Annotated in this window: 106 protein-coding genes and 1 pseudogene (2 of these 107 running past the window's edge); 54 read left to right on the forward strand and 53 right to left on the reverse strand. The window is 51.6% G+C overall.

All coding sequences use genetic code 11. The annotated features are described in order from the left end of the window. A protein-coding gene (locus tag EC840_RS03230; protein ID WP_198659732.1) for a chromate transporter crosses the window boundary here: on the reverse strand, nucleotides 1–179 show its 5' portion. 379 nt of this gene lie to the left of the window's left edge; only the first 179 of its 558 coding nucleotides appear in the window; its start codon is at nucleotides 177–179; the stop codon falls past the left edge of the window. A gap of 150 nt (nucleotides 180–329) precedes the next feature. Here EC840_RS03230 and EC840_RS03235 point away from each other — a divergent pair, with 150 nt between their 5' ends. Continuing rightward, nucleotides 330–1,247 (forward strand): LysR family transcriptional regulator, encoded by a 918-nt coding sequence (locus EC840_RS03235; protein WP_207914729.1) that lies wholly within the window; start codon nucleotides 330–332, stop codon nucleotides 1,245–1,247. 11 nt (nucleotides 1,248–1,258) lie between these two features. Here the strand turns inward: EC840_RS03235 and EC840_RS03240 are convergent, their stop codons facing one another. Further along, a complete protein-coding gene (locus EC840_RS03240) occupies nucleotides 1,259–1,612 on the reverse strand; it encodes a helix-turn-helix transcriptional regulator (protein ID WP_112289990.1) in 354 nt (117 codons plus the stop codon). A 236-nt stretch (nucleotides 1,613–1,848) separates the two neighbouring features. Between EC840_RS03240 and fusA the strand changes: the two genes are divergently transcribed. The 3 genes from fusA to EC840_RS03255 all read left to right on the forward strand — a co-directional run bounded on the left by fusA (nucleotide 1,849) and on the right by EC840_RS03255 (nucleotide 4,642). Then, nucleotides 1,849–3,954, forward strand: coding sequence for an elongation factor G (fusA, locus tag EC840_RS03245; protein ID WP_132963973.1), 2,106 nt, complete (start codon nucleotides 1,849–1,851; stop codon nucleotides 3,952–3,954). Nucleotides 3,955–4,094: 140 nt separating this feature from the next. Continuing rightward, complete coding sequence (locus EC840_RS03250; RefSeq protein ID WP_095921781.1) at nucleotides 4,095–4,331, forward strand: type II toxin-antitoxin system CcdA family antitoxin; 237 nt, start codon at nucleotides 4,095–4,097, stop codon at nucleotides 4,329–4,331. Beyond that, nucleotides 4,331–4,642: a CcdB family protein gene (locus EC840_RS03255; protein WP_095921782.1), complete on the forward strand. Its 312-nt coding sequence runs from the start codon at nucleotides 4,331–4,333 to the stop codon at nucleotides 4,640–4,642. Before EC840_RS03250 ends, EC840_RS03255 begins: the two co-directional genes overlap by 1 nt. A gap of 35 nt (nucleotides 4,643–4,677) precedes the next feature. On the opposite strand, the gene wrbA is transcribed toward EC840_RS03255, so the two are convergent. From wrbA to EC840_RS25345, 4 genes are all read right to left on the reverse strand, one after another. Further along, the gene (wrbA, locus tag EC840_RS03260; RefSeq protein WP_207914730.1) at nucleotides 4,678–5,277 is read right to left on the reverse strand and encodes an NAD(P)H:quinone oxidoreductase; all 600 of its coding nucleotides are present in this window, start codon (nucleotides 5,275–5,277) and stop codon (nucleotides 4,678–4,680) included. Nucleotides 5,278–5,581: 304 nt separating this feature from the next. Then, a complete protein-coding gene (locus tag EC840_RS03265; RefSeq protein WP_112289996.1) occupies nucleotides 5,582–5,806 on the reverse strand; it encodes a hypothetical protein in 225 nt (74 codons plus the stop codon). Beyond that, nucleotides 5,803–6,219, reverse strand: coding sequence for a hypothetical protein (locus EC840_RS03270; protein WP_132963974.1), 417 nt, complete (start codon nucleotides 6,217–6,219; stop codon nucleotides 5,803–5,805). Before EC840_RS03270 ends, EC840_RS03265 begins: the two co-directional genes overlap by 4 nt. A gap of 49 nt (nucleotides 6,220–6,268) precedes the next feature. Next, complete coding sequence (locus EC840_RS25345) at nucleotides 6,269–8,134, reverse strand: YadA-like family protein (protein WP_207914731.1); 1,866 nt, start codon at nucleotides 8,132–8,134, stop codon at nucleotides 6,269–6,271. Between the two features lie 330 nt (nucleotides 8,135–8,464). Between EC840_RS25345 and EC840_RS03280 the strand changes: the two genes are divergently transcribed. Further along, nucleotides 8,465–8,791 (forward strand): hypothetical protein, encoded by a 327-nt coding sequence (locus EC840_RS03280; RefSeq protein WP_129638772.1) that lies wholly within the window; start codon nucleotides 8,465–8,467, stop codon nucleotides 8,789–8,791. A 113-nt stretch (nucleotides 8,792–8,904) separates the two neighbouring features. On the opposite strand, the gene EC840_RS03285 is transcribed toward EC840_RS03280, so the two are convergent. Continuing rightward, nucleotides 8,905–9,309 (reverse strand): EthD family reductase, encoded by a 405-nt coding sequence (locus tag EC840_RS03285; RefSeq protein WP_232829943.1) that lies wholly within the window; start codon nucleotides 9,307–9,309, stop codon nucleotides 8,905–8,907. A gap of 54 nt (nucleotides 9,310–9,363) precedes the next feature. Here EC840_RS03285 and EC840_RS03290 point away from each other — a divergent pair, with 54 nt between their 5' ends. Then, entirely contained in the window at nucleotides 9,364–10,743 is a 1,380-nt protein-coding gene (locus tag EC840_RS03290) for a cation:proton antiporter (protein ID WP_132963975.1), read from the forward strand. Between the two features lie 45 nt (nucleotides 10,744–10,788). Here EC840_RS03290 and znuB read toward each other — a convergent pair whose 3' ends face one another. Together znuB and znuC are read right to left on the reverse strand one after the other, a co-directional pair. Continuing rightward, nucleotides 10,789–11,574 (reverse strand): zinc ABC transporter permease subunit ZnuB, encoded by a 786-nt coding sequence (gene znuB, locus EC840_RS03295; protein ID WP_112290003.1) that lies wholly within the window; start codon nucleotides 11,572–11,574, stop codon nucleotides 10,789–10,791. Continuing rightward, the gene (znuC, locus tag EC840_RS03300) at nucleotides 11,571–12,329 is read right to left on the reverse strand and encodes a zinc ABC transporter ATP-binding protein ZnuC (RefSeq protein WP_132963976.1); all 759 of its coding nucleotides are present in this window, start codon (nucleotides 12,327–12,329) and stop codon (nucleotides 11,571–11,573) included. Before znuC ends, znuB begins: the two co-directional genes overlap by 4 nt. 93 nt (nucleotides 12,330–12,422) lie before the next feature. On the opposite strand from znuC, the gene znuA reads away from it, so the two are divergent. The 3 genes from znuA (at nucleotide 12,423) to lpxM (ending at nucleotide 15,781) form a co-directional block, all read left to right on the forward strand. Then, nucleotides 12,423–13,352, forward strand: a complete 930-nt coding sequence (gene znuA / locus EC840_RS03305; RefSeq protein ID WP_120162889.1) for a zinc ABC transporter substrate-binding protein ZnuA — start codon at nucleotides 12,423–12,425, stop codon at nucleotides 13,350–13,352. Between the two features lie 20 nt (nucleotides 13,353–13,372). Then, nucleotides 13,373–14,707, forward strand: coding sequence for a murein DD-endopeptidase MepM (gene mepM, locus EC840_RS03310; protein WP_120162829.1), 1,335 nt, complete (start codon nucleotides 13,373–13,375; stop codon nucleotides 14,705–14,707). Between the two features lie 93 nt (nucleotides 14,708–14,800). Further along, a complete protein-coding gene (lpxM, locus tag EC840_RS03315) occupies nucleotides 14,801–15,781 on the forward strand; it encodes a lauroyl-Kdo(2)-lipid IV(A) myristoyltransferase (protein WP_129638776.1) in 981 nt (326 codons plus the stop codon). A 45-nt stretch (nucleotides 15,782–15,826) separates the two neighbouring features. Here lpxM and EC840_RS03320 read toward each other — a convergent pair whose 3' ends face one another. The 6 genes from EC840_RS03320 to EC840_RS03345 form a co-directional block, all read right to left on the reverse strand. Further along, a complete protein-coding gene (locus tag EC840_RS03320; RefSeq protein WP_132963977.1) occupies nucleotides 15,827–17,047 on the reverse strand; it encodes an MFS transporter in 1,221 nt (406 codons plus the stop codon). Nucleotides 17,048–17,176: 129 nt separating this feature from the next. After that, nucleotides 17,177–19,561, reverse strand: a complete 2,385-nt coding sequence (locus EC840_RS03325) for a GNAT family N-acetyltransferase (protein ID WP_132963978.1) — start codon at nucleotides 19,559–19,561, stop codon at nucleotides 17,177–17,179. A 14-nt stretch (nucleotides 19,562–19,575) separates the two neighbouring features. Further along, nucleotides 19,576–20,880, reverse strand: a complete 1,305-nt coding sequence (locus tag EC840_RS03330) for a lysine N(6)-hydroxylase/L-ornithine N(5)-oxygenase family protein (RefSeq protein WP_207914736.1) — start codon at nucleotides 20,878–20,880, stop codon at nucleotides 19,576–19,578. Nucleotides 20,881–20,899: 19 nt separating this feature from the next. Then, entirely contained in the window at nucleotides 20,900–22,468 is a 1,569-nt protein-coding gene (locus EC840_RS03335; RefSeq protein WP_132963980.1) for an aspartate aminotransferase family protein, read from the reverse strand. A gap of 628 nt (nucleotides 22,469–23,096) precedes the next feature. After that, a complete protein-coding gene (gene pyk / locus EC840_RS03340) occupies nucleotides 23,097–24,539 on the reverse strand; it encodes a pyruvate kinase (RefSeq protein ID WP_112290017.1) in 1,443 nt (480 codons plus the stop codon). Between the two features lie 231 nt (nucleotides 24,540–24,770). Continuing rightward, nucleotides 24,771–25,640 (reverse strand): MurR/RpiR family transcriptional regulator, encoded by an 870-nt coding sequence (locus EC840_RS03345; RefSeq protein WP_112290018.1) that lies wholly within the window; start codon nucleotides 25,638–25,640, stop codon nucleotides 24,771–24,773. A gap of 408 nt (nucleotides 25,641–26,048) precedes the next feature. On the opposite strand from EC840_RS03345, the gene zwf reads away from it, so the two are divergent. Both zwf and EC840_RS03355 read left to right on the forward strand, forming a co-directional pair. After that, nucleotides 26,049–27,524: a glucose-6-phosphate dehydrogenase gene (gene zwf, locus EC840_RS03350; protein WP_112290019.1), complete on the forward strand. Its 1,476-nt coding sequence runs from the start codon at nucleotides 26,049–26,051 to the stop codon at nucleotides 27,522–27,524. 273 nt (nucleotides 27,525–27,797) lie between these two features. Continuing rightward, a complete protein-coding gene (locus EC840_RS03355) occupies nucleotides 27,798–28,439 on the forward strand; it encodes a bifunctional 4-hydroxy-2-oxoglutarate aldolase/2-dehydro-3-deoxy-phosphogluconate aldolase (RefSeq protein WP_132963981.1) in 642 nt (213 codons plus the stop codon). A 65-nt stretch (nucleotides 28,440–28,504) separates the two neighbouring features. Here the strand turns inward: EC840_RS03355 and EC840_RS03360 are convergent, their stop codons facing one another. Continuing rightward, nucleotides 28,505–28,849: a RidA family protein gene (locus EC840_RS03360; RefSeq protein WP_112290022.1), complete on the reverse strand. Its 345-nt coding sequence runs from the start codon at nucleotides 28,847–28,849 to the stop codon at nucleotides 28,505–28,507. 142 nt (nucleotides 28,850–28,991) lie between these two features. Between EC840_RS03360 and EC840_RS03365 the strand changes: the two genes are divergently transcribed. From EC840_RS03365 to rnd, 5 genes are all read left to right on the forward strand, one after another. Continuing rightward, the gene (locus EC840_RS03365; protein ID WP_132963982.1) at nucleotides 28,992–30,905 is read left to right on the forward strand and encodes an ATP-dependent DNA helicase; all 1,914 of its coding nucleotides are present in this window, start codon (nucleotides 28,992–28,994) and stop codon (nucleotides 30,903–30,905) included. Between the two features lie 197 nt (nucleotides 30,906–31,102). Then, a complete protein-coding gene (gene tsaB, locus EC840_RS03375; protein WP_132963984.1) occupies nucleotides 31,103–31,804 on the forward strand; it encodes a tRNA (adenosine(37)-N6)-threonylcarbamoyltransferase complex dimerization subunit type 1 TsaB in 702 nt (233 codons plus the stop codon). A gap of 72 nt (nucleotides 31,805–31,876) precedes the next feature. After that, the gene (locus tag EC840_RS03380) at nucleotides 31,877–32,509 is read left to right on the forward strand and encodes a Slp family lipoprotein (RefSeq protein ID WP_129638783.1); all 633 of its coding nucleotides are present in this window, start codon (nucleotides 31,877–31,879) and stop codon (nucleotides 32,507–32,509) included. Nucleotides 32,510–32,834: 325 nt separating this feature from the next. Further along, a complete protein-coding gene (gene fadD, locus EC840_RS03385) occupies nucleotides 32,835–34,532 on the forward strand; it encodes a long-chain-fatty-acid--CoA ligase FadD (protein WP_112290029.1) in 1,698 nt (565 codons plus the stop codon). A 97-nt stretch (nucleotides 34,533–34,629) separates the two neighbouring features. Continuing rightward, the gene (rnd, locus tag EC840_RS03390) at nucleotides 34,630–35,751 is read left to right on the forward strand and encodes a ribonuclease D (protein WP_112290031.1); all 1,122 of its coding nucleotides are present in this window, start codon (nucleotides 34,630–34,632) and stop codon (nucleotides 35,749–35,751) included. Between the two features lie 379 nt (nucleotides 35,752–36,130). Here the strand turns inward: rnd and minE are convergent, their stop codons facing one another. Genes minE through minC form a run of 3 tightly spaced genes read right to left on the reverse strand, consistent with a single transcriptional unit; the run spans nucleotide 36,131 to nucleotide 37,930 of the window. Beyond that, nucleotides 36,131–36,400 (reverse strand): cell division topological specificity factor MinE, encoded by a 270-nt coding sequence (gene minE, locus EC840_RS03395; protein WP_112290033.1) that lies wholly within the window; start codon nucleotides 36,398–36,400, stop codon nucleotides 36,131–36,133. Between the two features lie 3 nt (nucleotides 36,401–36,403). Beyond that, the gene (gene minD, locus EC840_RS03400) at nucleotides 36,404–37,216 is read right to left on the reverse strand and encodes a septum site-determining protein MinD (protein ID WP_013575324.1); all 813 of its coding nucleotides are present in this window, start codon (nucleotides 37,214–37,216) and stop codon (nucleotides 36,404–36,406) included. Between the two features lie 24 nt (nucleotides 37,217–37,240). After that, nucleotides 37,241–37,930 carry a septum site-determining protein MinC gene (gene minC, locus EC840_RS03405; protein ID WP_112290035.1) on the reverse strand — a complete coding sequence of 230 codons (690 nt, stop codon included), beginning with the start codon at nucleotides 37,928–37,930 and terminating at the stop codon, nucleotides 37,241–37,243. A 136-nt stretch (nucleotides 37,931–38,066) separates the two neighbouring features. On the opposite strand from minC, the gene EC840_RS03410 reads away from it, so the two are divergent. The 4 genes from EC840_RS03410 to EC840_RS03425 all read left to right on the forward strand — a co-directional run bounded on the left by EC840_RS03410 (nucleotide 38,067) and on the right by EC840_RS03425 (nucleotide 40,880). Continuing rightward, nucleotides 38,067–38,339, forward strand: a complete 273-nt coding sequence (locus EC840_RS03410) for a YcgL domain-containing protein (RefSeq protein WP_129638786.1) — start codon at nucleotides 38,067–38,069, stop codon at nucleotides 38,337–38,339. 122 nt (nucleotides 38,340–38,461) lie between these two features. Then, nucleotides 38,462–39,640: a lytic murein transglycosylase gene (locus EC840_RS03415; protein ID WP_132963985.1), complete on the forward strand. Its 1,179-nt coding sequence runs from the start codon at nucleotides 38,462–38,464 to the stop codon at nucleotides 39,638–39,640. Nucleotides 39,641–39,666: 26 nt separating this feature from the next. After that, nucleotides 39,667–40,323: a fumarylacetoacetate hydrolase family protein gene (locus tag EC840_RS03420; protein ID WP_132963986.1), complete on the forward strand. Its 657-nt coding sequence runs from the start codon at nucleotides 39,667–39,669 to the stop codon at nucleotides 40,321–40,323. Nucleotides 40,324–40,430: 107 nt separating this feature from the next. Then, nucleotides 40,431–40,880, forward strand: a complete 450-nt coding sequence (locus EC840_RS03425) for a YcgN family cysteine cluster protein (RefSeq protein WP_112290041.1) — start codon at nucleotides 40,431–40,433, stop codon at nucleotides 40,878–40,880. A 78-nt stretch (nucleotides 40,881–40,958) separates the two neighbouring features. Here EC840_RS03425 and iraP read toward each other — a convergent pair whose 3' ends face one another. From iraP to nhaB, 4 genes are all read right to left on the reverse strand, one after another. Beyond that, nucleotides 40,959–41,300, reverse strand: coding sequence for an anti-adapter protein IraP (iraP, locus tag EC840_RS03430; protein WP_112288451.1), 342 nt, complete (start codon nucleotides 41,298–41,300; stop codon nucleotides 40,959–40,961). A 170-nt stretch (nucleotides 41,301–41,470) separates the two neighbouring features. After that, the gene (locus EC840_RS03435) at nucleotides 41,471–42,580 is read right to left on the reverse strand and encodes an AI-2E family transporter (RefSeq protein WP_112288452.1); all 1,110 of its coding nucleotides are present in this window, start codon (nucleotides 42,578–42,580) and stop codon (nucleotides 41,471–41,473) included. A gap of 362 nt (nucleotides 42,581–42,942) precedes the next feature. Beyond that, nucleotides 42,943–43,473: a disulfide bond formation protein DsbB gene (gene dsbB, locus EC840_RS03440; RefSeq protein ID WP_112288453.1), complete on the reverse strand. Its 531-nt coding sequence runs from the start codon at nucleotides 43,471–43,473 to the stop codon at nucleotides 42,943–42,945. Nucleotides 43,474–43,652: 179 nt separating this feature from the next. Further along, nucleotides 43,653–45,230 (reverse strand): sodium/proton antiporter NhaB, encoded by a 1,578-nt coding sequence (gene nhaB, locus EC840_RS03445; protein WP_132963987.1) that lies wholly within the window; start codon nucleotides 45,228–45,230, stop codon nucleotides 43,653–43,655. 244 nt (nucleotides 45,231–45,474) lie between these two features. On the opposite strand from nhaB, the gene fadR reads away from it, so the two are divergent. Continuing rightward, nucleotides 45,475–46,197 (forward strand): fatty acid metabolism transcriptional regulator FadR, encoded by a 723-nt coding sequence (fadR, locus tag EC840_RS03450; protein ID WP_112288455.1) that lies wholly within the window; start codon nucleotides 45,475–45,477, stop codon nucleotides 46,195–46,197. 119 nt (nucleotides 46,198–46,316) lie between these two features. Here the strand turns inward: fadR and EC840_RS03455 are convergent, their stop codons facing one another. Then, complete coding sequence (locus EC840_RS03455) at nucleotides 46,317–47,852, reverse strand: SpoVR family protein (RefSeq protein ID WP_112288456.1); 1,536 nt, start codon at nucleotides 47,850–47,852, stop codon at nucleotides 46,317–46,319. A gap of 646 nt (nucleotides 47,853–48,498) precedes the next feature. Here EC840_RS03455 and EC840_RS03460 point away from each other — a divergent pair. Together EC840_RS03460 and dadX are read left to right on the forward strand one after the other, a co-directional pair. Next, on the forward strand, nucleotides 48,499–49,800 hold the full coding sequence (locus tag EC840_RS03460) for a D-amino acid dehydrogenase (protein ID WP_132963988.1): 1,302 nt from the start codon (nucleotides 48,499–48,501) through the stop codon (nucleotides 49,798–49,800). A 72-nt stretch (nucleotides 49,801–49,872) separates the two neighbouring features. After that, nucleotides 49,873–50,946: a catabolic alanine racemase DadX gene (dadX, locus tag EC840_RS03465; RefSeq protein WP_132963989.1), complete on the forward strand. Its 1,074-nt coding sequence runs from the start codon at nucleotides 49,873–49,875 to the stop codon at nucleotides 50,944–50,946. A 9-nt stretch (nucleotides 50,947–50,955) separates the two neighbouring features. Here dadX and EC840_RS03470 read toward each other — a convergent pair whose 3' ends face one another. Together EC840_RS03470 and nadE are read right to left on the reverse strand one after the other, a co-directional pair. Next, the gene (locus EC840_RS03470; RefSeq protein WP_132963990.1) at nucleotides 50,956–52,152 is read right to left on the reverse strand and encodes a multidrug effflux MFS transporter; all 1,197 of its coding nucleotides are present in this window, start codon (nucleotides 52,150–52,152) and stop codon (nucleotides 50,956–50,958) included. A 150-nt stretch (nucleotides 52,153–52,302) separates the two neighbouring features. Next, the gene (nadE, locus tag EC840_RS03475) at nucleotides 52,303–53,133 is read right to left on the reverse strand and encodes an ammonia-dependent NAD(+) synthetase (RefSeq protein WP_129638160.1); all 831 of its coding nucleotides are present in this window, start codon (nucleotides 53,131–53,133) and stop codon (nucleotides 52,303–52,305) included. Between the two features lie 469 nt (nucleotides 53,134–53,602). Between nadE and EC840_RS03480 the strand changes: the two genes are divergently transcribed. Continuing rightward, on the forward strand, nucleotides 53,603–54,367 hold the full coding sequence (locus EC840_RS03480; RefSeq protein WP_112288460.1) for a DUF481 domain-containing protein: 765 nt from the start codon (nucleotides 53,603–53,605) through the stop codon (nucleotides 54,365–54,367). A gap of 145 nt (nucleotides 54,368–54,512) precedes the next feature. On the opposite strand, the gene EC840_RS03485 is transcribed toward EC840_RS03480, so the two are convergent. From EC840_RS03485 to yeaG, 3 genes are all read right to left on the reverse strand, one after another. Continuing rightward, nucleotides 54,513–54,812, reverse strand: a complete 300-nt coding sequence (locus EC840_RS03485; protein WP_112288461.1) for a DUF1471 domain-containing protein — start codon at nucleotides 54,810–54,812, stop codon at nucleotides 54,513–54,515. A gap of 153 nt (nucleotides 54,813–54,965) precedes the next feature. Further along, nucleotides 54,966–56,240, reverse strand: coding sequence for a YeaH/YhbH family protein (locus tag EC840_RS03490; RefSeq protein ID WP_112288462.1), 1,275 nt, complete (start codon nucleotides 56,238–56,240; stop codon nucleotides 54,966–54,968). Nucleotides 56,241–56,274: 34 nt separating this feature from the next. Further along, nucleotides 56,275–58,209 carry a protein kinase YeaG gene (yeaG, locus tag EC840_RS03495; RefSeq protein WP_015697208.1) on the reverse strand — a complete coding sequence of 645 codons (1,935 nt, stop codon included), beginning with the start codon at nucleotides 58,207–58,209 and terminating at the stop codon, nucleotides 56,275–56,277. A 543-nt stretch (nucleotides 58,210–58,752) separates the two neighbouring features. Between yeaG and EC840_RS03500 the strand changes: the two genes are divergently transcribed. Together EC840_RS03500 and EC840_RS03505 are read left to right on the forward strand one after the other, a co-directional pair. After that, nucleotides 58,753–59,502: a MipA/OmpV family protein gene (locus EC840_RS03500; RefSeq protein WP_112288463.1), complete on the forward strand. Its 750-nt coding sequence runs from the start codon at nucleotides 58,753–58,755 to the stop codon at nucleotides 59,500–59,502. A gap of 119 nt (nucleotides 59,503–59,621) precedes the next feature. Further along, nucleotides 59,622–60,476 (forward strand): aldo/keto reductase, encoded by an 855-nt coding sequence (locus EC840_RS03505; protein WP_132963991.1) that lies wholly within the window; start codon nucleotides 59,622–59,624, stop codon nucleotides 60,474–60,476. Between the two features lie 85 nt (nucleotides 60,477–60,561). Here the strand turns inward: EC840_RS03505 and EC840_RS03510 are convergent, their stop codons facing one another. Next, nucleotides 60,562–61,431 carry a D-hexose-6-phosphate mutarotase gene (locus tag EC840_RS03510; RefSeq protein WP_132963992.1) on the reverse strand — a complete coding sequence of 290 codons (870 nt, stop codon included), beginning with the start codon at nucleotides 61,429–61,431 and terminating at the stop codon, nucleotides 60,562–60,564. Between the two features lie 167 nt (nucleotides 61,432–61,598). Beyond that, nucleotides 61,599–62,597: a glyceraldehyde-3-phosphate dehydrogenase gene (gapA, locus tag EC840_RS03515; protein ID WP_165353128.1), complete on the reverse strand. Its 999-nt coding sequence runs from the start codon at nucleotides 62,595–62,597 to the stop codon at nucleotides 61,599–61,601. Between the two features lie 350 nt (nucleotides 62,598–62,947). Here gapA and msrB point away from each other — a divergent pair, with 350 nt between their 5' ends. From msrB to EC840_RS03530, 3 genes are all read left to right on the forward strand, one after another. After that, a complete protein-coding gene (gene msrB / locus EC840_RS03520) occupies nucleotides 62,948–63,361 on the forward strand; it encodes a peptide-methionine (R)-S-oxide reductase MsrB (protein ID WP_129638163.1) in 414 nt (137 codons plus the stop codon). A gap of 97 nt (nucleotides 63,362–63,458) precedes the next feature. Continuing rightward, a complete protein-coding gene (locus EC840_RS03525; RefSeq protein ID WP_112288468.1) occupies nucleotides 63,459–63,731 on the forward strand; it encodes a DUF1315 family protein in 273 nt (90 codons plus the stop codon). Between the two features lie 100 nt (nucleotides 63,732–63,831). After that, a complete protein-coding gene (locus EC840_RS03530) occupies nucleotides 63,832–64,434 on the forward strand; it encodes a LysE family translocator (protein ID WP_129639404.1) in 603 nt (200 codons plus the stop codon). A gap of 69 nt (nucleotides 64,435–64,503) precedes the next feature. On the opposite strand, the gene pncA is transcribed toward EC840_RS03530, so the two are convergent. The 3 genes from pncA to sppA form a co-directional block, all read right to left on the reverse strand. Continuing rightward, nucleotides 64,504–65,133, reverse strand: coding sequence for a bifunctional nicotinamidase/pyrazinamidase (gene pncA / locus EC840_RS03535; protein WP_129638164.1), 630 nt, complete (start codon nucleotides 65,131–65,133; stop codon nucleotides 64,504–64,506). 12 nt (nucleotides 65,134–65,145) lie between these two features. Then, nucleotides 65,146–66,159: an asparaginase gene (ansA, locus tag EC840_RS03540; protein WP_132963993.1), complete on the reverse strand. Its 1,014-nt coding sequence runs from the start codon at nucleotides 66,157–66,159 to the stop codon at nucleotides 65,146–65,148. A gap of 168 nt (nucleotides 66,160–66,327) precedes the next feature. Continuing rightward, a complete protein-coding gene (gene sppA, locus EC840_RS03545) occupies nucleotides 66,328–68,181 on the reverse strand; it encodes a signal peptide peptidase SppA (protein ID WP_129638165.1) in 1,854 nt (617 codons plus the stop codon). A gap of 179 nt (nucleotides 68,182–68,360) precedes the next feature. On the opposite strand from sppA, the gene EC840_RS03550 reads away from it, so the two are divergent. The 3 genes from EC840_RS03550 to EC840_RS03560 all read left to right on the forward strand — a co-directional run bounded on the left by EC840_RS03550 (nucleotide 68,361) and on the right by EC840_RS03560 (nucleotide 71,396). Further along, nucleotides 68,361–68,912 carry an NAD(P)H nitroreductase gene (locus EC840_RS03550; protein ID WP_132963994.1) on the forward strand — a complete coding sequence of 184 codons (552 nt, stop codon included), beginning with the start codon at nucleotides 68,361–68,363 and terminating at the stop codon, nucleotides 68,910–68,912. A 224-nt stretch (nucleotides 68,913–69,136) separates the two neighbouring features. Next, nucleotides 69,137–71,086 (forward strand): DNA topoisomerase III, encoded by a 1,950-nt coding sequence (locus EC840_RS03555; RefSeq protein WP_165929002.1) that lies wholly within the window; start codon nucleotides 69,137–69,139, stop codon nucleotides 71,084–71,086. Further along, complete coding sequence (locus tag EC840_RS03560; RefSeq protein ID WP_112288475.1) at nucleotides 71,079–71,396, forward strand: DUF1496 domain-containing protein; 318 nt, start codon at nucleotides 71,079–71,081, stop codon at nucleotides 71,394–71,396. The genes EC840_RS03555 and EC840_RS03560 overlap by 8 nt, the downstream gene beginning before the upstream one ends. Nucleotides 71,397–71,529: 133 nt before the next feature. On the opposite strand, the gene EC840_RS03565 is transcribed toward EC840_RS03560, so the two are convergent. Further along, nucleotides 71,530–71,931 (reverse strand): pyrimidine (deoxy)nucleoside triphosphate diphosphatase, encoded by a 402-nt coding sequence (locus tag EC840_RS03565; RefSeq protein WP_132963996.1) that lies wholly within the window; start codon nucleotides 71,929–71,931, stop codon nucleotides 71,530–71,532. Beyond that, on the reverse strand, nucleotides 71,931–72,740 hold the full coding sequence (xthA, locus tag EC840_RS03570) for an exodeoxyribonuclease III (RefSeq protein WP_132963997.1): 810 nt from the start codon (nucleotides 72,738–72,740) through the stop codon (nucleotides 71,931–71,933). Before xthA ends, EC840_RS03565 begins: the two co-directional genes overlap by 1 nt. A 266-nt stretch (nucleotides 72,741–73,006) precedes the next feature. Between xthA and tyrR the strand changes: the two genes are divergently transcribed. Then, a complete protein-coding gene (tyrR, locus tag EC840_RS03575; protein WP_129638169.1) occupies nucleotides 73,007–74,581 on the forward strand; it encodes a transcriptional regulator TyrR in 1,575 nt (524 codons plus the stop codon). An 85-nt stretch (nucleotides 74,582–74,666) separates the two neighbouring features. Here the strand turns inward: tyrR and tpx are convergent, their stop codons facing one another. Then, nucleotides 74,667–75,170 (reverse strand): thiol peroxidase, encoded by a 504-nt coding sequence (gene tpx, locus EC840_RS03580; RefSeq protein ID WP_120162862.1) that lies wholly within the window; start codon nucleotides 75,168–75,170, stop codon nucleotides 74,667–74,669. A gap of 136 nt (nucleotides 75,171–75,306) precedes the next feature. Here tpx and ycjG point away from each other — a divergent pair, with 136 nt between their 5' ends. Both ycjG and EC840_RS03590 read left to right on the forward strand, forming a co-directional pair. Continuing rightward, nucleotides 75,307–76,284: an L-Ala-D/L-Glu epimerase gene (gene ycjG, locus EC840_RS03585; RefSeq protein WP_112288480.1), complete on the forward strand. Its 978-nt coding sequence runs from the start codon at nucleotides 75,307–75,309 to the stop codon at nucleotides 76,282–76,284. 133 nt (nucleotides 76,285–76,417) lie between these two features. Continuing rightward, nucleotides 76,418–78,052 (forward strand): ABC transporter substrate-binding protein, encoded by a 1,635-nt coding sequence (locus EC840_RS03590; RefSeq protein WP_129638171.1) that lies wholly within the window; start codon nucleotides 76,418–76,420, stop codon nucleotides 78,050–78,052. A gap of 107 nt (nucleotides 78,053–78,159) precedes the next feature. Here the strand turns inward: EC840_RS03590 and EC840_RS03595 are convergent, their stop codons facing one another. Further along, complete coding sequence (locus EC840_RS03595) at nucleotides 78,160–79,362, reverse strand: MFS transporter (RefSeq protein WP_132963998.1); 1,203 nt, start codon at nucleotides 79,360–79,362, stop codon at nucleotides 78,160–78,162. A gap of 114 nt (nucleotides 79,363–79,476) precedes the next feature. On the opposite strand from EC840_RS03595, the gene EC840_RS03600 reads away from it, so the two are divergent. From EC840_RS03600 to EC840_RS03610, 3 genes are all read left to right on the forward strand, one after another. Beyond that, nucleotides 79,477–80,424 (forward strand): LysR family transcriptional regulator, encoded by a 948-nt coding sequence (locus tag EC840_RS03600; RefSeq protein ID WP_207914732.1) that lies wholly within the window; start codon nucleotides 79,477–79,479, stop codon nucleotides 80,422–80,424. A 176-nt stretch (nucleotides 80,425–80,600) separates the two neighbouring features. Beyond that, entirely contained in the window at nucleotides 80,601–81,584 is a 984-nt protein-coding gene (gene zntB / locus EC840_RS03605) for a zinc transporter ZntB (RefSeq protein WP_129638173.1), read from the forward strand. A 283-nt stretch (nucleotides 81,585–81,867) separates the two neighbouring features. Then, the gene (locus EC840_RS03610) at nucleotides 81,868–82,545 is read left to right on the forward strand and encodes a hypothetical protein (RefSeq protein ID WP_132963999.1); all 678 of its coding nucleotides are present in this window, start codon (nucleotides 81,868–81,870) and stop codon (nucleotides 82,543–82,545) included. 86 nt (nucleotides 82,546–82,631) lie between these two features. Here the strand turns inward: EC840_RS03610 and ttcA are convergent, their stop codons facing one another. Both ttcA and EC840_RS25440 read right to left on the reverse strand, forming a co-directional pair. Further along, the gene (gene ttcA, locus EC840_RS03615; RefSeq protein ID WP_132964000.1) at nucleotides 82,632–83,567 is read right to left on the reverse strand and encodes a tRNA 2-thiocytidine(32) synthetase TtcA; all 936 of its coding nucleotides are present in this window, start codon (nucleotides 83,565–83,567) and stop codon (nucleotides 82,632–82,634) included. Nucleotides 83,568–83,670: 103 nt separating this feature from the next. Then, a pseudogene (locus EC840_RS25440) lies at nucleotides 83,671–83,900 on the reverse strand (site-specific integrase); the annotation flags it as partial. Between the two features lie 230 nt (nucleotides 83,901–84,130). Here EC840_RS25440 and EC840_RS03625 point away from each other — a divergent pair. The 3 genes from EC840_RS03625 (at nucleotide 84,131) to EC840_RS03635 (ending at nucleotide 86,381) form a co-directional block, all read left to right on the forward strand. Continuing rightward, nucleotides 84,131–84,580, forward strand: coding sequence for an STM2901 family protein (locus EC840_RS03625; RefSeq protein ID WP_112290105.1), 450 nt, complete (start codon nucleotides 84,131–84,133; stop codon nucleotides 84,578–84,580). Continuing rightward, a complete protein-coding gene (locus EC840_RS03630; protein WP_112290107.1) occupies nucleotides 84,580–84,894 on the forward strand; it encodes a DUF1493 family protein in 315 nt (104 codons plus the stop codon). Before EC840_RS03625 ends, EC840_RS03630 begins: the two co-directional genes overlap by 1 nt. Nucleotides 84,895–85,139: 245 nt before the next feature. Beyond that, nucleotides 85,140–86,381, forward strand: a complete 1,242-nt coding sequence (locus tag EC840_RS03635; RefSeq protein WP_132964001.1) for a diguanylate phosphodiesterase — start codon at nucleotides 85,140–85,142, stop codon at nucleotides 86,379–86,381. Nucleotides 86,382–86,468: 87 nt separating this feature from the next. On the opposite strand, the gene EC840_RS03640 is transcribed toward EC840_RS03635, so the two are convergent. The 4 genes from EC840_RS03640 to ycgZ all read right to left on the reverse strand — a co-directional run bounded on the left by EC840_RS03640 (nucleotide 86,469) and on the right by ycgZ (nucleotide 87,882). Further along, entirely contained in the window at nucleotides 86,469–86,726 is a 258-nt protein-coding gene (locus EC840_RS03640; RefSeq protein WP_129638177.1) for a biofilm development regulator YmgB/AriR family protein, read from the reverse strand. 115 nt (nucleotides 86,727–86,841) lie between these two features. Next, the gene (locus EC840_RS25445; protein ID WP_243701006.1) at nucleotides 86,842–87,048 is read right to left on the reverse strand and encodes a biofilm/acid-resistance regulator YmgB/AriR; all 207 of its coding nucleotides are present in this window, start codon (nucleotides 87,046–87,048) and stop codon (nucleotides 86,842–86,844) included. Between the two features lie 109 nt (nucleotides 87,049–87,157). Continuing rightward, on the reverse strand, nucleotides 87,158–87,451 hold the full coding sequence (locus EC840_RS03650; RefSeq protein ID WP_112290113.1) for a hypothetical protein: 294 nt from the start codon (nucleotides 87,449–87,451) through the stop codon (nucleotides 87,158–87,160). A gap of 191 nt (nucleotides 87,452–87,642) precedes the next feature. Continuing rightward, nucleotides 87,643–87,882: a regulatory protein YcgZ gene (ycgZ, locus tag EC840_RS03655; RefSeq protein ID WP_132964003.1), complete on the reverse strand. Its 240-nt coding sequence runs from the start codon at nucleotides 87,880–87,882 to the stop codon at nucleotides 87,643–87,645. 298 nt (nucleotides 87,883–88,180) lie between these two features. On the opposite strand from ycgZ, the gene EC840_RS03660 reads away from it, so the two are divergent. The 3 genes from EC840_RS03660 to EC840_RS03670 all read left to right on the forward strand — a co-directional run bounded on the left by EC840_RS03660 (nucleotide 88,181) and on the right by EC840_RS03670 (nucleotide 88,994). Further along, complete coding sequence (locus EC840_RS03660; protein WP_232829945.1) at nucleotides 88,181–88,381, forward strand: hypothetical protein; 201 nt, start codon at nucleotides 88,181–88,183, stop codon at nucleotides 88,379–88,381. A 108-nt stretch (nucleotides 88,382–88,489) separates the two neighbouring features. Then, nucleotides 88,490–88,723, forward strand: coding sequence for a YgdI/YgdR family lipoprotein (locus EC840_RS03665; protein ID WP_129638180.1), 234 nt, complete (start codon nucleotides 88,490–88,492; stop codon nucleotides 88,721–88,723). A gap of 43 nt (nucleotides 88,724–88,766) precedes the next feature. Continuing rightward, nucleotides 88,767–88,994, forward strand: a complete 228-nt coding sequence (locus EC840_RS03670) for a YgdI/YgdR family lipoprotein (protein ID WP_112290154.1) — start codon at nucleotides 88,767–88,769, stop codon at nucleotides 88,992–88,994. A gap of 82 nt (nucleotides 88,995–89,076) precedes the next feature. Here the strand turns inward: EC840_RS03670 and EC840_RS03675 are convergent, their stop codons facing one another. Continuing rightward, nucleotides 89,077–90,876: a transporter gene (locus EC840_RS03675; RefSeq protein ID WP_132964004.1), complete on the reverse strand. Its 1,800-nt coding sequence runs from the start codon at nucleotides 90,874–90,876 to the stop codon at nucleotides 89,077–89,079. A gap of 266 nt (nucleotides 90,877–91,142) precedes the next feature. Between EC840_RS03675 and EC840_RS03680 the strand changes: the two genes are divergently transcribed. From EC840_RS03680 to EC840_RS03710, 7 genes are all read left to right on the forward strand, one after another. Further along, a complete protein-coding gene (locus tag EC840_RS03680) occupies nucleotides 91,143–92,489 on the forward strand; it encodes an alginate lyase family protein (protein ID WP_243701012.1) in 1,347 nt (448 codons plus the stop codon). Further along, nucleotides 92,486–94,624, forward strand: coding sequence for a heparinase II/III family protein (locus EC840_RS03685; RefSeq protein WP_132964005.1), 2,139 nt, complete (start codon nucleotides 92,486–92,488; stop codon nucleotides 94,622–94,624). Before EC840_RS03680 ends, EC840_RS03685 begins: the two co-directional genes overlap by 4 nt. A 10-nt stretch (nucleotides 94,625–94,634) precedes the next feature. Next, complete coding sequence (locus EC840_RS03690; protein ID WP_129638183.1) at nucleotides 94,635–95,411, forward strand: SDR family NAD(P)-dependent oxidoreductase; 777 nt, start codon at nucleotides 94,635–94,637, stop codon at nucleotides 95,409–95,411. Between the two features lie 94 nt (nucleotides 95,412–95,505). Continuing rightward, nucleotides 95,506–96,216 (forward strand): FadR/GntR family transcriptional regulator, encoded by a 711-nt coding sequence (locus EC840_RS03695; RefSeq protein ID WP_120162875.1) that lies wholly within the window; start codon nucleotides 95,506–95,508, stop codon nucleotides 96,214–96,216. Nucleotides 96,217–96,464: 248 nt separating this feature from the next. Continuing rightward, nucleotides 96,465–97,331, forward strand: a complete 867-nt coding sequence (locus EC840_RS03700) for a helix-turn-helix domain-containing protein (protein WP_132964006.1) — start codon at nucleotides 96,465–96,467, stop codon at nucleotides 97,329–97,331. 134 nt (nucleotides 97,332–97,465) lie between these two features. Continuing rightward, nucleotides 97,466–98,764 (forward strand): MFS transporter, encoded by a 1,299-nt coding sequence (locus EC840_RS03705; protein ID WP_132964007.1) that lies wholly within the window; start codon nucleotides 97,466–97,468, stop codon nucleotides 98,762–98,764. A gap of 39 nt (nucleotides 98,765–98,803) precedes the next feature. Then, a complete protein-coding gene (locus tag EC840_RS03710) occupies nucleotides 98,804–101,464 on the forward strand; it encodes an alpha-L-rhamnosidase (protein ID WP_132964008.1) in 2,661 nt (886 codons plus the stop codon). A 68-nt stretch (nucleotides 101,465–101,532) separates the two neighbouring features. Here the strand turns inward: EC840_RS03710 and EC840_RS03715 are convergent, their stop codons facing one another. The 3 genes from EC840_RS03715 to rstA are packed head-to-tail and all read right to left on the reverse strand — an operon-like array spanning nucleotide 101,533 to nucleotide 105,069. Beyond that, complete coding sequence (locus tag EC840_RS03715) at nucleotides 101,533–103,014, reverse strand: carboxypeptidase M32 (RefSeq protein ID WP_132964009.1); 1,482 nt, start codon at nucleotides 103,012–103,014, stop codon at nucleotides 101,533–101,535. Then, on the reverse strand, nucleotides 102,998–104,341 hold the full coding sequence (gene rstB, locus EC840_RS03720; RefSeq protein WP_132964010.1) for a two-component system sensor histidine kinase RstB: 1,344 nt from the start codon (nucleotides 104,339–104,341) through the stop codon (nucleotides 102,998–103,000). The genes EC840_RS03715 and rstB overlap by 17 nt, the downstream gene beginning before the upstream one ends. Continuing rightward, on the reverse strand, nucleotides 104,338–105,069 hold the full coding sequence (gene rstA / locus EC840_RS03725; RefSeq protein ID WP_129638187.1) for a two-component system response regulator RstA: 732 nt from the start codon (nucleotides 105,067–105,069) through the stop codon (nucleotides 104,338–104,340). Before rstA ends, rstB begins: the two co-directional genes overlap by 4 nt. A 296-nt stretch (nucleotides 105,070–105,365) precedes the next feature. On the opposite strand from rstA, the gene EC840_RS03730 reads away from it, so the two are divergent. Next, entirely contained in the window at nucleotides 105,366–105,785 is a 420-nt protein-coding gene (locus EC840_RS03730) for a hypothetical protein (protein WP_112290134.1), read from the forward strand. Between the two features lie 83 nt (nucleotides 105,786–105,868). On the opposite strand, the gene EC840_RS03735 is transcribed toward EC840_RS03730, so the two are convergent. The 3 genes from EC840_RS03735 to EC840_RS03745 are packed head-to-tail and all read right to left on the reverse strand — an operon-like array spanning nucleotide 105,869 to nucleotide 109,629. Then, nucleotides 105,869–107,104, reverse strand: coding sequence for a cytochrome c (locus EC840_RS03735; RefSeq protein ID WP_129638188.1), 1,236 nt, complete (start codon nucleotides 107,102–107,104; stop codon nucleotides 105,869–105,871). Next, nucleotides 107,101–108,864: a GMC family oxidoreductase gene (locus EC840_RS03740; protein WP_112290136.1), complete on the reverse strand. Its 1,764-nt coding sequence runs from the start codon at nucleotides 108,862–108,864 to the stop codon at nucleotides 107,101–107,103. The genes EC840_RS03735 and EC840_RS03740 overlap by 4 nt, the downstream gene beginning before the upstream one ends. Nucleotides 108,865–108,879: 15 nt before the next feature. Next, nucleotides 108,880–109,629: a gluconate 2-dehydrogenase subunit 3 family protein gene (locus EC840_RS03745; protein WP_132964011.1), complete on the reverse strand. Its 750-nt coding sequence runs from the start codon at nucleotides 109,627–109,629 to the stop codon at nucleotides 108,880–108,882. Nucleotides 109,630–110,053: 424 nt separating this feature from the next. On the opposite strand from EC840_RS03745, the gene EC840_RS03750 reads away from it, so the two are divergent. Next, complete coding sequence (locus tag EC840_RS03750) at nucleotides 110,054–111,547, forward strand: YchO/YchP family invasin (RefSeq protein ID WP_132964012.1); 1,494 nt, start codon at nucleotides 110,054–110,056, stop codon at nucleotides 111,545–111,547. Nucleotides 111,548–111,630: 83 nt separating this feature from the next. Here the strand turns inward: EC840_RS03750 and narL are convergent, their stop codons facing one another. Together narL and narX are read right to left on the reverse strand one after the other, a co-directional pair. Further along, nucleotides 111,631–112,281 (reverse strand): two-component system response regulator NarL, encoded by a 651-nt coding sequence (gene narL, locus EC840_RS03755; protein WP_112290142.1) that lies wholly within the window; start codon nucleotides 112,279–112,281, stop codon nucleotides 111,631–111,633. Beyond that, on the reverse strand, nucleotides 112,278–114,068 hold the full coding sequence (gene narX, locus EC840_RS03760; protein ID WP_129638190.1) for a nitrate/nitrite two-component system sensor histidine kinase NarX: 1,791 nt from the start codon (nucleotides 114,066–114,068) through the stop codon (nucleotides 112,278–112,280). The genes narL and narX overlap by 4 nt, the downstream gene beginning before the upstream one ends. Before the next feature lie 358 nt (nucleotides 114,069–114,426). On the opposite strand from narX, the gene EC840_RS03765 reads away from it, so the two are divergent. Beyond that, nucleotides 114,427–115,343 carry the 5' portion of a NarK family nitrate/nitrite MFS transporter gene (locus tag EC840_RS03765; protein WP_132964013.1) on the forward strand. 502 nt of this gene lie beyond the right edge of the window, so only the first 917 of its 1,419 coding nucleotides appear in the window; its start codon is at nucleotides 114,427–114,429; its stop codon lies off the right edge, out of view.

Here is a 115,343-nt window from a genome sequence, read left to right on the forward strand (position 1 = left end):
TGACACAGACCCAGCAGTTCTGTGAACTGATCGCCGGTCAGCCAGCGGCGTTTATCCACCAGCATGTGCCGCGCCATCGGCAGCACGCCGCCGAAACCGGTCAGGCCAAGAATGAAAAAGCCTTTAAACAGTTGTCCGCAATCAGGTTGCGGCGCGGTCCCATCTTCTGTATCCAGCATTAATTTATCCTGCGTTTGTGCCGACATTTTCACTCTCTCCCTCAAATGTAATTCAAAGCCGCCAGAGGCGTAAATTCTGTTAAGGATCATGCGCGTGGATGTGCCATGATGTCTAATGCCTTTAATAATGACAAAAGATACCCTGAGGGTATGGATATGATTGAGTTAAAACGTCTGAATGCGTTCGTCACCGTGGTGGAAGTGGGCAGCATTACCCGCGCCGCAGAACTGCTGTTTATCCAGCAACCGCCGCTGACACGCCTGCTACAGGGGCTGGAACAGGAATTTGGCGTGCCTTTGTTACAACGTTTGCCGCGCGGGGTGATCCCGACCGAAGCGGGCGAGGTCTTATTGCAGGAAGCCCGCGCGGTACTGGCACGGGCCGCTCAGCTCAGCGCCGCGATGCATCGTGCCGCACAGGGAGAACAAGGGCGCGTGCGTATCGGTTTCACCAGCTCAGCCGCGCTGCATACCTTTGTGCCTGCGCTGCTGCGCCGCTACCGGGAGATTTATCCGGCGGTCAGCACACAGCTTGAAGAAAGCGGCAGCGGCGAGTTACTGGCGTCTGTGGTGGCGGGCGAGCTGGATGTCGCATTTGTGCGTATGCGGGTCAAAGATATGCCCGAATTAGAAATGGAAAAAGTGCTGGAAGAACCGATGTGGGTGGCGGTTCCGGCCGGACACAAACTGGCATCGCGGACTTCCGCCAGGCCGCTCAAACTCGAAGAACTGAGCAACGAACCTTTTGTGTTGTACCGTCGTCGTGCCGGGCAGGGATTGTATGACGCCATACTGGCAGCGTATGTCCGCGCCGGTTTTAGCCCGCACATCGTGCAGGAAGCGCCGCGGTTAACATCCTGCCTGAGTCTGGTCGGCGCGGGGCTGGGGATTTCTATTGTGCCGGAGTCTATGACCCGCCTCGGCGGCGATGGCGTGGTGTTCCTGCCACTGGATGCCGCCACGCAACTCAGTGCGCCGCTGTATCTCGCGCGGCGGGAGGACAGCCATTCATCGGCTATAATCAATACGTTTTGTGCGCTGGTGAAATCGCAATTAACGGTGCAGTAATTCTCTGCACATTAAAGATGTTGCTCAGAAATATGTTTCTGGGTGGATTCCAGCGTAATGCCGTCAGATTCGATGGCGCTGAGCAGCGAATCGAGCAGGCCGGGGAAGCGGGCGTCCAGATCTTCGCGGCGCAGTGAAAGCAAATTGGCGCGGCCATCCGGGCGCTGCCAGATCACGCCGCTGTCCCGCAATACGCGCCAGTGGTGAGTCAGTGTCGATTTCGACAGTCCCTGCAATAAGGTTCCGCAAGGATGCTCGCCGCCTTTTGCCAGCGTGCGCACCACGGCCAGACGTAGCGGATTGCCCAGCGCAGTCAGAACATTTTCGAGGCGGATCTGCCCGCGCTCAGGGTGGTTGGCTATCATCGGACTATCCTCTTAAAGTACAAAAATCAACGGCCGCGCAATATAGCCTATCCCTCTGCTGCTGTACAACGCGATGGCCTCTCACCAATTTCATCGATAGAATAAAATTATTGTACGAATATACACGTACAATTGTAGTATACTCTCCGCATTAAGAAGTTTAGTACTCATTACTTTGTGACGGGACGTGATAACCACTCTCCGCCAACTTAGCCATCAACCAGTAAGGACGTTATATGGCTCGCAAAACGCCAATCGAGCGCTACCGCAATATCGGTATCTCAGCACACATCGACGCAGGTAAAACTACCACCACCGAGCGTATTCTTTTCTATACCGGCATGAATCATAAGCTGGGAGAAGTGCATGACGGCGGTGCGACCACAGACTGGATGGCTCAGGAACAGGAGCGCGGCATTACCATTACGTCAGCCGCCGTGACCTGTTTCTGGCGCGGGATGGATCACTCGTTCGATGAGCATCGCATTAACATTATCGACACTCCGGGGCACGTGGATTTCACCATTGAAGTGGAACGTTCCATGCGCGTACTCGACGGTGCGGTAATGGTGTATGACGCCGTGGGCGGCGTGCAGCCACAGTCTGAAACCGTCTGGCGTCAGGCCAATAAATACAAAGTGCCGCGTCTGGCTTTCGTTAACAAAATGGACCGTCAGGGCGCAGATTTCTTCCGTGTCCGCCAGATGATGGTCGATCGCCTGAAAGCCAATCCGGTGCCGATTGTTATTCCGATCGGTAAAGAAGAGCATTTCACCGGTGTGGTGGATTTGCGCAAAATGCGCGCCATTTTGTGGGACGACGCGACACAAGGGATGACTTTTACCTATGAAGCGATCCCGGCAGAACTGCAGGCGCTGGCGGAAGAATGGCGAGAAAAAATGGTGTCGGCCGCTGCTGAAGCCAACGACGCGCTGATGGATAAATATCTCGAAGAAGGCACGCTGACCGAGGATGAAATTACCGAAGGTCTGCGTCTGCGCACCATCGCCGGTGAAATCCAGCCGATGCTGTGTGGCAGTGCGTTCAAGAATAAAGGCGTACAGCGCATGCTCGATGCCGTGATCGAACTGATGCCGTCTCCGCTGGATATTCCACCGGTAGCGGGCACTGACGAAGACGGTAACGAAGTGTTCCGTCATTCCGATGACAACGAGAAGTTTTCGGCGCTGGCGTTCAAACTGATGACTGACCCTTATGTCGGCCAGCTGACGTTTGTCCGTGTTTATTCCGGCGTGCTGAAAAAAGGCGACAGCGTGTATAACCCGGTGCGCGGTAAGAAAGAGCGTATCGGGCGTATTGTGCAGATGCACGCGAATGACCGTATCGAGATTGATGAAATCCGTGCCGGTGATATCGCTGCCTGTGTCGGGCTGAAAGATGTGACGACCGGTGAAACGCTGTGCGATCCGACCGACATCATTACGCTGGTGCGCATGGAGTTCCCGGATCCGGTGATTTCGCAGGCTATCGAACCGAAGACTAAAGCCGACCAGGAAAAAATGGGGATCGCGCTTTCACGGCTGGCATCAGAGGATCCGTCATTCCGCATCCGCACCGACGAGGAATCCGGCCAGACGATTATTTCCGGAATGGGCGAATTGCATCTGGAAATCATTGTCGACCGCATGAAACGTGAGTTCGGCGTGGAAGCCAACATCGGTAAACCGCAGGTAACGTACCGCGAAACGGTGCGCAAAACGGTGAAAGATGTGGAGGGGAAATTTGTACGTCAGTCCGGCGGTAAAGGGCAGTACGGCCACGTGGTCTTCATGCTCGAACCGTTGCCGGCAGGCACTGGCTTTGAGTTTGTCGATGCTACAAAAGGTGGCGTAGTGCCGCGCGACTATATCCCGGCGGTAGAGAAAGGGGTCACGGAGGCGCTGAACAACGGCATTCTGGCCGGTTATCCGGTGGTCGATGTGAAAGTGACACTGACCTTCGGGTCATACCACGAGGTCGACTCCTCGGAAATGGCGTTCAAAATGGCGGCGATCTTTGGTTTCAAAGAAGCGGCTAAACGTGCAGATCCGGTGATCCTCGAGCCGATGATGAAAGTCGAAGTGGAAACGCCGGAGGAGTACGCCGGTGGCGTGATGGGCGATTTGTCCTCGCGTCGCGGTACAGTGCAGGGCATGGAAGAGATCGCGGGCGGCGGCGGTAAAATTATTAAAGCCGAAGTTCCGCTTTCCGAAATGTTCGGCTACTCCACCGTTTTGCGGTCGATGTCGCAAGGTCGTGCAACCTACAGCATGGAGTTCAATCACTATGCCGAGGCACCGCGCAATGTTGCTGAAAACATTATTGCGTCGCGTGGCAAATAAGCAATACCGGCGTAATCTCCGCCAGAGACAAAACGGTCCGCAAGGGCCGTTTTTTTTGGTCGTAGAAAAGGATTTAATAGTTTATGACTTCATTGTGTGACACGCTAATGCGCATCTCAGGTGTGTATGAGGAGGGTGTTATGTCATCAGTAACGGGAAATAAAAAACGAACGAATGTCACGCTGAGTGCCGATTTACTAGAACAGGCCAAAGTGTTCGGCATTAATCTTTCAGCAACGTTTGATAAAGCGTTAGGAGAAGCGGTGAAAGAGAAGCAAAGGAAACTTTTCTTAGAGGAAAATCAGCAAGCAATGGATTCCTGCAATGCCTTTACTGAAAAGGCAGGACTGTTCTCTCAGGGACGTGGAGTGTTGTAATGGCGCAATTTGATGTGTACGAAAATCAGGGAGAAGGTAAAAATCTTTATCCCTATTTTATGGATATTCAGAATCCCTTATTTGAAAGACTTAATGAGCGGATCGTTGTGCCGCTAACTGCACTTAGCAACCTGAAACCCATCAGGCATCTTCATCCCCTTATCAGGATCCAAAATCATCAATACGTGCTTATGACTAATCTCCTGACCAGCGTAAGTGCGACGCAATTACGTCATGAACCGGTGTTAAATGCAGATATTCATCGGGCGGATGTTGTTGCAGCGCTGGACTTACTGGTCATGGGAATTTAAGGCGCAGAATTCTGCGCCTTATTTTACGCGGTTATCTAGCTGACCAGCTTACTGACGATGGTCGCCACGTGTTTGCCCTGATGCACGGCAATGCGCAGCTCTTCTGCACTTGGCTGACGTGAGCCATCGCCACCGGCGATAGTGGTGGCGCCATAAGGCGTACCGCCGCGAACCTGTGAAATATCAAACAATTCAGGTGTGGTGTAACCGATGGGAACGATGATCATGCCGTGATGGGCGAGGGTGGTCCAGGTGGAGGTGATGGTCATTTCCTGACCGCCGCCGGTACCGGTGGAGCTGAATACGCTGGCGACTTTACCGGCCAGTGCGCCTTTGGCCCACAGGCCGCCGGTCTGGTCGAGGAAAGTACGCATCTGGCCGGTCATGTTACCAAAGCGGGTAGGTGTACCGAAAATAATGGCATCGTAATCGCCAAGTTCTGCGGGAGATGCGACTTCTGCCGTCTGACCAGTTTTGCCACCGGCAGCCTTAAAGGCTTCTTCAGGCATCGTTTCTGGGACGCGTTTTATCGTGACTTCAACCCCGGGAACGCTGCGTGCGCCTTCTGCAACGCTGTGCGCCATCGTTTCAATATGACCATACATGGAATGATAGAGAACCAGTATTTTTGCCATTTTTAACTCCTGTTGAGGTGATGTTTTTTCCATATCACGCGCTGGTTTAGAGCCGGTAATACGGGCGAAAAATTCGCTTAAAAATCCCACATTGACTCCTGCGCCTGCACGGCGGTTGTCATGAGCAAGAGTGTTCATCGTCCGCGCATCAGACGTGAGTTACAAACGCAAATTTTTGAACAGGCTCATCAATTAATTAGGGCAAAGGTGCAGAGAAGGTGGGTTTCGCACCTCTATATACTAGAACAGAAGTGCGGGACTGGCGGGAGAGAAGGGGGGGGAGATAAAACGTAGTCAGAGTGCATTATTCTCTTTCTTTTTCCCAACTGACCAGAATTGAGATTTCATCAGGTTGCGCGATGAATTTACTGAGTGTGGCGGTATGACCGTCTTTCATCATGACCGATACGGCCACGCCAGTAATGCCGTGATCCAGCGGGGTTTCTTCAACGCGCTGAAGCATTTTCAGACAGGTAAATTGCTGCTCTGGCGGCAGATGTTTGAACTGATCGGTGTGGCGTTTTTTCATATCGGCATCCTTCCGTAAATTTGCCCATCACGCATTAAAACCAGCTTATGGGTGCGCTTGTAATAAATCGCTGTGAAAACACCTTTGCGATAGACCTGAGCATCCGCGTTATCTTCATCAAGGTATGCTGCAGTCCCTTCGATATATCCCTGCTTGTCAGCGGGAAAGATTTTGACATCAATCCCTTTAATGCGGGCGTGAACGACTTTTTTGGTTGCCTGTGCATACTGCTTCGCCGAGTTTTCCATCGCCTGCTTCAGCGCCGCGCTCTGAATGGACGTCTGACGATTTTGTTCTGCCATGTAACACGTATCTTTTGATATGCCTTGTGACTGACAGTCCGCCATTCTGGACGCTTGAGTGGAGCAGCCTGCAAGGACGGTCAGCGCAACAATGACTAAAAGTTTTTTCATTTTGATTTACCCGTATTGGAAAGATGGGGGACGAGTCCCCCCTGAATTTTTACCAGCCAACACTCACGCCAGCGCCGTAACCGAAGTTACTTTGTGAATCGTCTGAAACTGACATTTTCACGATGGTAGCGCGGCTTGCATGGAATGATGCACCGACGGAAATTGCATTCTGTGAATCGTAGCCACCGACACCGGCACCGACCGCGAATTGCTGAGATTCCTGCACCTGAGGGATATTGGCCTGCGCCATAGCGGAAGCCGATCCGGCAGCGGCTTCTTTCTTATTGCCATCAACCTCAGATTTCAGGTCGTTGAATTTCTTGTTGGTATAGTCATTTGCCTGCCCCAGGGTTTGTGCATCTGCCACCGCGCGGCTGTGAGATTCAGCCAGGATTTCGCCTTGCTGTTCCTGCTGTGTTTGTGCCAGGGTTTGGATCTGCTCCCCGTAATACACGCTCTCGATTTTATGCTGCCTAGCGGCCATTGCAGACTTCTTCTCTGCTGCTTGCTGTTGTTGAGCTACTTTCTGTTGTGTGGCATGAGCCGATGCATCGATCTCAGCCTGGGTCTTGGCCTGCACCATGCGCTGGTATTTATCACTCTGAACCATCTGTAACTGCTTAGCCGCACCTTCCGCAGTGTCTTGTGCTGTTTTTGAATCGTTAGCAGCTTGTTCAGCCGTACCCTTTACATCACTTAAAGCAGATTTATTTTGATCGATTTCGTCTTGTTCAACGTGAGAAGCAGCTAAGGCGGCGGCGGCATTCATGCGTGAATAGTGATCTTGAGTGAGGTCTCTGCCATTTTGACCCGCAGCGCCGGTATCGCCTTTAGCGCCATCTTTGCCATCTTTGCCATCGACGCCATCGCGGCCTGCTGTTCCGTCTTTGCCGTCAGTACCTTTTGCTCCATCTGCACCTACGGGACCTGTTTGGCCAGTAGCGCCATCTACAGCAGCTACCAGAGAAACATGTTGTTGAGCAGTACGATCTCTATTGGCCTGCTGCATTGCAGCGCCATCGATCTGAGCTTGCAGGTTATTATCGCTCTCCAGACGTGCGGAAGTTTCTTTATCAATCTGCTGGCGGGCGTAATTAACACCCATTGTTGCGGCTTTGATATCGTTATCCTGCTTGTCGTCGATGCCTTTCTGGTCATTTTTATTCTGGTCAATCTTTGCGTCTAATACCGCTTCATTGTCCATCGCATTTTTATGCGCCGCATCAGCACGACCTAGGGCAAAGGCCGCTGCTGAACTCGCCTGTTCGATTTTTAGATCCTGACCATCATCACGAGTTGTTTGTGCTGTTTTGATGCTGTTGATCTTGACGTCCTGTAACTGGTCGTACCCTGACCGAGAAGCTAATTTTTCTGCAAGTGATGTTGTTTTAGCTGGTGCATTTAGAACAGGTGGTTCATCAACCAGCTTACTAGCAGTATGGGTGGATTGTGCGTCTGGGGGAGTGACAACTGGCTCAATCGGGACAATGGGTGCGAGTGAGTTTTGTGGTTTTTGAGCATCATCCTGAGTCGGTTTGATTGGCAGGATCTGTACAACTCTGTCTCCATTGTCATAACCGGTGTAGTAGCTATTTCCTTTCAGAGCATCATTAGCCTGTTGCAGCGTATCAGACTCATAAACTCTTGTGACCAATTCTGGTTTGAAGTGTGCAATTTCAGGATTGTTTGAAAAATAGTTATCTGCAGCTTCTTTATCAGCCCCTGATAAAGCGGCTTCTGCAGTATTTGGTGCAACAGCCGTACCTATAATTACGCCAGCCAGCGCAGCAGACGTTAATACACGCCGGATTGTCGAGACCGAAACACCGAAAATATTAGCAAGTTCGGTTGTACTGGTTTGCCCTGCTGCGAAAACTGAAATTATTTGAGTGTTACGACTGCTTGAAGAATTCATCTGTTTTTTCCGGCCATAAAATAAGTATCTGTTAGCGACAAATAAGAAGCGTTATCAGAACGCTATTTTTGTCTCCTTGCCAAAATCATACATGCGGTGAATGTGACTTGCTTCACGCATTCACCTAACGTTTGACTTATGTCAAGAAACGTAAACTTATAGCGCTACATGAATTTGTTTCACTTAGCGCGCTTATTTGTCGCTAATGGACACAAATTTGAGTGTCTGCATTGTAAGGAACTAGGAATTTTCGTAGCGAATAGCGACGGGATGAAATCTCTATGAGATTCTTGTACAATATGCAGGGTTAAAAAAACGGGAGATAAGTGAATGGCAGATAACGCAAATGAGTTCCTGGACTATGTCCGGAGGCTGGATATTGATCAGCCCGCGTTGTGTATCCTGTTGGGACTGCCGCGCAGCACGTTAAATAAGTGGATCAACGGCACGGTGACGCAAATCCCACAAGTGGCCGTTTCTGCTGTCAGAATGCTTTGGTTCATGCGCAACAGTGATGAAGCATTATTTGAAAAGTGGGCGATAGTGCAGGATTTTGGTGTGACTGCCGACTATGCCGTCAATGACAGAGTGCAGGAATTCTTGCATACGATTAAACGTGAACCCAGCCCGGCGATCAAAAAGCTATTGAACAAATAACGCAGCGGGCAGGATGTTTGCCGCAGCTGACGGGCGATAAAAAAGGCGGTTAACTTTTAGGGTTAACCGCCTTTTTTATCAGAAGAGCAGGGTGACTTATTCAGATATCAACTTCAGACAACAACGTCGAAAATCATCTTCACCGGTTCGATATTCGTAAAGTTCGCCACATCCGCGACGAAATCTGCAGCATTATCTTTCATGCCTTTTTCGAAGTCTTCCATTGAGAGGCAATAGATATGGCAGGCAGCAATGAATGGGGTCTCTGCCGGTGCGCCCTCGGGCATTTTGTCGATGGCATAAGAATGGCAATACTCGCCCATTCGGCGTTTGATCAGCGGTAAATGCACATCGCGGTAATAATCATGGTCGAAGGTTCCGCCTTTAATGTTCGGGTAAAGCACGCTGTATTTAATCACGTCGTCTCTCGTCTGTTTACGGATAAAAATCAATTTTAGCGTACCGGCCACGGTCGCGCCTCGCCATTTGTGCCCGATGATATTTATCTGAAAAATCATTCATCTGCTCATATGTACTATGCTTAATAGATTGATATTTAGCATGGAATACGCATGGGATTTTTAGGTTGGACAGCGGCAGTCGGAGGACTGCTATTGATCATGTCACTGGCGTCGGGGTGGATTTCCCGCGGCCCTGTGACGACTTTTGGTTTATATCTTGCGGCGGGAATTGTCTGTGGCCCCTGGGTTCTGGATTTACTGCATATTGATCTGGTGGCCTATTCCACGCTCACCGCTCATTTCACTGAAATCGCTATGGCGGCGTCTCTGTTTATTACCGGGCTCAAGCTGAGGTTACCTTTTCGCGCGCAAAGCTGGCGCGTAGGCGTGTTGCTGGCGTTTCCGGCTATGCTCCTTACCGTTTTGTGTGTCGCAGGTATTGCGCATTACATCACCGGTATTTCCTGGCCGCTGGCACTGGCGCTGGGTGCTATTATCGCGCCAACGGATCCGGTGCTCGCCAGCATGATTGCGGTGAATGATGCTAATGATGACGATGGTTTACGCGTTGCGCTTTCCAGCGAAGCCGGCATGAATGATGGCTCCGCGCTGCCGATCCTGATGCTGGCGCTGATGCTGTTTACCGCGAATGAAGGTCTGTCTTCGCAGGCCATCTGGCACTGGGCATGGCGTGATGTTGTCTGGGCATTATTGGGCGGGCTGGCGATTGGTTATGCAATGGGCAAGCTGGTCGGGCTGAGTGCCACGCGTTTTCACAGCCGTCAGCGAACGGTCGCGCCCAGTGATTTTCTGGCACTGTCGCTGATCGCGCTAAGTTACGCCGCTGCGCAGAGTTTAGATGCTTCCGGTTTTCTCGCCGCCTTTGCCGCCGGTGTCGGGCTTCGCAGCGCAGAAGTGCGCGTTGTTTCCCTGCATCCGCCAGACGATGTGGAAGAAGGCTCGCGGCCGCCACCGGCGGAAGTCATGGTCAATCCGCATCAGCGCCACTCCATGCAGGCCGAAATGCCGCGCAATTCTATCGGGCTGATGGTCGGTGATGCACTCTCTTTTGGCGATACGATTGAACGTATCTTTGCGGCGGGGATCGTCATGGTGCTCGGTATCACGCTGGCTGAGCACTGGGAACCGATGGGGCTGCTGATTGCCGCGTTGCTGTTTATCGTGATCCGGCCGCTGGCAGTTTATATCACCACGCTTGGCGTGCATGTGCCCAAGGGACGGCGGCTGATGATTGGCTGGTTTGGTATTCGTGGTATCGGCAGTATGAATTATATCGCTTACGCCTGGACACACGGTTTACACGGGGCAGAGGCCAATTATATGACCAATATTGCCTTTACCGTCATTGTGACCAGCGTAGTCATTCACGGGCTGACCGTTTCACCGGTGCTGAGCTGGCGTAAAGCGAGACAGGAGGCCGCACGGGAAGAACGGGAAGCGCGGGAAAAAGAGCAGGAAAAAGAAGCATAGAAAAACGGACGCTCAGGGCGTCCGTTTATCTTTCTGATGTGGCGGTCAGGCAATCTGTTTTTTGCTGAGACTGAGCATAAACAGCGCCGCAGCACAGAGCACGACAGAAGGGCCTGCCGGTGTATCGTAAAACGCCGAAAATGTCAGGCCGCCGGTAACGGCAATAATGCCAATTGCAACTGCCACCATTGCCATCTGTTCGGGCGTTTTAGCAAAACGGCGTGCCGTTGCCGCAGGGATAATCAGCAGAGAGGTAATGATCAGCGCACCGACGAATTTCATCGCCAGACCAATCGTCAGCGCGGTCACCAGCATCAGAACAACCCTGGAACGCTGCAGATTCACGCCATCTACATGGGCCAGTTCAGGGCTGATGGTCATCGACAGCAAGGCGCGCCATTGCCAGCACAGCACGGCGATGACCACCGTTACACCGATGCCAATCATCCAGATGTCGCTGTAAGTCACAGACAGCAAATCACCGAACAGATACGCCATCAGATCAACACGAACACCTGACATCAGGCTGACCACAACCAGCCCGAGCGACAGGGCGCTGTGCGCCATAATCCCCAGCAGCGTATCGACGGCGAGATGCGGTTTACGCTCCAGCGCCACCAGCAATACGGCAAGTAATAAGGTGACGGCGATAACGGTGTAAAAAGGATTGATATTGAGCAGCAAACCGAACGCAACGCCCAGCAGTGAGGCGTGTGCCAGCGTATCGCCGAAATATGACATCCGTCGCCAGACCACAAATGAACCCAGCGGGCCGGCAGCGATAGCCAGCAAAACACCGGCCAGCCAGCCCGGTAATAACAGCGCGATCATGCGTCACGACCTCCGGTATTACGCAAAATTATCTTTCCCTTTAAATCATGACGATGATTGTGGTTGTGACGATAAATTGCCAGTTGCTCTGCACCGCGGTTGCCAAACATCGCAATAAATTCTGGGTGCGTCGACACCACTTCAGGTGAACCGGAACAGCAGATATGTTGATTCAGACACAGTACTTCATCGGTTTTCGCCATCACCAGATGCAAATCATGCGACACCATCAGCACCGCACAACCCAGCTCGCAGCGCAGGCTGTCGATCAGATTGTAAAGCGCCAGTTGTCCGTTGACGTCAACACCTTGCGTGGGTTCATCCAGTACCAGTAACTGCGGGCTGTTCATTAATGCCCGCGCTAAAAGGACACGCTGGTTTTCGCCACCGGATAACTTTTGCATCGGTTGGTCCAGCAGATGCGCGGCCTGAACGCGTTTAAGCGCAGGCAGAATATCGCTTTTCTTCACGCCAGGTTTGAGACGCATAAAGCGACTGACGGTCAGCGGCATGGTCGGATCAAGGTGAATTTTTTGCGGAACGTAGCCGATACGCAAGCCCGGTTCGCGGGTCATGACGCCTTCTGTGGGCGCAATCAGGCCAAGCACCACACGGACTAATGTGGATTTCCCCGCCCCATTCGGGCCGAGAAGGGTCAGGATTTTCCCCGGTTGCAGGTTCAGCGAGATGTCAGACAGCACGCGTCGGGAACCGAAAGTCACTGATATATTTTGGAGCGTAGCTAATGTGGGCATGTCATAGGGTCTTGCAGAACAAATCGGATGTTATAATATTGCGTTTCGCGAAAAATAACCAGTTTCCCCCACACGAAGATGAGTTCACTCAGCATGATACAGAAAAAAAGCGTTAAACGGATGTTTCTGGCAGCCGCAATATTGACTTCAGGTGCGGTTTTCAGCGCGCAGGCCGACGTTGTAGCCTCCGTACGCCCGCTGGGATTCATTGCATCAGCGATTGCCGACGGCGTCATGCCGACAGAGGTCTTGCTGCCTGACGGCGCATCACCGCATGATTTTGCCCTGCGTCCTTCCGATATTGCACGCCTGCGCAGCGCCGATCTGGTGGTATGGGTGGGGCCGGAAATGGAAGCCTTCATGACAAAATCCGCCGCACAGTTACCACCAAACCGTCAGGTAGAAATTGCGACATTACCGGCCGTCAAACCGTTGCTGATGAAAGGCGGTGAGGATGAGCATGACCACGATCATGCCCATGAAAATGACGGGGATGAGCACCATCACGGTGAGTACAATATGCATGTCTGGTTATCACCGGAAATCGCCCGTGAAGCCGCAATTGTGATCCATGACAAACTTGTGGAGCTGGTTCCGCAGAAAAAGCAACAATTAGATGCAAATTTGGCACGTTTTGAAGATGGCTTGACAAAAACTGACAAAAATATTGGTACTATGCTGCAGCCTGTGCAGGGTAAGGGATATTTTGTTTTTCACGACGCTTATGGCTACTTTGAAAAACACTTCGGCCTCTCGCCACTTGGTCACTTTACGATCAACCCTGAAATTCAACCCGGCGCACAGCGATTACATCTCATTCGAACACAGTTGGTTGAGCAAAAAGCGACCTGCATTTTTGCTGAGCCACAATTCAGGCCGGCCGTCATAACGGCTGTTGCCCAGGGAACAAAAGTGCGTATGGGCACATTGGATCCGCTGGGGAGCGGCATTGAACTGGATGCGGACAGCTATGTGAACTTTTTGTCACAGCTGGCGAACCAGTACCTGAGCTGCCTGAAGTAAGCTAAAAGGACAGAATTTAAGTGCAGCTGATAGCCCGATCTATCGCTCTGGCGTATAGCAACCTTCCACGGCCCCACCGCATTATGCTGGGGTCTCTTACCGTCGTCACACTGGCTGTGGCCGTATGGAAACCGTTAGCTTACCACCCGGACAACGACCTTTCTGATACCAGACCGCTGGTTAAAAATATCACCCTCGATAATCAGCAATTACGTTCTTTGCTTCCCGAAGCCAGCGAACCTATCGATCAGACCCCGCCGGCTGACGATGACATCCCACAGGATGATCTTGACGACAAAACGGCCAATGAAGCGGGCGTCCATGAATACGTTGTTTCTACCGGCGATACCCTCAGCAGCATTCTGAATCAGTACGGCATTGATATGTCAGAAATTGCCGCGCTGTCTGACGCCAACCGTGATTTGCGTAATCTGAAAGTCGGTCAGCAGATTTCCTGGACACTGAATGATGCCGGGGATTTACAGCGTCTGACCTGGGAAAAATCGCGCCGCGAAACCTATACCTTTGACCGTTCCGGCAGCACCTTTAAAGCTTCTCTCGAAACCCTGAAAGGGGAATGGAAAGACACGGTGATTAAGGGTTCGCTGAACGGGAGTTTTGTCACCAGCGCCAGAGCCGCAGGGCTGAGCAGCGGTGAAGTCAGTGCCGTTATCAAAGCGCTGCAATGGCAACTCGATTTCCGTAAGTTACAGAAAGGCGATGATTTTGCGGTTCTGATGTCCCACGAAGTGCTGGATGGCAAAAACGAACAAAGCGAATTGCAGGCCGTGCGTATGCGCACTGGCGGTAAAGATTATTACGCAGTTCGCGCGGAAGACGGTAAGTTTTATGACCGCTCAGGCAGCGGGCTGGCTAAAGGTTTCCTGCGTTTCCCTACCGGTAAACAATATCGCGTTTCTTCCAACTTTAATCCGCGTCGTCTGAACCCGGTTACCGGCCGCATTGCGCCGCACCGTGGCGTCGATTTCGCAGTACCTGTCGGCACGCCGGTTCTGGCTGTCGGCGACGGTGAAGTGGTGGTTGCCAAGAATGGCGGGGCGGCAGGTAACTATGTGGCGATCCGCCACGGTCGTCAGTACATGACCCGTTATATGCACCTGCGCAAAATTCTGGTGAAACCAGGTCAGAAAATTAAACGCGGTGACCGCATCGCGCTTTCCGGCAACACCGGTCGTTCCACCGGCCCGCATCTGCATTTTGAAATGTGGATCAACCAGCTGGCCGTGAATCCGCTGACCGCGAAATTGCCACGTACTGAAGGGCTGACCGGTAAAGACCGTGCGACTTATCTGGCCACCGTTCGTCAGGTTGTTCCTCAACTGAAGCTGGACTGACCGCTTAGGTTTTAATGATTAGCTGCCGTGATTTATTGCAAAATAACTCACGGCACTTATCATTAAGCCAGAATTTGATATAAGAGCCTGAGCATGCAGCCAGAAAAAGAAAAACGATCTTCCGCAGAATTTATTCCGCAATTTCAGAAAGCCTTCTACCATCCGCGTTACTGGGGCGTCTGGCTGGGCGTCGGTGCGATGGCAACCATGGCCTGTTTACCCGCGAAAGTCCGTGATCCGGTGTTAGGCAGTCTGGGGCGTCTGGCAGGAAAGTTTGCCAAAGGTGCCCGACGTCGTGCTCAAATCAATCTGTTGTATTGCCTGCCTGAAACGCCGGAAGCTGAACGCGAACACATCATTGATGAAATGTTTGCAACCGCGCCGCAGGCGATGGTGATGATGGCTGAACTGGCAATACGTAATCCGGAAAACGTCATGCAGCGCGTACACTGGCATGGCAAAGAAATTATCGATGAGATGAAGGCGAAAGGCCAGAATGTGATTTTTCTGGTGCCGCATGGCTGGGCTGTGGACATCCCTGCGATGCTGATGGCCGCTGAAGGCCAGCCGATGGCCGCGATGTTCCACAACCAGAAAAACCCGCTGACCGATTATCTCTGGAACACCGTACGTCGTCGTTTTGGTGGTCGTATGCACGCACGTAATGACGGCATTAAACCGTTCATCAGTTCCGTGCGTCAGGGGTACTGGGGCTATTATCTGCCGGATCAGGATCACGGTGCGGAACACAGTGAGTTCGTGGATTTCTTCGCGACCTACAAGGCGACATTGCCTGCGGTGGGGCGTCTGATGAAAGTCTGCCGCGCCGCCATTGTCCCGTTATTCCCGGTGTATAACGGTCGTGAACAGCGTCTGGATATTTACGTCCGACCGCCGATGGACGATCTGGCCACTGCGGATGATAACTACATTGCGCGACGCATGAATGAGGAAGTGGAAATTCTGGTTGGACCGAATCCGGAACAGTACACCTGGATCCTCAAACTGCTTAAAACCCGCAAGCCGGGTGAGCCTGAGCCGTATTCGCGTAAAGAGCTGTATCCGAAGAAATGACCGTCTGGATTTAAAAATAAGCTGAGGCTCACACCTCAGCTTTTTTTATGCTTTTTTCGATGAGTGCTTTAGAAATGCCGCAATCAGGATTGTGCCAGCCACGCCAGCGATAAGGCCTGCAAGCATGAAAATGCCGTTACCCCATGCAAAATACAGCTGTTTAGCGATTTCAATTCCGGCTGCAAACACCACGATAGTCATCAGCCCTAATGCCGCCGCGACGGTGCCTTTTCCTGTCGGACTGGAAAACAGCGTCAGACGATACAGACCCGCATTCACCAGTCCGGTACCCAGCGCGTAAAGACTCAGCCCAGCAGTCATCCAGAACCAGGCATGTGCCATAAACAATGCGGCGAACGCACTGACCGACAAACCGAGAACAATCGGCACAATCCCGAGCCAGACCGGTGTGCGGATATTCACTCTGCCGCTGATTCTGCTCAGGGTGATATTGCCAATAATCAGGCCGGTGAATACCGGAACCTGCAACCAGCCATATTGTAATGGCGTCATACCTGCGTCCTGGATAAGCAAAACAGGCGACTGTGCGACCCACGCCAGCAACGGCAGGGTGATCAATCCGATGGCGAGGGAGCCCATCACCACGCCTTTATTGGAAAACACTTCACGGTAATCGGCCAGCAGTCTGCGCATTGAAAAGCGGCCATCACGACCGGAAGCGGTTTCCGGCATACTGCGCCACAAGCCCCAGAACGCCAGAGCGGAGATGACGGAAAACAGCGCAAACATGGCTTTCCACGGTGCGTAATGAATGAACGCCGCACCCGCCAGTGGCCCGAGCAGCGGGGCGATCAGCGTAATGTTCGCCATCAGTGCCATCAGTTTGACACTGAGCGTTTCGCTGAACGCTTCCTGGATCGCGGCGTAACCAACCGCACCGATGAAACACAGGCTCATCCCTTGCAAAAACCGCATCAGAATAAACTGCCCGATGCTTTGGGTGAAAACGGTCAGCAGGCAGGTAACGGTGAAAAAGGCCACGCCCGCGAGTAATACCGGCCTGCGTCCGAGGCGGTCGGAAAGCGGACCCAGCAGCCATTGCAGCAGAATTCCGCCACACAGATACGCGGTCAGTGAGGTGGATACCCAGTCGGCGCTGGCGCTGAAATCACTGATTACCTGCAACATGCCTGGCTGGATCATATCGTGGGCGATATAGGTGGCGAACTCGAACAGCACCAGCGACAGCGGGAACAGCCACTGGCGGGAATTCAGCCGTGAGGCGGGTTCAGAAACGGACGACATAACATTCACTCTCCGGTACTCAAAATCAAAAAAGCGCGGCCTGTAAAAGCCGCGCAACTATTCATCGCATTAAAATTTCATCACATTAAAGTTTCATCACTTTAAGGTTTCATCACTTTAAAGTGTTGCTCAGTAGCGGTTAGCGTACGCCGCAATCGGGTTTTCCAGCGTACCGGCGAATTTCAGATTTTGCGCCGGATCTGACAGGTTGATCATCTGCTGGTTATTCGCCAGTTGCAGACGGTTCAGGCACGAGTGCGTGAACTCGGCGCCAAACATGTCATAGCGCGCAAATTTCCCAGCCAGTTCCGGATACTGAATCTGGTAATCGCGCACCACTTCCGCCACCACCTGCCAGAACTGACCGGCCGGATAATCGCCGTTCTCTTCCAGAATACGGGCGATGAAGCGGAATACGCCGGCAAAGACGTCGGTGAAGATCGACAGAATTTTCAGGTCTTCCGGCACATCGACGGCCAGACGTTTGGCTTTCTCCGGCAGGTTAGCGTCGGGATTCATTACCGCAATTTCTTCGGCGATATCCTTCATGAAAGCATTCACCGGAATATTGTTTTCGAAACGCAGGATCAAGTTTTCGCCGTGCGGCATGAACACCAGATCGTACTGATAGAAACAGTGCAGCAGCGGGCTGAGGTAGGCGTGCATATAGCGTTTCAGCCAGTCACCGGTCGCCAGGCCGGAGGATTTGATCATCTCGACAATCAGCGCATCGCCATATTTGTCGGTGTGAAGCAGCGCGGCCATGGTCATCAGTCGCTGATTCGGCTTTAACTGCGCAACCGGATTTTCACGCCACAAAGCGGCAAACATTTTCTTGTACGCGCTGTCACCTTTTATCGCTTCTTCGAAGTAGTGATTGTGATAACCAATCGAAGCGACTTCCTGCAAAATGCTGAAACCGGTGGATTGCAGATAGGAATCGTTTTCCACCAGTTCCGCCAGCCATTCGTTGATGCCCGGCGTGGTCGCCATGTAATACGGCGACAGCCCGCGCATAAAGCCCATATTCAGAATCGACAGGGCAGTTTTGACGTATCGCGCTTTGGGACGACTGGCGTTATAGAAGGTGCGGATTGACTGCTGTGCCAGATATTCATCATTGCCTTCACCGAGATAAATCAGGAACTGACGGGCAATATCCGGGGCGAAAACGGTCAGCAATTTATTCTGCCACTGCCACGGATGAACCGGCATGAAATAGTAATTTTTCGGATCCACGCCCATATCGACCAGCTTCTGCGTGAAGGCACAAATCTGCGCGTCGCCCAGTTCCTCGGCGATCAGTTTTTCATACGGCAAACCTTCAACACTGGCGAAATGTGCTTTGTCATGGTGAACCGCCACCCAGACCAGTTGCAGCGGATTGGCTGCTTCCGGCGCGTAACGCACATAATCACCGGCATCGAAACCGATGCGACCGTTGTTGGCGATGAAGCTCGGATGGCCTTCGGTCATGCTGGTTTCCACGGTCTGGAAATCGGCTTCTGACAGCTGTTTTGCCGTTGTATGGTTGTTCACCAGTTTGTAGGCGCTGCTGTAAAGCGTACTGCTGATTTCTTCCAGATAGGTCGGCAGCATGGCTTGAGAAATGCCGATTTGTTCAGCGAATTCAATGATGAATTTCACGGCATCCAGCGGCTGCGGACTGAGATTATCCAGGCGCTGAATGCTGTCGAGATCAATCATCCAGTCATTTAACGGCAACTGGCGCGCGCGGAAACGGTATTCGATTTCCGAGGCCGGTACTGCCAGCTGATAGTCTGTCCAGGTGCCGGTTGTTTTCAATGCCTGCGGGGCGAGCAGGCGCTCGTGCGTGAGTTCGGACAGACATTTGCGCAGCAGCAGGGCATTGGCTTTTGCCCAGATTTCAGGTTGCAGATGCTGACCTGTTTGCATAGTGGATGGCGTCATACTGTTTTTTTCCTTCTGGCTGGCCTGAATAAAATCCTCACGCTGGCAAAATGCCAGCCATGCCGTTTTGTGTGTCAGCTGAACTTGTTTCTGATAACGAAAACCGGCGCGCTTGTTCAGCTTGTGAATTTTCTCGTTGCGCACATCGGGCTCGACCACCACGCGTTTCACGTCCGGCTGGCTGAACAGATATTCCATAACTGCGGAAAACACCTGCCAGCTGAAACCTGTGACAGGTTTGTCGGCGGGAGAAAGCAGGATATGCATGCCCATATCGCCGGGCTGAACGTCGTAATGTTCACGCAATGGATCGTCCTGAACCGGATAGCATTCAATCAGGAACTGCGGCTGGCCGTCGATTTCACCCATCAGCGCGGCTAGTGAGTTTCCCGCTGTCAGGTCGCGGTAAAACGCATCCACTTCGGCGACGGTACTGTTTTGCATCCCCCAGAAATGCGCGTAGGGCTGAATCATCCAGCCATGCAAAATGGCGGCATCTTTTTCCAGCGCAAGAGGGCGAAAGGACAGTTTTCCTGCGGCACGCTGGCAGGAAAATACGGAACTGGGAATAGCATCAGTCATCGGTAAATTCTCCGTTAGTTTCCGGCAAGGTTGCGGGTGCAAAAGGTCTGGAAGGCGATGGATTTCTCCACCGGATACACTTCGCGCCCCAGCATTTCGCGGATAATCGTACTGTTGCGATAGCATGCCATGCCCAGATCCGGTGTAACGAAACCGTGGGTATGCAGCTCGGCGTTTTGTACGAAAATCTGGTTATGGGTATCAATACTGTAATTGCGGTTGACGGCGTAACGACCGGCGTCATCCCACTGAATGCGGTTGTAAATGCCTTCGACAAACTGCGGCGGCTGATAGCCGTAGCCGGTGGCGAGGATCACTGACTCCGTACGGTGCCGGTATTCCTGCTGCTGTTCGTGGTGCAGCAGGTTCATCTCCAGTTCACCATGGTGGTTGCGGGTCAGCGATGTCAGTTCTGAATGGGTGTACAAATCAACGTTCAGCGGGCCGTCGAGGCGCTTGATGTACATCAGGTCGTAGATATCGTTGATCAAACTGATATTTATGCCTTTATACAGGCACTTCTGTTCACGGTTGAGCTGATCGCGTTTGGCCATCGGTAATTCGTGGAAATAGTCGATGTATTCCGGTGAGGTCATTTCCAGCGTCAGTTTGCTGTATTCGAGCGGATAGAAACGCGGTGCGCGGGTCACCCATGTCAGATGGTAATCATGCTTATCGATATCAGAGAGCAGGTCATAGTAAATTTCCGCTGCGCTCTGACCGCTGCCGACGACGGTGATGGATTTGGAATTCTGTACCTGTTCTTTGTTCGGCAGATAGGCTGAAGAGTGATGCACGTTGTTGCCCGCATCACGGGCGCAGGCGGGCATCCACGGCGACGGGCCAGTGCCCAGCACCAGCCGTTTAGTGCGGTAAATCTGATTCTCGTTACTTTTGGTCGAGCGCGTCTGAACCAGATAGCATTCCTGCGTTGCGTCCCAGGTCACCAGTTCCACACGCGTGGAAAATTGCAGGCTGCTTAGCTGGCTGCACGCCCACTGGCAATACTGGTTAAACTCTTTGCGCATCATGAAGAAATCTTCACGGATGTAGAATGAGTAGAGTTTTCCCTGCAATTTCAGGTAATTCAGAAAGCTGTAAGGGCTGGTCGGATCGGCGAGCGTGACCAGGTCGGCCATAAACGGCGTCTGCAAATGCGCACTTTCCAGCATCATGCCAGTGTGCCAGTCGAAGCTGTCATTCTGATCTAAAAAAAGACCTTTCAGCTCTTTCACCGGTTCAGTCAGACAGGCCAGGCCGAGGTTGAACGGGCCGATGCCCACGGCGATAAAATCATACATCTGTTCGGTTGAATTCATATTCATGGTGCGGCTCCTTTTACCGGTTTTTGGCGGCGCTCAGCGCAGTGGCAGTCAGTTCTTTGCCGTAATGCGTGATCAGACTGAGCACATCGGCAACGTCTTCCGTGGTGGTGGTCGGGTTCAGCAAGGTGAATTTCAGATACTGACGGTCATGGACTTTGGTACCGGCAATCACGGCGCTGCCGTCGCGGAAAATCGCTTTACGGATACCTGCATTAATCGCGTCAATCTGCTCATGATTCATGGACATACGCGGCACGAAACGGAACACCAGCGTGCTGAGCTGCGGTTTATGCAGCACTTCAATGTTCGGGTTCTGTTCCATCATCTGATGGGTTTCAGTGGCGCGTTCCAGCAGCACATCAAAGGATTCACCCAGCGCCTGCTGGCCCATGATGCGTAGCGTCAGCCACATTTTGAGGGCATCAAAACGTTTGGTGGTCTGAATACTTTTGTTGACGAGGTTCGGTGTGCCTTCGAGTTTTGCACTCAACGGATTCAGGTATTCGGCGTGGTGAGTAACATGCTCCAGATGGCTGTGATCGTTAACCAGAAACGCGCTGCAACTCACCGGCTGGAAGAAGGATTTGTGATAATCCACGGTGACGGAATCCGCCAGATGAATACCTTCAATGCGCTGACGATGCTGAGGCGACACCAGTAACCCGCAACCGTAAGCGGCATCAGCGTGCATCCAGAGTTTTTCTTTGCGGCAGATTTCGGCAATTTCATTCAGCGGGTCGATACTGCCAAAGTCGGTGGTGCCTGCAGTCGCCACCACGGCGATCGGGATCAGCCCTTCTGCGTGACACCGCTCGATTTCGGCTTTAAGCGCGTTTATGTCCATACGGAACGCGCTGTCACAAGCCACCGGCACCACGGCGTCATAACCCAGGCCGAGCAGGGCAGCGGATTTCTGAATGCTGAAATGGCTGACCTGAGAACTGAAAATACGCCAGCGGTTAGCTTCCGGCGGCAGACCCTGATATTTGATGCTGTGTTGCGGACGGGTATGTTTGCAGTGACTGTCACGCGCCAGCAGCATCGCCATCAGGTTGGATTGCGTACCGCCGCTGGTGAAAATGCCGTCGGATTGTGCGCCAAAACCTATACGGGCGAGAGTCCAGTCGATGACTTTTTGCTCGATTAAGGTGCCACCTGCGCTCTGGTCCCAGGTGTCTACGGAAGAGTTAATCGCGCTGATAAAAAGCTCCGCCAGCTGGGACGGAATCACGGTCGGACAGTTCAGATGTGCGAGGTATTTCGGGTGATGAAAATAAACCGCGTGCTGAAGATATAAATCATCCAGTTCTTCCAGAGCCAGACGTGTTCCTGCAAGGGGTTTGGTCAGATCAATATGTCGAAATTGTTCTGCTAATTCAGCGGGAGATACACCGGAAAAAGGTTTTTCCGTGTGGTTAATGTGAGATTTAATTAATTCAATCCCTTGTTCAATCTGGGCCTGCCATTCCGGCGTGCTATTTTGATTGAATATATAACCCTTATTTTCACTTATTTTAGCCTGAGTGATTATGAGGTCTTTGGTGCTGTCCTGCATTATTTCCCAATTATTTATCTGGCTCATCTTGGACCCTTTCTGTTTTTCCGTTCCCTTTACTACGGGCAAGGGGAGGCCACCCGGTAAAGTCAGGAGATTTCAGTGAACGTGTGTATTAGCAGGCAGGGCTTAAGGCCACGCCTGTCAGGTGTGTGGTTTTATCTGTTTTCTTATCGCAAATAACAGGGTTTACGTCTTGTTTGATTTCCTTAGTGCGGACTTATACAAGGTTTTAACGAATGAGAATCATTATAAATGCAAATCATTATCATTCAACTACGGCATTGAACATTTGGATGATTGCGTCAGTTAAGCTTGTTTAATGTGATGTAAGTCACATTTATCGGGTGATTTGGTCATAAAAAACTTTATTCACATGGGAGTATTCTGTATTTATTATTCGTTTGTGGGGGCAAATAACTGTTGCTATCAATATGAAAAGTTATATTAATACACACTAAAAGAGGGTCTATTCTGTTTATAAAATTTTTTATCAGAGCAGGGCGGTAAATTATTTCACCCAGATGGCAAAATAATGATCAAATTAAGGCGGGCAATTAACCGGATTGTTTCGGGGTAAAAGTGTGTGGAAGGGGAAATAAAAAGGCCGATCATAATGATCGACCCTTAATACATATTTAATTACATATTGAGTTTAATCAACACGCAGCACACGGCTGGTATTGGTAGTGCCGATGGTGCTCATGACGTCGCCCTGCGTGATAATCACCAGATCACCTGACAACAGATAACCTTTATCACGCAGCAGATTGACCGCGTCCTGAGCCGCCGCTACGCCGTCGTTGACGCTGTCGAAGAAGACCGGCGTAACGCCACGGTAAATGGCGGTCAGATTCAGGGTGTGCTCATGACGTGACATAGCAAAGATTGGCAGGCCAGAACTGATACGGGACAACATCAGTGCAGTACGACCCGATTCCGTCATGGAAATGATCGCCGTCACTCCTTTCAGGTGGTTTGCCGCATACATCGCTGACATCGCAATGGCTTCTTCGATATTATCGAATTCCACGTCCAGACGGTGTTTGGATACGTTAATGCTTGGGATTTTCTCAGCACCCAGGCAAACACGTGCCATTGCCGCAACCGTTTCTGAAGGATACTGACCTGCGGCGGTTTCTGCTGAAAGCATGACCGCATCGGTGCCATCGAGTACGGCGTTCGCCACGTCCATCACTTCAGCACGGGTTGGCATCGGGTTGGTGATCATCGATTCCATCATCTGAGTCGCAGTGATCACTGCACGGTTCAGCTGACGGGCACGGCGGATCAGTTTCTTCTGGATACCGACCAGTTCAGGGTCACCAATTTCCACACCCAGATCGCCACGGGCGACCATCACCACGTCGGAAGCCAGAATGATGTCGTCCATTGCGGCGTCGGTGGCAACGGCTTCAGCGCGTTCAACTTTAGACACGATCTGCGCGTTACAGCCTGCATCACGGGCCAGACGGCGCGCGTAGTTAAGATCTTCGCCGGTACGTGGGAATGAAACTGCCAGATAATCTACGTCCATTTTGGCCGCAGTAATAATGTCTGCTTTATCTTTTTCAGTCAGGGCTTCAGCAGAAAGACCACCGCCCAGTTTGTTGATGCCTTTGTTGTTAGACAACGGGCCACCAACGGTGACTTCGGTAAACACTTTCATGCCCTGAACTTCGAGCACTTTGAGCTGCACGCGACCGTCATCGAGCAACAGGATGTCGCCCGGTACGACGTCAGCAGGCAGACCTTTATAGTCGATACCGACTTTTTCTTTATCGCCTTCACCTTTGCTCATGTTGGCATCGAGCAGGAATTTGTCGCCAATATTGAGGAAGACTTTGCCTTCTTTAAAGGTAGAAACGCGGATTTTAGGACCTTGCAGGTCACCGAGAATGGCGACATGGCGGCCAAGGCGGGCGGCGATTTCACGCACTTTGTTAGCGCGAAGGATGTGATCTTCAGCAGTTCCGTGAGAGAAATTCATACGTACAACGTTTGCGCCCGCTGCAATGATCTTCTCAAGATTATTGTCGCGGTCAGTTGCCGGACCGAGGGTGGTAACGATCTTCGTTCTTCTGAGCCTTCTGGACATGCCTAACTCCGTTAACTGATGAAACATGGTAATGCAAAAAACAACGAGTCCACTTTGCCGGAGGTGTAATTGTAATACAAAAGAGTTTCACCTGTGTGACCCGCTGGCCTTATGTCTGGCTTTCGTCTTGCGCACGTTGCGCGAAGATTTCCGGGCAGACTCCCTATTAAATCAATGGTGCTTTATTAATTCGTTTGTTGAATGATTTATGCCTTAGCCTGTTGAGCAAGCTCATTCATGCAGGGTGGGGACGACTGTCCCTTTATCAAAGCGCGATTCTTTCAACGCTTCTTTGACCCGCTTCAGGTTATCTCTGAATTTTGCGCCACGGCGCAGAGTAAAACCGGTTGCCAGCACGTCGATCAACGTGAGCTGGGCAATTCGCGAAACCATCGGCATATAAACGTCGGTATCTTCGGGAACATCCAGTAACAAAGCCAGCGTCGCTTCATGGGCCAGAGGTGTATTAAAAGAAGTGATCGCAATCACCGTGGCATCGTTTTCACGGGCGAGTTGGGCAAGTTCGACCAGATTTTTGGTGCGTCCGGTGTGCGAAATCAGTACCACCACGTCGCCTTCGCTGGAGTTCATACAGCTCATCCGCTGCATGACGATATCGTCGAAGTAAACCACGGGAATGTTAAAGCGGAAAAACTTGTTCATGGCATCATGGGCGACCGCGGCGGAAGCGCCCAGACCAAAGAAGGAAATTTTCTTGGCCTGTGTGAGTAAATCGACGGCACGATTGATGGCGGCGATATCCAGGGTATTCTTCACCTGGTCGAGGCTGGCCATGGCGGACTCGAAAATTTTACTGGTGTAAGCGCTGACGCTGTCGCTTTCATCCACGTTACGGTTCACATAAGGTGTACCATTTGCCAGACTTTGTGCCAGATGCAGTTTAAAATCCGGAAACCCTTTTGTGTCGAGACGACGGCAAAAACGGTTTACAGTAGGTTCACTGACGTCCGCCATGCGGGCGAGGGTGGCAATACTGGAGTGAATAGCAACATGCGGCGATGCCAGGATAACTTCAGCAACTTTGCGTTCTGACTTGCTCAGAATGTCAAGGTGAGTCTGGATTTTTTCCAACGTATTCATAAGCATGCCACTCATAGGTTTCAACGATTTCTTTGAAAAGAGGAAATCGGACTGATTTGATGAAAATATACTACGCGCTTAATGCCGTTGGCAGCGTCAGCCAGGCGAATTTACGGCTTTTTTTGTCAGAGTTTGACCGAGATCTAACTTTCAGTATGGTAAATTCTGTTCAGTTTTGTCATAAAATTACAGGATGTTGTGGGTTTTAACAGCACCTGAGATACTTATGATAAAAATAAGGTTTTCCGCAGAGTTATTACCTTGTCAGATCATGGTTTACGGCTCACGGGCAATCAGAGTACATTGTTGCTGAAATAAAATTACAATATGTACCCGGGATAATTCGAGTTGCAGCTCCGGCGAAGCAACCAGAAATATGTCAGGTATTCCTGCATTGAGGAGAAGAACATGGCGGTAACTCAGACAGCCCAGGCTTGTGATCTGGTAATTTTCGGTGCGAAAGGCGATCTTGCGCGCCGTAAGCTGTTGCCTTCCCTGTATCAGTTAGAGAAAGCGGGTCACATTCACCCGGATACCCGCATTATCGGTGTCGGACGTGCGGAATGGGACAAAGCGGCCTATACCGAAGTGGTTAAAGAAGCACTGACCACCTTCATGAAAGAAAAAATTGATCCGGAACTGTGGGACAAACTCAGTGCCCGTCTTGATTTCTGTAACCTTGATGTCAATGATCTGAAGCATTTCAAAGTGTTGGGCAAGATGCTCGACCAGAAAAATCGTGCCACCATTAACTACTTTGCGATTGCGCCAAGCCACTTCGGGGCTATTTGCCGCGGTCTGGGTGAAGCGGGCCTGAATAAAGAGCCTGCGCGCGTCGTGATGGAAAAACCTCTCGGCCACTCGCTGGAGTCGTCTCAGGTGATTAACGATCAGGTCGCCGAATATTTCGCAGAATCTCAGGTTTACCGTATCGACCATTATCTGGGTAAAGAAACGGTACTGAACCTGCTGGCACTGCGTTTCGCCAACAACCTGTTCGCCAGCAACTGGGATAACCGCACTATCGATCACGTGCAGATCACCGTTGCTGAAGAAGTGGGTATCGAAGGCCGCTGGGGTTACTTCGATGATGCGGGTCAGATGCGTGACATGATCCAGAACCACTTGCTGCAAATTCTGACTATGATCGCCATGTCTCCACCGGCTGATCTGAGTACCGACCGTATCCGTGATGAGAAAGTGAAAGTACTGCGCTCACTGCGCCGTATCGATCAGTCTAACGTACGTGAAAACACCGTACGCGGTCAGTACACTGCCGGGTTCGTGCAGGGCAAAAAAGTTCCTGGCTATCTTGAAGAAGAAGGCGCGAAGAAAACCAGCAGCACCGAAACGTTCGTGTCTATCCGCGTGGATATCGATAACTGGCAGTGGGCGGGCGTTCCGTTCTACCTGCGTACCGGTAAACGTCTGCCGACCAAATGTTCAGAAGTTGTGGTGTATTTCAAGAGCCCGGCACTGAACCTGTTCCGTGATTCTTACCAGCAGTTGCCGCAGAATAAACTGACGATTCGTCTGCAACCGGATGAAGGGATCGAGATCGAAGTACTGAACAAAGTACCGGGTCTGGAGCACAAACACCGTCTGCAAACTACCAAGCTGGATCTGAGCTTCACTGAAACCTTCAATGAGCAACATATTGCCGATGCTTACGAGCGTCTGCTGCTCGAAACCATGCGTGGCATCCAGGCGCTGTTCGTGCGTCGTGACGAAGTGGAAGAAGCCTGGAAATGGGTCGACTCCATCATGAACGCATGGGCTGCAGAAAGCGAAGCACCAAAACCGTATCAGTCCGGGACATGGGGGCCTGTGGCTTCTGTGGCGATGATTACCCGCGACGGCCGTTCCTGGAATGAGTTCGAATAACGAATAATTTATTGAGTCATTACTCCCCAAATGTTTGAGGTTGCAGCAAGGCGGCAAGTGAGTGAGTCCCGATGAGCTGACATGAGTCAGTGATTCGGGTGAACAAATGTAGCCAACGCCGCTGCGGCTTCAGACATGACGGGGAGGGTAGTATCGTCCAATCGGGTGTGGTCGGTTTCCAGTGATTTCTTCGTTGTGAAAAAATCACTGGTCCCTGTGGCAGGGGCGCGCCATCAATCACAACGGTGCCTGCGGGCATGAATGGAGAGCAAGATGAAAAACTGGAAAACAAGCGCGGAACAAATTCTGACCTCAGGGCCGGTCGTTCCTGTGATTGTTATCAATAAACTGGAACATGCCGTTCCGCTGGCCAAAGCGCTGGTTGCCGGTGGCGTGCGCGTTCTGGAAGTCACCTTACGTACCCCGTGTGCGATGGATGCGATCCGTGCGATTGCCAAAGAAGTGCCGGAAGCCATTATTGGCGCAGGGACTGTGCTCAATCCTGAACAACTGGCCGAAGTGACCGAAGCCGGTGCGCAGTTCGCGATTAGCCCGGGTCTGACCGATGCATTGCTTAAGGCTGCGAATGCCGGTTCGATCCCGCTGATCCCGGGTATCTGCACTGTTTCAGAACTGATGATGGGTCTGGATGCTGGTCTGCGTGAATTTAAATTCTTCCCGGCGGAAGCTAACGGCGGCGTGAAAGCGTTGCAGGCTATTGCAGGGCCATTCCCGCAGGTGCGTTTCTGCCCGACTGGCGGTATTTCACCGGCGAACTACCGTGATTATCTGGCGCTGAAAAGCGTGTTGTGTATCGGTGGATCCTGGCTGGTGCCGGCTGATGCGCTGAAAAGCGGTGATTATGCACGAATCACCGAACTCGCTAAAGAAGCTGTAGCGGGTGCAAAAGCGTAATAAAGCATTACGCTGATAATAAAAAACCTCCGGCTGGAGGTTTTTTTATGTCCGAAAATCAGTGATTAACGTGCAGCGATAATCTTGATTTCAATTTTGTATTTCGGATTCATCAGGTTGGCCTGCACGGTGCAACGTACGGGGGCATTGCCCGGCGATACCCACGCATCCCAGGCTTCGTTCATGGCCGGGAAATCTTCTTTATTCACCAGAAACAGTGTGGCATCCAGAATTTTGCTTTTGTCTGAGCCCGCTTCAGTCAGCGCTGCGTCGATAATCGCCAGCGTTTCCGCCGTTTGATCTTTCGCATTCGCGTCCAGATTTTCCGGTACCGCGGTGTAATAAATGGTGTCGTTATGGATCACGATGTCGGACATCCGTGGCTCAGGGCGAATACGTTCGATGGTCATTTTTTAACTCCGGTTAGTCACATACTTATGATGGCGCTAAGGGTATCACAAAGGATGAATGCGTTGGATTGGCAGATGGCGGTGGTAGTGAAGCCAAGGGATTGGCATAATCACTGCTGATCCGTACAGGTAGAGAGACAGAGTGACAGACGATTTCGCAACAGACGGCGCACTGGCGCAGAAAATTGAAGGTTTTAAACCGCGTGAACCTCAGCGTCTGATGGCGCAGGCTGTCAGCAAAGCCATCACCGGTAAGCAGGGGCTGGTGGTCGAAGCCGGTACAGGTACCGGTAAAACTTATGCGTATCTTGCTCCGGCACTGCGTTCCGGCAAAAAAGTCATTATCTCCACTGGTTCGAAAAACTTACAGGATCAGTTGTATTCCCGCGATTTGCCTAAAGTCGCCAGCGCACTGAATTTCAAAGGTCGTCTGGCGCTGCTGAAAGGGCGCTCAAACTATTTGTGCCTGGAACGTCTGGAACAGCAATCACTCTCCGGCGGCGATCTCGCCAGCCAGGCGCTCAGCGAACTGGCACATCTGCGTCACTGGTCGAGCAGCACGGAAGAAGGCGATATCAGCACCTGCAACGTGGTGCCGGAAGACAGTTTTGTCTGGCCACTGGTGACCAGCACCAACGATAATTGTCTTGGCAGTGACTGTCCGCTGTATAAAGAATGCTTTGTCGTAAAAGCCCGTCGCAAGGCGATGGAAGCCGATGTGGTGGTGGTTAACCATCATCTGTTTATGGCAGATATGGTGGTGAAAGAGAGCGGCTTCGGTGAGCTTATTCCCGAGGCTGACGTGATGATTTTCGACGAAGCCCACCAGATACCTGATATCGCCAGCCAGTATTTTGGTCAGCAGGTGACCAGCCGTCAGCTGCTGGATATGGCGAAAGACATCACGATCGCTTACCGCACGGAAGTCCGTGATTCCGTGCAGTTACAAAAAAGTGCTGATCGTCTGAGCCAGAGCACGATGGATTTTCGTCTGGCGCTTGGTGAACCGGGTTTTCGCGGCAATCTGCGCGATGTGCTTAACCAGCCCGCTATCCAGCGCGCGCTGTTATTACTCGATGACGCGCTGGAACTTTGCCATGACGTGGTGAAATTGTCGCTCGGGCGTTCTGCGCTGCTCGATGCGGCTTTCGAACGCGCCACGCTTTACCGCAATCGTCTGAAACGCCTGAAAGACGTGTCCATTCCCGGCTACAGTTACTGGTATGAATGTAACTCACGCCATTTCGTGCTGGCGCTGACACCGTTGTCGGTAACCGATAAATTCAGCGAAATGATGAAAGAGAAACCAGGCGCGTGGATTTTCACTTCAGCTACGCTTTCCGTAAACGATCAGCTGCATCATTTTACCGAACGTCTCGGGCTGGATGAGGCAGAAACATTACTGCTGCCAAGTCCGTTTGATTACGCCAAACAGGCGCTGTTATGCGTGCCGCGTTTTCTGCCTGAATCGAACGTCAACGGCAGCTCGAAGCAGCTGGCGCGTATGTTGCGTCCGCTGATTGAAGCCAACAAAGGCCGCTGCTTCTTCCTGTGTACGTCTCACAAAATGATGCGCGAACTGGCCGAGGAATTCAGAGCCAGCCTGACGTTGCCGGTTTTATTGCAGGGCGAAACCAGTAAAGGCCAGCTTCTCGCGCAGTTTGTCGAAGCGGGTAACGCCTTGCTGGTGGCGACCAGCAGTTTTTGGGAGGGCGTGGATGTGCGAGGCGATGCGCTGTCTTGCGTCATCATCGATAAACTGCCGTTCACGTCACCTGACGATCCGCTGCTCAAAGCCCGTATTGAAGACTGCCGCCTGCGCGGCGGAGACCCGTTCAATGACGTACAATTACCTGATGCGGTCATTACGCTGAAACAGGGCGTCGGGCGTTTGATCCGTGATACGTCTGACCGGGGTGTCATGGTGATTTGCGATAACCGGCTGGTGATGCGTCCTTATGGCGAAGTTTTCCTCAATAGTTTGCCGCCGACACCGCGCACGCGTGACCTGGCACAAGCGATCCGCTTTTTACAGGATGTCGAAGAGCAGAAATAGCCCTTTGTTTATGCTAAGATGCCGCCCCGAAAAAGGCTCTTATACGCGTCATATTTCAGATTGCAGATGCGTTGACTGCGCTCAATCACCCCAGTCACTTAGTTATCTAAGTTCCCTGGGATCCACGAGCTTGTCGCCTTGCTGCAACCCGAAGTATATAGGGTATAACTTATTAATTTCCCCGCCTGAGGTCTGGCATGTCCACGCGAATTTTAGCAATTGACACGGCGACAGAAGCCTGTTCGGTTGCGCTTTATAATCAGGGCGAAACGCTCGCTCATTTTGAACTCTGTGCCCGCGAGCACACTCAGCGCATTTTGCCGATGGTTCAGCAAATTCTCGCCGAAGCAGGACTTTCCCTGACTCAGCTCGACGCGCTGGCTTTTGGTCGCGGACCGGGCAGTTTTACCGGCGTGCGTATCGGCATTGGTATGGCTCAGGGATTGTCGCTGGGCGCGCAATTACCTTTGCTGCCAGTGTCTACGTTACAGACGATGGCGCAGGGCGCGTATCGCCTGACCGGTGCTGATAACGTTCTCGCAGCGATTGATGCCCGCATGGGTGAAGTCTACTGGGGGGAATTCAGCCGCAATGCGCAGGGCGACTGGAGCGGTGAAGAGACCGAGAAGGTCATCAAGCCGGAACAACTTCTGGCGCGCGCCGCTGAATTATCAGGCCGTTTTGCGACGGTGGGAACCGGTTGGGAGACTTATCCTCATCTGTTAGGTGAACCTCCGGCAGCTGAATTATTTGATGGCAAAATATTACTGCCTCATGCAGAAGATATGCTGCCGCTGGCGCTCCAGCTCTGGGAAAATGGCATCCGTGTTAATCCGGAAGATGCCGAACCCACTTATCTGCGCAATGAAGTGACGTGGAAAAAGCTGCCAGGACGGTAAATGACGGTAAAGTCAGGAAACTTGTGCTCTGAAAAATGGTCAAAATGAAGAGTTTGCACAGGAGTCATCGCAATGCGTAAGTGGTCTGTAATTCAGCAGTTATCGGGTAAAACGGGTAAAAAAATGGCGCTGAGTGCGGTTGCACTGAGTGCTTTGGTGTTATCGGGTTGTGTCACGGTGCCGGATGAAATTCGCGGTACCACGGCCACCCCGCAGATGAATTTACAGGCAGTGCAGGGCGCACCGGGTCTTTATGTCGGTCAGGAGTCGCGTTTTGGCGGCAAAGTGGTCTCTGTGACCAATTTGCAAAACAAAACCCGCCTGGAAATTGCCACGGTACCGCTGGATGAAGGCGCAAGGCCGATCTTAGGCGCCGCGTCGCGAGGGCGGATCATGGCTTACATCAACGGCTTTGTGGATCCTGTCGATTATCGCAATCAGCTGGTAACAGTCGTCGGGCCGATTGCCGGTGTGGAGAAAGGCAAAATTGGCCAGACTTCCTATGATTTTGTCACCGTTAACGTCAACAGCTATAAACGCTGGCGTATACAGCAACAGGTTGTGATGCCTCCGCAGCCGATTGGCCCGTGGGGTTATGGCTACGGCGGCCCCTATGATTCATGGGGGCGCGGGTTTGGACCCGGCTGGGGGCCCGGTTGGTATAACACGGCACCCGCACGGGTCGAAAGCATCGTCACCGAATAGACCTCCGTCGCCGCATGAAGCACCACCGACACATTCTGGCGGGCACCCACCGGCGGCAATGAAACCGGCTCCGGCACATCCCGTGCCGCCGCCACCAAAGCAGTAACAGCAGTAGTTGTTGTAGTTGTTAAGGCGGCTTAATTGCCGCCTTTTTCTTTTAAGCCATGGATGGTTTGGCAAAGCAAGGGCGCAGAAAAAGTGACCCGCCTCTCAACCTCGACATTGTTTGAAACGCAACTGGTAAGCTGAGTTAAAATATTGTTAAAGACGTGATAAAACTCGTCGAATAGAGACGGCAACAGAACATGATTTCAGGAGTGATACCTTGGAAAAGGTTTGGCTAAAACGATATCCGGCAGATGTTCCTGAGAACATCGACCCTGACCGCTACAGTTCGCTGGTCGAAATGTTTGAAAATTCCGCGCTGCGTTACGCTGACAGTGTGGCATTTATCAACATGGGCGAGGCGATGACCTACCGCAAGCTTGAAGAACGCAGCCGGGCTTTCGCTGCTTATCTGCAAAACGAACTGGGTCTGCAGAAGGGTGATCGTGTTGCACTGATGATGCCGAATTTGTTGCAGTATCCGATTGCGCTGTTCGGCGTCTTGCGCGCTGGCATGGTCGTGGTTAATGTAAACCCGCTGTATACGCCGCGTGAGCTTGAGCATCAGCTGAATGACAGCGGCGCCAGTGCAATTGTGATTGTCTCCAACTTTGCCCATACGCTGGAAAAAGTGGTGTACAAAACGCAGGTCAAACACGTCATTCTTACCCGCATGGGCGATCAGCTTTCTGCCGCGAAAGGCACGTTGGTTAACTTTGTGGTGAAATACATCAAACGGCTGGTGCCAAAATACCACCTTCCGAACGCGATCTCCTTCCGTACCGCATTACAGCGCGGGCGTCGTCTGCAATACATCAAACCCGACATCATTAATGACGACCTGGCATTTCTGCAATATACCGGCGGAACCACCGGCGTGGCGAAGGGCGCGATGCTGACGCACCGAAACATGCAGGCGAATCTTGAACAGGCAAAAGCGGCGTACGCACCGCTATTGCAGCCGGGACATGAGCTGGTGGTGACAGCACTTCCGCTATACCACATCTTTGCCCTGACGGTGAACTGCCTGCTGTTCCTCGATCTGGGCGGTAAAAGCTTGCTTATCACCAATCCGCGCGACGTATCAGGTATGGTCAAAGAGCTGGCCAAATATCCGTTTACCGCCATCAGCGGGGTAAATACCCTGTTTAATGCGCTGCTCAATAACGAAGACTTTCGCGAACTGGATTTCTCCACGCTGCGTCTTTCTGTAGGCGGCGGGATGTCAGTGCAAAAATCTGTGGCGGACAAATGGGAAAAACTGACGGGTAAACATTTGCTGGAAGGTTACGGTCTGACGGAGTGTTCCCCGCTGGTGGCTGGAAATCCGTACGATTTGAAACATTACAGTGGCAGCATCGGTTTGCCAGTGCCGTCGACAGAGGTGCGTCTGGTGGATGATAACGGTCATGACGTTGCGCCGGGCGAGCCGGGCGAGTTGTGGGTACGTGGTCCTCAGGTCATGCTGGGTTACTGGCAGCGGCCGTCTGCAACCGATGAGGTGCTAAAAGATGGCTGGTTATCGACGGGCGATATCGTTACAGTGGACGAGCAGGGCTTCCTACGGATTGTTGACCGTAAAAAAGACATGATCCTGGTTTCCGGTTTCAATGTTTACCCTAACGAAATTGAAGAGGTAGTTTCACAACACGACAAAGTTCTCGAAGTTGCCGCCATTGGTGTGCCGAATGAGTCGTCGGGTGAAATTGTCAAAATTTGCGTGGTGAAAAAAGACTCTTCACTGACCAGCGAAGAACTCCTGGCACACTGTCGCCGGTTATTAACCGGTTACAAAGTACCTAAGATTGTCGAGTTCCGTGATGAGTTACCGAAGTCAAATGTCGGTAAAATCCTCAGACGGGAACTTCGCGATGAGCAGGCAAAACCCAAAGTCGATCCGAAGCAGGATGCAGCATAGCGGTTAACACGTTTGTTCAGTGACAGTCAGATTCTTAACGCCGGCGATGTCCGGCGTTATCACGTTATAACGCAGTAATGATTAAGAGAATTAAGATTTGAATTATCAGTTGATCACCACCAATGACGCGCTGGAGCAGGTTTGTCTTCAGGCCAAAGCGCACAGCAAAATTGCGCTGGATACCGAATTTGTTCGTACCCGCACTTATTATCCGCAACTGGGATTGATCCAGCTTTTTGACGGCGAACAGCTCACCCTTATCGATCCTTTACCGATCACCGCATGGCAGCCTTTTATAGATTTGCTGGTTAATCCTGATGTCATCAAATTCCTCCATGCGGGCAGTGAAGATCTCGAAGTTTTTCTGAATGCTTTTGGTGTTATGCCTTCACCTCTGATTGATACGCAGATCCTCGCCGCGTTTAGCGGGCGTCCGCTTTCCTGTGGTTTTGCCCGTCTGGTAGCGGAAACAACCGGCGTAGAGCTGGATAAAAGTGAATCGCGCACTGACTGGATTGCCCGTCCGCTGAGCGAAAAACAATGTGTGTATGCTGCTGCTGACGTGTGGTATCTGTTGCCGCTGGCCGACCAGTTGATGCGTGAAACCGAAGAAGCAGGGTGGATGGATGCGGCTCTGGACGAGTGTCTGGCGCTCTGCCGTCGTCGCAGTGAAGTGCTGCAACCTGAGCTGGCCTATCTGGAAATCGGCAATGCATTCCAGCTGCGTCCGCGCCAGTTAGGCTGCCTGAAATTGTTAGCTGCCTGGCGTCTTAATCAGGCGCGTCAGCGTGACCTGGCGGTTAACTTTGTGGTCCGCGAGGAAAATCTGTGGCAGGTCGCCCGCTATCAGCCGACCTCACTGGGCGAACTGGAAGCGCTGGGCCTGAGTGGTCCGGAAATCCGCTATCACGGACGCACACTGCTGGCGCTGGTGGAAGAATCCAATGCGCTCGATGAATCTGAACTGCCTGCACCGATTTCGAACCTTATCGACCAGCCCGGTTATCGTAAAGTCTTCAAAGATATCAAGGCACTGATCCAGGCTGTGAGCGAAGAGAGCAAACTCAGCGTTGAATTACTGGCGTCACGTCGTCAGATTAACCAACTACTGACTCATCACTGGAAGTTAAAAGATAAAGAATCTCAGCCGGAATTAATCAGTGGCTGGCGCGGAAAATTGTTAGCTGAAAGGCTGAGTGAAATTCTGAGCAATTATTGATCCCTTCGTTATGAAGGCATAGTCAATCCAGGAGTGAATTAAAAAGAGCGGGCTAATATCCCGCTCTTTTTTTATTCTTTGCTGACAAGACAACTGCGAATAACAAGTTAGCGGATAACAGGTTGTCATAAATTATGCCGAATTAAAGCAGTCTATGGATATTAAATTCCAGCATGAATGAGATGAGTCTTAATCAAAATTTTGAGGAATAAATGAAAAAAGGCAGTAAATGAATTTGCCAGGTGTGTTTATATACAGTGGTTATAGAAAGGTAAGATAAAAATAACAGAAAGGAATGCGAAAAAGGCAGTGGCCCTCTGAGGAAACAGAGGGCGCTATGCTGAAAAAAGCACCTGTAAACAGGCTAAATGGACTGCTGTCATTTAGGCGCTTCTTCCGACTCTGGCAGGGTAACGTTAAGTTCCAGTACGGAAATATCGTCACCTTTTTGCTCGAACTGAACCTGTAACATTTCCGGGTCAATCTTAATGTACTTACAGATGACGGCGAGAATATCGCGTTTCAGTTCAGGCAGATACGACGGTTCACTATCCCCTCGACGCCGTTCGGCTACGATGATCTGTAGCCGTTCCTTGGCTATATTGGCTGTCGATTTTTTGCGGGACAGAAAGAAATCTAACAATGCCATGGTTTATCCCCCAAAAAGGCGTTTCAGGAAACTCTTCTTCTCTTCCTCAATGAAACGGAATGCACGTTCTTCCCCAAGCAGACGGCTGACGGTATCGTCATACGCTTTCCCTGCATCGGATTCCTGATCCAGAATGACCGGCTCGCCCTGGTTGGACGCACGCAGTACAGACTGATCTTCAGGGATAACCCCGATCAGTGGAATGCGCAGGATTTCCAGCACATCTTCCATGCTCAGCATGTCACCACGGCTGACACGGCCCGGGTTATAACGGGTAAGAAGCAGATGTTCTTTGATAGGCTCCAGGCCTTGTTCCGCACGACGGGATTTTGATGACAAAATGCCCAGAATACGGTCGGAGTCGCGAACGGAAGAGACTTCCGGGTTCGTAGTGATCACGGCTTCGTCGGCGAAATACAATGCCATCAGCGCGCCGGTTTCTATACCAGCCGGGGAGTCACACACAACGAAATCGAATTCCATCTCGGCTAAATCGTTCAGAATTTTCTCCACGCCTTCACGAGTCAGCGCATCTTTATCGCGCGTCTGGGAGGCCGGAAGAATAAACAGGTTTTCAGTGCGTTTATCTTTGATAAGCGCCTGATTCAGCGTGGCATCACCCTGGATCACGTTAACGAAATCATAAACCACCCGGCGCTCACAGCCCATAATCAAATCGAGATTACGCAGACCGATATCGAAATCGATAACAACGGTCTTTTTGCCTTTTTGAGCTAAACCGGTAGCAATGGCCGCGCTTGAAGTGGTCTTGCCAACGCCCCCTTTACCCGATGTAACAACTATGATGCGTGCCATGAAAGGATTCCTTGTCAAAAGGGCTTAGTTTAAAGGTTGTATGGTTAACACATTATTTATCAGGCTGAGGCGCGCTGCCTGACCGAGATAATCGGCCGGGATTTGATCACTCAACCAGTATTGCCCTGCGATAGAGACTAGTTCAGCGCCTAATTGCGTGCAAAAAATCTGACAATTTGCATCGCCTGCGGCGCCTGCCAGTGCTCTGCCTCGCATCATGCCGTAGATGTGGATATTGCCATCGGCAATCAGTTCCGCACCTGCACTGACACTGCTGGTCACGATGAGGTCGCTGTTACGGGCATAAATTTGTTGGCCGGATCTGACCGGGGTACTGACAATGCGGGTCTTGGCCGGGGCATTGTCGGGCACGACAGGAACCGGTGGTTCAGCAGCGATACGCTGGGCACGACCTTCACTGAGCAGCGGTAAACCGGTGCGGGAAAGTGCGCGTTTTTGCGCTTCGTCTTTACAACCACTGATGCCAACAACGCGAAAGCCTGCAGAAGCGACAGCCTGTTGAATGTCTTTCCAGTTTGCTGCACCTGTGAGTGAAGCAACGTTGATAACAACAGGGGCATTTTTCAAAAAGGCCGGAGCTTGCTCCACTTTTTCCTGTAATGCCTGATAAATAACCTCTGGTTGTGAACTATGTAAATGAACAACCGATAAGGTAAAACTGCTGCCTTTTAGTTCTATTGGCGATTGTGACATCTATCCTGACTCAGTCTCAGCAACTCTAAATCCCCGGAATACCACTCGGGGGGCGATATTCCGATGTACGATAAGCATGTTATAGTTACAGTTATATCTAGGCAAGCCACCGTTTCAATAAAATAGAGTTAAAAAAATGCTTTGTGTGATCTATAGAAGTACTAAACGTGACCAGACTTATCTGTATGTCGAAAAAAAAGACGATTTTTCCCGTGTGCCTGAAGAATTACTCAAAGGTTTTGGCGTGCCTCAGTTCTCAATGATGCTAAATCTGGCCAACCGTGAAAAACTCGCCACTGCGGATATTGTCAAAGTACGTCAGTCTCTCGAAGAGCAGGGTTATTATCTGCAGGTTCCACCTCCGGCAGAAAGTTTATTGAATGTTCATCTGAACGACGCCAGTAAATAACGCATTCCAGACATTTGTTTCGGCAATCCTCGAACTTTCGGACGTCATGACTTGCATTCATAGTTGTAGTGCTCAAAGCTTAGAACGATGAATCACTTGCAGAAGTCAAAAGGAAGAAATTGATGAAATTGTCGGCACTGGCCGTGTTAACACCGCTGATCATCCTCAGCGGTTGTGCAGCGCAAAAAGCCACCTCAGGGCAAACCACCACACCATCCACTGCGGCAACACAGCCTGCCGCCGCCGCACCGGCAGCGCCTTCAGGCAAAACGTCTCTGGCAGAACAGGGACGGGATCCCGCTGAATTCCCGGCTTATGTGGAGCAACTCAAAGCGCAGGCGCTCTCTCAGGGGATCAGCCAGAAGACTATCGACAGCACCTTCGCGAATATTCATTTCGTCGATCGCGTGATTAATTCAGACCGCAATCAGTTAGAGAAGAAGATTACTCTCGACGATTATCTGACCCGCGTATTGCCTGAATGGAAAATCAAACAGGGACAGGAGCAGTTGCAGAACAATTTGCCTGCGCTGACAAAAGCCAGCGACCGTTATGGCGTACAGCCGCAGTACATTGTGGCGCTGTGGGCGATGGAGAGCAGCTTCGGCAAGATTCAGGGGAAAGAAGATGTGTTCTCCGCGCTGGCGACGCTGGCCTTCGAAGGACGTCGCGAAGCGTTCTTTACCAAAGAATTTATGTCGGCGCTGAAAATCGTTGATTCAGGTAAAGCCACCAGCGACATGATGAAAGGTTCCTGGGCGGGTGCGATGGGGCAGTCGCAATTTATGCCAAGCTCATATCTGACTTACGGCGCTGACGGTAACGGCGACGGCAAAATCGATATCTGGAAAAATACCGACGATGTCTTTGCCTCAACGGCCAATTATTTATCCAAAGAAGGCTGGAAAGGCGATCAGGGCTGGGGACAGGAAGTGAAATTGCCCGCTAACTTTGACGGTAATCTGGCAGGGCTTAAAAACAATCAGATGCATCCGGCCCGATACTGGCAGCAACTTGGCGTAACGCAGGTTGACGGCAGCCCGCTGACATCCACAGCCACCCGCGCATGGATTATCACTCCGGATGATACGCAAGGTCGGGCTTTCCTGGTTTACGATAACTTCCGTACGATCATGCACTGGAACCGTTCAACCTATTTCGCGCTGAGTATCGGCATGATGGCAGATGGCGTCGCGGGTGCGCAAACACCGGTAGTTTCCGGCGAGGCAGCACCGGCGCAGAACGCACCGGCGTCTTCAGCACCTTTAGCGCCGGCACCTCGTAATCCGTTCAGCGGCTGATATTCCTCACATCTAGGAGTGGCTGTATGTACCAACACAGAGACTGGCATGGCGCATTACTCGATTTTCCGGTGAACAAAGTGGTGTGTGTCGGCAATAACTACGCCGACCATATCAAAGAGATGGGCGGTCAGCCATCGGCTGAGCCGGTCGTGTTCATCAAACCGGAAACGGCGCTTTGCGATATTCGTCAGCCTGTCGCTATCCCAAAGGATTTCGGCGCTGTACATCATGAAGTCGAACTGGCGGTACTGATCGGCACTCCGCTGAAACAGGCAACAGAAGATCGCGTTGCGAATGCCATCGCCGGTTACGGGCTGGCGCTGGATCTCACGTTGCGGGATTTGCAGACCCGTTTTAAAGAGTCCGGACAACCCTGGGAAAAAGCCAAAGGGTTTGACGGATCCTGTCCTATCAGCGGGTTTATTCCGGTCAGCGAATTTGGCGATGCGCAGCAGGCTGAGTTGCTGCTGGAGATCAATGGGCAAACGCGTCAGTCAGGAAATACCCGTGACATGCTGACGCCGCTTTTGCCGCTGATTGCCTATATGAGCCGTTTCTTCACTTTGCGTGCAGGTGACATAATTTTGACCGGTACACCACATGGTGTCGGACTGCTCCACGCTGGCGATGAAATCTTAGCTACACTCAATGGTAAGCAAGTGACTACCCGCGTGATTTAGCGCAAAGCAATGATGTCGCCGGAGCAGCTTTCCGGCGGCTTTACTTGCATCTGACGGCTAAAGCGTCTATATAAGCACCCTCATTTTATTTATACCGGATGCACATCATGACTGAACCCGCTTTTTGGCAGCAAAAAACGCTGTCTGAAATGACTGACGAAGAATGGGAAGCATTGTGCGACGGCTGCGGACAATGTTGCCTGCATAAGCTGATTGATGAAGATACGGACGAGATTTACTTCACCAACGTCGCCTGTAACCAGCTCAATATTAAATCTTGTCAGTGCCGCAACTACGAACGTCGTTTTACGCTTGAAGAAGACTGCATCAAACTGACGCGTGAAAACCTGACCACTTTCGACTGGTTACCGCCTACCTGCGCATATCGTCTGATAGGCGAGGGCAAGCCTTTGCTCCCGTGGCATCCGCTGCTGAATAAAGCATCCAAATCTGCCATGCATACGGCGCAGATCTCCGTGCGTTACATCGCCGTGCGCGAAGACGACGTTGAAGACTGGCAGGATCACATCATGAATAAGCCAAGCTGGGCGAAGTAAGCTCGCTTCTCTTTCAGCATCTGAAATGAAAAAGCCCCGGCAAATGCCAGGGCTTTTTTTTATTCCAGGATTTTGATATCAGATCTCAGAATCAGGCCGGACAGCACCCAGCGCATTCAGCGCTTCGGAATCCAGCTCCGGATCGGCCTTGTCGATAAATCGCGTCATCTCAATCAGTGCCTGAAACTGTTCAAACAAAATTTTGGCGTCGGATTTAAGGACTTCATCATCGGAGTCGAGCACGGAGTTAATGGCTTTATTGACGCTTTCGATGATTTCTTGCGGCCCGCCATTTTTCCCGACAGTGATGAAAATAGCCCCGAGAAGGAGTGACTGCGCCTCAACCTGAGCGGTAAGCTGTTTAGTGTCTGCTTCCATACGGGAGATTTTTGCGATCATACCTAAAATGATATTTTTCATTTATTACCCCTGCAGATCGATAGTGTTAGTTGTCATTTATTTCTACGCCAGGTTCTGAAAACTGCATAATCATATTTGGTAAAACTGGGCGGTTTGTAGCAACCGCCCGTTAAACTCAGACCGAAGATAACGATGCGCGGATTGGGCACTTAGAGAAAATGCCCTGCGTATCATGTCTCCGGGTGATTTTTACCTTCCTCAATGAAATCTTCGTCAATCTCATCGGTATTGTTACGATGGTCACGCCCGGAAAGAATATTCCAGCAGGCGATAAACAATGCCGCAATCAACGGACCAATCACAAAGCCATTAATGCCATAAACTTCCATGCCACCCAGCGTGGTGATAAGGATCAGGTAATCCGGCATTTTTGTATCTTTGCCAACCAGCAGCGGGCGTAAAACGTTATCCACGATACCGATAACCACCACGAAGAAGACCACGATAAAGATCCCCTGCCACAACATTCCTGAAGCGAAGAAATAGATGGCAGCCGGTACCCAAATAATGGCTGATCCAACCGCAGGGATGATTGACAGGAAGGCCATCAGCGCGCCCCAAAGAAGGCTGCCATCCACACCCGCGATGTAAAATGCCAGCCCGCCCAGCGCACCCTGAACGATTGCCACCACCACCGTACCTTTAACTGTCGCGCGGGATACGGCCGCAAACTTCATAAACAAATGATGTTTAACGTGGCGGGAAAGCGGCAGGGCTTCCAGCGTCAGATTAACCAGATAAGCGCCATCTTTCAGCAGGAAGAACAGGATGTACAGCATGATGCCGAAACCGACAACAAAGCCGAACGTGCTCTTACCAATGACAAAAACGCTACCCGCCAGATACTGGCTGCCTTGCAGCGCGACATCAGAAAGCTTTTTCTGAATTTCAGTCGTGCTGTCCAGATTATGCTCCGCAAGGAAATGTCTGGCCCATCGCGGTAAATGGTGGATGGTATCGGTCAGCATCGCCGGCAACTGGGAATCATTCGCCTGAAGCTTGGTGTATACCGCATTGAATTCGATCGCCAGCGAAGAAGTAATAATCGCCAGCGGTGTGAATACAATCAGACAAATAATCAAGACGGTTAATAAAGAAACAACACCGTTGCGATCACCGACAAATTGTTTAAGCCGGTTTTTCAGCGGATTGAAAATCACCGCAAGTATAATTGCCCATAGTACGGAAGAATAATAAGGCCTCAATACATCAAAAAAAGCCAAAGTAACGATTAAAAGAATCGCGATGAAAAACCCTTTTGAAAACCCTTTTACAACCATATCTGTTCCTCTGATGAACCTTTTTGCCCTCGTAGCATAGAACTCATTGAGGTTTTTACAAATCCAGGTCTTTTTTTGCACAGTGTATTGAGCGAACCTGCCAGCTGATACTCGTCCGGACAGGCCGCCAGTGTGGCGTTATCTGAACAAGCCATAAAAAATAAAACCGACTACGACCCAGAAAAGGAGACAGGCTCCGACGCAGATTATCCAGACCAGCCCGACAGGGAGATTTTTCATTGCAGGTTCCAAATTAGTCATATAAACCACTCTGATTAAAAAGTCTGCATTCCCTGCATGATGATACTGAAGGTCATAGAAAAGGCGCCGGGAGGCGCCTTTGTGAATTTAGTTTACTGAAATTAACGACCGAACAAGTCACGTCGTTTAGGTTTTACGAACTGTGCCAGCAGCACCAGAATCGCAATGACCATAAACACGCTGAAAACAACAACCAGCCACTGCGGCATACCGAGTGACAGGAATTCCCATTGTTTTTCCGCACAATCACCGCTGGCAATAAACATCCACGGGAACCATTTGTCCAGTGGCAGCCAGGTCGGGAAGCGGGCAGCAAAATCACAGGTCGCGAACGGAGAAGGATGCAGCTGGATCATGGTGTGTTCCCATGACAAACGGATCCCTTCGTAAGCGCTGTAAATCCAGATAAGAATACCGGCATAACGTAACCAGGTAGAGGGTGCAATCGCACCGACCAACCCGGCAGCCAGAATACCCATCAACGCACAGCGTTCATAAATGCACATGACGCAAGGTTTAAGAAGCATCACGTGTTGAAAATACAACGCAACCAGCTCAAGAATCAGAGCTGTCAGAGCCATCAGAAGCCATGCACCGCGGCCTTGTGAACAGCGGTTAAGATATTGCAACATAGTAAAATTTCCCTGCGGTTAGCTACTGATACGCAGTGTAAACCAATTGCTCCCTGCTGCCAGCCTGTCAGAATAAATAATAGGTAAATAATTAATATAAATCGGAGAATTCGACTTTAATTTCGGTAATTTTCTGGGCTACGGAGCTGCCAGAGAATTACCGACGTTATGTCTGTGTATCAGTGAGGCATGAGTACTTCACTGGCCGGTGGCATGCTCAGCCATCCCATCTCCGTAAACCACTGCGTCATATCCGGCAGCAGATATTGCACGCACAGCAAACCCACCAGCGTCATGACCACTGTGTAAGGTAGCGCCATCCACACCATTCTGCCGTATGAAAGGCGGATGAGTGGAGCAAGGGCGGACGTCAGCAGGAACAAGAACGCCGCCTGACCATTGGGCGTGGCAACCGATGGCAGGTTTGTGCCGGTATTAATCGCGACCGCCAGCAGTTCAAATTGCTTCAGGTCAATCACGCCATTAACCAGTGCAGATTTTGCTTCATTGATATAAACAGTGCCGACAAAAACGTTATCAGACACGGAAGAAAGCAATCCGTTGAACAGATAGAACAATGACAGCTGATTTGACGGCGCTGATTGAAGCACAAAGTGAATGATTGGAGTGAACAGATGCTGTTCGACGATCACGGCAACGATGGCAAAAAAGACGGTCAGCAGGGCGGTGAAGGGCAGGGAATCCTGGAATGCTTTACCAATCGCATGTTCATCAGTGACGCCACAAAATGCGGTGGCAAAGATAATCACCGAAAGACCGATCAGTCCGACTTCAGCCAGATGGAAAGCCAGGGCGATAATCAACCAAACCCCAATGACGATCTGCACCGCCAGCTTAATGCGGTCTTGTTTCGTGATGTTCTCACTGTTTTTCTGATCGTACTTTTTAAGCACTTCATAAACCGGATGCGGCAGTTTTGCGCCATAACCAAACACGCGGAAACGCTCCACCAGCGCGCAGACAATGAAACCGCAGATGAACACCGGGACGGTGACCGGAGACATACGGATCAGAAAGTCGACAAACTGCCAGTCTGCGCTTTTAGCGATGATCAGGTTCTGCGGTTCGCCCACCATGGTCATCACACCGCCGAGCGCGGTACCCACGCCTGCATGCATCATCAGGCTGCGTAAGAAGGACCGAAACTGCTCCAGAACGGCCTGATGTTGCTGATTGCCTGTAAACGAGCTGTCGTCGGTCACATCCGTGTTTTCACTCTGATTAGAGGCGACGTTGTGGTAAATCGAATAAAAACCGACTGAAACGCTGATCACCACAGCAATAACGGTCAGCGCATCGAGGAAGGCGGAAAGGAAAGCGGCAGCAAAACAAAAGGCCAGTGACAGCGCAATTTTATTTCTGAGATTCAGCAGCAGCTTGGTAAATACGGTCAGCAGCAGTTGCTTCATAAAGTAGATGCCCGCCACCATAAAAATTAGCAGCAGGAGTACTTCCAGATTGGCCGAAATCTCTTCACGGATACGCTCTGCGCTGGTCATGCCAATCATGACCGCTTCAATAGCCAGCAAACCGCCAGGCTGAAGTGGATAACATTTAAGCGCCATACCCAGGGTAAAAATGAACTCGATGACCAGCAACCATCCGGCCAAAAACGGACTCACCAGAAAGAAAATCAACGGGTTGATAATCAAAAAAGCCAGAATGGTAATTTTGTACCAGTCAGGAGACTGCCCCAAAAAGTTTTTTATAAATGCGCGACTGTAGCTTGTTTCCATATTCCCCAGTTCTCCTTTATCTGTAATTTATAGTGGTATCAAAAGCATAGGTCAGTGTAATTGTCTGACAGAAATTTTTCACCGGAACGGACTATCCCATAAGCCATTAAGAAATGTGAAATTCTGCAAACCCCTGCACAGTTTCAACATTTGTTCTGACTGACGGCTATAACAGGCGTTTTTCATCTGGTATGATGAGCTGAACTATATCCCTGATAAAAGCCCCACACGGAACGACAAACACATGGTTATTAAGGCACAAAGTCCTGCCGGTTTTGCCGAAGAGTATATCATCGAAAGTATCTGGAACAGCCGCTTCCCTCCGGGCTCAATTTTGCCTGCAGAGAGAGAACTTTCCGAACTCATTGGCGTGACCCGAACCACATTGCGTGAGGTGTTACAGCGGCTTGCCCGGGATGGCTGGTTGACAATTCAGCATGGAAAACCGACCAAAGTGAACAATTTCTGGGAAACGTCGGGTCTGAATATTCTGGAAACGCTGGCGCGTCTCGATCATGACAGTGTTCCACAGCTCATTGATAATTTGCTGTCCGTGCGTACTAACATCGCAACAATCTTTATCCGTAAAGCGATGCGAACCAATCCTGAAGAAACCCAGCAGGTACTGGCTAAAGCGGCGGAAGTTGAAGATCATGCCGAAGCCTTTACGGCGCTCGATTACGGCATTTTCCGTGGTCTGGCATTTGCCTCCGGCAACCCGATTTACGGTCTGATTATCAACGGACTGCGAGGTCTTTATACCCGCGTCGGACGTTATTACTTCTCCAATCCTGAAGCGCGTAAACTGGCGATCACTTTCTATAAAAAGCTGTCTGATATCTGCCACGAGAAAAGCTATGAGCAGATTGTCGATTGCGTGCGTAATTATGGCCGTCAGAGTGGTGAAATCTGGCACAGCATGCAGAGCGCGATGCCGGGTGATCTGACCGAACAAAAAAAACGCTAATTCCCTTCATCTTTCTAACTGTCTCTTCGTTGCCGCCTTGATACAATTCGAATGATTTCGGGAAGCAACAATAAATACAGGGCGCTTAGCGCCCTTTTTTATGTCTGAATATGGGAGGTTTATAGCGGCGTCGGACGCGGCGGGCAGCGTTCGAGTAATTCAACGCTGCCGTCTTCGTTGAGCTGCTCGATAAAGACATCGAAGCCCCACAGACGATGAACATGTTTCATCACTTCACGGCGGCTCTTATCGAGCGGTGCGCGATCTTGCGGGATATAACGCAGCGTGAGCGAGCGGTCACCGCGCAAATCGACATTCCAGACCTGAATGTTGGGCTCGTGATTACTCAGGTTATACTGCGCCGATAACTCCTGACGAATGGCACGATAACCTTCCTCATTATGAATCGCCGCGATTTCCAGATAGTTATTATGGTCGTCATCCAGCACGGTAAATAACCGGAAATCACGCATCACTTTCGGCGACAGGAACTGGCTGATAAAGCTTTCATCTTTGAAATCCCGCATCGCAAAATGCAGCGTTTCAAGCCAGTCTGAACCCGCGATATCCGGGAACCAGTAACGATCTTCCTCCGTTGGTTCCTGACAGATACGTTTGATATCTTGCATCATCGCAAAGCCCAGCGCATACGGGTTGATGCCGCTGTAATACGGGCTGTTATAAGGCGGCTGATACACCACATTGGTATGGCTGTGCAGAAACTCCAGAATGAAACGGTCGGTGACTTTTCCTTCATCATAAAGATGATTAAGAATGGTGTAATGCCAGAACGTCGCCCAGCCTTCATTCATCACCTGAGTCTGTTTCTGCGGATAAAAGTACTGGCTGATTTTACGCACGATACGCAAAATCTCCCGCTGCCAGGATTCCAGCAGAGGCGCATTTTTTTCCATGAAATACAGCAGGTTTTCCTGCGGCTCTGAAGGGAAGCGTCGCGCCTGTTCAGGTGCATCAACGCTGTCCTTGCGCGGCAACGTTTTCCACAGCGTGTTCACCTGGCTTTGCAGATATTCCTCACGGCTTTTCTGCCGCGCCAGTTCCTCCTGCAAGGAGATTTTTTGCGGACGTTTATAGCGATCGACGCCGTAATTCATCAACGCATGACAGGAATCGAGCAACCGTTCGACCTCATCGACCCCGTAGCGTTCTTCACATTCGCTGATATAACGTTTGGCGAACAGCAGGTAATCGACGATTGAACTGGCGTCAGTCCAGCTTTTAAACAGGTAGTTATTTTTAAAGAAAGAGTTGTGGCCGTAACAGGCATGAGCCATGACCAGCGCCTGCATCGTGATGGTGTTTTCTTCCATCAGATAGGCGATACAGGGATTAGAGTTGATGACGATTTCATACGCCAGACCCTGTTGTCCGTGTTTATACAGTTGCTCGGTTTCAATAAATTTCTTACCGAACGACCAGTGAGTGTAATTAATCGGCATGCCGATGCTGGAGTAGGCATCCATCATTTGTTCGGAGGTGATGATTTCGATCTGATGGGGATAGGTTTCAAGCCGGTAAGACTTGGCCACCCGGTCGATCTCCGCAAGATAGGTCTGCAATAACTCAAACGTCCAGTCCGGTCCGTCGCTGAGACGTTTGTCCTCAGTTTTTTGCTTCTGGGTCACTGTTGTCATAAGCCGCACCCTCATTCAGTTATGGACGCTACAGAGTGTTTGATTCACAACCTTTTCTTAAGATTTCGCACGTCCATTGATAATCGTAGCTCAATCTGAGTGTGCTGTTAGATAAACACCATGGATCCCTTCCTGATTAACTCTATATCCTCATGGCTGATGGCTGTCAATTTCCCTTATCCGCCAGGTTTGTGTCATAAAATGCCGCTGATGAGAGTGGTATTCGTGTTATCAGTCCCATGCCTCGTTTTTCACCCCTTTATAAAAACCCACCTGTCCTGAATCGCAAAAATTCTCAATCCGTGAGGTAATATCACTACTGTGAGTGTTTGTGGTTTTTTATTCTGGTTTTATGGCTTTATTGAAGAATAAAAACCTTTTCATAAACCAGCTTTGATGCGCCCCCTGATTCGTGACATCAGTGCAGTCATTGCTATCATAAGACCATAATTTTCTTTCCCGATGGATGAAATGTTGCGAGATATCGTTATTTATTTCACCCTATTGAAATAAATGCCGTCATGAACGATAAATAATTGTGAAAGACCTCACGGTTATGAGTGACTGTGTTGGTGATTTTTCTCAGTCAGGTTAATTTCCTGTCATCAGAATATTATGCTTTGTTTGGGTGTGGAGTGGAGTCGATATGCGTGTGGTCATTTTAGGCAGTGGTGTGGTCGGTGTCGCCAGTGCATGGTATCTGGCAAAGGCGGGTCATCAGGTCACGGTCATTGATCGTCAGTCCGGTCCGGCGGAGGAAACCAGCGCGGGTAATGCAGGCCAGATCTCTCCGGGTTATGCCGCACCGTGGGCGGCTCCGGGCGTTCCGGTGAAAGCGGTAAAATGGATGTTCCAGAAACATGCACCGCTGGCAATCCGTCTGGACGGCACGCAGTTCCAGCTCAAATGGATGTGGCAGATGCTGCGCAACTGCGACATGAACCATTATCAGACCAACAAAAGTCGTATGGTGCGTCTGGCGGAATACAGTCGTGACTGCATGAAGGCATTGCGTGACGATACCGGCATTCAGTATGAAGGTCGTCAGGGCGGAACGTTACAACTTTTCCGTACCGCGCAGCAGTTTGAAAGTGCATCCAAAGATATTGCTGTTCTTGACGATGCGGGTGTGCCGTATCAGCTGCTGGAGTCCAGTCAGCTGGCCACCGCAGAACCTGCGCTGGCGCAGGTCGCGCACAAGCTGACCGGCGGTCTGCGTTTGCCGAATGATGAAACCGGCGACTGCCAGATGTTTACCCGCAAGCTGGCGGACATGGCGCGTCAGGCGGGCGTTGTCTTCGAATTTAACCGCACGGTGGATAAGCTGCATGTAGAAAACGGCGAAATCACCGGCGTGCAGTGCGGCGATGAGGTGGTGAAAGCCGATGCTTATGTGGTGGCATTTGGATCCTATTCCACTGCGTTGTTGCGCGACCTTGTGTCTATCCCGGTCTATCCGCTGAAGGGATATTCCCTGACCATCCCGATTACCGATCCTGCTTCCGCGCCGGTTTCAACTGTACTCGATGAAACCTACAAAATTGCTATCACCCGTTTTGATAACCGTATTCGTGTCGGTGGCATGGCGGAAATTGTCGGCTTCAATCTGAAACTGGCACAGGCGCGACGTGAAACGCTGGAAATGGTTGTAAGAGATCTCTATCCGAATGGAGGAAATGTCGGGCAGGCGACGTTCTGGACCGGTCTTCGCCCGATGACGCCGGACGGTACGCCGATTGTCGGACGCACGCGCATTAAAAATCTGTATCTGAATACCGGCCACGGCACACTGGGCTGGACGATGGCCTGTGGCTCAGGGCAATTGCTGTCAGATATTATGTCGGGCGTGACGCCGGCCATTCCGTCTGATGATTTATCGGTTGAGCGTTACAGCCCGGATTTTATCGCGCGTCCTGCGGGGCCGCATAAAATGCATCCGGCAGGCTGAGTCCGCTGACATTATTTCCCATGCAGTGCCTGACGCTGCATGGGCATTACTTTGCTTATTACCGGAGCCGGTATGCCTCGCCCGATTTCTGCCACATTATCTCTTTCCGCATTAACCCAAAATCTGAACATCATTCGTGCCTTTGCCCCTGACAGCAAGGTCTGGACTGTTGTCAAAGCCAATGGCTACGGGCACGGGATTTCGCGCATCTGGCGCAGTTTGTCCTCCACCGATGGCTTTGCATTACTTGATTTCAACGAAGCTATTTTGCTGCGTGAAGCGGGCTGGCAGGGGCCGATTCTGCTGCTTGAGGGATTTTTCACTCCTCAGGATTTAATGATCGTTGATAAATATCGTCTGACGACTGCCGTTCACAGTGACTGGCAAATTAAAGCACTGGCTGAAGCGCAATTGAGTCAGCCGGTTGAGATCTACCTGAAAGTGAACAGTGGCATGAACCGTCTGGGGTTTCCCCCCGAGCGGGCGGGCGCTGTGTGGCAACAGCTGAGTGAACTGAAACAAGTTGGCGAACTCACCCTGATGAGCCATTTTGCTACCGCCGACAGTGTGGAAGGTGTCGATGCCCAGATGGCGGCGATTAATCTGGCCGGACAAAATATCCGCGGGCCACGGTGCCTGGCGAACTCGGCGGCGACCTTGTGGCATCCTCAAACCCATTATGACTGGGTGCGCCCTGGCATTATTATTTATGGTGCATCGCCAAGCGGTGAGTGGAAAGATATCGCTGATACTGGTCTGCAACCGGTGATGACGTTAAAAAGCGAGCTGATTGCCGTGCAGGAGCTTAAAGCGGGTGACCGCGTTGGCTATGGCGGCCGTTATCACGTGAGCGGCTCGCAGCGCGTAGGGGTGGTCGCCTGTGGCTATGCTGATGGTTATCCGCGCCATGCGCCGTCCGGAACACCTGTGTGGGTGGATGGCGTGCGCACAACCACGGTGGGGACGGTATCCATGGATATGCTGGCTGTTGATCTTACGCCGTGTCCGCAGGCGAAAATCGGTTCACCGGTCGAGTTATGGGGTAATCATTTGCCGGTAGATGATGTGGCGACGGCATGCGGTACGCTGGGCTATGAGCTGCTGAGTGCGCTGGCACCCCGCGTACCGGTGACGACAATCGATTAAAGAGAGCGGTTATTGTTCCAGACGGGTCAGACGGCCCGTCGATTTCTTACTGGCGCGACGTGCCAGCATCGCCAGACACCCTCCCGCCAGCATCACCAGCGCCAGACTCAGCTTTGGCTGCAACGGCAACGCCATCGCAATAAAGCCCAGCAACGCGCCACCGGCCATCTGCACCGAACCGACCAGTGCGGAAGCGACACCTGCTTCGGCAGAGAATGGTTCCAGCGCATAGCTGGTTGCAGGCCCCATCAGGAATGCCAGACCGGCGCAGGCGCTGGCCACTGGCAGCATATACAACCAGGTTGCGGTCTGTTCAGCAGGCGGAACCAGCGTTATCCCGGCAATCAGCCCGATGCAGCCGATAAACATCAGAATCCCGCCCGTTTTCAGGCATACCGGACGTCCTACCTTGCGGATAATGCGGTTAGCGATAAAACTCATCCCCATGATCCAGAATCCGTTTGCGCCGAACACCAGGGAGAATTCCAGTGGGGTGAGTCCGGCAATATTCATCAGTACCGTCGGTGCCAGCGAAACGTACGTCAGTGCCATACCCATTGCGCCGGCATTAACCAGTGCGAAAGTGATAAAGCGGGCATTAAACAAGATACGTGCGTACTGACGGAACGGCAGTCCGGTATTGTTTTGCGTTCCTTCGGGACGGGTTTCCGGCAATTTGAAAATGACCAGCAGCAAAACCGCCAGCGTATACCCCGCCAGCGCCCAGAACGGTGCACGCCAGCCATAATATTGGGCAATCAGTCCGCCAATCAGCGGCGCCAGAGCCGGGATGATGTTGAGCGTGCCGTTGAGAAAACCGTACGCGCGGGCGGCATCGTTGCCGCTCATCCGGTCACGAACCCCGCTGAAAATCACCACCGATGTACAACAGACTGCCAGCCCCTGAATGACGCGCGAGAGCAGAAACATCCACGGTGCGATGGCTGTAGCGGCGACGATCGCGCCTGCCAGATAAATCACCACGCCGATGATGGCGATGGGACGGCGTCCGAATTTATCAACCAGCGGCCCGGCAACCAGCTGGCCGAGGCCCATCACCAGAATGAAAAGTGAAATTGAGGACTGAATGACCGCCTCGGTGCTGTTCAGACCCAGAGCAATCGCCGGGATCGCCGGAAGGTAAAGGTCGATACCCAGAGGGCCAAGCAGTACCAGGCTCAGCAGCAGGAAAAGGAATTTTTGCATTGAAAACATCACTGTCAGTCATCCGAAGGGAGGCTAAGGGTAATGATTTAGTTAAAGAATGGAAAGTAGCTTGTGATAATCGTGCCGGAAGGACTTGTGAAAAAAAACGGACACCTGTCAGTGTCCGTTAACGCACAGATACAAGAAAGATTATTTTTTCTTCCAGAAATCATCAAACACCGTGACCGGTGGCTGGCGTTTGTGTTCTGTACGCAGATACCAGCCTTCGATAATCGTGGCATATTTATCGTCGACTTTTTTGCCTTCGAGATAATCGTCGATCAGCTCGTAGGTCACGCCAAGAGCAACTTCATCCGGCAAAGCAGGGCGGTTCTCTTCCAGATCCGCCGTCGGTGCTTTGGTATACAAATGTTCCGGGCAACCGAGCTCTTTAAGCAACGCTTTACCCTGACGTTTGTTCAGACGGAAAATCGGGTTAATGTCAGTACCGCCATCGCCGTATTTGGTGAAGAATCCGGTCACGGCTTCTGCCGCATGGTCAGTTCCGACCACCACACCTTTTTTCATTCCGGCAATGCTGTACTGCGCTTTCATGCGTTCGCGGGCTTTTTCATTACCTTTAATGAAATCACTCAGCTCAATACCAATTTCGCGCAATGTCGCTTCGCTTGCCAGTACGGCATTCTTAATATTGACGGTCAGAACCTGATCAGGCTGGATGAACGCGATGGCATCCTGACAGTCGGATTCATCAGCCTGCACGCCATACGGCAAACGGACAGCGATGAACTGATAATCGGCTTCGTGAGTTTCTGCGCGTAATTCGCTAATTGCCATTTGGCAAAGTTTGCCGGTGAGAGTAGAATCCTGCCCGCCGCTGATACCCAACACCAGTGTCCTGATGAACGGATGGGCCAGCAGATAACTTTTGAGAAAATCGACGCTGACACGAACTTCCTGTGCGGCATCGATATGCGGTTTAACGTGCAGAGCCTGAATAATCTCTTTTTGTAAAGCCATGACCACTCCTACTGAAGGCTGCCTTCGAGGAACCCGAGGCAAAAATAAGACGTTATCAGGATAAAACTACCCCGCATCGCTCAAAAGGACAAGATTCAGCGAAGAGTTCGGCGGAAATCTGTACGCTGCCGGCTTGCAACATTTCGAACCAAAGCGGCAGGAAAGAAGTAAAGTGTGGCACGCGATGAGTAATTACTGACTGAAGTTGAAAATAAGAAATCAATGAAAGGAAATGTAATGATTCCGTATATTTCTATTGCAGGAAATATATGTCATTCGGAACTATCTAAAAAAGCCGCTTTATTAAGATATCCTGGGCTGAGTGCGTTATATTTGTTGCGGTAGAAATATTTGTATGTATGTGCCATCGAAATGGAGTTGCCAGGCTTGATTAATGGATCCTAATTAATGGCATACATCGTGTGGTTTTAATGTCGTTATTTGCCTTAAGTCTTATTGGGGAAACAAAATGTTTTTTCGGGTTGTACGTCGTCTACCAGCTTGTGCCATCGTCTGTGGTGCAGCGCTGTTCAGTATCTCAAGCCTTGCAGACACCACCATCTTCACTGCGTTAGATGACCCTGCTCAGGCGAAAAAGCCTTTCGAGGGTAACGTTCAGGCGGGTTACAGTGCGCAAACTGGTAACACCAGCAACTCCACGCTGAATGCTGATACCACCATGACCTGGTTTGATACCAACACGGCTTACAGCCTGTGGGGTTCTGCACGTAATACTTCTTCTTCCGGTGTGCGTTCATCCGAGAAGTACCAGGCCGGTGGTCGTACCCGTTATAATCTTGATAACGCGAACTATGTTTTCGGTCAGGGTAGCTGGCTGAGCGACCGTTACAACGGTTACCGTTCACGTACTGTCGGTACATTGGGTTATGGTCGTCAGATCTGGAGCGGTCCGGTTCACACGCTGAACCTGGAAGCGGGTCCGGGTGTTCGTCATGATGAATTCCAGCAGGGCGGTAATACCACCCGTGCCCTGGCTTATGCTTCCGGCACTTACGGTTACCAGATCAGCGACACTGCTCGCTTCACGCAGGGCGTTTCAGTTTTAGCGAACGATGAAACCACGCTGAACTCTGAAACTGCGCTGACCGTTGCGATCAACTCCCACTTCTCCCTGAAAGTGGCGTATGACGTAACCTATAACACCAAACCACCAGCCAGCGCGCCGGATAAAACCGATACCGTGACGTCTGTAAACCTGGTGTACGGCATGTAATTTCCCCTTCGGGAAATGATGCAAGAAAGCCAGAGGGATTATTCCTCTGGCTTTTTTTATGGATTATTTTCTGTGTGACGTGCAGGTTTTTGCGCTAAAAAAAAACCACGCACTCAGGCGTGGTTTCGTTATTTCTGAGCAGATATTATTTCTCTGCGTCTTTATATACTGTGGCTATTGCTTCAAAGTTCGGGCCTTTCTGGCCGGCAGCAATGATATGGTAATATTTACCGCCTTTTTCATCCGCTAACTTTGAGAGCTCATCGTGCAACTCACTTGGTGAACCGACTTTCCCGCCGGATTCAGCCACCTGGATGTTGCCGATTTTGACCAGTTTAAAGTGGGCGACTTCTTCTTTGGATACCTGATCGGCAGCTAATGCACTGAAAGTACTGAAAGAAAATGCAGAGATCAGCAGGGTAGTAGCTAAAGTAATTTTTTTCATATACAGCGTCCTTTTGTAGAGGTAAGTAATTGCTTTGCTCTTTTGAAGTTTAGACGGTATTTCAAAAAATACCCCAAGTCTGATGAGATTTTGTAAGAGATAAAAAAACAGCGGGTCATTAATAAATAATCCGCTGTTTTGAAAGGCTAAAGATTAGTGGTCCTGAACCTGCTTATGGAATAGCTCCCTGAACACCGGATAAATATCTTCCTGTTCGCGGATATGCTGCATGGCGAAATTATCGAATTTCTCCTGCAACACTTCGTATTCACGCCACAGCGTCTGGTGGGCGCGGCGGGTGATTTCGATGTAGCTGTAATAACGCACCAGCGGCAAAATCTTCTGTGCCAGAAGCTGGTGGCACAGAGGGGAGTCGTCAGCCCAGTTATCGCCATCGGAAGCTTGCGCGGCATAAATGTTCCACTGCGCCGGATCGTAGCGTTCCCTGATGACGTCATCCATCAGTTTCAGTGCGCTTGAAACGATGGTCCCGCCGGTTTCCTGTGAGTAGAAGAACTCCTGTTCATCCACTTCTTTGGCTTGCGTATGGTGACGAATATAGACCACATCGACGTTTTTATAGGTTCTGCTCAGGAACAAATAGAGCAGGATATAGAAACGTTTGGCCATGTCTTTGGTCGCCTGATCCATCGAACCGGAGACATCCATCAGACAGAACATCACCGCCTGGCTTGACGGCTCAGGGCGACGCTCATAGTTGCGATAGCGTAAATCGAAGGTATCAATGAACGGTGTTTTCGCGATCTTCGCCCGCAACTCGGCGATTTCTTTACGCAGCCGTTCTTCTTCGAGTAACTGTGCCGGTTCGCTGTGCTCGACCTCGGTCAGCGTCGATTCCAGCTCACGCAGCTCCCGTTTTTTACCCGCGGTCATCGCCGTGCGGCGGGCCAGCGAGTTTTGCAAAGAGCGCACCACACTGATATTGGCCGGTACGCCATTAGACGTATAACCGGAGCGGTGGGTTTTGAATTCGTTAAGCTGTTTATGCTGGTTTTTACGCAGGTTTGGCAGTGCAAGATCCTCAAACAGCAGATCGAGATACTCGTCTTTGGAGATCTGGAACGAAAACTCATCTTCGCCTTCACCGTCCTGACTGGCTTCTCCCTGACCACTGCCGCCGCCACCGCCCCCTTGCGGTCGTTCGATACGGTCATTCTGCACAAAGTGGTCATTACCAGGGTGAACACGGTGGCGTAAGCCACCGCGACCCTGATGAAACATGGGTTCGTTGATATCAGCATTGGGGATCGAAACCGACTCCCCGCTGTCCACGTCGGTAACCGAACGCTTGTTGATGGCCTCGGCAATCGACTGTTTGATTTGCGACTTATAGCGGCGCAAAAAGCGCTGGCGGTTCACCGCGCTTTTGTTTTTGCCATTCAGTCGACGGTCAATGAAATACGTCATATTTCCCCCAAACGACGTTGCCAACGATCCTCTGTTACGAGGATTTTCTTACGCGCAGGTACCATTCACACAGCAAGCGAACTTGTTTGCGTGTATATCCTTTCTCCATCATTCTGTCGACAAAATCATCATGTTTCTTCTGTTCATCGGTCGACGTCTTGGCGTTAAACGAGATAACTGGCAGTAATTCCTCGGTATTTGAGAACATTTTTTTCTCAATGACCGTGCGCAGTTTTTCGTAACTGGTCCAGTTTGGATTGCGGCCGCTATTGTTAGCGCGGGCACGCAGCACGAAGTTGACAATTTCGTTGCGGAAATCTTTTGGATTGCTGATACCGGCCGGTTTTTCAATTTTCTCCAGCTCAGCATTCAGCGATTCACGGTCGAACAGTTGTCCGGTATCCGGGTCGCGATATTCCTGATCCTGTATCCAGAAATCAGCGTACGTCACATAACGGTCGAAAATGTTTTGTCCGTATTCTGAATATGATTCCAGATAAGCCGTCTGGATCTCTTTGCCGATGAACTCAGCGTATTTCGGGATCAGATAGCCTTTCAGGTGCTCCAGGTATTTTTCAGCGATGTCCTGCGGGAACTGTTCGCGCTCGATTTGCTGTTCCAGAACATAGAACAGATGAACCGGGTTGGCGGCCACTTCAGCATGGTCAAAGTTGAAAACGCGGGACAGGATTTTAAACGCGAAACGCGTCGACAGCCCGTTCATACCTTCGTCCACACCCGCATAGTCGCGGTATTCCTGATAGGACTTGGCTTTCGGATCGGTATCTTTCAGGCTTTCACCGTCGTAAACCCGCATTTTGGAATAGCTGCTGGAGTTTTCAGGTGTTTTCAGCCGCGACAAAATCGAGAAGCGCGCGAGCGTTTCCAGAGTTCCCGGCGCGCACGGAGCATGGGAAAGTTCACTGTTGCTGAGCAGTTTGTCGTAGATTTTCATCTCTTCAGACACGCGCAGGCAGTAAGGCACTTTCACAATGTACACACGGTCAAGGAATGCTTCATTATTCTTATTGTTACGGAACGTCACCCACTCAGATTCGTTGGAGTGCGCCAGAATAATGCCGTTGAACGGCAGGGCGGAGATCCCTTCGGTACCGTTATAGTTACCTTCCTGCGTCGCAGTCAGTAACGGGTGCAGCACTTTAATCGGGGCTTTGAACATCTCGACGAATTCCATCACACCCTGGTTTGCACGGCACAGCGCACCGGAATAACCATAAGCGTCAGGATCGTTTTGGGCGTGGTTTTCCAGTTTACGGATATCCACTTTCCCGACCAGCGCAGAGATGTCCTGATTGTTTTCATCGCCCGGTTCCGTTTTGGCGATGGCAATTTGTTCAAGAATAGACGGCCAGACTTTCACCACTTTAAACTTGGTGATGTCACCGCCAAATTCATGCAGGCGTTTTGCCGCCCATGGCGACATGATGGTGCCGAGATAGCGCGGAGGAATGTTGTATTCTTTTTCGAGAATATGCGCATCTTCCTGCGGGTTAAACAAACACAAAGGATGATCGTTTACCGGGCTGCGTTCGCCATTAGCGCTCAGCACATAAATCGGTACACGTTGCATCAGGGATTTCAGCCGTTCGGCCAGTGACGATTTACCGCCACCCACCGGGCCCAGTAAATAGAGGATTTGTTTCTTTTCTTCCAGGCCCTGCGCGGCGTGTTTCAGGTAGGAGACAATCTGTTCGATAGCCTCTTCCATGCCGTAAAACTCTTCAAATGCAGGGTATCGTGCAACAACACGGTTCGAGAATAAACGCGACAGGCGTGGTTCAAGCGCGGTATCTACCATCACTGGTTCACCGATTGCCATCAACAGACGTTCCGCCGCATTGACATAAGCACTGCGATCTTGCCGTGCAATGGTAAGAAATTCCTGCAGTGTGAACTCTTCGTCCTTGGCAGCCTCATAGCGCTGGCGATAGTGGTCAAATATGTTCATACGATGCCCGTCCTTCGTTATTTTACCCTTCGTCCTTGGAACCGCTGTTTGACCGCAATTCCAACGAGTTGGATATAGCACAGGTTAATGAGAGCTTTTTCAGCGCTCCCGGAAGAAAGATCTCCCACCTGAATTACAGCAACCCTTATGCCAACTTGCAGAACCCTTCAAAGCCGACAGTCACAATGATTTGTTTACTGTCAGACCCGGTGGGACGGGCAACCGTTCAGGCTAAGTCTTTCATCTATTTATAAGCGTAGTTTGGCATTAAGAAAATTTCCTCTATGGGTTGGGCGTTTTTTAAGCCATATCAATGACTCAGTTGTCGGAAATGCTCTGGAAAGCCTTACAGGGCGTGCTTTGCAGCGCGGATGTTGTTTCTTTAGTCATTTTTATTTCATATTTTGCAGATAAATTATGCGATCGCCTCTGTTTTACGTAATGAAACCGGTTCAGGACATTCTGAAAAACTGTAAATGCTAAGCGCAATGTTTAACGTTCATTTACACTAGCGACGATTTTTTACTTAATGGAATTAAGACAATGAAAATTTCAAACCTTAAAACACTGTCCATCGTGGGCGCGGCAGTGCTTTGCAGCCATGCAGCCGTGGCTGGCACCTGGTCACTTGGCGCATCAGCATTGGGTGACGTCAACCCGTATCGTGGATATGACAACAAAGTTTATCCGGTACCGCTGGTGTCTTATGAGGGTGATGATTTCTATTTCAAATCACTGACTGCGGGTTACTACCTGTGGAAAGACGACAGGAATAAGTTCAGCGTTACGACGACATACGTTCCATTTGGGTTTGACCCGGATGACAGCGATGATCATCAGATGAAACATCTGAACAAACGTCGCGGCACGTTATACGCTGGTCTGGCGTATTCACATATTGAAGACTGGGGTACGCTGCGCGCGACCTTCAATGGTGATGTACTGAACAACAGTAATGGTCTGGTCGCGGACGCTGCTTATCTGTATCCAATCCATCAGGATAACTGGGCGCTGGTGCCTGGGTTCGGTGTGATGTTCAACAGCAGCAATCAGAATGACTATTACTATGGTGTGACTAAAGGTGAATCACGTCGCAGCGGTCTGAGCAGCTATTCGGCTGATGATAGTTTTAGCCCATACGCTGAGCTTTCTGCTCGTTATAATTTCACCCGTGACTGGCAGGCATTCTTCACTGGTCGCTATATTCGTTTAGCGGATGAAGTTAAAGATAGCCCGATGGTCGATAAGTCATATTCAGCGATTGTCTGGACAGGTGTCACTTACACCTTCTGATGCAATGCACCGTTACGGTGCTGGCATTGCACATCAATGGGGCGTTTCGCCCCATTTGCACATTTATGGCTCATCAACTTTATCGACAAAGAGACTCACGACCCGACCGGAGGAAACAGATGAAAGCGAAAACCGTGCAATTCCCAGACGGGAAAACTGTACCCGCAATCGGACAAGGCACCTGGTATATGGGGGAGCGAAACAGTGATATTCGCGCTGAAGTGAATGCGTTAAGACAAGGGCTGGATGCCGGTATGACGCTGATCGACACAGCAGAAATGTATGCAGACGGTGGCGCGGAACGAGTGGTCGGCGAAGCGATAGCAGGGCGGCGGGATGATGTGTTTCTGGTATCCAAAGTCTATCCGCACAACGCCGGTGGCGCGAAAGCCATAACAGCTTGTGAGCAAAGCCTCAAAAGATTACAAACCGATTATATAGACCTTTACCTGTTGCACTGGCGTGGTTCGATCCCGCTACATGACACGGTTGCCGCGATGGAGAAATTACAACAATCAGGCAAAATCCGTCGCTGGGGCGTCTCCAATATTGATACTGACGACATGCAAGCGCTGTGGCAAATTCCCGGTGGCGAACAATGTATGACGAATCAGGTGCTGTATCACGCGGCTGCGCGTGGCATTGAATTCGATTTGCTGCCGTGGTGCGAAGAACACGGCGTGCCGGTGATGGCTTATTGTCCTTTGGCTCAGGCAGGAAAGTTACGCCACGACGTGCTGACGTCACCGGTGATGCAGAATATCGCGAAAGAGCGGGGCGTCAGCAGTTCACAGATTGCGCTGGCCTGGGTGATCCGCTCGGGGAACGTGATTGCGATCCCAAAAGCCGTGCAACCGCAGCATGTAAAAGATAATGCCGAAGCGATGACGCTCGATTTGTCTCAGGAGGAAATAGCGCAAATTGACGCCGCTTTTCCGGCACCAAAACATAAAACGCCGCTGGAAATGGTCTGAAATCTTCAATTCCTTTCATCATGCATCAGACAGCAAAAAGGGGCCTTTTGGCCCCTTTGTCATCCAGGCTGCAATCTCAAAGCGATTATCTGCGTATGGAGAACGTCACCGCCAGGCGCGCCGGTGCGGCATGCGTAGAAATGTGTTTGTCTGAAACCTGCGCGGTTTCGACGCAGACCATGGTTTTGTAGCCGTCGTCTGGCATATCCGCCATGCTGACAGACAATTCAGAACCTGGGTTCCAGGCAACAACGTCTGAATTGTTTTCGTGTGCGATAACCAGCGTGCGTTTCAGCACCGGATCGACGATTTCACTGGTAGCCTGCGGCTGGGTATAGATACGGTCAGTCTGGCCAGTGAAGGTGAGGTCGCCTTCGGTTTGTTTGGCTTTTGCGCCATCGACTTTATCGATAAAGTGGTTGCCAAGACCTTTGACGCTCACACTGGCAATATCACCGATATTGAAATAAGTGTGAAGGGCGCTGTTTGCGTCGAAATCACCGGTAGATTCCAGTTCGATATGGCAGGTTGCGCCGAGCGTGAAGCGTGCGATCAGCGTAAATTCGTGCGGCCACAGAGCCAGTGTTTCAGGAGAGCTTTTCAGCGTTAAGGTCAGAACAACGCCTTCGTCAGTTTCCTGGTGATCCGTGAGTTCCCATGCCATGTTACGGGCGAAACCGTGTGAGGGTTTACCTGCCGGACCAAACCACGGCCAGCAAATTGGAATACCGCCACGAATAGCAACGCCTTCTTTGAACGCGCTGGCGCTGCTCATCCACAGCACAGGTTCTTCACCTTCAGGCTGCCATGACAGCAAATGCGCACCTTGCAGGGCAATCGCAGCACGAACTTTCGGATGGGTAACAACGAGCACCGGCAGTTCGTCGATAAGACGCTGGCTGACGGAGGTAGTGATCTGGTTTACGACTGGAAGAGAAAAGAGTTGTTCTGTCATTATCTAAAGTCCTGTCAGGGTTAAAACTTCTAAGATTTTGAACCAAGACTACACATGAACCCAATCCCTCTGTTTGATCGCACTCATGTGCTGATAAAAAAGTGCATCCGACAGAAAGCAAAAGGGCGACTTGCGTCGCCCTTCAATCAGTTCATTCACATTGCCAATTATTTGGAAACGTGAGCGATCAGATCCAATACTTTGTTGGAGTAGCCAGTTTCGTTGTCGTACCAGGAAACCAGTTTCACAAAGTTGTCGTTCAGAGCGATACCTGCTTTCGCATCGAATACGGAAGTCAGTTTTTCGCCGTTGAAGTCGGTAGATACTACGTCGTCTTCGGTGTAACCCAGAACGCCTTTCAGGTCGCCTGATTCAGAAGCTGCTTTGATTACTGCGCAGATTTCTTTGTAAGACGCTGGTTTTTCCAGACGTGCAGTCAGGTCAACAACAGAAACGTTAGGGGTAGGAACGCGGAACGCCATACCAGTCAGTTTACCGTTCAGAGCTGGGATTACTTTACCTACTGCTTTAGCAGCACCGGTAGAAGAAGGGATGATGTTCTGGGATGCGCCGCGGCCGCCGCGCCAGTCTTTGTGAGACGGGCCATCAACAGTTTTCTGAGTTGCGGTAGTTGCATGCACAGTGGTCATCAGCGCTTCAACGATACCGAAGTTGTCGTTGATAACTTTAGCCAGTGGTGCCAGGCAGTTAGTGGTGCAAGATGCGTTAGAAACGATTTCCTGACCTGCATATTCTTTATGGTTAACGCCCATAACGAACATTGGGGTGTTGTCTTTAGAAGGACCAGTCAGAACAACTTTCTTAGCGCCTGCAGTGATGTGCTTACGAGCAGTCGCATCATCCAGGAACAGACCAGTAGCTTCAGCTACAACGTCAACGTTAACTTCGTTCCATTTCAGGTTAGCTGGGTCACGCTCAGCGGTAACACGGATGGTTTTGCCGTTAACAACCAGGTGACCGTCTTTAACTTCAACAGTACCGTTGAAACGACCATGAGTTGAGTCGTACTTCAGCATGTATGCCATGTAGTCCGCGTCTAACAGATCGTTGATTGCTACGATCTCGATGTCAGAACGTTCTTGAGCAGCACGGAAAACAATGCGACCGATACGGCCAAAACCGTTGATACCTACTTTGATAGTCATATATTCCACCAGCTATTTTTTTAGTGAATAAAAGGTTGGTTGTAAAATTACAAAAACCTTGCTGAGCGTCAAGCGGAATCGTGTCAATTATTGCTGTAAGTCAAAGCGACGACCTACTATTGCTCGCTTATTGCACGTTCCGTTTTCTTAATCGGCTTACAACCACATGGGGGCGAAAAACTGAATATAAAGTACCGGAACATCAGGAGTGTGATCGCCATCACAAGTTGCGAGTCAGGTAACGCTGATGCCATACAGTTTAGGCCAAAAGGGGCAGACCTGTTGTTAATTTTTTGTTATTATAAACTGTTATTTTAGTTGATTTTTATATTCGTCAGAGAACGATAAACATGAGCATCATAACCAAATCTTCCCCTGCACCCGAGCAACTCACTGAAATTCAACGTTATGTCACGCAAGATCACGGAACAGAACCTCCTTTCTCCGGAAAGTTACTGCACAACCGCCGTGAAGGCATTTATCATTGCGTAGTCTGTGGAACTGCGTTGTTCTATTCCGATACTAAATATGATTCCGGCTGCGGCTGGCCAAGTTTTTATCAGCCAGTACAACCCGATGCCATTAAATATCTCACTGATAAAGCACATAATATGCAACGCATTGAGATACGCTGCTCAGGGTGTGAAGCGCATCTGGGCCACGTTTTCCCGGATGGTCCTAAGCCGACAGGCGAACGTTACTGTGTGAATTCGGCCTCAATGCGATTTACTGATGGTCAGAGTGGTGACATAACCGCCGGGTAGAGTGCCTTAAAAGTACGATGTAATTTACCCGACAAAATCGATTCAGCTATTATTCCAAACCGTTTGAATAATAGCGTGGAGCTGAGGGCTCAGTCAGATGGAAATTAATCAACTCATTGATGTAATGACACCGGAAATCTATGCACGCCTGGTGCAGGCCGTTGAACTCGGCAAGTGGCCAGATGGCGTGGCGCTGACGCCGGAACAGAAAGACCACAGCCTGCAGGCCGTGATGTTGTATCAGTCACGTCACAACGTGGACGCTCAGCACATGAGCATCGGCACTGACGGGCAGATCGTCACCAAAAGTAAGCAGGAACTGAAACAGCAGTTTGCGCAGGAAACGCTGATAAAGCTGAAACCTGAGTAACGACTGCTTCAGCAGAATAAAAAATGGCGCTACAAAGCGCCTTTTGAAATTGATGTTACCTTCAGATAATAAAGGAATAAACGCTCAATTTTATCCCAATATGGACATCAATTTAGCTGGTTTTATCCCCGCACTACTTCCCGTTGCACTGTCTCCCGGTGCAAGTTTTACGCTTGCCATGAACAGTGCGCTGTCAGGCGGACGGAAAGGGCTTTTTAAGACGCTCACCGGAACCGCTCTCGGCATTTATACCCATGCAATTTTTATCGGGCTGGGCATAACCTCTTTGCTGGTGGCATCCCCGACGCTATTCACAATTCTGAAAATCGCAGGCACAGCCTATCTGCTCTGGCTGGGGATCCAGCTTATCCGCAGTGGCCTCAATGCGCGTGAAATGGTGTTCGATAGCAGCGGGTCAGCGGTGACATTAAAAGATGCCTGGCTCGCTAATGTACTCAACCCAAAAGCCATCATGTTTTATCTCACTGTGGTGTCGCAATTTGCCGGCAGCCAGGGTGAAATCAGTCATTATATGATTCTGGCGACCGTGCATATTGCGGTGATGTTCGTCTGGCTTATCGCTGTCAGCAGAGCTCTTATTTTCTCTGCGAATAAGATAAACACCGTTACCCTGAAAAAGGTCGTGAATATAGCAGGTGGGGGATTACTGGTTGTTTTTGCGCTGAGTAGTTTTCTGCATTGAAGTGGTGGGCGGGTTAAAGATTTCGCTGTTATTTATCGTCCTGCTATTCCTTTAGCAGGACGATAAAATTCACGCGGTCACTGCCCCGGACGTACTGACCTTTACCCCTGCAGCCCGCATCGCTTCAACCGCTTGTGCGCTGTCTTCCGGCTGTAAGTTCACGCCACGACAACCATCGGTCAGCAACGTCACCTGATAACCCAGTTCCAGTGCGTCGAGCACAGTGAATTTTACGCAGTAATCGGTGGCAAGTCCCATCACGTACAGATGCGTTACCTGCGCCGCTTTCAGCCAGTCGTTCAGCACTGTTGCTGCGCGGTGCCCGTTATCGTAAAAGGCGCTGTAACTGTCGATGTCCGGATTTGTGCCTTTCTGTACGACGAAGTCTACCAGCGGCAGGTTCAGGGCAGGATGAAACTCAGCCCCGGGTTCCTGCTGAACACAGTGAACCGGCCACCAGACTTGCGGCAACCCGTTCAGTTCGCCCGATGTCCAGGCCTCTGCGTGCGAGTTAGTGGCAAAGCTGCGATGACCGGCAGGATGCCAGTCTTGTGATGCCAGCACCGGGATGCCCTGGTTTTTACACCACGCCATCATCTGATTAGCAACCGCAACCGTATCATCGCCGTCAGTGACCGCCAGCGCGCCGCCGCGACAAAAATCATTTTGCAGATCGACCAGCAACAAAGCAGATTTCATATCGTCCCTTATTTATTCGGTCAGTTCGCCACGCAGGTTCTGCTGCATCAGTTCGCGGATTTCTTCCTGAGTATGTGTCTGGCTGAGCAGATAATGCAATTTGGTCAGCGCCGCTTCGACGGTCATATCAAACCCGCTGATCACGCCCGAGTGCGCCAGCGCGTTACCGGTCGCATAGCCGCCCATATTGACGCGCCCTGAGATGCATTGGGTCAGATTAACCACCACGATGCCGCGTTCGGACGCGTCTTTCAGCACTTTCAGCAAATCGCCTTTTTGAGGCGCGTTACCGACACCGTAAGAGCGCAGGATCAGGGCTTTCACCGGTTGCATTAGGAAGTTCTGCACGACTTCCGCGGAAATTCCCGGATAAATCGTTACCACGCCGATAGGCTGCGGAGTGATGTGGTGTACTTTCAGCTTTGCGGCGGGAACAACAGGCAGCGACGGCGTAGAAAGGCGGCGGATGTGGATCCCGGCTTCCAGCAGCGGCGAAAGGTTCGGCGAGGCAAAGGCATCAAAACCATCTGCGTGTGCTTTGGTGCTGCGGTTCCCGCGATACAGACGATTGTTGAAGAACAGGGTGACTTCGTTGACCGGATGGTTCGCCGCGATGTACAGCGAGTTAAGCAGGTTGATCTGTCCGTCAGAACGCAACGCTTCTAGCGGGATTTGTGACCCTGTCACAATTACCGGCTTGCTGAGATTTTCCAGCATGAACGACAGCGCAGAAGCGGTGAACGCCATGGTATCCGTGCCATGCAGGATGACGAAACCGTCGTACTCGTCGTAATGCGCCTGAATATCATCGGCGATATGCTGCCAGTCTTCCGGTGTCATGTCGGAAGAATCCATTAGTGGCGCATATTCCTGAATGGTGAATTCAGGCATTTCAGGACGATGGAATTCAGGCATTAGTGCCAGCTGACGCTGTAAATGTCCCGAAACCGGAATGTAACCCTGTTCAGAACGCTGCATACCGATTGTGCCGCCGGTGTAGGCAACGTAAATAGATTTTTTAGTCATCGACGATGTTCTTTTTTTAGAAAGGTGAAAGCAACTGCGCTAAGTATAAAGGCTTCGCGACGGGTGTCCCACCATAAAAAAGCCCGGAGCTCTCAGTGAGCACTCCGGGCAGTGAATTAGCGCGAATCTTTATCCAACTTTATTCCGCTTAATCCCAAAAACGGAATGTTACTTCACATCACCACAGGTCAGGCAAAGTGCGTAACGGTTTTGCGGGTCATTCATGTTGCTGAACAGGTCAGCCTGGGATTTCAACTCCATCGCCATTTTGCTCACCGGCGCAGGCAGATAAGCCTGGATCGCCGCTGGCAGCATGGCATGAACGGATGCACTCACTTGTGAGAACACCAGGTCGCTCAGGCTTGGCTCGCTGACATACCAGTTCAGCTGCCATTTCGGCAGCTTCGCCAGATCAGCGGCTTTTTTCACGGCGTCATCGAAATCACCCAGCTCATCCACCAGGCCATTGGCCTTGGCATCAGAACCAATCCACACGTGGCCTTGCGCAATCTGGTCGATTTCTTCAGGCGTTTTGTGGCGTGAGTCGGCAACCAGACCGAGGAAGGTTTTATAACCATTCTCGATGTTCAGCTGCATCATCTGCGAGAACTCAGGTGGCAGCGCTTTGGTGGAGGCAATATCCGCCAGCGGCGATGTTGCCACGCCGTCAGTGTGAACGCCTGCGTAATCCAGTGTGTTCTGATACGTGTTGATCACGCCAAAGATACCGATGGAGCCGGTGAGGGTGCTCGGGCTGGCGATGATGTAGTTCGCTGGCGTTGAAATCCAGTAACCGCCGGATGCCGCCATACCGCCCATGGAAACCACCACTGGTTTGCCTGCGGCTTTCGCAGCAGCCAGTTCAGAGCGGATCACTTCAGAGGCACTGACGCTGCCGCCCGGGCTGTTAACGCGTAAGACAATCGCTTTCACTTTCGGATCCAGACGGGCATCACGAATCTGCTGCGCGGTTGTGTCGCCACCGACTGCACCCGGTTGTTCTTCACCGTCATTGATCGCTCCGGTCGCGAAGATCACCGCGATTTGCGGATCGTTATTGTCCGGTTTTGGTTTCGGCGAATAATCGTAGATGCTGGTGTAGTTGAAGTCTTTGGTGTCTTTATTCCAGCCAAAGGCTTTCACCATCTCGTTATCCGCTTCGGTACGTGAAGCCAGCGCATCCACCAGTTTTGCTTTCAGCGCGTATTGCGCCATATCGCCGCCCGTAGCCTGCATACCCGCTAATACACCCGCCGCGCCAGGGAACAATTGTTCAGGCGTAATCTGACGGTTTGCCGACACGGTGTTGAGGTAATTGGTCCACAATCCACCAATCCAGCGACTGTCTGCTTCGCGTGCTGCAGGAGACATATCGTCACGGATCAGCGGTTCAACGGCGGATTTATAGGTTCCGACGCGGAAAATGTTGGTCGTGACTTTCAGCTTCTCAAGCAGGGATTTGTAATACAGATTGTTGGTCGCAAAACCGTGCAAGTCCACCGCGCCTTGTGGTGACATGTAGATTTTGTTGGCGTAGCTCGCCAGATAATATTGCGACTGGTTATAGCTGTCGCCGATGGCATAAACCGGTTTACCCGCGTCACGGAACTCACGCAGCGCCTTGCCAATATATTGCATAGAGGCCTGGTCAGTGCCGGTGAAATCGGTCAGCTGCAAAACAATGCCGGTGACGTTTTTGTCATCTTTCGCGGCGCGAAGGGTATCGACCAGATCAAACAGGGAATTCTCCTGCAAACGGCTGCTCGACGTGCCCAGTAATTCGCGGCCCCACTGACGGACTTTATTATTCACCGAAGGCTTATCCACCACTGAACCACTCAGGTCAACCAGCAGCGCGCCTTTGGTGGTGTCGACGGGTTTGTCCTGCACGGCGTACCAGATGCCCACGCCAGCCAGAATGATCAGAATAAGGAAAACGTTGAGAATGAATTCTCTGACGAAATTAAGAAGACGCCAGGTCCACTTAAAAAAACCGGCGATAATTCGCCACAATGTGCGCATGGTCTCTCCAACAAGACAGTTAAGTATCGCTATCCTAATGACACGCCGGAAAAAAGTCAGCTTTAAATCATGTCAGGATTTGGCAACGACGCATTATCTGAAAGCGCCTGATGCGTTGGAAAAAGGCGTAGCGGCTATGTTAACGTAAGGTAAATAGCAATTATTCTCAGGAGATTAAAATGGACGCTTTGGACTTGTTACTTAACCGCCGTTCCGCTTCCCGTCTGGCTGCTCCTGCGCCGGCTGGCGATGCGCTGCAAAACATCATCAACGCCGGTATGCGCGCGCCAGACCACGGTGCCTTGCAACCTTGGCGTTTTGTGATTGCAGAGAACGACGGGCTGACCCGTTTTAGTGAAGTGTTGCGTGCTGCCGCCATTAAAGACGGGGCGGATGAAAAAGCCATCGAGAAAGCCACGCAGGCGCCACTGCGTGCGCCGCAAATCATTACCGTTATCGCGGCCTGTAAAGAAAGCCCGAAAGTGCCGCAGTGGGAACAGTTGCTTTCCGCCGGTTGCGCGGTTCACGCCATGCAGATGGCGGCGCTGGCGCAGGGTTTCAACGGCATCTGGCGTACCGGCGCATGGACTGAACATGCGGATGTGCGCAAGGCTTTCAAGTGTGGTGAAAACGATAAAATTGTCGGTTTCCTGTATCTCGGCACACCGCAACTGAAAGCGAATTTGCAAGTGATCCCGGCTGACAGCACCCCTTTTGTGAGCCATTTTTAAAAATTCATCCGTTCGTAAATTAACCGGTTTATATCGGCCTTTTCCGATAAAACCGGTTTTTGCTGCCTATTTGAGCGACCATCGCTGCGGATCCTTCTATCCGTCTTACTAATTGCGCCGCCAGCGGCTAACATAGCCACCTCTGCATGATGAGGACGTAGTGAAATGAAGGATGGGATAATGGAAATCTTTACAGCGATCACCCTGCAGGCAGGTACGGCCTGATGCGTTTGTTCATTGCGGAAAAACCCAGCCTTGCCCGCGCCATTGCGGATGTCCTGCCAAAACCTCATCGCCGCGGCGACGGGTATATTGCCTGCGGCAACGATCAGGTTGTTACCTGGTGCGTCGGCCACTTACTCGAACAGGCTCAGCCCGACGCTTACGACAGCCGTTTTGCGCGCTGGTCGCTGGCAGATTTACCTATTATTCCTGAAAAGTGGCAGCTTCAGCCGCGTTCTTCCGTCGCCAAACAACTTAATGTCATTAAACGCCTGTTGCTCGAGGCGACGCAGGTCGTCCACGCCGGTGACCCGGATCGCGAAGGGCAGTTGCTGGTGGATGAAGTGCTGGATTATCTGGAACTGACGCCGGAAAAACGTCACGCGACCCAGCGCTGTCTGATAAACGATCTCAACCCGCAGGCCGTCGAACGTGCCATTGACCGCCTGCGTGACAACCGCGATTTTATTCCACTGTGCGTTTCTGCGCTGGCCCGTGCCCGCGCGGACTGGCTTTACGGCATCAACATGACCCGCGCTTATACCATTCTTGGCCGCAACGCGGGCTATAACGGCGTGCTGTCCGTCGGGCGTGTGCAAACGCCGGTTCTCGGGCTGGTGGTGCGCCGCGACGAAGACATCGAAAACTTCGTGCCGAAAGATTTCTTTGAAGTGAAAGCGCATATCGTCACGCCTGCCGACGAGCGTTTTATAGCGCTGTGGCAGCCGAGCGATTCCTGCGAGCCGTATCAGGATGAAGAAGGGCGTTTGTTGCATCGTCCGCTGGCCGACCACGTGGTGGCGCGTATTGCCGGACAACCAGCGATGGTCACCGGCTATAATGATAAACGTGAGAATGACATTGCTCCGCTGCCGTTTTCGCTTTCTACATTGCAGATTGAAGGTTCGAAAGCCTTTGGTCTGAGTGCTCAGCAAATTCTTGATATCTGTCAGAAATTGTATGAAACGCACAAATTGATTACGTATCCTCGTTCGGATAGCCGATATCTACCAGAGGAGCATTTTGCCGGTCGTCATTCTGTCATCAACGCCATCGGCGTTCACCGGCCGGATCTGATGCCGCAACCCGTGGTGGATACCGATATACGCAACCGGTGCTGGGACGACAAAAAGGTTGATGCTCACCATGCGATTATCCCGACTGCGCGCAGCAATAACGTGAATCTGACCGAAGACGAACGCAAAATTTACGGTCTGGTGGCACGTCAGTATCTGATGCAGTTTTGCCCGGATGCGGTGTATCGCAAATGCGTTATCGATCTGGATATCGCGGGCGGAAAGTTTATCGCCAAGGCGCGTTTCCTGGCGGAAGCGGGCTGGCGTACTTTGCTGGGCAGTAAAGAACGCGACGAAGAAAACGAAGGCACGCCGCTGCCGGTGGTCGCCAAAGGTGACGAACTGTTATGCGAGCGCGGAGAAGTGGTTGAGCGACAAACTCAGCCACCACGACCGTTTACCGATGCCACACTGCTTTCTGCCATGACCGGGATCGCGCGTTTTGTGCAGGATAAGGAACTGAAAAAAATCCTGCGTGCGACGGACGGTTTGGGCACAGAAGCCACGCGTGCCGGGATTATTGAGCTGCTGTTCCGTCGTGAGTTTTTATACAAGAAAGGGCGCTATATTCATTCCAGCGATACCGGGCGCGCACTGATCCACTCGCTGCCGGATATTGCAGGGCGGCCAGATATGACCGCTGACTGGGAATCAACGCTGACGCGTATCAGTGAAAAGAGCTGCCGTTATCAGGATTTCATGCAACCGCTGGTCGCGACGTTGCAGAATCTCATCATGCAGGCCAAAACAAACCGGGTGTCTTCGGCATTCCGCAGTCTGCCTTCCAAACCGGCGGCCGCTGCGGCGAAAGGCAAAAGCGCCCCCAAACGCCGTAAAGCGAGCACTAAAGGGAAGGAAGCAAACAGTGATGAATAATGTACTGGTGAGAAATGTGCTGATGGTGTTACTGGCCGGTTCCGCGCTGCTGTCTGCACCGGCGATGGCAAACCGCAGTAATATCGGTAACGGCGCAGATGTCGTGGTGCCGCTGCCGCCGCAAATCTGGGAAAACAGCGGCAGCAACAACAATAACAGTGCGCCGACCTGCCATAACTGCTGCATCTACAATAACCAGAGTTACAGCGAAGGCGCGGTAGTGACGGCGGACAGCGTAGTGTTGCAATGTTCACGCGACCCGAATGTGGTTGGTACCAATGCACTCAAATGGGAAGTGTTGAGGAAATAAGACTTTCTTAAAGCTCTTGATTTTCTCAAGACCTCTGATTTTCTCAAGGCTTCTGATTTCTCGATACTTCTGATAAAGAAAAGGCGCGGACTGTTTCCAGTTTCGCGCCTTTTTGTTTGAAGGGTTGATACAGTTACACGGCGAATTTCGCCAGATACGCCTCGATCAACGGAATATCCGCAGGTGCCAGATCAAACGACAGCACGTCGTCGGGCGCAACCCAGCAGATTCCAGAGTGACACTGTAACGTAATCGTCCCCGTAAATCCGCTGACCCGCCAGCCGTGCAAACGAATCAGCCTGGCGGGTTGCTGTAATTCGCTGGTGGCGATGAATTCTTCCACCGTGGCCTTGATACCCAATTCTTCCTGCAACTCGCGCACTAGAGCAGAAGGCTGACTTTCTCCGGCTTCCACTTTCCCGCCGGGGAATTCCCATAAACCAGCCTGATCGCTGGACGCATCCCGACGGGCGAGCAGCAATTTGCCCTCGCACTCAATCAGGGCGGCGACCACGTCAATCATCTTCATGGTCATTATTTCAGGTCAAACGTCGCCCAGATTGGCGCATGGTCAGACGGCTTTTCCATGCCGCGAATGTTGTAATCGATGCCAGTCTCAGTGCAACGTGCCGCCAGCGGCGTACTTGCCATGATAAGGTCAATACGCAGACCACGGTTCTCATCGAAGCCGCGTGAACGGTAATCAAACCATGAGAATTTATCGGCAGTTTCAGGGTTCGCGGCGCGGAAAGTGTCAATCAGACCCCAGCCTTTCAGGCGATCCATCCATTCACGTTCTTCCGGCAGGAAAGAACATTTGCCGGTGCGCAGCCAGCGTTTACGGCTGTCTTCACCGATACCGATATCCAGATCGGTCGGGCTGATATTCACGTCACCCATCACCACTACCGGATTATTCACGGACAAACTGGTGGTCAGGTAATCCTGCAAATCGCGATAAAACTTCTCTTTGGCCGGGAACTTGGTCGGATGGTCGCGGCTTTCGCCCTGCGGGAAGTAACCGTTGATCACGGTCAGAATGCCCTGTGGCGTTTCGATGTCGGTCATGATGATACGGCGCTGAGACTCTTCGTCATCACCCGGGAAACCACGGCGTACAGCCACCGGTTCCTGCTTCGTCAGCATGGCAACGCCGTAATGGCCTTTCTGGCCGTGATAAAACACGTGATAACCGTACTGACTGACATCTTCAAGCGGGAACATGTCGTCATGGACTTTGGTTTCCTGCAAACCGATCACGTCAGGCTGGTGTTGTTCGATAATTGCCGCAAGCTGATGCGGGCGGGCGCGCAATCCATTGATATTAAAGGAGACGAACTTCATAGTCGGGAACCATTTGGCGATGAAATCAGAAGCGCGATAGTAGCAGAAAAAGGGCGTAATGGCGAAATCGCGATGAATGACAATCAGGTTTCAACAGCCAGAATAAACGTCTGTAAAAGCACAACGTCTGCCTGAAATTTATGGCAAATGGATTTCATTCGGAGAATTATTTTGTCAACTTTTCGTGACAGTCTCTTCTTCCCGTGTACATGAAAGAGTATTATGCCTGTAGCGATTTCCGCACCGGCAGAAAAAGGTCAACACTGATGCGTCTGGAAGTTTTTTGCGAAGACCGCCTGGGTCTCACCCGTGAACTCCTCGATTTACTGGTTTTACGCAGTATTGATTTACGTGGTATCGAGATTGCCTCGATTGGCCGCATTTACCTGAATTTTTCCCAACTGGATTTTGACACTTTTCGCGCCCTGATGGCTGAAATCCGCCGTATCGAAGGCGTGACGGATGTCCGCACCGTCACGTTCATGCCTTCTGAACGCGAGCATCGGGCATTACGCGCTTTACTGGTTTCCATGCCGGAACCGGTTTTTTCCATTGATATGAAAGGCAAAATCGAGCAGGCCAACCCGGCTGCGATGGCCTTATTTGAACTCGATGAAGATAAAATCCGCAACGTGACGGCGGCTAGCCTGATCACCGGTTACAACGTCACGCGCTGGCTGGAAAGCGAAAATGCACAGCCGCACTCAGAGCGTATTGTGATCCGCAGCCAGGATTTCCTGATGGATCTGACGCCTATCCACGTAGACGATGAAGACGGTAAAGGTGGCATTGCCGGTGCCGTGGTGATGCTCAAATCGGCTGCCCGCATGGGCCGTCAGTTGCAGGACTTAACGGTTAACGACGACAGCGAATTCGACCACATCGTCGCCGTCAGCACCAAAATGCGTCACGTACTGGATCAGGCGCGCAAACTCGCGATGCTGGACGCGCCGCTGCTGATTGTCGGCGATACCGGCACCGGCAAGGATTTACTGGCTCATGCCTGCCATGTGCGCAGCGCACGCGGCAAAAAGCCGTTCCTTGGCCTTAACTGTGCGTCGCTGCCAGATGACGTGGTGGAAAGCGAATTGTTTGGCTATGCCGCCGGTGCCTATCCGAATGCGCTGGAAGGTAAAAAAGGCTTCTTCGAGCAGGCCAATGGCGGTTCGGTGCTGCTGGATGAAATTGGTGAAATGTCACCGAGAATGCAGATTAAACTGCTGCGTTTCCTCAATGACGGCACGTTTCGTCGTGTGGGCGAAGAGCATGAAGTGAAAGTAGATGTTCGCGTGATGTGCGCCACCCAGAAAAACCTGGTGGAACTGGTGCAGCGTGGCGAATTCAGGGAGGATTTGTATTACCGCCTGAACGTGCTGAGCCTGACGCTGCCGCCGCTGCGCGAGCGTCCAGCCGATGTGATGCCTCTGACCGAACTGTTTGTGGCGCGTTTCTCCGATGAACAGGGAATGCCGCGGCCAAAACTGTCGTCACAGCTGGCGAATTACCTGACGCATTACGGCTGGCCGGGCAACGTCCGTCAGCTCAAAAATGCGATTTACCGCGCACTGACACAGCTGGAAGGTGGCGAGCTGCGACCGCAGGATATCGTTCTGCCGGACTTTGACGCAGAAGTGACGATTGGTGAAGAAGCGCTGAACGGTTCACTCGACGATATCAGCAAACGTTTCGAACGTTCCGTGCTGACCCGCCTTTACCGCACTTATCCGAGTACGCGTAAACTGGCGAAGCGTCTGGGCGTATCGCATACGGCCATCGCTAATAAACTGCGGGAATACGGGCTCAGCAGCCGTCGCGGTGAAACGGGCGAAAGCGAAGAGTAATTTTCTTCTCAGAAACTGCGCCCAATAAAAAAGCAACGGATAGCGCCGTTGCTTTTTTTTCATCTGTTGCCTGTGAAAGCAGAAATTACTTCAGCACAGCCAGCGCAGATTCATAATCAGGTTCAGTGGTGATTTCGTTCACCAGTTCGCTGTACAGCACGTTGTCCTGACCATCCAGAACCACAACCGCACGGGCAGTCAGACCAGACAATGCGCCATCGGTGATGCCCACGCCGTAGTCAGATTTGAAATCACCGCCACGCAGGGTAGACAGCGTAACAACGTTAGACAGACCTTCTGCACCGCAGAAACGTGACTGCGCGAATGGCAGATCAGAAGAGATGCACAGCACGACTGTGTTCTCAATTTCACCCGCCAGCTGGTTGAATTTACGCACGGAGGTGGCGCAGACGCCGGTATCAATGCTTGGGAAAATGTTCAGGACTTTACGTTTGCCTGCGAAGCTGCTCAGGCTGACATCAGAAAGGTCTTTTGCGACCAGGCTGAAAGGCTTGGCGACGTCACCTTTTTGTGGGATTTTGCCCGCAACGGTTACCGGGTTGCTCTGAAAGTGTACTGTCTGGGTCATGATTATTTCCTATGTCCATTGGAGTCAAACGGCTTTCAGTTTAGGGTAACAATGCTATGTTGGATATAGAATATTTGTTAATTACTTGTATCTATTGATTGTATCCCACAAGGCGCATTTCACTATTGGAGACGCTATGAGAAGTGTTCGCTTTTATCCGGAAGCCTGGCCGTTACATACGCCATTTGTGATCTCCCGCGGAACCCGCACCGAAGCCCGCGTTGTGGCAGTTGAAATCGAAGAAAATGGCATTCGCGGGATTGGCGAGTGCACGCCATATCCGCGATATGACGAAAGCGAAAGCTCCGTGATGGCACAAATCGCCAGCGTGATAACAGCCATTGAGCGGGGTGCCAGTCGCGAACAGCTGCAGCATCTGTTGCCAGCGGGCGCTGCGAGAAACGCGCTCGACTGCGCGCTGTGGAATCTGGAATCTCAGACCCGCGGCCTGAATTTATGGCAACTGACTGCTACCGAACCCCTGGCTTCAATCAGCATGGCGCAGACTGTGAGCATTGGCACGCCGGAAGCGATGGCACAAGCCGCGCTGGCGCTGCAAAAGCAGGGCGCCACATTGCTGAAAATAAAACTCGACGATCGTCTGATCGCCGAACGGCTGGTGGCTGTTCGCGCCGCCGTTCCGAATGCTTCGCTGATTGTCGATGCCAACGAAGCCTGGCAAAGCGACGGACTGGCGGCGCGTTGTCAGCTGCTGGCCGATCTGGGCATTCTGATGCTCGAACAGCCACTTCCGGCAGGTGAAGATTCCGCGCTGGAAAACTTCATCCATCCTCTGCCGATTTGTGCTGACGAAAGCTGCCATACCGTGGAGGGTTTGCCTGCCCTGAAAAATCGTTATGACATGATCAACATTAAGCTGGACAAAACGGGCGGTCTGACTGGCGCACTTCAGCTGGCGCAGGCGGCGCGTGAAACGGGATTCGATATTATGCTTGGCTGCATGTTGTGCACTTCGCGCGCGATTCGCGCGGCACTTCCGCTGACCGCCGGCGCAAAATTTGTCGATCTCGATGGCCCGACCTGGCTGGCGCAGGATGTCGAACCCGCACTGAAGTTTCATTGCGGCGGCATTGATATTGCCGGTTCTGCCTGAATTTTATCCCCAGATAATGCGGTTTTGTGCGCGAAGGCAAATCTGTAATGATTTCTTATAGGGGATTACGGCAGGTAATGATAAAACTCCTGAATGTTTCAGGGCGCAGCCCTTTGTCCGTTCAGGAGAATTTATGCCGCAGGGAAAATCATTTCCGCTTTTATCTTATTCCGTATGCGCTGCGCTGGTGGCGCTGACTTTCGGTCAGGCTAACGCCGCTCAGGTTCCCGCCGGTACCCAACTCGCCGCAAAACAGGAAATTGTCCGTCACATTAAAGACGAACCCGCGTCGCTTGATCCTGCGAAAGTGGTGGGTTTACCTGAGGCACAGGTCGCCCGCGATTTGTTCGAAGGGCTGGTGAATCAGGACGCGACCGGTAAAAGTATTCCGGGCGTCGCCGAAAGCTGGCAAAACCAGAACAACCAGGTTTTCCTTTTCACCCTGCGCAAAGATGCCAAATGGTCGAACGGTGATCCGGTCACGGCGCAGGATTTCGTCTACAGCTGGCAGCGTCTGGTCGATCCTAAAGGTTCCGCGACTGGTGCCTGGTTCGCTGCGCTGGCCGGAATTTCTAACGCCGATGCCATCATCGCCGGAAAAATGCCGGTGGATAAACTGGGCGTGACCGCCGTCAGCCCGACGCTTTTACGTGTCACGCTGGATAAACCCGTACCATATTTTGTCAGCCTGCTGGCGAACTTCAGCCTGTTCCCTGTGCATAAAGCTACGGTAGAAAAGTTTGGCGATGACTGGACTAAACCGGGCAATCTGGTCGGTAACGGCGCGTATGTGCTGAAAGACCGCGTGGTGAACGAAAAACTGGTGCTTGAGCCCAATCCGCATTACTGGGATCACGCGCACACCGTGCTGACCAAAGTCACTTTCGTGCCAATCAACAAAGAGTCCAACGCCACTAAGCGTTATCTGGCCAACGATATTGATATCACCGAATCCTTCCCAAAAGACCAGTACAAAAAGCTGATGCATGATTTACCGGGCCAGGTTTACACGCCATATCAGCTCGGCACTTACTATTACGCTTTCAACACGAAGCGCGCACCGACAGACGACGCGCGCGTTCGCAAGGCGCTTTCCCTGAGTATTGACCGTAAAATCATCGCGGAAAAAGTACTGGGCACCGGCGAAAAACCGGCGTGGCGTTTTACCCCCGACGTCACCAGTGGTTTCAAACCGGCGGAAAGCGAGCTGCAACAGTATTCACAGGAAGAGCTGAATGCACAGGCAAAAAGCCTGCTGGCGGCGGCAGGTTATGGCCCGTCAAAACCGTTGCATCTGACGCTGCTGTACAACACGTCTGAAAGCCATCAGAAGATTGCCATCGCCGTCGCATCAATGTGGAAAAAGACGCTGGGTGCGGACGTGAAGCTGGTGAATCAGGAATGGAAAACGTATATCGACAGCCGTAATACCGGCAATTTTGATGTCATTCGCGCTTCCTGGGTCGGAGATTACAACGAAGCCTCGACGTTTCTGTCGCTGCTGACCTCCACGCACAACGGCAATATCAGCAAATTCAGCAGTGCGGATTACGACAAAGTCATTGCCGATGCCAGCCGTGAAACCAGCGAAGCACGGCGCAATGATGATTACAATAAGGCCGAGCAGATCATCGCCACAGAAGCGCCGATTGCGCCGATTTATCAGTACACCAACGGGCGCCTGATCAAACCGTGGGTGAAAGGATACCCGATCACCAATCCGGAAGACGTCGCTTACAGTCAGGAAATGTACATCCTGAAGCACTGACAGATATCCGGAGTAGCTGATATTCGGGGTAAAAGTCAGGGTAAATTCCCGTTATAAAAAAGCGCCCGCTGCACATAACAGCGGGCGCTTTTATTTTTTCTGATTACTCAGCTTTTACGGCTGAACAGACGAACCAGTAACGCGGCACCCGCGGCGACGGTCGCCAGCAGGACCACGCCTGACCAGCCACCGGCTTCCAGTGCTTTACTGCCAAGTGCTGCGCCCGCTGACATACCGATAAACACCACGGTGAACAGCAGGGCGTTCAGTCTGCCGCGTGCCGCCGGTTCAAGGCCGTAGACCAGAGTCTGATGCGCAACCAGCGTGGCCTGAATACCTAAGTCAAAACCGACAGCGCTCAGCACAATCAGCGCCAGCTGGGCGTGTGGCGACAACAGAGGCAGCAGGAACATCGCTGCGAACGACACCATCACCAGCGCGGAACCCATCTGAGTCACCCGTGCCGGGCCTTTCTTATCGGCTAACGCACCGGCCAGCGGCGCCGCTAAAGCACCGGCAGCGCCCGCCAGTCCGAACGCACCGGCTACTGCGCTGCCCAGATGGAACTGTTCATTCAGCATAATCGCCAGTGTGGACCAGAAGGCACTGAACGCCACCGACAGCAAACCCTGAGCCAGTGCCGCATGGCGCAGCGTTTTGTAGTTCTTCCACAGGCCAAACATCGAATGCAACAAATCGGCATAACTGATGCGCGTATCCGGTGTGAAACGCGGCAGAACCCGCCACAGCGCCACGCCAGTCAGTGCCACGCTGAGTGCCGCCAGCTGATACATCACCCGCCAGCCAAAATACTCGGCGACAAAACCGCTCAACACCCGCGAGAGCAGGATCCCGACCAGCAGGCCGGTCATCACCGTACCGACGGTTTTACCGCGCTGCGCGGGTGGCGCAAGGTGTGCTGACGCCGGGACGATATCCTGCGCCATAGTTGCGCCAACGCCGGTGATCAGACTCGCTACCAGCAGCCCATGAATACCCGGTACAACCCCGCAAAGCAGCAGGGCGACAGCCAGCAAAATACTTTTCAGCAGGATAATCGTGCGGCGGTCATGACGGTCGCCCAGCGGAATGAGAAACAAAATGCCCAGCGCATAACCGGCTTGTGTCAGCGTAGGGATCAAACCGACCGATGTGGTACTGGCGTTCAGATTGCCACCCATGATCCCGAGCATCGGCTGACTGTAATAAATCGATGCAACGCTCAGTCCGGCACCGGCGGCCAGTGTAAATATGATCTTGCCGGAAAGTGCTGAGCCGCTAACGTCTGATGTACTGGTGAGTTCTGACATAACGTAATTTCCTGATGAATGGGTTCGTAAGGTGGTGCGCGCTGAAAGCATTCTTCACGGAACTGGTTATAAGTGGTAGCCTGCACAAAGGTAAAACAGTTATACGTGAGGCGTATGAGCATAACTATCCCAGCTACCGTCACCAGCGGCATTGATCGTATCGATCTGATGCAAACTTTCGTGCGCATTGTCGAAAGCGGCAGCCTTTCCGCCGCCGCCGTACAACTGAGCACCAGCCAGCCGACGGTCAGCCGCCGTTTGCAATCGCTCGAACGCCTGCTGGGCGCGAAGCTGATTCTGCGCACTACGCACGCCATGAAACTTACCGACGACGGTGAGCGCTGTTATGAACAGGCAAAACTGGTGCTGGAGCGCTGGGCGGCGCTGGAAGATCAACTGAGCGGTGCAGGGGATGAACCGGTCGGCATTTTGCGGGTACGTGCGCCGCACGCGTTCGGCCAGGATCAGCTTATCGCACCGTTAACCCGTTATTTGCAGCGTTATCCGAATCTTTCGGTGGACTGGATGCTCAATGACCGCACGCCGGATTTTATCGCCGAAGATATTGATTGTGCGATCCAGGTCGGGAATGTGCCGGATCCTTCTATGGTGGCCATCCTGCTGGCGGAAGTTCCGCGCATTGTGGTCGCGACGCCGGAATTATTACAGCAACATCCGGTCAGAGAGTTCAGTGAGCTAAAAGACTTACCCTGGATTTCCCTGAGTACTTTTTATCGTAATGACGTGACGTTGCGTCGTGATAACGACGGGCACATGGAAAGTTGTCCCATCGTGCCGCGTCTGGCGACGGACAGTTTATATGCCGTGCGTAAGGCCGCGCTATCCGGACTGGGGGCGGGTATTGTTTCCGCATGGGTGGTGAAAGAAGACCTTGAAGCAGGGCGTTTGCAGCGCGTTTTGCCCGGCTGGAACGCATTGCCATTGCCGGTGTATCTGGTGTATCCGTATTCCAGCTATTATCCGGCCCGGTTACGTAAATTTCTTGAAATGATGCGCAGTGTGATGCCGGAACTGGCAGAAATGCAGGCACCGGGCGGTTAGAAATATTCTGCTATATCACGAAACACTAAACCTATTGGCCTTAACACTTTTTTCCAAATCTGGTGGCATGATCTTGCAATGTTTCAGGAGAGTGAATTTCACCTGAACTGACTTTTTGAATTTCAGTCACTTAACGCTAGACTTAAAAAGATAACGCAGAAAAAGCGAGGAATGTCGTGGAGGTTATTAAGGGAAAAGAATTACAGGTTTCAGATGCGGTCTACGCCTTGCAGATGGACGGTCAGGGCGGGGTGAGTAATATCAGTCCGCAGTGCGTCGCCAGCGAAGAAAAACCCTGCTGGCTGCATCTGGATTACACGCTGCCCGCCAGTGAGCAGTGGATTAACAACACGCCGGTGCTGCCCGATACCGTCCGTCAGGCGCTGGCCGGTGACAGCGTTCGTCCAAAAGTAGTGCGCGTGGGCGAAGGCACGTTAATCACCTTGCGCAGCATCAATCTCAATGCGGATTCGCGCCCCGATCAGCTGGTCACTATTCGCGTTTATCTCACCGATAAAATGATCGTCTCCACCCGTCACCGTAAGGTGTTTTCGATGGAGGAAATGCTTGGTGATATGAAATCCGGCAGCGGGCCTAAGAATACCGGACGCTGGCTGGTTGAGATTTGCGATGCGCTGACCGATCAGACCAGTAATTTTATCGAAGATTTGCACGATAAAATCATCGATATCGAAGATGACCTGATGGAACAGCAGGTGCCGGAGCGCGGTCAGATGGCGCTGCTGCGTAAACAACTGATCGTTTTGCGACGCTATATGGCGCCGCAACGCGATGTGTTTTCACGTCTGGCCAGTGAACGTCTGCCGTGGATGAATGACGATGACCGACGTCTGATGCAGGAAATCTCCGACCGTCTGGGGCGCGGGCTGGATGATCTTGATGCCAGCATTGCGCGCACGGCGGTGTTATCGGATGAAATCAGCTCACTGATGGCTGACTCCCTGAACCGCCGCACCTACACCATGTCTTTGCTGGCGATGGTTTTCCTGCCCGCGACATTCCTGACCGGCCTGTTTGGCGTTAACTTAGGCGGCATTCCGGGGAACACGTCACCCTTTGGTTTCGGGATTTTCTGCGCCTGTCTGGTGGCATTGGGCGGTGGCGTAGCGTTGTGGATGAAGAAAAGTCGCTGGTTATAACGCGCTCACTGGCTGCAAAAAAGCAAAAAAAAGCCGGTCATAAGACCGGCGTCGTTCGAATTAAATTTTGCTATGCATTAATTCTAAAAATTTGGAAATAAGACAATATGGAGCACAACGCCCATCGCTTGACGTTGCATTCACCTGCGAAATAGATATTGCACTGATTCCGCGATTCTAATGTTGATTTCGCTCAATCTTTTTGAGGTTTCTCCTCTGTGAAGGGCATCATCAGGCACTTTCGCCGGATTGCGCTCACTTTGGGACAAAACAGGAGTTTGCTTTGCATACCCGGGAAATGATCCAAAAGGCATATCAAAATACCAACAGTAAAACGCTGACTATATGGAATGAGCATCCGGAAACGGGCGCGGTGAGAACGGAACCTTTTTATCATCCGCACCGTCTGGCTATCACCAGCGGCAACCGCGCAGGCCCGTCGATGAGCGGATTACTGGCGGATATCACAGCGGCGGCGCAGGGCGATGTGTTAGCGGATGTCGCACCGCCGGACGGTATGCATTTTACTTTTTTTGCTGTGACGCAGGCGCTCTACGACCGCCCTGAAGATGCGGAAAATGCTGTCGAACTGACTGAGATTTTCAATCAGTATTGTCGTGGACATATTATGCGTATCAGCGATTTGCGACTGATTGCATTGCCGGATCAGTTGCTGCTGGCGGGATTTCCGGATGAGGAAAGTTTGCGAGTCCGTCAGTCCTTGGTGGAACACCTTCTCAGCACGCAATGGGCGGATAAAATACGTGAGCGGTTCCCGAATACCGAGATCCCCCAAATCTTCTGGCACAGCACGCTGATGCGATACGGTGCGCAATATTTGCCGTCGTCTTTGCGGGAGTTCTTCCTGCAAAACCAGAATAAAAACTTCGGTTCACTCAGTTTGCCGGTGAAACTGGTCATGACCAACTACAACTGGACTGACACTTTCACGCTGGCCTGAAAACCTGAAGCTCTGGTCTTAAAACCTGAAAATAGAAAAGCCCGCTTTTAAGCGGGCTTACGAGAGGCAAAGCGCAGACGTGGAAATTATTTAATTTCTAACACATTCAGACGCTCAACCGGCGCAACGGTTTCATCGTCCTCCGGCTGCCAGCCGACAGGCTGCATCGGAATATCTTCGCGATCGAAGGCCAGATCCCCACCGTCAATCACTTCACCACCGTGTTTAATCCCTTTGAAATCAAAAAGATTCATATCATTGAGATGGGAAGGCACCACGTTTTGCATCGCGCTGAACATGGTTTCGATGCGTCCCGGATATTTTTTATCCCAGTCTTTAAGCATGTCGCCGATAACCTGACGTTGCAGGTTTGGCTGCGAACCGCACAGGTTACATGGGATAATCGGGTACTCGCGCGCAATCGCGAAACGCTCGATATCTTTCTCGCGGCAGTACGCCAGCGGGCGGATCACGATGTGCTTGCCGTCATCACTCATCAGTTTTGGTGGCATGCCTTTCAGCTTGCCGCCATAGAACATATTGAGGAACAGAGTTTGCAGAATGTCATCGCGGTGATGGCCGAGTGCAATTTTGGTACAGCCCAGTTCGGTGGCGGTGCGGTACAAAATCCCGCGACGCAGACGTGAGCACAGAGAACAGGTGGTTTTGCCTTCCGGAATTTTATCTTTAACGATGGAATAGGTGTCTTCGGTGACAATCTTGTATTCCACGCCCAGAGTTTCCAGATACTCCGGCAGGATGTGCGCCGGGAAGCCAGGCTGCTTCTGATCCAGATTAACCGCGATAAGTGAGAAGTTCACCGGTGCGCTTTGTTGCAGATTGCGCAAAATTTCCAGCATGGTGTAGCTGTCCTTCCCGCCGGAAAGACACACCATAATGCGATCGCCTTCTTCGATCATGCCGAAATCGGCGATCGCTTTCCCCACGTCACGACGCAGGCGCTTTTGCAGCTTATTGAGGTTGTACTGCTCTTTCTTGTTAACTGACTGAGTATCTGACATTTTTTGATGTTCAATTCGTCTGGTGGCGAAGCAGGGAAACCTGCCACGCGAGTTTCTTGTTCAGCATGCCGGTCGGGTCGCGTTCATGCTCCCGCTGGCCGATGATAAAAGGCGGTTTCGCTCCCGCAGTCAGCATCCGGCACGCGTACGTGTGGCGCGTATGATACGGATTAAGACGCAAAAAGTCAGCGCGTTTTATTGCAGCATTCCAGCGTGCTCCGACGGGGAAAGTGAGTACCAGGGTTTTTGCTCTTCTTTCGCCGGGCGCGGCATGAAAAGAAAGTGCAGATTTTGTGTTTCAGTCAGCCCATATTCACGATGGAAAAATATTATGTTGTAGCGGTCGATGGGGATGTCATCAATGCCGCTGGCGAATTCTTTATCTGGCGCCAGAACTTCGATGTAATTCGAGCGGGGTTCGTACTGCATGAAGCGTTGACGTATAAAATTCCCTCTGTTGCGAGATTTTAAGTATAGACATAGCGATTAACGTGACGGGACATATTGCCTGCTTATTAATGCAGCAGTATTTTAAAGCACTTCTAATCAAAAGGATATTGAGAATGGATACTACCGAAACTCTCAACGGCACGTACTTCTATCACGGGCATGACAACGTGAGTAAAGAGGAACTGTTTTGGCTTATATTCATTGAGTCTTTTGCAGATCATACCGGAATGGCGGTTGAAACAGTTGCAACCATCATCGCAGGTCAGCCTATTTTGCCTAAACGGCAAGTATTAGGAGCAAAAGGTAACAAGACAAGCATAGCGTCAAAGATGGCAAGGCGGATTTTCAAAAATGCACGCTTACCCAATGGAATGCGCATTGAAACAATGGTACTCGGGGAGGCTCGCCCTACAAACAAAGTCGGGGCCGTCGTCGGTCGCGCCGTTCCCTATTTGGGTTACGCCCAGGCAGTAATAATGATGGCTCTTGTGTCGAAAGACACTCGTAATAAATACAACCTTATTGCCAGACCTGAGCACCGTATAGCATGGACTTATTTCTGATGGAAATTGATGATAACGAAATTCTCGCGTATATCACTGAAACTTATAGCGAGCGTAAACAGCCAGTTAGCAAAGACTGGACTTTTAGAGAGCATTTTTACTTTGTACCTGAAGAATTAGAAGAGATGCTTATAGACTTGTTTACCCGATACAACATCAAGTATGACAATTTTAATATTGATGATTATTTCATGCCGGAGTTTGCCTGGTGGCAATTTAAGCTCAGAAAAGAATGGCGTGACCGCAAGTTTAAGACGCTTACGGTGGACATGATCATTGAGTCTGCCAAGGCTGGTAGATGGCTTTACGATTAAGGGGCTCCACGCCCCTTTGGGGTTACGCGGTTTGGCGGTCGTTCCAGGAATCAGCAAAAATAATATTTGCCGGTCAAATAAAGTGAGATTTACAAATCTTCCCCATCCTTAACATTGCTAGCTTTAAAGGGCATTGCCGCCAATTTTACCCTGAAACATAAGCTAAAATGATCGGTTCGGATATTTCCATACAGAAAATTTCTGCTACCCTGATGGTCTTAACCAGATCCTTTTGGAACAGCCCGATGCTTTTAACCCTCGTTTACCGCAGCCACATTAGTGAACATGTACAGTCTGATTCACTGGTCGAAATGGTGTCTCAAGCCAAAGTAAACAATGAACTTTTAGGCATTACCGGGATCCTGCTTTTTGACGGGATGCACTTCTTCCAGTTGCTGGAAGGGGCAGAAGAGGCGGTGGATGCCCTTTACAGTGAGATTTGTAAAGATCAGCGGCATCACAACGTGGTGGTTCTGATGCGCGACTATGCGCAGTCACGCCGTTTCGGCAATGTCGGTATGGAGCTTTTTGACCTCAGACATCATCACGAAGATGAGGTGCTTCAGGCGGTGCTTGATAAAGGAACGTCTAAATATCAGCTCACTTATGAAGACAGGGCGCTGCAATTTTTATGTACTTTTGTGCAGGCACGTGAGAAGGAAAATTATCTCGAAATCCTTCCGGCGGATTCCTGGTCTTTCATCGCTGATGAGTCCCTGAAACCAGAAGTAGAATTTATCTTTCCTGAAATGCAGGACTACAATTTTGCATTCCAGCCGATAGTCGATCCGCTCAGCCGCGAGATAATCTCTTATGAGGCGACAATACGCGGGCCGGAAGGCGGTTCAGCGATGGAGTATTACTCCCGGCTGTCCGGAACAACAATCTACGAGGCAGATCTCAAATCCAAAAAGCTGGCTTTTGCCATGGCGCAGAAAATGGGGATCAGCGACAAAACGCTTTCTATCAAACTTTTGCCTATGACACTGGTGATGGTGCCAGATGCTGTGGAGTCTCTGGTTAATGACATCACAGCAAGTGGCCTGGTTCCTGAACAGATTGTGGTGGCCATCACCGAGAACGGCGTCATTACCCGTGAAGACAAGTTTTCTACCGCGATGAAACAGCTGAAAGCTTCAGGAATGCGTCTGGCAATTGACGATTTCGGGGCAGGTTCCGCCGGATTGTTGCTGCTGACTCAATGTCAGCCAGACAAGATTATGATTGATCGCAATATGATTTGTGACATTCATACCAGCGGACCTAAACAGGCCGTCGTTCAGGCCATTATCAGATTCTGCTCTTCGTTAGAAGTCTCAGTCATCGCAACAGGTGTTGAAAAACCAGAAGAGTGGATGTGGCTGGATGCGGCAGGAGTGTGTAATTTCCAGGGCGAATTATTTGCTGAGCCAAGACTGAAGGGCACGCCGGTAATTACCTGGCCCGAAGTCACCTATGAATACCAGTCGGGCAATCAGGCTCTCTGAGAACTTGTCATCAGCGCATAAGTGATAAATGAATGAGCCCGGCAAATGATATTTGCCGGGCTCATTTCATAATACGTTGCTGTTAATTTATAAAATATCATCATCAGGTGTGCGGTAGACAACATATTCAAGTGCTTCCAGGTAGACATCCTGCTTACCTGCATCACTTTCCTGTTCAATCTTCTGAATCAGACAAAGAATAATATCTTTATGAGTAACTACTTCTTTTTGTTTTTTTAAGTTTTGATAAAGACGGATGACCGTTTCGTTTTCAATCAGAAGTTCAGGGTCTTCTGCCAGAATATAATCAGCCAATGTTACATGAGTATAAGACACATCTTGCATTTTGATACTCCCCGCTTTTGTTCTTCAGAACCGGTTATTTGAAAGATTCCGCGCCCGTCTGTGACTACTAAGACCAAGCGCGAAGCGAATAATAGAGCAGATCCTTGTTTATGGATCAGAACCCGGCATCATCGGGCGTCATGCCCACGACCATTTCCAGTGCGCCGCGCAGAATATCCAGTTGCACAACATCTGATGTGGTTTCAAGCTGATTGATCAGATGCATGATGATGGCTTTATGGGTTACCGTACCTTTCTTTGCCAGAATCAGACGAATTGCGGCACCCAGAACTTCGGCTTCACTGGAGTAGAGTTCGCTCACTTTAGAAAATTGTTGAAAAATCCCTGTTTGATTGACTGCGTCTGTCATCGACTGAGATGAGTTTGATACCATCGAGTCGTTGTGGCTCACGGCACACTCGTTTGATGTATCAATGTTTTTTCTGGTCATCGGACGGCCCTTCAGTATTGAAAAAGTGTCGTACATTGTCGACGTCCCGTACTTCATAACTGACACGCGCACGCTTATCAGCCTGATCGTGGCGCATCTCATTTATGATCTGCTCCAGGGCGCTTTTTCGAGTTAAGTTCTCAGCATTTACAGCCATAAACTGTAACTGCTTAATGAGTCTGTCGATTGAAATTGGACTTTTAGATTTAAGTAAGGATATTACTGCCTCACCAATCAGCTTGTCCGTTAACTTTTCTTCATTACTTCTATACATATTATCAGCCTCTGAATATACGCTGACCAAAGGTCTTGGACAGATTAGCTTCAGGTTCAGAGTTATTACTTCAAACCACCAGGAACTACAACATCGGGAATAAAGTATTGGTAGGCTATGAATTAATCAAGCCCGCATAATATGTCAAACCGAAATTCTATGAAGCCAATCTTTACTTAAATCTCAACAAATCATGAGTCACGCTCAAGAACCAGACGGATTAGCTTCATATAGTGCTTTTCCTCTTCTTCGCTGCCAGCGGATTCAACACGATTCAACAGTTTTGAACACAACGCCTTGCGATTAAGGTTCTTGCCTGCTTCCAGAATTTCAACCACAACGCGTCCCATTGTTTCCTCTTTAGAAAAGCCCTGACCGTATAAAGAAGGGGAGGCCTCCGGAGACAATCCATCGTGCTTGTTCTGACGCATGACATATCCTCTTGTTAATGTGTGCGTAGTTAATGATTACTTGTGTGACTATAAAGTTATACAAGATGCACAAAGTTGTACAGGTATTTTTAGGAATAATGGATACTAATGCAGAATATTCTTAAGCGGTTTTTAGCTGAATCGGGGCAGTTCTCAGTCGCCTGAAGTGAGTTTGGTACTCATCCGTAAACAACAACTCAGAAAGCATTATGGTAAAGGTTGGGTAAAAAAGGGCAACTTTTTCCTGACTCTGCCGTTAACAATATGTGTCTTTTTTTGGGTGCTGAAGGGAGTGGCGGTGGAAAATTCAAAAATGGCCTTTGAGGAAGCCTGCCGTATGGTGGGTGAGTGCTGTCTGATGTTTGCGCAAAACGGCCAGGAAATTAGCCGTGAGCGGCTGGCATTATGGCTCGGCCGCGCTCAGGAAGAGGCGGTTGATGCCATTGGCGAGCCTAATGATGCGCTGCAACTGGCCATCGAGCGCCTTAAAGGTCGCTGATAAAACAGTCAAAAAACTTCCGTTTGTCCTATTTTTCAAGGCCTCCCGAAAGAGTGACTATACTTAATAAGCTAATTGTTAAGTCAGAACCCTTTCAGGAGGAAATGTATGAAGAGGAATAACCTAATCGCCGCATCGCTGGCCGCCGTTTCAATTTTGTTTGTGGCAGGCTGTGCATCGAATCAGGCTATTAAAACGATGGACGGAAAAACCATCGTGACGGACGGGAAACCTCAGGTAGATGACGATACAGGTCTGGTGTCCTATACCAATGCGGAAACCGGCAAGACCGAGCAGATTAATCGCGATCAGGTTAAAAACATGAGCGAACTGGATAACTGATTTATCCGGAAACGTATAACGAAAGGAGAAGATCATGAAGATCATGAATAGGACATTACTTTTACCCTTAGCAGCTGTGTTATGTGTCGCTGCGCTGTCGGGCTGTACACGCACAAGTTATGCCATCCAGACGAATGATGCGCGAACCATCATCAGTGACGGCAAACCAAAAGAAGCCGATTCCGGCTTGCTAGAATACACCGATGCCAACGGTGTGAAACAGCAGATCAGCAAAACTGAAGTGAAACAGGTAACAGAACTTCCGAAGTAAATCCGGTGCTCTCTTTTTTGTCTGACATTAAAACCCGCTGATAAAGCGGGTTTTTTATGATCGGTATCGCGGGTAACTTGCGCTATCTCTGAGACGTCGCCACATTCCTCTTCAATGCTTTTTCAGCCTGTGCCGCTTTCATTCCTTTCTCGGCGCTGCGATGTAAAATCCAGCCGAAAAGCAGAATGGACAGGGCGCACAACAGGAATAAAATACGTCCCCACAGCGGATTCGGCACCAGCACCATCAGCAGTAGACCCGCACCCATGTACATCGAAATGCGGCCGATTTTATCGCGCTGTAACCGGTCAAACTCATCTTGTTCATGGTCGGCATAGACCGGCGTTTCCATATCGGTAAAGAACTGCTGACGCTGGGTATTTCTCGCCGAGGCGTTCTCACGATAAAACAGCGTCGTCAGGCAGAAGAAGCCGCCGGTAAACACCAGATGGGCAAAAATGTTCCACATGATGGCGACGTCCAGCAGTTCGCGTTTGGTCAGTGTGATACCCAGCAGACGGGCGACATCCGGCGCGGTGAACAAGTTTGCGACCACGTAAGACACGCATAAACCAAACAACACGGTGACCCACGCCGCCCAGTCAGGCGTTTTACGGATAAACACGCCGAGGAACAGGGGCACGACAATCGGTGCCTGCATCAGTGTGCCGACTTTCATCATCAGGTCGAACAGGCTGACGGTCTGCATGGTGTGCATGTATTGCGCCACCAAAATGACCAGCACGCCATTCACCACGCAGGCAATCTGGCCCACGCGCAGCTGGTATTTATCGCTGCGCTCGCTGTTACGATTAATGATCGGCGTCCAGAAGCTGCGCACGAAAATCCCCGAGTTGCGGTTCAGCGCGCAGTCCATCGATGACATTGTCGCGGCGAACAAGCCAGCCATCAGCAGACCGACGGTGCCCATTGGCATCGCGCGTTCAGCGAAAATCAGATACACCGCATCGGTGGCGTTTTTGCCCAGTTCCGGATGTGCCGTAGCCGCGTCAGGATAAAGGATCGCCACCGCCCACGGCGGGATGAACCAGATAATCGTGCCCACCAGCATCAGTACCAGCGCAAACAGCGCCGCTTTTTTGGCATTAAAACTGTCTTTGGCATTCAGGAAACGGTAGGAATCTTGCAGGTTATTGATGCTCTGTACGTTCTTGATAAAGAAGAACAGGAAGCAGGCTACCAGCAGTGAAATATAATGCGGGCCGACATCCGGACCGGTAAAGAACCCGGATGGGAATTCTGTCACCAGCTTCACCGGGCCGCCGACTTTAAACAACGCCACCACCGCGCAGGCGATGGAAATAATTGCCACCACCAGCGTCTGCACAAAGTCACTTGCCACCACGCCCCACGCGCCGCTCAGCAGCGAAATCACCAGCACCACGATGCCCGTCACCCATAACGTCAGCGTAATGTCATGCTGGAATACTGCACTGGCAAACACGGCCAGACTGTTCAGCCACACGCCCGCACTGAGGATACTCAGCGGGATAATCATCCAGGTGAAAAATTGTTCGTTACCTTTGCCGAAGCGATGGTTAATCGCCTCTGTGGCAGTATCAACCCTTAACTGACGGAAGCGGGCGGCGAACCACCACCAGGCGACCAGATAGCCGAACACGTTACCGGCGAACACGCTGACGACGTTGAACCCGTAGCGGTAAGCCTGTCCGGCCGCGCCGGTGAATGTCCAGGCGCTGAACTGGATCATAAAGGCGGTCGCGCCGACCATCCACCAGAGCATTCGCCCGCCGCCGCGAAAGTAGTGGCTTGAAGAGCCGGAGGCCATCTTTTTGAACGCATAACTGATGGCAATCATTAAGACGAAGTAACCGATCATGACCAGAACGTTGATATCCATTGTCGTGACTCTCTCGTTTGTAGGGTGAGATGTTTTTTGGTTATGTATTGAGCAAGCGTAGAAGAGAGAAATGAAATTAAAAGTCGGACAAATAAGAAATGCTTAGTTTGTTATCAAATTGTGATTTTGGTCACTTGTCGGGCTTAATGTGGGTTTTTAAGTCAATTCTGACTGGCGAAACTGAAATTTCATTGCTTTATTAGTATGACTAAAGCGTGAGATCTCATCGGGACAATGGCGCGGAGCCGGGAGAAAACATGAAGTTAATGCAGGGCAAAAAGGTGAAAAGAACTGTGAACAGCATGACCACCGGCGCAACGCTGCTGCTGGCGCTGATGACGGGTTCTGCGGGCGTACTGGCCGCTGAACCGGCATTTCTGAATCCGGCGCAGATGGCCGTTGTCCGCCAGCAACTGCGTGACCACAATGCCGCGCCACAAACCACTGACGCGTATCAGCATCTGCTGGCGGCGGCGGATTCCGCGCTGAAAAAGCCTGAACTGAGTGTGACCGACAAAGGTATGACGCCGCCGGGCGATTCGAAACATGATTATCTCAGCCTGAGCGCGTACTGGTGGCCGGATGACAGCAAACCCGATGGCCTGCCGTGGATCCGTAAAGACGGTCATGTGAATCCCGCAAGCAAAAATGATCAGAGTGATGGCGTGCGGCTGGCTGATTTCACCGCACGGGTGCAGAACCTGACGCTGGCCTGGTATTTCTCCGGCGAACAGAAATACGCGGATAAAGCTGCCAGCCTGCTGCGCACCTGGTTTATCACCCCACAAACGCGAATGAACCCGAATCTGAATTACGCGCAGGGCGTGCCGGGTATCTCGCCCGGGCGCAACGCCGGAGTGCTGGATGGACGCTATTTCTCGACCCGGATTGTGGATTCTCTGGTTCTGTTACGGGGTAATCCGGCGTGGACCGACAACGACGAACAGCAAATGCGCGCGTGGATGCAGGATTATCTGACGTGGTTGCAGGGCAGCAAAATCGCCAAAAAGGAAGGACGCACGGAGAACAATCACGGCAACTGGTATGTGACGCAGGTTTCCGGTATTGCGTGGTATCTGGGCGATAAAGCGGTGATTGGCGATATGGTGAAGCTGATGAAAAGTAAGCTGGATGTGCAGCTGAAACCCGATGGCACGCAGCCCGCTGAACTGGCGCGGACGCGATCGTTTCATTACAGCTATTTCAATTTGCAGGCGATCAGCATGATGGCGGTGCTGGCGCAGAAAAATGGTATCGACCTGTGGCATTACCGCACGTTGCAGGGGGGCAGTGTGCTCAAATCGCTGGATTTCATGGCGCGCTTTACCGATCCGGCGCTGCCGTGGCCGTACAAATCACTTGATCAGATCCGCGTGCGTCCGGTGCCGTTACTTTCCTGGGCGGATAATGCCACCGGTGAGAAACGCTACGAGCAGCAAATTCGCAGCGCAACATTCACTCTGCCGCGAGCGGTGAAACCGGCTTCCGGCGGCTATCACGAAGACGTTACCCGCGGCGCAGTCATGGAAGCTGAAAGAGAAACCTGGTTGCTTTCACTGCCTTCCTTTGCGAAGGGATACGTCGCGCCACAGGTGGCGGAGGATAAAAAATGAATGACTGGCAGCCGTTGCTGATAAGCGTCAGTGAAGCGGAGAAACTGCGTGAACAGATTAACGCGGATTCCCCTTTGGGCGCGGCGCTGCGGGCGCACATCGTCACGCTGGAACAAATGCTCGCGCAACCGCTGAATATTCCCGGTCACGGCGAAGCGGGCGGGCCGGAGCATACGCAGCACAAACAAAACTACCTGGGGATCAATCTGGCCGGGCGTTTATATCTGATCACCGGTGAGCCGCGTTACCTGGATTATGCGCTGGCGCTGCTGAACGGTTATGCCGCGATTTATCCGTCGCTGGGCAGTGCCATCAGCAAAGACAGTAATTCGCCAGGCCGTTTATTCCATCAGACGCTGAATGAAAACATGTTCTGGCTGTACGCCGTCGAAGGCTATCACTGCCTGGTCCCGGCGCTCAGCGAGGCTCAGCGGGAAAATATTGAAACAAACTTGTTTCAGGTGATGGCGGATGACGCGCTGAACCTGCATACCAAAGATTTCGATATCGTGCACAACCACGGCATCTGGTCGGTGGCGGCGGCGGCAATCAGCGGTTACGTGCTGGGCGATTCAGTGCTGGTGGAAAAGGCGCTATACGGACTGCAAGGCGACAGTGAAAGTGGCGGTTTTTTTGCCCAGCTGAGCCAGCTTTTCTCGCCGGACGGATATTACATCGAAGGCCCGTATTATCACCGTTTTGCGCTGCGCCCGCTGCTGTTGCTGAGTGAGGCCATCGAACGTCGCCAGCCGGAACTGGAGATTTATACGTTCCGCGAGCAGATCATCAGGAAAACCTGTGAAGCCCTGATGCAGACCGCCTTCCCCGACGGAACCTGGCCTGCGCTGAATGATTCCTCGAAAACCATCAACATCCGTGATGATGGCGCGGTAATCGCCGCCAGCGTTTGTTACTCCCGTTACGGCCACAATCCGCAGTGGATTGCCGTCGCCCAACAACAGCACACCGTTTGGGTCAGCGCCGCCGCGCTGGAATTATCCGATGCGTTGCAGCAATCGCCCGCGCGGCCTGTGAAGTGGGGCAGCGTCCAGCTACGTGATGGCCCCGAAGGGACGCAGGGCGGCATCGGTATTTTGCGGAGCAACACAGAAAATCAGGATATGGCGCTGATGTGGTACGGCCAGCACGGCAGTATTCCGCGCCTGCATTCGGCACTCAATCACGGACACTTTGACGGCCTGCATCTTAGCCTGTTCAGCCGCGGACGTGAGTTCCTGCGTGATTACGGTTTTGGCCGCTGGGTAAACGTGGAGCCGAAATTCGGCGGACGATACATCCCTGAAAATAACAGTTACTGCAAGCAAACTGTCGCGCACAACACCGTGGTGGTGGACGGGCAAAGCCAGAATCACGGTGACAGCCTTGAGGCTGAAAAACGCTGGGGCGAACCGCATTTCTTCGTGACGGATAATCCGGAAAAACAGGGTATGAGCGCCCGGCTGAAAAACTACACGCCGGGCGTCGACCAGCAACGGACGGTGCTGATGCTCAGCCTGCCGGAACTATCGTCACCGCTGATGGTGGACGTATTTCGCCTGACCAGCGCGCAGCCACATGGTTACGATTATTGTCTGCATCATCTCGGCCAGTTTGTCCGCACAGACGTCACCCTGGAGGTGCCCGGCGAGCTGAAACCCCTGGGCAAAGATCACGGTTATCAGCACTTATGGGATGGCGGGCGCGCTGAAATCGCCGCGGGGGATTCGGCACTGTTCAGCTGGCTTGACGGCGACAGCTACCGCACGCTGGTCAGCGCTTTCCCTGAAGGCGGCCAACTGATTGTCGCCCGTACCGGTGCGAACGACCCACATTTCAACCTGCGCTGCGAACCGGCATTACTGCTGCGTACTCACGGCACGAATGCCATTTTTGCCAGCGTATTTGAAACCCACGGTTTTTTCGACGAAGCCACCGAAACGTCTGTTAATGCGCGCGGTAAGGCCGAACGCATCATCGTGGTGAGCCATGACGATGAGCAAACTGAACTGAATATTTACTTTGCCAATAATCGCACATTGAACGTTCGCATCAGTAACCGTGCCGCACCGGCAGCGGAAGACGCGTTCAGCGTGGCGTGGCAATCCGTCTCACCTCTGAACATCCCTGAATCATAAAGGAGTCATTATGTTTAACGATTTGAAAGGTCAGCGTGTTTTGATTACCGGTTCAACTAAAGGCATTGGTCTGGCGGCGGCGCAGGCATTTGCGGCGGCGGGCGCAAAGGTCGGGATTAACGGCCATCGTCATGATGCCAGCCTCGATAAACTGGCGGCTGATATCGCTAAAAATGGCGGCGAAGTGGCGTACTTTGGCGCAGATGTCACGAAATCTGCCGAATGCGAGGCACTGGTGGCGAACTTTGTCGAGCGTTTTGGCGGAATAGATGTACTGATTAATAACGCCGGCGGTCTTGGCGGGCGTCAGGGGCTGGAAAACATCGACGACGATTTTTATAACCATGTGATGGATTTGAATGCCCGTTCGGCGCTGATGGTCACAAAATTCGCCATTCCGCATTTACGTCATGCGGCGAAGCAAAACGGTAAAACCACGTCGGTGATCAGCACCGGTTCCATTGCCGGACGTGAAGGCGGCGGGCCGGGAGCGAGTCTGTACGCGGCCTCAAAAGCCTGGCTGCACAACGTTCACCGTAACTGGGTGAAGGAATTCACCAAAGACAATATCCGTTTCAATGTTATCGCGCCGGGCACTATCGACACTGTGTTTCACGCGGATAAAAGTGCAGAAGTGCGTGAGAAAATCGCCGGGTCAATTGCGATGGGACGTTTCGGTACGTCGGAAGAACTGGCACCGTCTTACCTGTTTTTCGCCTCGCACGCCTGCAGCGGTTACATCACCGGCCAGATATTAGACGTTAATGGCGGTCAGATGGCGCCGTAGCGCACAGTTTGGGTGTTTCAGTGCGACGGCCGCATGCAGCGTGCCGTCGCCTGAACTATGATGTCGGCAATCTGCACAGTAAAAAGGGAAGAGCATGACGTTGCAGTTTGAAACCGCCGCAGGCATGACCCGTGGCCTGAATACCCATATCGCACGTGATATTGCACGTAAAATCCTGTCGGGCGAACTGGCGTCGGGAGCCATTTTGCCAAGTGAAATCGAGCTGGGCGAACAGTTTGGCGTCAGCCGTACCGCACTGCGCGAGGCGTTGAAACTGCTGACCTCCAAAGGGCTGCTGGAGTCGCGGCCTAAAATCGGCACCCGCGTCAAAGAACGCGCGCAGTGGAACATGCTGGATCCGCAGTTGCTGGAATGGATGCAGGGCATGGAAGCGACAGAAGAAATCTATCACCAGTTTCTGGAATTTCGCAAAGCCATTGAACCGCACGCTACCGCGCTGGCCGCCGTGAATGCCAGCAAAGAACAGCGCATCGAACTTTCGCGGATCTACCGACAGATGTGTCATGTCGCTGAAAATTTTGATGCTGAGCAGTGGGTGGATATCGATACCAAATTTCACCGGATGATCTTTATTGCCTCCGGTAACTGTTTTTATGTGCCGTTTGGCAACGTGCTGACCACTATATTCAAATGGTTTTTTGAATATTCTTCAAAAGAAGGGGGCATGTGTCTGAATGAGCATAAGAGGATTTACGAAGCCATTATGGCCGGGGATGAAGGTGCCGCTTTTTCTGCGTCGCTGAGCCTGATGAAAGGGCATAAGCACCGGTTGCATCAGACATAACGGACAGAGAACCGTTGCACCACGTTTATCCAGCGCAGATTTTTCTGCGCTTTTTTATGCGTGCTGATCCTGAAATGAGATTTCTGATACAAAAATGAAACAAATGTCACGGGCGCTTACGCCACAGTGCCAGTGCATCGTATAGACTTGTCATAATTATTACGGTCTAATCTTTTTATCGACACGAAATATTTAAATGACCCGGTAAAGTTACAGTGAATTATATTAATCATTAACTCGGTGAATGCATGAAAATACTCAAGGTCAGTGATTTCTTTCTTTCAGAACATCATGCTTTCAGTTTATTCGATATGAACCGACAGTCGATGGAAGATGTACACGTGCATGAATTTGATGAACTGGTTATTGTCCGCAATGGCAGCGGCTTTCATATCATCAACGATCAGGTGGAGTTTATTCATAAAGGCGACTTTTTTATCGTCAGCGCGCACGATGTTCACTGTTATGAATCTACTAATAAGTTGTCAATAATCAATATTCTGCTACATAAAGAACGACCTTTTCATTTTATCAATAACATCGCTGAACTGACGGCAGGGATCAAAGAATATACCGGGTCGATGAAGAGACGTCGTACAGGATTAACGGATGAAGAATTGGCCAGAGTGATTGAACTGACGGATAAAATCACCCGGCAATGTGATGCCCGATATGATAACGCCTACTTTGCGACCGCAGAGTCTTATTTATTATCGATGATAGTGATGCTTTATCAGTGTGCCATGCGTAAAGAATGTCGTGCCAGTGAGACAGAATCAGGGAAGCGCCATCTGCTGAATCATCTGCGCGAAAATTATACCTGCACAATTAACTGGGATTATTTATGCGAAGAAAGTGGTGTCGCTAAAAGAACCATGTTCAGGTTTATAAAGGAGATCACCGGCTTTACACCGGAAAGATTCCAGCAGCGCTACCGTTTATTAAAAACGCAGGAGTTATTGCGAACCTCGGATTTAAGCATAGGGAAAATAGCCACGATGTGTGGATTTTCCACCACATCACGCCTGACGGAAGCGTACAAAAAACAGTTTCAAAGAACACCCTCTCAGGAAAGGATGAGAGTCAGTAACAGTGTTATTTCAACTACGCAGTAATAACCTGTTCTGATAATTCAAGGTAATAACTTAAAGTAATACTTCAAAGCAGTAATAGCTAACCATAATAACAGTAAACAGAAAGGACCTCTCAAGGATCATTTAATTCACGTACACCTCTGAAGGACATTATTATGTCAACCACTAAACAACCTAATCCCTGGTACGTCGGGGTGGTTTCCGGCATGGCGTCATATATTGATTCTGCTGCTATAGTTTCAAACGGAACGGCTCTGGTTATTTATCAGAAAACGATCGGCACCACGGTAGTTCAGATAGGAATACTTTCAGGAATACTCACGCTGAGCATTGCGCTGGGGGCACTGACGGGCGGAAGGCTGGGCGATTGTTACGGCAGACGCAAAGTCTTTATTGCCACCATGATAATGATCATTATCGGCACGTTGTTTCTGGCATTCGGCGACACTTTTGCGCTGCTGCTGGCGGGAACATTGCTGGTAGGGCTGGCCACTGGTGCAGATTTACCCGTTTCTCTGGCGACAATTGCCGAAGCGGCAACAGACAAAAACCGCGGCAAGATTATCGGCTTGTCGAATCTACTGTGGTTCTTAGGGATTGGCAGCACGATGGCAATTTCTGCCGTCGTAGGCGGGTGGGGGCGGCCCGGTGCGCAGATTATGTATCTGCATGTCTGCGCCGTGGCCGTCGTTTTGCTGGCGTTGCGCTGTACCATCCCGGAATCCCCATTATGGCTGATCGCCAGAAACGAAAGGCGTGCAGGCATTGTGACGGTGCGGGCTCAGAAAGCCTCATTTAAAGATCTCATCCACGGGAAATACTTGTGGCCGTTTATTGCGCTGTGTCTGTTTTACGCTTTCACCAATCTTGCCGCGAATACCGGTGGTCAGTTTGGCACCTATATCGCGGTAAACGTGGTGGGTATTTCTGTTGAACAAAACTCGCTGTGGAATCTGCTGACCATGCCGGTCGGAGTGTTCGCCGGGATCATGTTTATGCGCTTTGTTGATACGCCGAAACGTATTCCCGCATTTATTCTGGGGGCTATTTGTTTCGCGGGCGGATTCTTCCTGCCGGTATTATTTAATTTCTCACCTGCCTCCTGGTTCTGTTGTCTATTCTTTACTGCTATAGGCAGCGGACTGGCTTTCGAAGGGATCATGAAAGTCTGGTCACAGGAATCGTTCCCAACCATGCTGAGATCGACGGCGCAAGGTATTATCGTCGCTATCTCCCGGTTGTTATGCGGTGTACTGGCTTTTATTACGCCGCTGTTACTGGAAGCCGGACCGCAGGTGCTTTATACCCTGTTATCCGCGACAGTGGCTTCCGGATTATTGATCGGCTGGATCTGTTTCCACGGAAAACAACGGAACGAATTCAACAGTGAGGCCGGAGTGCTCATAAAAGATACAACGCCTGAATATCCGGCATCCGCTGTTAAACAAATTTAGTTATCTATTTCACCGAAATTACGAAAGGAGTCACGAATTATGCTCGCAGTAACCAGACTTACACTGAATCAGGAATCCGCATTATCAGGCGTGCAGGAACTTCCTGTATTGGGTTGGGAGATTGAAAGCCACAACAGAAACGTCCGGCAAACGGCGTATCGGATCCAGATTAGCCATCAACAGAATTTTGATAATATTCTGCTTCGCGGCGAATGGCAGGAAAGCGATTGTTCAAATAATGTTCCGTTAATGGAATTAATGCTTACCTCGTCCCAGCATTATTTTATTCGTGTGCAGGTGCGTGATAATTATGGCGAGACCAGTAACTGGAGTTCTCCCGCAGAGATGATATCCGGGGTACTTTATACACACGAATGGCAGGCTGATTTTATTTCTGCTGAAACACCGGCTGATAAAGATCAGTCCGCGGGCACATTACTGAGAAAATCGTTTGTCCTCAACTGTACTGAAGATATTCAGTCAGCCTTTATTCATGTCAGCGCGCTGGGGCTTTATGAATTACATCTTAATGGCCAGAAAGTCGGAGAAGATGCCCTGACGCCGGGCTGGACGAGTTATCACAATCACTTACTTTATCAGACCTATAATCTGACCAGCCATCTGGAAAAGGGTGAAAACGTCATTGGCGCCATTGCAGGTGCAGGCTGGTACAAAGGCGATATGGGGTTCAGCCGTCATCGTAACTATTACGGCGAGCAAACTGCGTTTATTTCGCAACTGGTCATCAATTACAAAGACGGTTCTCAGGAGGTTGTGGTCAGTGATGAAAGCTGGAAATGCCACGACTCCGCCATTCTTTTTTCAGAAATCTATGACGGCGAAATTTATGATGCGCGCCGGGAAATCCCCGGCTGGTGCGCGAAAGGTTTCTCTGACAATGCCTGGCGCCCGGTCAGTCGTGTGACGCATGAAAAATCCACGCTGGTCGCACAGGGAAGTAACACGGTCAGAAAAATGGAAGAACTCAAACCGGTACGGCTTATCACCACGCCGCAGGGCGATACCGTCATGGATTTTGGTCAGAATCTCAGCGGTTGGGTAGAGTTTACGGTCCGGGGCAACGCGGGCGATAAAGTGGTGCTCCGCCACTTTGAAGTGCTGGATGCGCAGGGCAATGTGTATCTTGATAACCTGCGTTCAGCCACGCAGCGCACTGAGTATGTTCTCAAAGGTGAGGGCGAAGAAACCTGGCATCCGCATTTCACCTGGCAGGGATTCCGTTTTGTGAAAGTAGAGGAGTATCCGGCACCGCTGGATCTGAATAATTTCACTGCGATTGTTTTGCATTCCGCAATGGAACAGACCGGCTATTTCGCCTGCTCAAATCCTGAATTGAATCAGTTGCATCACAACATTTTGTGGGGCCTGAAAGGTAACTTTGTTGATGTGCCGACGGACTGCCCGCAGCGTGACGAAAGGCTGGGCTGGACGGGCGATGCACAGATTTTTTGCCGCACGGCGAGCTATCTGATGCAAACCCGCAATTTCTTCGCCAAATGGCTGACCGATCTTCGTTATGACCAGACGCCGGAAGGCGGCGTGCCGCACGTTATCCCGGATATCCTTACCGGCTATTGTGGCAAAGACCGTTTGCTGTCGGAAGGCGGAACCCATTCCGCATCGGCGTGGGCGGATGCTGCGGTGATCAATCCGTGGACGATGTACCTGATGTATGGCGATACCAACGTGCTGGAAAACCAGTACGCCAGCATGAAAGGCTGGATTGATTTCATGACTGACCATGCCGAAAATCATATCTGGCGCTACAAATTGCAGTTCGGCGACTGGGTGGCGCTGGATGCAAAAGAGGGCAGTTATTTCGGTGCCACGCCAAACGACCTGACCTGCACGGCGTATTACGCTTACTCCACGCAATTGTTCGCTAAAACCGCCAAAGTGCTGAAACGCAACGCAGACTATGAACATTACCATGCCCTGCATCAGGCGATTGTCGCGCGTTTTCAGGAGGAATTCTTCACACCGTCCGGGGGCCTGACGGCAAGAACGCAAACCGCTCACATTCTGGCGCTGTATTTCAATCTGGTACCCGAGGCGTTTCGCCAGAAAACGACTGATACGCTGGTTGAATTACTCGAAGAACACGACGGTCATCTGGTCACCGGTTTTGTCGGCACGCCGTATTTCTGCCATGCACTCAGCCAGAATGGCCACGTCAAAGAAGCGTGGAATTTACTGCTGAAAGACGATTTTCCGTCATGGTTGTATCAGGTGAAAGCCGGTGCCACCACCATCTGGGAACACTGGGATGGCATTAAACCGGACGGCAGTATGTGGAGCGCTGACATGAATTCCTTCAATCACTATGCTTACGGCGCAGTGGGCGAATGGCTTTACCGTGTGGCGGCGGGGATTGAAGCGGACGAGGAACAGCCCGGATTCAAGCATTTCATCATCAAACCGCTGACCGGCGGTGGCCTGAACTGGCTGGAAACGCGCTATCAGTCGGTTTACGGCGCAATAGGCGTCCGCTGGGATGTCAGTGGTCAGGACGTCAGTCTTTGCGTGAATGTTCCGGCAAATACTTCCGCTACTCTGGTGCTGACGGGCGCTGAAACTTTACTGGAAGCCGATGGTGTGAAATTTATCCGTAATGCTGAAGGGTTTACCGCCGAGGTTGGCTCTGGCGAATACCGGCTGAAATATCACGTCGCGGGATAAAGAGCTCAGGTAGCAGGTCGTTGAAGAACACCTCCTTTGCGAAAAGGAGGTGTTTTTTTACAGCTGAATTACAGATAACGATTTTCGAGATGTGTGCGGAAGAACGCCGGATTCAGCGTTTCGCCCGTGGCATTTTTGATCAGCTGATCCGTCGAGAAACGGCTGCCGTGTTGCCAGATATTTTGCTGCAACCACTGGAACAACGCCGTCAGGTCGCCGCGTACGATATCGTCCTGCAACGTTGGGATCGCTTTGTTGGCCGTCTGGAACAATTGCGCGGCATACATGGCACCCAGCGTATACGTCGGGAAATAACCAAACCCGCCGTCGGTCCAGTGAATATCTTGCATACAACCATCGCGGTAATTCCCGACGGTATTGATGCCCAGATATTCCTTCATCTTGCTGTTCCACAAGGCCGGAATATCGTCAACTTCAACGTCACCTTCCATCAGTGCTTTTTCGATTTCATAACGCAAAATCACGTGAGCCGGATAGCTCAGTTCATCAGCGTCAACGCGGATGAAACCAGGCTGAACGCGCTGGTTGAGTTTCATAAAGTTGCTTTCATCCAGCCCTTTGCGATGGCCGAATTGCTCGATTACCAGCGGGTAAACTGACTTCAGGAACGGCTCGCTGCAACCTAATTGCATCTCAAACAGCAGGCTTTGAGATTCATGCACGCCCATTGAGCGTGCGTTAGAAACCGGCTGACCGAGCCATTCTTTTGGCAGATTCTGCTCATAACGCGCATGACCCGTTTCATGGATCACACCCATCATGGCGCTGAGGAATTCATCTTCGTTATAGCGCGTGGTGATACGCACATCCTGCGGCACGCCGCCACAGAACGGGTGCGCGCTGACATCCAGACGACCGGCGCCAAAGTTAAAGCCCAGACGTTCCATCACTTTCAGCCCAAGCTGGCGCTGTTTTTCGATGTCAAAAGGACCCTGCGGCGCGATGCGGGTTTCAGATTTTTGCTTTTCGACCACGGTCTGCAACAAATCCGGCAACCAGGTTTTCAAATCGCCAAACAGCACGTCGAGTTTCTGCGAGGTCATACCCGGTTCGTATAAATCGAGCAGGGCATCGTAGCGGCTGATGCCCGCGGCTTCTGAACGCAGCTGCGCTTCCTGACGGCTCAGTTTCACCACTTCTTTCAGGTTATCAGCGAAACCTTCCCAGTCATTGCTTTTGCGCTGAATGCGCCATGCCTGCTCGCAACGCGCACCTGCCAGTGATTTTGCCTGCACCAGGCTTTCCGGCAGCAGGGCTGCTTGCTGATAATGACGACGCATCTCACGCAGGTTTGCCTGCTCCACGTCGTTGAGCTGTTCGCCGCCCGCCTGCTCCAGCCATTCACCTACCTGTTTCGCGGTGAGGATCTGATGCGTCAGCACGCTCAGTTCGGCCAGTGCTTCCGAACGGGCTTGTCCGCCTTCCGGTGGCATCATGGCGGCGGCGTCCCAGCCTGCAATTGCCGATAAGTGGCCAAAGCGGGAGAGGCGGGCGAAGGTGTCGTGTAGTTTTTTATAAGCGATGGTCATTGTGGCTCCCTTCCTGATTTTCGTTATTAGGCTGCTCAACAGCCAGATTAAATGTCGGTTTTACCGGCCAGCTGAAACGCAGACTGGCACCGCCCAGCGGGCTGCTGTCAACGGCGATGCGTCCCTGATAGGCCACGGCGATGGAATGTACGATAGCCAGCCCCAGCCCGCAGCCGCCGGTAGCGCGATCGCGGCTTGGGTCCAGACGCACGAAAGGTTCGAAGATCCGCTGACGTTCTTCCTGTGGAATGCCTGGCCCGTCGTCTTCGACTTGCAGGCTGGCCAGTTCACCGTCCAGCCACAGGCTGACGCGCAGGGTTTCCTGTGAATAACGCAGCCCGTTATTGACCAGATTATCCAGCACGCGCTCCATCAGGCGTAAATCTACGCCGCCGAAATCGCTGTTTTGCGGCGCGTCATACAGGATCGTGCGCTCGGTGATCATGCGGAAATCATCGACTTTGTCTTCCAGCCATTCTGCCAGATTCACTTTTTCAAGATTCAGCGTCACCTGCGGCCGGTCAAGGCGCGCATACGTCAGCAGTTCATCGATCAGCGCTTCAAGCTGCCCGATATCCCGGTTGATGGCGTTTTGCTCCGCCTCGGGTAAATTTTCGCTGATAGCCAGCCGGTAACGCAGGCGAACCAGCGGTGTACGAAGCTCATGCGCAATGCCGTCGATCAGCAGCTTTTTACTGGCCACCAGCGTGCTGATATTGTCCGCCATCTGATTAAATGCCACACCCAGACGGTTCAGGCTGGAGGTCGAATCAAAATCAATGCGTTCGTCAAGATGCCCGTTACCCAGGCGCAGCGCCGAGTTTTCCAGACGCAGCAAATCCTGCCAGTGAGGGCGCATCCACAGGAAAACGGGTAAAGCGAGCGACAGGCCGATGAACATCAGCAGAACGAAATCAAGCACGCGCATTTCGTGCATATAAAACAGATAAGGGATCGGACCGACTACCAGCACGTAATGGCTGCGCGGCACCCGCTGGATAAACGTATATTCATCATCGAGCGCGACAATTTCGCCGTCTTTCAGGCGCTGATCGAGCAGCGGGCTGAGTTTGCGTTTACCAAGAGGTTCAATGTGCAGTTTGAAAGACAGATTCAGATCCAGCGTATTGATGGTCTTATTCCAGTCTTTGATCGGGATTTCCCTCAGCTCACTGCGCATTAAATAGAGCGAACTTTTCATCAGGTCGTTCATGGACTGCCGGCCGGTTTTCTCCGCGGTCACTTTATAGACCAGCCCGACCAGCATCGCCATGACCATAAAGCAGACCAGCAGTAACAAAAAGAACTGGATGAAAAGCTTTTTCATTCCTGCAGCGACTCCCAGGCGTTAGGGGCAAACAGATAGCCTTTGTTACGCACGGTTTTAATGCGGAAGGGCTCAAGGGTGTTGTCATATAACTTGCGACGCAGGCGGGAAATCGCCACATCGATACTGCGATCCAGCCCGTCATAGCTGACGCCACGCAGGTTTTTCAGCAAAGCTTCGCGATCCATAATGCGGCCTGCGTGGGTCGCCAGTTCCCAGAGCAAATCAAAGTCGGAGGTGGAAAGCACAATAGTTTCATCCACCAGCGTGACTTCACGGTTCACCGGATCGATGCATAACTGGCCAAAGTGCAGGGCATTGCCGCTTGTCAGCGCCTGAACCGGCTGTTCGCTCTGCAGGGTCTGCGCCGGACTCTGGCGTAAATGCAGGCGCAAACGCGCCAGAAGCACTGCCGGTGGCGTCGTTTTCAGGATGTAATCGTTCGCGCCCATTTCCAGCGATAAGATGTGGTTCATGTCGCTGTCGAGCGAGGTCAGTAATACGATGGGCCCCGGAAATATCGGCCGTAAATCGCGGCACAACGTCATGCCGTCTTTGCCGGGAAGCATGATGTCCAGCAGGACAAGATCGGGTTTTTCTTTCTCAATGCGTGCCTGCGCTGTATCGCCACGCGGCTCAACCAGAACATCGATATCGTGTTTACCCAGATAGGCGGCGATCAGGTTGCCGACTTCTACATCATCTTCTACAAAAACGATTTTATTCATTGGCTTGCTGCTTTAAGAAATCCGGTGAGTAGGATAGCGTGACCCGGCTGGCGACGCCATCCTGCGAGCGTAATAGAACATGTCAGTTTTGCGGCGTAAATTCCATATACGCGAAATACTTTCGATAAATTCTGAAATGATAAATTTTGTCTGATCAGGCAATAATTGCTCAAACTTAAGCACCCGAACCGACTGGCAAAGTATCGGTGAATTATGCCATTATATAGGTGAATATCTTCATCGTTACAGATTGATTTACCTAATTGATTGACCCTGACCAGGAAGAGGAATAGGGGATGAATGAAAACCGCCTGGTACCTGATGCGCGCAGTCAAAAAGCGACCTTTGACTATATGGAGTATTTGTCCGCATCCTGCAAAAAGAAATGGAGCTTTGTTGACGCGATTTACGGTGTGATGCCGTTCTTCGGCATGGTACTGAAATCCCGCTCTAAAAAAGAAAATTCCCGGCAGGAAGCCTTACGCGCACTGGCTTTACAGGTGGTGTCCACGCAGGTCAGCGATGAAACCAATATCGTCCGGCTGATTGAACTGGCAGAGCAGCAAAATATGTACAGCATTGATATTAACCTGCCGTACTCACTGACCGAAGAACAGCTCACTGCGATTAAAGTGGAATGCAAACATCTGGTGCAATTAAGTCAGAATAACGATCATCTGTTAGTACAGATTATGCAGATGCCTTCCAGGCACTGATTTATCCGTGATGCTTGTAAAAAGAAAGGCCGCTTGCGCGGCCTTTCTCATTTTCAGATCACGCTGAATGCGCAGTTTCCTGCTTATTTCTTCAGTTCTGCACGCAGGTCTTTCACGTCTGAGGCTGACACCGGCGCAGCGGCATTTCCCCAGCTGTTACGGATATACGTCAGCACGTTCGCCACATCGGCGTCACTCATGTTGGCATCAAACGAAGGCATAGACGGCGCCGTTGGTTTGCTGTCCGTTGCGACCGGACGGCTGCCCGTCAGCACTACGCGGATAAGCGATGTGGCATTGGTCTGATTGATCAGCGCGGAATCAGCCAGACGCGGGAACAGTCCATCCTGACCTTTGCCGTCCGGTGTATGGCACGCAGAACAACGGTCAGCATAGATGTGCTTCCCGGCCATCATGGCGTTATCTTCCGCTTTCACCGGCGCAGGGGCTTTATTCCCGCTGTCGTGTCCGCTGTCTTTCAGATAAACCGCCACGGCTTTGAGATCCGCATCCGTCCAGTGCTGTGAAGAATTCGTCACTTCTTCAGCCATCGGGCCTGAGGCCATATCGAAGCGGTTAGAACCGGTCTTCAGATACTGCATCAGATCTTCCTGCGTCCAGTTGCCGATACCGGTGTGTTTATTGGTAGTGATGTCCGGAGCAACCCAGTTTTCCACCACGGCGCCCTGCAGGAACTCGCTGTCTTTATCGCCGCCAATCATATTTTTCGGCGTGTGGCAGGTTCCGCAGTGTCCCAGGCCTTCAACAATATAGGCGCCGCGATTCCATTCAGCAGACTTATCCATCTGCGGTTTGAATTCGCCTTTGTTGAAGTTCAGCCAGTTCCAGCCCATCAGGCTGGTACGGACGTTGAACGGGAACGGCAGCTGGTTGGTTTCGACTTCGTGATGCACTGGTTGCAGGGTTTGCAGATAAGCCCAGATGGCGGCGTTATCGTCACGGGTGACTTTGGTGTACGCCGTGAACGGCATCGCGCCATACAGACGTTTTCCGCCGTGACCGATGCCTTCGGACATCGCGCGCTGGAAGTCGTCGAAGCTCCATTTACCGATACCTGTTTCCGGATCCGGCGTGATGTTTGCGCCGACCAGACGGCCAAACGGCGTTTCAATTGGCACGCCACCGGCGAAAGGTTTGGCATCCGGCGTTGAGGCCGTATGACAGGCCGCGCAGTCGCCCACGGTGGCCAGATAACGCCCGCGTTCTACCTGATCGAAAGAGCCGTCACCCGCGGCATGTGCCAGACCGGAAACGCTCAATGCCAGTAATCCGAGTGAGAATGACGTTAACTTTTTCATGCGATCATCTCTCCCGGTTTTTTCAGATAGAAGTTACGGATGGCATGGGCGGCTTTAAACGCCAGCGCGCCAACGGTGCCGGTCGGGTTGTAACCCGGGTTTTGCGGGAAGGCCGACGCGCCGACCACAAACAGGTTAGGCACATCCCAGACTTGCAGGTGTTTATTGACGGAACTGGTGGAAGGATCCGCGCCCATCACAAAACCGCCGACCACGTGTGAAGACTGATACGGTGTACCGTTCCAGTGGCCTTTCATCGGGTTAGCAACCAGCTGGCGCGGGTTCATTGCCTTGGCGATTTCAGCGACTTTACCGGTGCAATACGCGGCCATCTTCAGGTCATTTTCCGGGAAGTCGAAGGTCACACGCAGCAGCGGACGACCTAAACGATCCTTATAGTTTGGATCGAGCGACAGATAGTTGGTTTTAGTGGTGTAACTGCTGGCCTCACAACCGATCGACATAGAACTGAGGTAGTTAGCGACCGTGGCTTTTTTCCACTCGCTGCCCCATTTCGGCGTTCCCGGCGGAACAGGGCGGTAACCGATTGGCGCGCCACCGATTGGCGTCACGCGGATACTGCCGCCGCCGAAGAAGCCCAGACCGCTGTGGTCAAAGTTGTCATTGTTAAAATCATCAATGCCCATACCGACCGCGCCTGCGCCGATGAACGGGTTGAAGTTTTTGTCATCAAAGAACAGCTGCACGCCGTTGGCGGTCTGATAAGCATAATTTCGACCCGTGGTGCCGCTTAACGTCACCGGATCGTACGGTTTGCCGATACCTGAAAGCAGCATCAGACGCACGTTTTCAAAGGTGAATGCGCTGACAATCACCAGATCCGCCGGCTGTTCCCACTCGTCGCCGGAAGAATCGATGTAAACCACGCCGGTGGCGCGTTTGCCGGTGGAATCGGTCAGCACCTGCATCACTTCACAGTTGGTGCGGGCTTCGAAATTCTCTTTGCGGATAAGCGCCGGTAACACGGTGGTGATGGCGCTGGCTTTCGAGTAGTTTGCGCAGCCGTAGTTAGTGCAGAAACCGCAGTAAGTACATGGCCCCATTTTTACGCCGAGCGGGTTGGTATAAGGCTCGGAAATCAGCGAAGAGGGCACGGGGAATGCTTTATAGCCCATGTTGCGCGCGGCTTCAGCAAACAGCGTCGGACCATAAGGCTGATCCATCGGACGGGTCGGATACTCAATCGAGCGCATCCCTTCATACGGGTTACCGCCATCATGATGTTCGCCTTTCACATTGCTGGCTTTCCCGGAAACCCCGGCAAGGCGTTCGAAAGACGCGTAATGCGGTTCCATTTCATCCCAGTCGGTGCCCCAGTCCTGCAACACCAGTTCTTCCGGGATAGCGTTAGCGCCGTAACGTTCGGTCAGATGGCTTTTAAGACGGAATTCATCCGGCTGGAAACGGAAGGTGATCCCCGCCCAGTGGTTGCCTGCGCCGCCGGTGCCGTTACCTGGGTGGAAAGAACCCCATTCGCGCATTGGCAGGGCAGTTTGCGCCGGATTGTTGCGGATAGTGATGGTGTTCTGGCGGGTGCGCAGCATCAGTTCCTGACGGCTGTTGTAGCGCAATTCATCGGTGACGGTGGCCACGTTGAAATCACGGGCGGTATCGCGCCACGGGCCACGCTCAATCGCCACTACGTTGAGGCCTTCATCGCATAATTCATTGGCGATGATTGAACCGGCCCAGCCGAGCCCGATCACCACCACATCAGTTTTAGGTAATTTCTTTGCCATAATGTTGTTCTGCCCTTAGCTTTTCATTTTCCATGCGTCGCCGCCCGAAATACTCAGCGGTTCCAGATCGAGTTTCTGGTTATGTTTGCCGACATATTCGCGGTAGTCGTAGCGTGCGCCAGGGAAGCCCAGCATTTTCCACGACACCATATTGCGGTTACCGCCATAAATCGGATCGGCAAAGAATCCTTCCATGGTGTTTTTCAGCGCAATGGCGAAGAACAGTTTGGAATCGATCCCATCGAGGGCTATTTTTCCGTTTTCCAGACCGGACAGAATTTGGTCCTGCTGGTCACCGGGCAGGTCTTTGAACAATTTCTGGTGCTGAGACTTGGTATATTTATCCAGTGCGGCCAGGCCAAGACGGTAGCGTTGCTGGGGAACCAGCGGAGACTGATCGCCTTGCTCCGGCGTGCCTTCCTGGAAAGGCCCTTCCATATAAAGGCGGGCGTAGGTGCCGTAGAAACCAGCCAGCTGGCGGTCGATAAACACCGCGCAACCGGCGTCTTTGCCGCCCACACTCAGATTATCGGCAGGCACCAGCCGGTCAACGATGGCTTCCATTGCGGCGGCTTCAGCGTCGGTGAAGAACGCCCAGCCATCGATGTCAATTTGCGGTGGCGGACTCGCATCGAAGGGGCTCCACACGGGCGTACCTTTGAGCGTGACTGCGTTTGCGGCTTTGGCTGCGCCCAATACCGCTGAGGCTGCCGTGAACGAGAGAATCTGCCGGCGTGTCACACCGGGCAATGTTTTTTTGCTCATTTATGTTCCCTGTTTTTTAGAAGGGCTATGTGTTGCAACAACTGGCTATAAATGGCGCTGATCCTGCCTGTTACCGGCGGATAAAACTTCCACGGAGAAACGCCATTCTGATTTGAGATACGCTCTGCTAAAGCAGTCGGGTGGCATCAGAAATCGTTAACCTGCTAAGGATAAATGAAAACAGACTGTAAAGATAAATGGTTAGTGTGTTAAAAATGTTATGAAATGTGTGTGAATTGATTATTTCGATGTAATTTTAGATGAGATTTTGTGATCTGATGACAAATCATCCATATATTCATCAAGGAAATGAATTCAAATGATTTCACTTAAGGAGAAGGGGTGTGTGACCTTTTGTGGCATGAAGGTTGAATTATGCTGCTCGTGAGGTAAGATCAAATATTACCTGCAAAATGTGTAAGGCATGACAAACGTCACAGATTTTTTTTCTGATTTATTGAAGCGTTACGCAGTCCCTGCCATTCTCGCAGGGGGAACTGCTCTTTATGCTGTAAGCGCCAGTGCGCTGACGGCAGACCCTGCCGAATACGGCGGCCTCAGCTATAAACTTACCGGTTTCCTGCCGGCCAGCGATAATCATTCAACGTTTAGTACCGGCACTGCGCCGCAGACTAATGTTCTGCCGAATCTGGGCAGCCAGTACATTAAGAATGATACCGGCCCGAGTGCCACTGAAAAACAGCTGGCAACCACCCTGAAAGAACTGGGAACCACCACCACTGACAGCGACGATCCGCTGCGCATACAGGCCGAAACGCTGGCGCTGACTCAGGCCGCCAAACTGGTGCAGAAAGAAACCAGCAGCTTGCTTTCGCCGCTGGGCACGGTCAGTACCACGCTGGATGTGACCGGGCATAATCTTGATGGCAGCTCCGGTCAGCTCTTCAGCCCGTTATACAATTCTGAAAACAATCTGGTCTACAGTCAGATCGGTCTGCAAAGCGCGGCTGACGCCACGGTCGGTAACTTCGGTTTGGGACAGCGCATCAATACCGGCCCGTGGATGCTGGGCTACAACGCGTTTATCGATAATGATTTTGACCGTCAGCTGACGCGGGGCAGTCTGGGCGCGGAAGCCTGGACAGACTATCTGCGATTCTCGACCAACTATTATCAGCCGTTGTCCTCCTGGAAAGCCGACAGCAGTACGTCGACGCAGTTGCGCCGTCAGGCTCGCGGTTATGACATCTCCACCAAAGGGTATTTGCCGTTTTATCGCCAGCTGGGTGCGTCGCTCAGTTACGAACAGTATTTTGGTGATCGGGTCGATTTATTTGGTAACGGAACGCGCCAGAGCAATCCGTCGGCGGTGTCGTTCGGACTCAATTACACGCCAGTTCCGCTGGTGACGGTGATGGCGGAGCATCAGGCGGGGCAGGACGGCGATAATCAGGATCTGGTTAAACTGACGCTGAACTACCGGCTGGGCGTGCCGCTGGCTCAGCAGTTGTCATCGCAGAATGTGGCGGCAGCGCGATCGCTGCGCGGTAGCCGGATGGATATGGTCGATCGCAATAACATGCCGGTGATGGAATTTAAGCAGCGCAAAACGTTATCGGTGTTTTTAGCCACGCCGCCGTGGTCATTGCAGCCGGGCGAAACAGTGCCGCTCAAACTGCAATTACGTGCGATGAATTCCATCGTGGCGCTGAGCTGGCAGGGTGACACGCAGGCACTGAGCCTGACGCCACCGGCGAATAACCGTAACCCTGATGGCTGGAGTGTGATTGTGCCGCCGTGGGATAACTCGCCGGGTGCGACCAACAGCTACCGGCTTTCCGTCACGGTCGAAGACAGCAAATCCCAGAAAGTGACATCGAACTGGATTACGCTCAATGTCTCCCCGCCGCTGACCGCACAACCGCAGTACGGCGACGATGCGGGGCTGAATTTCTAGCTAAGGCAGAAAGGCGAATTGCTTTTGCTCCTCCCCCTGCGCGAAGGGGGAGGTTGCGAGGGGGTTTTAAAGGCTAACGACTGTCAAAGCACATTACTCTGCAATACCCACACTGCGGCTTCGACGCGGGATTTTAGCTTCATTTTTTTCAGCAGATGTTTGACGTGAACTTTCACCGTACTTTCGGTGATATTCAGGCGGCGGGCGATCATCTTATTCGGCAAACCTTCTGCGATCAGTTTGATGATATCGCGCTCGCGCGGCGTCAGGGACTGGATATCGCGGTCGCCGCTCGGACGGCTTTCCCGCAGGCTGGCGGCCAGCACTGGCGTTAGGGCTTCACTCAGCACCATTTTCCCGGCGGCGGCGTTGTGCAACGCAGTCAGCAAATCTTCCGGTTCCATATCTTTGAGTAAATAGCCGTCTGCGCCGCGTTTAAGTGCCGTCACCACGTCATCTTCATGATTCGATACGCTGAACACCACGATGCGGCCGGAAAGCGAGGTCTGGCGCATACTGTCGAGCGTATCAAGACCGTTCATGCCCGGCATATTCAGATCAAGCAAGATCAGGTCGGGATCGAGCTGTTTCGCCAGTTCCACTCCCTGTTCACCGTTGCTGGCTTCGCCAATCACCTTCAGGCTGGTATCCAGCGCAATCAGCTGTTTGACGCCGTTGCGCAGCATCGGATGATCGTCAATCAGCAAAATAGTGGAAGGGGTCATGTCGTTCATACTTGCTCCTGGGGATTAATGGGCAGGGCTTCCGGACGAAAACGGACTGTTACTTCTGTGCCGCCGTCCGGGCGTCGGGCAACCCGACATTTACCGTGTAAGGTGCTGGCGCGATCCTGCATGATGATCAGACCATAATGATTTTGTCGTTCAACATTCGGTGAAATACCTTCGCCGTTATCGCAAATGCGCAGCGTGATTTCACCGTCGATGCAATGCAGTGAAAGCGAAACCTGCGTGGCGTTAGCGTGCTTATAGGCATTGTTCAGTGCTTCACGGGCGATATGCAGCAGGTGAATGCCCTGATTGGCCGGCACGGAACGCGGCGGGATCTGGTAATCAAAATCTATCGTCAGTCCCATGCGGCGTGAGAATTCATCGACCGTATGTTGCAGCGCAGCCCGCAGGCCGGGAGTATTGAGCGTCAGGCGGAACGTGGTCAGCAATTCACGCAACTGACGATAAGCCGTACTCAGTTCATCGCGCATTTGTTGCAGCACATTCTGATCTTCTTCGCTGAAAGCAGCGGCGTGCATTTGCAGACAGGCGACCTGAATTTTCAGGCAGGAAAGCGACTGCGCCAGAGAATCATGCAGCTCGCGGGCAATTGCCGAACGTTCTTCCATCAGCATCAGCTGTTGCTGATGTTCGGCCTGACGCGCCAGCATCAGCGTGCTGGTCAGTTGCTCAAGCAGGGTACTTATCAGTTGCTGATGTGCATCATTCAGATTCTTGCCCGGCGGCAGTTGCGCCAGTAACACGCCGTAATTTTCACGTTCATCACGCAGACTCCAGCTTAAAGACTCGCCACCGTCATTTGCATGTTCCCCGACTTTCGGACTGACAGGCTGACGTGGTGAAGCATTGCTGAATTCGTTGAACACTTCGGCGCTGTTATTTTCGTATTGCCGCAGTTGTACGCCACTCAGCGGGGTCAGCGACTGCAATTCTTTCAGCACCGGCTCCATCCGCGCTTCGAGCGGCTCGCTGGTGTGAAGCTGACGGCTCACGCGATAAAGATAATCCAGCATCTGATTTTTCTGCTGTAAATCGGCGGTTTTCTCCGCTACGCGCTGCGCCAGATTATCGACCAACTCCGCCAGCGCCAGGGACATGCTGTTCAGCGAGTCGCCGAGAATATCCATTTCATTATGTGCATCCCCATTGGCAACCCGTTTACGCTGATAACGATGGCTGAAATCACCGGCGGTGATGGCACTGGCCTGCGAGAGCAGACTTCTCCACGGGGCCAGCAAATGACGGCGCAGAAACCAGATGGTCAGCGCCAGCAGCAGAAGCGTTACGGTGACCAGACCGCGCTGGATAAGCGAAATCTGCTGTAAGTGGTATTCGGTTTTATGTTCCAGTTCGGCGACCAGCACATCAAGCTGACCCACGAAGACCGCGATATTGGCCGAGACGTCTTGCGGATGCTTTGCGGTCAGAATCTGATCCCGCAGCGTTGTTTGCCAGTAATTGCGCAGTGCCTGGAACTGCGGTTGCAGGTTTTCGCGCTCTACCGCCTGCAGCAAATCGACACTGTTCTGATCGGCTTCAATCTGGCGAATATACGCGGTGTTTTTCCCGTCGAGCGGCACTTCGGACAACAACCGGTAGCTTTGCATGCGCAGCGAACCGGCTTTATTAATCGCGTGGGCATTGCCTTCGATACTACCCGCCATCCACGCTGCCATACTCATTCCGCCAATACCCAGCAGGCCGAGCAGCAACATCAGTAATGTTGTCTGGCTGACCAGCGAAAGAGAAGGCAGAACACGTTTAAGCATGAATAGAATTCCTGGAATTTATCGGGATAGTGAAAAGTGTGGATCGCCACAGTCCTGTACGGAGTGGGCATTTTTTATGATCACAGGGAGTTTCCCTATACCTCTTTATGATTACTCCCTTATTTCCATGCGGGGCGTGCCGGTAAAAATGGGGCAGGGAACTCTTTATCAACTTTATGAATAATAGCAGTTTATTGGAAACTCGCCGAATACTCATAAAGGATTTGTGGTCAATTTTAGGCCATGATCCACCTGCTGTTGCGTTGATTTGTATCAACATCGGGAGGCGGGGCTCTACCTAGTGTGTGCGACATAACTCAATCATTACAACAACAATGCGTTGCCACCCGAGGTAAACATGTCACATACATCAGCTTCACCGGCGGAAAAACCGTCCCGCCTTTTGCAGGACTGGCGTCCGGAAGATCCGGAATTTTGGGAAAAGACCGGGCATAAAGTGGCCAGCCGAAATTTGTGGATTTCTGTTCCCTGTTTGCTGCTGGGTTTCTGTGTCTGGATGCTGTTCAGCCTGGTTTCTGTCAATCTGAACAAAGTCGGTTTTAACTTCACCACCGATCAGCTGTTTATGCTGACTGCGATCCCGTCAGTTTCCGGCGCACTGCTGCGCGTACCTTACTCCTTTATGATCCCGCTGTTTGGCGGTCGTCGATGGACAGCAATCAGCACCGTTTTCCTGATCCTGCCATGTGCATGGCTGGGCTTTGCGGTGCAGGATACCAGCACCTCTTACAACGTCTTCCTGATCATCGCGCTGTTGTGCGGCTTTGGTGGCGCAAACTTCGCCTCGAGCATGTCCAACATCAGCTTCTTCTTCCCGAAAGCGAAGCAGGGCGGCGCACTGGGCATCAACGGCGGTCTGGGCAATCTGGGCGTGAGCGTGATGCAACTGGTTGCTCCGCTGGTGATTTCCCTTGGCGTTTTCGCGGCGTTCAGTGACAAACAAACGCTGGCGAACGGTTCAGACATGTGGCTGCAAAATGCGGCGTGGATCTGGGTGCCTTTCCTGCTGATCGGTACGATTGCAGCCTGGTTCGGCATGAATGATCTGGCGTCATCCAAAGCGTCAATCCGCCAGCAGTTACCGGTACTCAAACGCGGCCACCTGTGGATCATGAGTGTGTTGTATCTGGCAACGTTCGGCTCTTTTATCGGCTTCTCCGCCGGTTTTGCGATGCTGACCAAAACTCAGTTCCCTGACATTAACATTCTGCAATTCGCTTTCTTCGGCCCGTTCTTCGGTGCGCTGGCGCGTTC

The sequence above is a fragment of the Rahnella sp. JUb53 genome, assembly GCF_004346065.1.
Lineage (GTDB): Bacteria > Pseudomonadota > Gammaproteobacteria > Enterobacterales > Enterobacteriaceae > Rahnella > Rahnella variigena.

Coding starts and splice junctions, on each gene's coding strand:
- ttcA (WP_132964000.1), bottom strand. CDS start 83,567: ATGTCAGATACTCAGTCAGTTAACAAGAAAGAGCAGTACAACCTCAAT.
- EC840_RS25345 (WP_207914731.1), bottom strand. CDS start 8,134: ATGAATTCTTCAAGCAGTCGTAACACTCAAATAATTTCAGTTTTCGCA.
- nhaB (WP_132963987.1), bottom strand. CDS start 45,230: ATGGAAACAAGCTACAGTCGCGCATTTATAAAAAACTTTTTGGGGCAG.
- EC840_RS03505 (WP_132963991.1), top strand. CDS start 59,622: ATGAAAGCGAAAACCGTGCAATTCCCAGACGGGAAAACTGTACCCGCA.
- EC840_RS03625 (WP_112290105.1), top strand. CDS start 84,131: ATGGATACTACCGAAACTCTCAACGGCACGTACTTCTATCACGGGCAT.
- tpx (WP_120162862.1), bottom strand. CDS start 75,170: ATGACCCAGACAGTACACTTTCAGAGCAACCCGGTAACCGTTGCGGGC.
- EC840_RS03490 (WP_112288462.1), bottom strand. CDS start 56,240: ATGACGTATTTCATTGACCGTCGACTGAATGGCAAAAACAAAAGCGCG.
- EC840_RS03510 (WP_132963992.1), bottom strand. CDS start 61,431: ATGACAGAACAACTCTTTTCTCTTCCAGTCGTAAACCAGATCACTACC.
- EC840_RS03280 (WP_129638772.1), top strand. CDS start 8,465: ATGGCAGATAACGCAAATGAGTTCCTGGACTATGTCCGGAGGCTGGAT.
- pncA (WP_129638164.1), bottom strand. CDS start 65,133: ATGAAATCTGCTTTGTTGCTGGTCGATCTGCAAAATGATTTTTGTCGC.
- EC840_RS03500 (WP_112288463.1), top strand. CDS start 58,753: ATGAAAATTTCAAACCTTAAAACACTGTCCATCGTGGGCGCGGCAGTG.
- EC840_RS03705 (WP_132964007.1), top strand. CDS start 97,466: ATGTCAACCACTAAACAACCTAATCCCTGGTACGTCGGGGTGGTTTCC.
- EC840_RS03685 (WP_132964005.1), top strand. CDS start 92,486: ATGAATGACTGGCAGCCGTTGCTGATAAGCGTCAGTGAAGCGGAGAAA.
- EC840_RS03265 (WP_112289996.1), bottom strand. CDS start 5,806: ATGAAAAAACGCCACACCGATCAGTTCAAACATCTGCCGCCAGAGCAG.
- minC (WP_112290035.1), bottom strand. CDS start 37,930: ATGTCACAATCGCCAATAGAACTAAAAGGCAGCAGTTTTACCTTATCG.
- EC840_RS03700 (WP_132964006.1), top strand. CDS start 96,465: ATGAAAATACTCAAGGTCAGTGATTTCTTTCTTTCAGAACATCATGCT.
- EC840_RS03690 (WP_129638183.1), top strand. CDS start 94,635: ATGTTTAACGATTTGAAAGGTCAGCGTGTTTTGATTACCGGTTCAACT.
- EC840_RS03560 (WP_112288475.1), top strand. CDS start 71,079: ATGAATAATGTACTGGTGAGAAATGTGCTGATGGTGTTACTGGCCGGT.
- narX (WP_129638190.1), bottom strand. CDS start 114,068: ATGCTTAAACGTGTTCTGCCTTCTCTTTCGCTGGTCAGCCAGACAACA.
- rstA (WP_129638187.1), bottom strand. CDS start 105,069: ATGAATAAAATCGTTTTTGTAGAAGATGATGTAGAAGTCGGCAACCTG.
- EC840_RS03750 (WP_132964012.1), top strand. CDS start 110,054: ATGACAAACGTCACAGATTTTTTTTCTGATTTATTGAAGCGTTACGCA.
- EC840_RS03435 (WP_112288452.1), bottom strand. CDS start 42,580: ATGGTTGTAAAAGGGTTTTCAAAAGGGTTTTTCATCGCGATTCTTTTA.
- dsbB (WP_112288453.1), bottom strand. CDS start 43,473: ATGTTGCAATATCTTAACCGCTGTTCACAAGGCCGCGGTGCATGGCTT.
- EC840_RS03285 (WP_232829943.1), bottom strand. CDS start 9,309: ATGATTTTTCAGATAAATATCATCGGGCACAAATGGCGAGGCGCGACC.
- EC840_RS03555 (WP_165929002.1), top strand. CDS start 69,137: ATGCGTTTGTTCATTGCGGAAAAACCCAGCCTTGCCCGCGCCATTGCG.
- EC840_RS03360 (WP_112290022.1), bottom strand. CDS start 28,849: ATGACCATCGAACGTATTCGCCCTGAGCCACGGATGTCCGACATCGTG.
- znuA (WP_120162889.1), top strand. CDS start 12,423: ATGATACAGAAAAAAAGCGTTAAACGGATGTTTCTGGCAGCCGCAATA.
- EC840_RS03485 (WP_112288461.1), bottom strand. CDS start 54,812: ATGAAAAAAATTACTTTAGCTACTACCCTGCTGATCTCTGCATTTTCT.
- EC840_RS03455 (WP_112288456.1), bottom strand. CDS start 47,852: ATGACAACAGTGACCCAGAAGCAAAAAACTGAGGACAAACGTCTCAGC.
- narL (WP_112290142.1), bottom strand. CDS start 112,281: ATGAACGACATGACCCCTTCCACTATTTTGCTGATTGACGATCATCCG.
- EC840_RS03630 (WP_112290107.1), top strand. CDS start 84,580: ATGGAAATTGATGATAACGAAATTCTCGCGTATATCACTGAAACTTAT.
- EC840_RS03290 (WP_132963975.1), top strand. CDS start 9,364: ATGGGATTTTTAGGTTGGACAGCGGCAGTCGGAGGACTGCTATTGATC.
- minE (WP_112290033.1), bottom strand. CDS start 36,400: ATGGCATTGTTAGATTTCTTTCTGTCCCGCAAAAAATCGACAGCCAAT.
- EC840_RS03740 (WP_112290136.1), bottom strand. CDS start 108,864: ATGGCAAAGAAATTACCTAAAACTGATGTGGTGGTGATCGGGCTCGGC.
- EC840_RS03735 (WP_129638188.1), bottom strand. CDS start 107,104: ATGAAAAAGTTAACGTCATTCTCACTCGGATTACTGGCATTGAGCGTT.
- EC840_RS03425 (WP_112290041.1), top strand. CDS start 40,431: ATGACTGAACCCGCTTTTTGGCAGCAAAAAACGCTGTCTGAAATGACT.
- iraP (WP_112288451.1), bottom strand. CDS start 41,300: ATGAAAAATATCATTTTAGGTATGATCGCAAAAATCTCCCGTATGGAA.
- ycgZ (WP_132964003.1), bottom strand. CDS start 87,882: ATGCGTCAGAACAAGCACGATGGATTGTCTCCGGAGGCCTCCCCTTCT.
- EC840_RS03235 (WP_207914729.1), top strand. CDS start 330: ATGGATATGATTGAGTTAAAACGTCTGAATGCGTTCGTCACCGTGGTG.
- EC840_RS03590 (WP_129638171.1), top strand. CDS start 76,418: ATGCCGCAGGGAAAATCATTTCCGCTTTTATCTTATTCCGTATGCGCT.
- fadR (WP_112288455.1), top strand. CDS start 45,475: ATGGTTATTAAGGCACAAAGTCCTGCCGGTTTTGCCGAAGAGTATATC.
- EC840_RS03595 (WP_132963998.1), bottom strand. CDS start 79,362: ATGTCAGAACTCACCAGTACATCAGACGTTAGCGGCTCAGCACTTTCC.
- EC840_RS03470 (WP_132963990.1), bottom strand. CDS start 52,152: ATGCAAAAATTCCTTTTCCTGCTGCTGAGCCTGGTACTGCTTGGCCCT.
- EC840_RS03420 (WP_132963986.1), top strand. CDS start 39,667: ATGTACCAACACAGAGACTGGCATGGCGCATTACTCGATTTTCCGGTG.
- EC840_RS03745 (WP_132964011.1), bottom strand. CDS start 109,629: ATGAGCAAAAAAACATTGCCCGGTGTGACACGCCGGCAGATTCTCTCG.
- minD (WP_013575324.1), bottom strand. CDS start 37,216: ATGGCACGCATCATAGTTGTTACATCGGGTAAAGGGGGCGTTGGCAAG.
- EC840_RS03270 (WP_132963974.1), bottom strand. CDS start 6,219: ATGAAAAAACTTTTAGTCATTGTTGCGCTGACCGTCCTTGCAGGCTGC.
- EC840_RS03565 (WP_132963996.1), bottom strand. CDS start 71,931: ATGACCATGAAGATGATTGACGTGGTCGCCGCCCTGATTGAGTGCGAG.
- rstB (WP_132964010.1), bottom strand. CDS start 104,341: ATGAAAAAGCTTTTCATCCAGTTCTTTTTGTTACTGCTGGTCTGCTTT.
- EC840_RS03240 (WP_112289990.1), bottom strand. CDS start 1,612: ATGATAGCCAACCACCCTGAGCGCGGGCAGATCCGCCTCGAAAATGTT.
- EC840_RS03665 (WP_129638180.1), top strand. CDS start 88,490: ATGAAGAGGAATAACCTAATCGCCGCATCGCTGGCCGCCGTTTCAATT.
- ansA (WP_132963993.1), bottom strand. CDS start 66,159: ATGACTAAAAAATCTATTTACGTTGCCTACACCGGCGGCACAATCGGT.
- nadE (WP_129638160.1), bottom strand. CDS start 53,133: ATGGCTTTACAAAAAGAGATTATTCAGGCTCTGCACGTTAAACCGCAT.
- EC840_RS03550 (WP_132963994.1), top strand. CDS start 68,361: ATGGACGCTTTGGACTTGTTACTTAACCGCCGTTCCGCTTCCCGTCTG.
- zwf (WP_112290019.1), top strand. CDS start 26,049: ATGGCGGTAACTCAGACAGCCCAGGCTTGTGATCTGGTAATTTTCGGT.
- EC840_RS03320 (WP_132963977.1), bottom strand. CDS start 17,047: ATGTCGTCCGTTTCTGAACCCGCCTCACGGCTGAATTCCCGCCAGTGG.
- EC840_RS03460 (WP_132963988.1), top strand. CDS start 48,499: ATGCGTGTGGTCATTTTAGGCAGTGGTGTGGTCGGTGTCGCCAGTGCA.
- yeaG (WP_015697208.1), bottom strand. CDS start 58,209: ATGAACATATTTGACCACTATCGCCAGCGCTATGAGGCTGCCAAGGAC.
- EC840_RS03600 (WP_207914732.1), top strand. CDS start 79,477: ATGAGCATAACTATCCCAGCTACCGTCACCAGCGGCATTGATCGTATC.
- EC840_RS03730 (WP_112290134.1), top strand. CDS start 105,366: ATGAATGAAAACCGCCTGGTACCTGATGCGCGCAGTCAAAAAGCGACC.
- EC840_RS03525 (WP_112288468.1), top strand. CDS start 63,459: ATGGAAATTAATCAACTCATTGATGTAATGACACCGGAAATCTATGCA.
- EC840_RS03635 (WP_132964001.1), top strand. CDS start 85,140: ATGCTTTTAACCCTCGTTTACCGCAGCCACATTAGTGAACATGTACAG.
- EC840_RS03355 (WP_132963981.1), top strand. CDS start 27,798: ATGAAAAACTGGAAAACAAGCGCGGAACAAATTCTGACCTCAGGGCCG.
- EC840_RS03345 (WP_112290018.1), bottom strand. CDS start 25,640: ATGAATACGTTGGAAAAAATCCAGACTCACCTTGACATTCTGAGCAAG.
- ycjG (WP_112288480.1), top strand. CDS start 75,307: ATGAGAAGTGTTCGCTTTTATCCGGAAGCCTGGCCGTTACATACGCCA.
- znuB (WP_112290003.1), bottom strand. CDS start 11,574: ATGATCGCGCTGTTATTACCGGGCTGGCTGGCCGGTGTTTTGCTGGCT.
- EC840_RS03670 (WP_112290154.1), top strand. CDS start 88,767: ATGAATAGGACATTACTTTTACCCTTAGCAGCTGTGTTATGTGTCGCT.
- EC840_RS03675 (WP_132964004.1), bottom strand. CDS start 90,876: ATGGATATCAACGTTCTGGTCATGATCGGTTACTTCGTCTTAATGATT.
- gapA (WP_165353128.1), bottom strand. CDS start 62,597: ATGACTATCAAAGTAGGTATCAACGGTTTTGGCCGTATCGGTCGCATT.
- EC840_RS03715 (WP_132964009.1), bottom strand. CDS start 103,014: ATGACCATCGCTTATAAAAAACTACACGACACCTTCGCCCGCCTCTCC.
- EC840_RS03380 (WP_129638783.1), top strand. CDS start 31,877: ATGCGTAAGTGGTCTGTAATTCAGCAGTTATCGGGTAAAACGGGTAAA.
- pyk (WP_112290017.1), bottom strand. CDS start 24,539: ATGTCCAGAAGGCTCAGAAGAACGAAGATCGTTACCACCCTCGGTCCG.
- tyrR (WP_129638169.1), top strand. CDS start 73,007: ATGCGTCTGGAAGTTTTTTGCGAAGACCGCCTGGGTCTCACCCGTGAA.
- EC840_RS03255 (WP_095921782.1), top strand. CDS start 4,331: ATGGCGCAATTTGATGTGTACGAAAATCAGGGAGAAGGTAAAAATCTT.
- tsaB (WP_132963984.1), top strand. CDS start 31,103: ATGTCCACGCGAATTTTAGCAATTGACACGGCGACAGAAGCCTGTTCG.
- xthA (WP_132963997.1), bottom strand. CDS start 72,740: ATGAAGTTCGTCTCCTTTAATATCAATGGATTGCGCGCCCGCCCGCAT.
- EC840_RS03325 (WP_132963978.1), bottom strand. CDS start 19,561: ATGACTGATGCTATTCCCAGTTCCGTATTTTCCTGCCAGCGTGCCGCA.
- wrbA (WP_207914730.1), bottom strand. CDS start 5,277: ATGGCAAAAATACTGGTTCTCTATCATTCCATGTATGGTCATATTGAA.
- EC840_RS03330 (WP_207914736.1), bottom strand. CDS start 20,880: ATGAATTCAACCGAACAGATGTATGATTTTATCGCCGTGGGCATCGGC.
- EC840_RS03680 (WP_243701012.1), top strand. CDS start 91,143: ATGCAGGGCAAAAAGGTGAAAAGAACTGTGAACAGCATGACCACCGGC.
- EC840_RS03335 (WP_132963980.1), bottom strand. CDS start 22,468: ATGAGCCAGATAAATAATTGGGAAATAATGCAGGACAGCACCAAAGAC.
- EC840_RS03650 (WP_112290113.1), bottom strand. CDS start 87,451: ATGTATAGAAGTAATGAAGAAAAGTTAACGGACAAGCTGATTGGTGAG.
- fusA (WP_132963973.1), top strand. CDS start 1,849: ATGGCTCGCAAAACGCCAATCGAGCGCTACCGCAATATCGGTATCTCA.
- EC840_RS03710 (WP_132964008.1), top strand. CDS start 98,804: ATGCTCGCAGTAACCAGACTTACACTGAATCAGGAATCCGCATTATCA.
- EC840_RS03250 (WP_095921781.1), top strand. CDS start 4,095: ATGTCATCAGTAACGGGAAATAAAAAACGAACGAATGTCACGCTGAGT.
- znuC (WP_132963976.1), bottom strand. CDS start 12,329: ATGCCCACATTAGCTACGCTCCAAAATATATCAGTGACTTTCGGTTCC.
- EC840_RS03640 (WP_129638177.1), bottom strand. CDS start 86,726: ATGCAAGATGTGTCTTATACTCATGTAACATTGGCTGATTATATTCTG.
- EC840_RS03480 (WP_112288460.1), top strand. CDS start 53,603: ATGTTTTTTCGGGTTGTACGTCGTCTACCAGCTTGTGCCATCGTCTGT.
- EC840_RS03530 (WP_129639404.1), top strand. CDS start 63,832: ATGGACATCAATTTAGCTGGTTTTATCCCCGCACTACTTCCCGTTGCA.
- EC840_RS03415 (WP_132963985.1), top strand. CDS start 38,462: ATGAAATTGTCGGCACTGGCCGTGTTAACACCGCTGATCATCCTCAGC.
- EC840_RS03410 (WP_129638786.1), top strand. CDS start 38,067: ATGCTTTGTGTGATCTATAGAAGTACTAAACGTGACCAGACTTATCTG.
- EC840_RS03695 (WP_120162875.1), top strand. CDS start 95,506: ATGACGTTGCAGTTTGAAACCGCCGCAGGCATGACCCGTGGCCTGAAT.
- sppA (WP_129638165.1), bottom strand. CDS start 68,181: ATGCGCACATTGTGGCGAATTATCGCCGGTTTTTTTAAGTGGACCTGG.
- dadX (WP_132963989.1), top strand. CDS start 49,873: ATGCCTCGCCCGATTTCTGCCACATTATCTCTTTCCGCATTAACCCAA.
- msrB (WP_129638163.1), top strand. CDS start 62,948: ATGAGCATCATAACCAAATCTTCCCCTGCACCCGAGCAACTCACTGAA.
- lpxM (WP_129638776.1), top strand. CDS start 14,801: ATGCAGCCAGAAAAAGAAAAACGATCTTCCGCAGAATTTATTCCGCAA.